General features: G+C 59.5%; 110 protein-coding genes and 1 riboswitch (1 of these 111 running past the window's edge). Of the genes, 33 read left to right on the top strand and 77 right to left on the bottom strand.

The genetic code is table 11. The features are described 5' to 3' along the window. The 3 genes from rdgC to sugE form a co-directional block, all read left to right on the top strand. Window positions 1–786, top strand: the 3' portion of a protein-coding gene (gene rdgC / locus H8F23_RS11700) for a recombination-associated protein RdgC (protein WP_064390914.1). 135 nt of this gene lie to the left of the window's left edge; 786 of the gene's 921 nt are visible here — the last part of the coding sequence; its start codon lies beyond the left edge, outside the window; it ends in the stop codon at window positions 784–786. Between the two features lie 151 nt (window positions 787–937). Next, window positions 938–1,903 (top strand): bile acid:sodium symporter family protein, encoded by a 966-nt coding sequence (locus H8F23_RS11695; protein WP_186624898.1) that lies wholly within the window; start codon window positions 938–940, stop codon window positions 1,901–1,903. Between the two features lie 119 nt (window positions 1,904–2,022). Beyond that, a complete protein-coding gene (sugE, locus tag H8F23_RS11690) occupies window positions 2,023–2,337 on the top strand; it encodes a quaternary ammonium compound efflux SMR transporter SugE (protein ID WP_003223093.1) in 315 nt (104 codons plus the stop codon). A gap of 97 nt (window positions 2,338–2,434) precedes the next feature. On the opposite strand, the gene H8F23_RS11685 is transcribed toward sugE, so the two are convergent. The 4 genes from H8F23_RS11685 to H8F23_RS11670 all read right to left on the bottom strand — a co-directional run bounded on the left by H8F23_RS11685 (window position 2,435) and on the right by H8F23_RS11670 (window position 7,216). Then, the gene (locus H8F23_RS11685; RefSeq protein WP_194934480.1) at window positions 2,435–4,309 is read right to left on the bottom strand and encodes an MFS transporter; all 1,875 of its coding nucleotides are present in this window, start codon (window positions 4,307–4,309) and stop codon (window positions 2,435–2,437) included. A gap of 99 nt (window positions 4,310–4,408) precedes the next feature. Continuing rightward, window positions 4,409–5,560, bottom strand: a complete 1,152-nt coding sequence (locus tag H8F23_RS11680; RefSeq protein ID WP_194934591.1) for a TDT family transporter — start codon at window positions 5,558–5,560, stop codon at window positions 4,409–4,411. Between the two features lie 105 nt (window positions 5,561–5,665). Then, entirely contained in the window at window positions 5,666–5,977 is a 312-nt protein-coding gene (locus H8F23_RS11675) for a cupin domain-containing protein (protein ID WP_194934479.1), read from the bottom strand. A 51-nt stretch (window positions 5,978–6,028) separates the two neighbouring features. Next, window positions 6,029–7,216: an MFS transporter gene (locus H8F23_RS11670; RefSeq protein ID WP_194934478.1), complete on the bottom strand. Its 1,188-nt coding sequence runs from the start codon at window positions 7,214–7,216 to the stop codon at window positions 6,029–6,031. A 91-nt stretch (window positions 7,217–7,307) separates the two neighbouring features. Here H8F23_RS11670 and H8F23_RS11665 point away from each other — a divergent pair, with 91 nt between their 5' ends. Both H8F23_RS11665 and H8F23_RS11660 read left to right on the top strand, forming a co-directional pair. Next, window positions 7,308–7,850 (top strand): TetR/AcrR family transcriptional regulator, encoded by a 543-nt coding sequence (locus tag H8F23_RS11665; RefSeq protein WP_194934477.1) that lies wholly within the window; start codon window positions 7,308–7,310, stop codon window positions 7,848–7,850. A gap of 258 nt (window positions 7,851–8,108) precedes the next feature. Then, window positions 8,109–11,579: a hybrid sensor histidine kinase/response regulator gene (locus H8F23_RS11660; protein WP_194934476.1), complete on the top strand. Its 3,471-nt coding sequence runs from the start codon at window positions 8,109–8,111 to the stop codon at window positions 11,577–11,579. A 107-nt stretch (window positions 11,580–11,686) separates the two neighbouring features. Here H8F23_RS11660 and rmuC read toward each other — a convergent pair whose 3' ends face one another. After that, the gene (gene rmuC, locus H8F23_RS11655; protein WP_194934590.1) at window positions 11,687–13,051 is read right to left on the bottom strand and encodes a DNA recombination protein RmuC; all 1,365 of its coding nucleotides are present in this window, start codon (window positions 13,049–13,051) and stop codon (window positions 11,687–11,689) included. 175 nt (window positions 13,052–13,226) lie between these two features. Beyond that, complete coding sequence (locus H8F23_RS11650) at window positions 13,227–13,550, bottom strand: SEL1-like repeat protein (RefSeq protein WP_093440078.1); 324 nt, start codon at window positions 13,548–13,550, stop codon at window positions 13,227–13,229. A 962-nt stretch (window positions 13,551–14,512) separates the two neighbouring features. On the opposite strand from H8F23_RS11650, the gene H8F23_RS11645 reads away from it, so the two are divergent. From H8F23_RS11645 to H8F23_RS11635, 3 genes are all read left to right on the top strand, one after another. Then, window positions 14,513–14,737, top strand: a complete 225-nt coding sequence (locus H8F23_RS11645; protein WP_003214941.1) for a hypothetical protein — start codon at window positions 14,513–14,515, stop codon at window positions 14,735–14,737. Between the two features lie 273 nt (window positions 14,738–15,010). Continuing rightward, window positions 15,011–15,493, top strand: coding sequence for a hypothetical protein (locus tag H8F23_RS11640; protein ID WP_194934475.1), 483 nt, complete (start codon window positions 15,011–15,013; stop codon window positions 15,491–15,493). A gap of 146 nt (window positions 15,494–15,639) precedes the next feature. Beyond that, window positions 15,640–16,911 carry an OmpP1/FadL family transporter gene (locus tag H8F23_RS11635; protein ID WP_194934474.1) on the top strand — a complete coding sequence of 424 codons (1,272 nt, stop codon included), beginning with the start codon at window positions 15,640–15,642 and terminating at the stop codon, window positions 16,909–16,911. A gap of 178 nt (window positions 16,912–17,089) precedes the next feature. Here the strand turns inward: H8F23_RS11635 and H8F23_RS11630 are convergent, their stop codons facing one another. The 14 genes from H8F23_RS11630 to cobO all read right to left on the bottom strand — a co-directional run bounded on the left by H8F23_RS11630 (window position 17,090) and on the right by cobO (window position 28,688). After that, window positions 17,090–17,650, bottom strand: a complete 561-nt coding sequence (locus H8F23_RS11630) for a glutathione peroxidase (RefSeq protein WP_194934473.1) — start codon at window positions 17,648–17,650, stop codon at window positions 17,090–17,092. A gap of 55 nt (window positions 17,651–17,705) precedes the next feature. Beyond that, on the bottom strand, window positions 17,706–17,828 hold the full coding sequence (locus H8F23_RS29035; protein WP_256573964.1) for a hypothetical protein: 123 nt from the start codon (window positions 17,826–17,828) through the stop codon (window positions 17,706–17,708). Further along, entirely contained in the window at window positions 17,825–19,033 is a 1,209-nt protein-coding gene (locus tag H8F23_RS11625; RefSeq protein ID WP_093440060.1) for an MFS transporter, read from the bottom strand. The genes H8F23_RS29035 and H8F23_RS11625 overlap by 4 nt, the downstream gene beginning before the upstream one ends. 53 nt (window positions 19,034–19,086) lie before the next feature. Next, window positions 19,087–19,491 (bottom strand): MarR family winged helix-turn-helix transcriptional regulator, encoded by a 405-nt coding sequence (locus H8F23_RS11620; RefSeq protein ID WP_007919794.1) that lies wholly within the window; start codon window positions 19,489–19,491, stop codon window positions 19,087–19,089. A 176-nt stretch (window positions 19,492–19,667) separates the two neighbouring features. Beyond that, the gene (locus H8F23_RS11615; protein ID WP_194934472.1) at window positions 19,668–20,399 is read right to left on the bottom strand and encodes an adenosylcobinamide-GDP ribazoletransferase; all 732 of its coding nucleotides are present in this window, start codon (window positions 20,397–20,399) and stop codon (window positions 19,668–19,670) included. Between the two features lies 1 nt (window position 20,400). Continuing rightward, window positions 20,401–20,976 carry an alpha-ribazole phosphatase family protein gene (gene cobC / locus H8F23_RS11610; protein ID WP_194934471.1) on the bottom strand — a complete coding sequence of 192 codons (576 nt, stop codon included), beginning with the start codon at window positions 20,974–20,976 and terminating at the stop codon, window positions 20,401–20,403. Next, window positions 20,973–22,028, bottom strand: a complete 1,056-nt coding sequence (gene cobT, locus H8F23_RS11605) for a nicotinate-nucleotide--dimethylbenzimidazole phosphoribosyltransferase (RefSeq protein WP_194934470.1) — start codon at window positions 22,026–22,028, stop codon at window positions 20,973–20,975. The genes cobC and cobT overlap by 4 nt, the downstream gene beginning before the upstream one ends. Further along, on the bottom strand, window positions 22,025–22,546 hold the full coding sequence (cobU, locus tag H8F23_RS11600) for a bifunctional adenosylcobinamide kinase/adenosylcobinamide-phosphate guanylyltransferase (protein ID WP_194934469.1): 522 nt from the start codon (window positions 22,544–22,546) through the stop codon (window positions 22,025–22,027). The genes cobT and cobU overlap by 4 nt, the downstream gene beginning before the upstream one ends. Before the next feature lie 148 nt (window positions 22,547–22,694). After that, window positions 22,695–24,146: a cobyric acid synthase gene (locus H8F23_RS11595; RefSeq protein WP_194934468.1), complete on the bottom strand. Its 1,452-nt coding sequence runs from the start codon at window positions 24,144–24,146 to the stop codon at window positions 22,695–22,697. Then, a complete protein-coding gene (gene cobD / locus H8F23_RS11590; RefSeq protein ID WP_194934467.1) occupies window positions 24,143–25,135 on the bottom strand; it encodes a threonine-phosphate decarboxylase CobD in 993 nt (330 codons plus the stop codon). Before cobD ends, H8F23_RS11595 begins: the two co-directional genes overlap by 4 nt. Further along, window positions 25,128–26,036 (bottom strand): adenosylcobinamide-phosphate synthase CbiB, encoded by a 909-nt coding sequence (cbiB, locus tag H8F23_RS11585; RefSeq protein ID WP_194934466.1) that lies wholly within the window; start codon window positions 26,034–26,036, stop codon window positions 25,128–25,130. The genes cobD and cbiB overlap by 8 nt, the downstream gene beginning before the upstream one ends. Continuing rightward, window positions 26,033–26,683 carry a 5,6-dimethylbenzimidazole synthase gene (bluB, locus tag H8F23_RS11580; RefSeq protein WP_194934465.1) on the bottom strand — a complete coding sequence of 217 codons (651 nt, stop codon included), beginning with the start codon at window positions 26,681–26,683 and terminating at the stop codon, window positions 26,033–26,035. Before bluB ends, cbiB begins: the two co-directional genes overlap by 4 nt. Before the next feature lie 47 nt (window positions 26,684–26,730). Beyond that, on the bottom strand, window positions 26,731–28,080 hold the full coding sequence (locus tag H8F23_RS11575) for a cobyrinate a,c-diamide synthase (RefSeq protein WP_194934464.1): 1,350 nt from the start codon (window positions 28,078–28,080) through the stop codon (window positions 26,731–26,733). Next, window positions 28,077–28,688 (bottom strand): cob(I)yrinic acid a,c-diamide adenosyltransferase, encoded by a 612-nt coding sequence (gene cobO, locus H8F23_RS11570; RefSeq protein WP_194934463.1) that lies wholly within the window; start codon window positions 28,686–28,688, stop codon window positions 28,077–28,079. Before cobO ends, H8F23_RS11575 begins: the two co-directional genes overlap by 4 nt. Before the next feature lie 80 nt (window positions 28,689–28,768). Next, a riboswitch (cobalamin riboswitch) is annotated at window positions 28,769–28,994 on the bottom strand. 163 nt (window positions 28,995–29,157) lie between these two features. Between cobO and H8F23_RS11565 the strand changes: the two genes are divergently transcribed. Both H8F23_RS11565 and H8F23_RS11560 read left to right on the top strand, forming a co-directional pair. Beyond that, window positions 29,158–29,742, top strand: coding sequence for a hypothetical protein (locus tag H8F23_RS11565; protein ID WP_194934462.1), 585 nt, complete (start codon window positions 29,158–29,160; stop codon window positions 29,740–29,742). A gap of 66 nt (window positions 29,743–29,808) precedes the next feature. Continuing rightward, complete coding sequence (locus H8F23_RS11560; protein WP_194934461.1) at window positions 29,809–31,122, top strand: PQQ-dependent sugar dehydrogenase; 1,314 nt, start codon at window positions 29,809–29,811, stop codon at window positions 31,120–31,122. Between the two features lie 134 nt (window positions 31,123–31,256). On the opposite strand, the gene H8F23_RS11555 is transcribed toward H8F23_RS11560, so the two are convergent. From H8F23_RS11555 to H8F23_RS11535, 5 genes are all read right to left on the bottom strand, one after another. After that, window positions 31,257–31,793 carry a C40 family peptidase gene (locus H8F23_RS11555; RefSeq protein ID WP_194934460.1) on the bottom strand — a complete coding sequence of 179 codons (537 nt, stop codon included), beginning with the start codon at window positions 31,791–31,793 and terminating at the stop codon, window positions 31,257–31,259. 219 nt (window positions 31,794–32,012) lie between these two features. Beyond that, window positions 32,013–32,630 (bottom strand): C40 family peptidase, encoded by a 618-nt coding sequence (locus tag H8F23_RS11550; protein ID WP_007919826.1) that lies wholly within the window; start codon window positions 32,628–32,630, stop codon window positions 32,013–32,015. Between the two features lie 214 nt (window positions 32,631–32,844). Beyond that, window positions 32,845–33,549: a DnaA regulatory inactivator Hda gene (gene hda / locus H8F23_RS11545; protein ID WP_007919828.1), complete on the bottom strand. Its 705-nt coding sequence runs from the start codon at window positions 33,547–33,549 to the stop codon at window positions 32,845–32,847. 205 nt (window positions 33,550–33,754) lie between these two features. Continuing rightward, window positions 33,755–34,828 (bottom strand): AI-2E family transporter, encoded by a 1,074-nt coding sequence (locus tag H8F23_RS11540; RefSeq protein WP_194934459.1) that lies wholly within the window; start codon window positions 34,826–34,828, stop codon window positions 33,755–33,757. Window positions 34,829–34,862: 34 nt separating this feature from the next. After that, on the bottom strand, window positions 34,863–35,921 hold the full coding sequence (locus tag H8F23_RS11535; RefSeq protein ID WP_194934457.1) for a DUF2066 domain-containing protein: 1,059 nt from the start codon (window positions 35,919–35,921) through the stop codon (window positions 34,863–34,865). A 374-nt stretch (window positions 35,922–36,295) separates the two neighbouring features. Here H8F23_RS11535 and purM point away from each other — a divergent pair, with 374 nt between their 5' ends. The 3 genes from purM to H8F23_RS11520 are packed head-to-tail and all read left to right on the top strand — an operon-like array spanning window position 36,296 to window position 38,726. Beyond that, window positions 36,296–37,354 carry a phosphoribosylformylglycinamidine cyclo-ligase gene (gene purM / locus H8F23_RS11530; RefSeq protein ID WP_099758397.1) on the top strand — a complete coding sequence of 353 codons (1,059 nt, stop codon included), beginning with the start codon at window positions 36,296–36,298 and terminating at the stop codon, window positions 37,352–37,354. Next, on the top strand, window positions 37,354–38,004 hold the full coding sequence (gene purN, locus H8F23_RS11525; RefSeq protein WP_093439988.1) for a phosphoribosylglycinamide formyltransferase: 651 nt from the start codon (window positions 37,354–37,356) through the stop codon (window positions 38,002–38,004). The genes purM and purN overlap by 1 nt, the downstream gene beginning before the upstream one ends. An 8-nt stretch (window positions 38,005–38,012) precedes the next feature. After that, window positions 38,013–38,726, top strand: coding sequence for a DUF3108 domain-containing protein (locus H8F23_RS11520; RefSeq protein ID WP_194934456.1), 714 nt, complete (start codon window positions 38,013–38,015; stop codon window positions 38,724–38,726). Between the two features lie 273 nt (window positions 38,727–38,999). On the opposite strand, the gene H8F23_RS11515 is transcribed toward H8F23_RS11520, so the two are convergent. Continuing rightward, the gene (locus H8F23_RS11515) at window positions 39,000–40,625 is read right to left on the bottom strand and encodes a methyl-accepting chemotaxis protein (protein ID WP_194934455.1); all 1,626 of its coding nucleotides are present in this window, start codon (window positions 40,623–40,625) and stop codon (window positions 39,000–39,002) included. 130 nt (window positions 40,626–40,755) lie between these two features. Continuing rightward, on the bottom strand, window positions 40,756–41,811 hold the full coding sequence (locus H8F23_RS11510) for an amidohydrolase family protein (protein ID WP_228759200.1): 1,056 nt from the start codon (window positions 41,809–41,811) through the stop codon (window positions 40,756–40,758). A 128-nt stretch (window positions 41,812–41,939) separates the two neighbouring features. Between H8F23_RS11510 and H8F23_RS11505 the strand changes: the two genes are divergently transcribed. Both H8F23_RS11505 and H8F23_RS11500 read left to right on the top strand, forming a co-directional pair. Then, entirely contained in the window at window positions 41,940–42,356 is a 417-nt protein-coding gene (locus tag H8F23_RS11505) for an OsmC family protein (RefSeq protein ID WP_194934453.1), read from the top strand. A gap of 61 nt (window positions 42,357–42,417) precedes the next feature. Beyond that, the gene (locus tag H8F23_RS11500) at window positions 42,418–43,284 is read left to right on the top strand and encodes a pirin family protein (RefSeq protein WP_194934452.1); all 867 of its coding nucleotides are present in this window, start codon (window positions 42,418–42,420) and stop codon (window positions 43,282–43,284) included. Window positions 43,285–43,499: 215 nt separating this feature from the next. Here the strand turns inward: H8F23_RS11500 and H8F23_RS11495 are convergent, their stop codons facing one another. From H8F23_RS11495 to H8F23_RS11480, 4 genes are all read right to left on the bottom strand, one after another. Beyond that, window positions 43,500–44,228 (bottom strand): dienelactone hydrolase family protein, encoded by a 729-nt coding sequence (locus H8F23_RS11495; RefSeq protein ID WP_194934450.1) that lies wholly within the window; start codon window positions 44,226–44,228, stop codon window positions 43,500–43,502. A gap of 68 nt (window positions 44,229–44,296) precedes the next feature. Beyond that, entirely contained in the window at window positions 44,297–46,201 is a 1,905-nt protein-coding gene (gene htpG / locus H8F23_RS11490) for a molecular chaperone HtpG (protein WP_026000821.1), read from the bottom strand. 82 nt (window positions 46,202–46,283) lie between these two features. Continuing rightward, the gene (locus tag H8F23_RS11485) at window positions 46,284–46,736 is read right to left on the bottom strand and encodes a PaaI family thioesterase (RefSeq protein ID WP_194934449.1); all 453 of its coding nucleotides are present in this window, start codon (window positions 46,734–46,736) and stop codon (window positions 46,284–46,286) included. Continuing rightward, a complete protein-coding gene (locus H8F23_RS11480; RefSeq protein WP_093439939.1) occupies window positions 46,733–47,209 on the bottom strand; it encodes a PaaI family thioesterase in 477 nt (158 codons plus the stop codon). The genes H8F23_RS11485 and H8F23_RS11480 overlap by 4 nt, the downstream gene beginning before the upstream one ends. A gap of 158 nt (window positions 47,210–47,367) precedes the next feature. On the opposite strand from H8F23_RS11480, the gene H8F23_RS11475 reads away from it, so the two are divergent. Continuing rightward, window positions 47,368–47,604 carry a hypothetical protein gene (locus tag H8F23_RS11475; RefSeq protein ID WP_007919867.1) on the top strand — a complete coding sequence of 79 codons (237 nt, stop codon included), beginning with the start codon at window positions 47,368–47,370 and terminating at the stop codon, window positions 47,602–47,604. A 78-nt stretch (window positions 47,605–47,682) separates the two neighbouring features. On the opposite strand, the gene H8F23_RS11470 is transcribed toward H8F23_RS11475, so the two are convergent. The 12 genes from H8F23_RS11470 to sdhC form a co-directional block, all read right to left on the bottom strand. Further along, window positions 47,683–48,084: an MAPEG family protein gene (locus H8F23_RS11470; protein ID WP_194934448.1), complete on the bottom strand. Its 402-nt coding sequence runs from the start codon at window positions 48,082–48,084 to the stop codon at window positions 47,683–47,685. Next, entirely contained in the window at window positions 48,084–48,821 is a 738-nt protein-coding gene (locus H8F23_RS11465; protein WP_194934447.1) for a DUF599 domain-containing protein, read from the bottom strand. The genes H8F23_RS11470 and H8F23_RS11465 overlap by 1 nt, the downstream gene beginning before the upstream one ends. Before the next feature lie 203 nt (window positions 48,822–49,024). Next, window positions 49,025–50,338 (bottom strand): branched-chain amino acid transport system II carrier protein, encoded by a 1,314-nt coding sequence (brnQ, locus tag H8F23_RS11460; RefSeq protein ID WP_194934446.1) that lies wholly within the window; start codon window positions 50,336–50,338, stop codon window positions 49,025–49,027. Window positions 50,339–50,658: 320 nt separating this feature from the next. Further along, window positions 50,659–51,540: a succinate--CoA ligase subunit alpha gene (gene sucD / locus H8F23_RS11455; protein ID WP_008082972.1), complete on the bottom strand. Its 882-nt coding sequence runs from the start codon at window positions 51,538–51,540 to the stop codon at window positions 50,659–50,661. Then, a complete protein-coding gene (gene sucC, locus H8F23_RS11450; RefSeq protein WP_007919879.1) occupies window positions 51,540–52,706 on the bottom strand; it encodes an ADP-forming succinate--CoA ligase subunit beta in 1,167 nt (388 codons plus the stop codon). The genes sucD and sucC overlap by 1 nt, the downstream gene beginning before the upstream one ends. 182 nt (window positions 52,707–52,888) lie before the next feature. Next, complete coding sequence (gene lpdA, locus H8F23_RS11445; protein ID WP_007919881.1) at window positions 52,889–54,325, bottom strand: dihydrolipoyl dehydrogenase; 1,437 nt, start codon at window positions 54,323–54,325, stop codon at window positions 52,889–52,891. Between the two features lie 97 nt (window positions 54,326–54,422). Further along, complete coding sequence (gene odhB, locus H8F23_RS11440) at window positions 54,423–55,643, bottom strand: 2-oxoglutarate dehydrogenase complex dihydrolipoyllysine-residue succinyltransferase (protein ID WP_099758392.1); 1,221 nt, start codon at window positions 55,641–55,643, stop codon at window positions 54,423–54,425. A gap of 42 nt (window positions 55,644–55,685) precedes the next feature. Continuing rightward, a complete protein-coding gene (locus H8F23_RS11435) occupies window positions 55,686–58,517 on the bottom strand; it encodes a 2-oxoglutarate dehydrogenase E1 component (RefSeq protein WP_093439917.1) in 2,832 nt (943 codons plus the stop codon). A gap of 251 nt (window positions 58,518–58,768) precedes the next feature. Further along, window positions 58,769–59,473, bottom strand: coding sequence for a succinate dehydrogenase iron-sulfur subunit (locus H8F23_RS11430; RefSeq protein WP_093440161.1), 705 nt, complete (start codon window positions 59,471–59,473; stop codon window positions 58,769–58,771). 11 nt (window positions 59,474–59,484) lie between these two features. Continuing rightward, window positions 59,485–61,257, bottom strand: a complete 1,773-nt coding sequence (gene sdhA, locus H8F23_RS11425; protein ID WP_194934445.1) for a succinate dehydrogenase flavoprotein subunit — start codon at window positions 61,255–61,257, stop codon at window positions 59,485–59,487. A 3-nt stretch (window positions 61,258–61,260) separates the two neighbouring features. Next, complete coding sequence (gene sdhD, locus H8F23_RS11420; RefSeq protein ID WP_003222999.1) at window positions 61,261–61,629, bottom strand: succinate dehydrogenase, hydrophobic membrane anchor protein; 369 nt, start codon at window positions 61,627–61,629, stop codon at window positions 61,261–61,263. After that, complete coding sequence (gene sdhC / locus H8F23_RS11415) at window positions 61,623–61,997, bottom strand: succinate dehydrogenase, cytochrome b556 subunit (protein ID WP_016773673.1); 375 nt, start codon at window positions 61,995–61,997, stop codon at window positions 61,623–61,625. Before sdhC ends, sdhD begins: the two co-directional genes overlap by 7 nt. Window positions 61,998–62,360: 363 nt before the next feature. Here sdhC and gltA point away from each other — a divergent pair, with 363 nt between their 5' ends. Beyond that, window positions 62,361–63,650, top strand: a complete 1,290-nt coding sequence (gltA, locus tag H8F23_RS11410) for a citrate synthase (RefSeq protein ID WP_141126761.1) — start codon at window positions 62,361–62,363, stop codon at window positions 63,648–63,650. A 1,049-nt stretch (window positions 63,651–64,699) separates the two neighbouring features. Here gltA and H8F23_RS11405 read toward each other — a convergent pair. The 3 genes from H8F23_RS11405 to H8F23_RS11395 all read right to left on the bottom strand — a co-directional run bounded on the left by H8F23_RS11405 (window position 64,700) and on the right by H8F23_RS11395 (window position 67,758). Further along, on the bottom strand, window positions 64,700–66,358 hold the full coding sequence (locus tag H8F23_RS11405) for a cation acetate symporter (protein ID WP_016987517.1): 1,659 nt from the start codon (window positions 66,356–66,358) through the stop codon (window positions 64,700–64,702). Beyond that, window positions 66,355–66,666 (bottom strand): DUF485 domain-containing protein, encoded by a 312-nt coding sequence (locus tag H8F23_RS11400; RefSeq protein ID WP_007919908.1) that lies wholly within the window; start codon window positions 66,664–66,666, stop codon window positions 66,355–66,357. The genes H8F23_RS11405 and H8F23_RS11400 overlap by 4 nt, the downstream gene beginning before the upstream one ends. A 240-nt stretch (window positions 66,667–66,906) precedes the next feature. After that, complete coding sequence (locus H8F23_RS11395; protein ID WP_034151546.1) at window positions 66,907–67,758, bottom strand: glycine betaine ABC transporter substrate-binding protein; 852 nt, start codon at window positions 67,756–67,758, stop codon at window positions 66,907–66,909. Between the two features lie 286 nt (window positions 67,759–68,044). Between H8F23_RS11395 and H8F23_RS11390 the strand changes: the two genes are divergently transcribed. Next, the gene (locus H8F23_RS11390; RefSeq protein ID WP_194934444.1) at window positions 68,045–69,640 is read left to right on the top strand and encodes a glycoside hydrolase family 17 protein; all 1,596 of its coding nucleotides are present in this window, start codon (window positions 68,045–68,047) and stop codon (window positions 69,638–69,640) included. 95 nt (window positions 69,641–69,735) lie between these two features. Here H8F23_RS11390 and H8F23_RS11385 read toward each other — a convergent pair whose 3' ends face one another. Next, a complete protein-coding gene (locus tag H8F23_RS11385; protein ID WP_186625217.1) occupies window positions 69,736–70,104 on the bottom strand; it encodes a hypothetical protein in 369 nt (122 codons plus the stop codon). Between the two features lie 224 nt (window positions 70,105–70,328). Between H8F23_RS11385 and H8F23_RS11380 the strand changes: the two genes are divergently transcribed. Then, window positions 70,329–71,627 carry a serine/threonine protein kinase gene (locus tag H8F23_RS11380; RefSeq protein WP_122593473.1) on the top strand — a complete coding sequence of 433 codons (1,299 nt, stop codon included), beginning with the start codon at window positions 70,329–70,331 and terminating at the stop codon, window positions 71,625–71,627. Beyond that, a complete protein-coding gene (locus tag H8F23_RS11375; RefSeq protein WP_034151542.1) occupies window positions 71,620–72,408 on the top strand; it encodes an MlaA family lipoprotein in 789 nt (262 codons plus the stop codon). Before H8F23_RS11380 ends, H8F23_RS11375 begins: the two co-directional genes overlap by 8 nt. Before the next feature lie 179 nt (window positions 72,409–72,587). Here H8F23_RS11375 and H8F23_RS11370 read toward each other — a convergent pair whose 3' ends face one another. Continuing rightward, window positions 72,588–73,502 (bottom strand): DUF808 domain-containing protein, encoded by a 915-nt coding sequence (locus H8F23_RS11370; RefSeq protein WP_194934443.1) that lies wholly within the window; start codon window positions 73,500–73,502, stop codon window positions 72,588–72,590. Window positions 73,503–73,637: 135 nt separating this feature from the next. Between H8F23_RS11370 and H8F23_RS11365 the strand changes: the two genes are divergently transcribed. Then, window positions 73,638–74,243, top strand: coding sequence for a TetR/AcrR family transcriptional regulator (locus H8F23_RS11365; protein ID WP_141130011.1), 606 nt, complete (start codon window positions 73,638–73,640; stop codon window positions 74,241–74,243). A gap of 102 nt (window positions 74,244–74,345) precedes the next feature. On the opposite strand, the gene H8F23_RS11360 is transcribed toward H8F23_RS11365, so the two are convergent. After that, window positions 74,346–74,804 carry an REP-associated tyrosine transposase gene (locus H8F23_RS11360; protein ID WP_194934442.1) on the bottom strand — a complete coding sequence of 153 codons (459 nt, stop codon included), beginning with the start codon at window positions 74,802–74,804 and terminating at the stop codon, window positions 74,346–74,348. A 212-nt stretch (window positions 74,805–75,016) separates the two neighbouring features. Beyond that, window positions 75,017–75,457, bottom strand: coding sequence for a GlcG/HbpS family heme-binding protein (locus H8F23_RS11355; protein ID WP_016987506.1), 441 nt, complete (start codon window positions 75,455–75,457; stop codon window positions 75,017–75,019). Window positions 75,458–75,725: 268 nt separating this feature from the next. Between H8F23_RS11355 and gcl the strand changes: the two genes are divergently transcribed. From gcl to H8F23_RS11315, 8 genes are all read left to right on the top strand, one after another. Beyond that, window positions 75,726–77,501: a glyoxylate carboligase gene (gene gcl / locus H8F23_RS11350; protein ID WP_194934441.1), complete on the top strand. Its 1,776-nt coding sequence runs from the start codon at window positions 75,726–75,728 to the stop codon at window positions 77,499–77,501. Window positions 77,502–77,681: 180 nt separating this feature from the next. Then, on the top strand, window positions 77,682–78,464 hold the full coding sequence (gene hyi, locus H8F23_RS11345) for a hydroxypyruvate isomerase (RefSeq protein ID WP_016987505.1): 783 nt from the start codon (window positions 77,682–77,684) through the stop codon (window positions 78,462–78,464). A 127-nt stretch (window positions 78,465–78,591) separates the two neighbouring features. Further along, complete coding sequence (locus H8F23_RS11340; protein ID WP_007919937.1) at window positions 78,592–79,485, top strand: 2-hydroxy-3-oxopropionate reductase; 894 nt, start codon at window positions 78,592–78,594, stop codon at window positions 79,483–79,485. 160 nt (window positions 79,486–79,645) lie between these two features. Continuing rightward, window positions 79,646–80,920 (top strand): glycerate kinase type-2 family protein, encoded by a 1,275-nt coding sequence (locus H8F23_RS11335; RefSeq protein WP_194934440.1) that lies wholly within the window; start codon window positions 79,646–79,648, stop codon window positions 80,918–80,920. Continuing rightward, a complete protein-coding gene (pyk, locus tag H8F23_RS11330; RefSeq protein WP_186625207.1) occupies window positions 80,917–82,332 on the top strand; it encodes a pyruvate kinase in 1,416 nt (471 codons plus the stop codon). The genes H8F23_RS11335 and pyk overlap by 4 nt, the downstream gene beginning before the upstream one ends. 151 nt (window positions 82,333–82,483) lie before the next feature. Beyond that, on the top strand, window positions 82,484–83,398 hold the full coding sequence (locus H8F23_RS11325; RefSeq protein WP_194934439.1) for an urea transporter: 915 nt from the start codon (window positions 82,484–82,486) through the stop codon (window positions 83,396–83,398). A 21-nt stretch (window positions 83,399–83,419) separates the two neighbouring features. Then, complete coding sequence (locus tag H8F23_RS11320) at window positions 83,420–84,244, top strand: ion transporter (protein ID WP_016987501.1); 825 nt, start codon at window positions 83,420–83,422, stop codon at window positions 84,242–84,244. Window positions 84,245–84,348: 104 nt separating this feature from the next. After that, the gene (locus H8F23_RS11315; protein WP_194934438.1) at window positions 84,349–85,347 is read left to right on the top strand and encodes a sulfate ABC transporter substrate-binding protein; all 999 of its coding nucleotides are present in this window, start codon (window positions 84,349–84,351) and stop codon (window positions 85,345–85,347) included. A 243-nt stretch (window positions 85,348–85,590) separates the two neighbouring features. On the opposite strand, the gene H8F23_RS11310 is transcribed toward H8F23_RS11315, so the two are convergent. Continuing rightward, entirely contained in the window at window positions 85,591–86,211 is a 621-nt protein-coding gene (locus H8F23_RS11310) for a DUF5666 domain-containing protein (RefSeq protein ID WP_194934437.1), read from the bottom strand. Between the two features lie 241 nt (window positions 86,212–86,452). Here H8F23_RS11310 and H8F23_RS11305 point away from each other — a divergent pair, with 241 nt between their 5' ends. Further along, window positions 86,453–87,640: an MFS transporter gene (locus tag H8F23_RS11305; protein ID WP_194934436.1), complete on the top strand. Its 1,188-nt coding sequence runs from the start codon at window positions 86,453–86,455 to the stop codon at window positions 87,638–87,640. 69 nt (window positions 87,641–87,709) lie between these two features. On the opposite strand, the gene H8F23_RS11300 is transcribed toward H8F23_RS11305, so the two are convergent. The 12 genes from H8F23_RS11300 to ccmA form a co-directional block, all read right to left on the bottom strand. Beyond that, window positions 87,710–88,114: a type II toxin-antitoxin system HicB family antitoxin gene (locus H8F23_RS11300; RefSeq protein WP_186625199.1), complete on the bottom strand. Its 405-nt coding sequence runs from the start codon at window positions 88,112–88,114 to the stop codon at window positions 87,710–87,712. Continuing rightward, window positions 88,114–88,326 (bottom strand): type II toxin-antitoxin system HicA family toxin, encoded by a 213-nt coding sequence (locus H8F23_RS11295; RefSeq protein ID WP_194934435.1) that lies wholly within the window; start codon window positions 88,324–88,326, stop codon window positions 88,114–88,116. Before H8F23_RS11295 ends, H8F23_RS11300 begins: the two co-directional genes overlap by 1 nt. A gap of 207 nt (window positions 88,327–88,533) precedes the next feature. Further along, window positions 88,534–88,938, bottom strand: coding sequence for a hypothetical protein (locus H8F23_RS11290; RefSeq protein WP_016987493.1), 405 nt, complete (start codon window positions 88,936–88,938; stop codon window positions 88,534–88,536). 25 nt (window positions 88,939–88,963) lie between these two features. After that, window positions 88,964–90,166, bottom strand: a complete 1,203-nt coding sequence (gene ccmI / locus H8F23_RS11285; RefSeq protein ID WP_194934434.1) for a c-type cytochrome biogenesis protein CcmI — start codon at window positions 90,164–90,166, stop codon at window positions 88,964–88,966. Further along, a complete protein-coding gene (locus tag H8F23_RS11280; protein ID WP_095050203.1) occupies window positions 90,163–90,633 on the bottom strand; it encodes a cytochrome c-type biogenesis protein in 471 nt (156 codons plus the stop codon). The genes ccmI and H8F23_RS11280 overlap by 4 nt, the downstream gene beginning before the upstream one ends. Then, window positions 90,630–91,166, bottom strand: a complete 537-nt coding sequence (locus H8F23_RS11275) for a DsbE family thiol:disulfide interchange protein (RefSeq protein ID WP_166222385.1) — start codon at window positions 91,164–91,166, stop codon at window positions 90,630–90,632. The genes H8F23_RS11280 and H8F23_RS11275 overlap by 4 nt, the downstream gene beginning before the upstream one ends. Beyond that, window positions 91,163–93,151, bottom strand: coding sequence for a heme lyase CcmF/NrfE family subunit (locus H8F23_RS11270; RefSeq protein WP_194934433.1), 1,989 nt, complete (start codon window positions 93,149–93,151; stop codon window positions 91,163–91,165). The genes H8F23_RS11275 and H8F23_RS11270 overlap by 4 nt, the downstream gene beginning before the upstream one ends. Before the next feature lie 3 nt (window positions 93,152–93,154). Beyond that, entirely contained in the window at window positions 93,155–93,610 is a 456-nt protein-coding gene (gene ccmE / locus H8F23_RS11265) for a cytochrome c maturation protein CcmE (protein ID WP_123452761.1), read from the bottom strand. Next, window positions 93,607–93,783 (bottom strand): heme exporter protein CcmD, encoded by a 177-nt coding sequence (ccmD, locus tag H8F23_RS11260; protein ID WP_003222944.1) that lies wholly within the window; start codon window positions 93,781–93,783, stop codon window positions 93,607–93,609. The genes ccmE and ccmD overlap by 4 nt, the downstream gene beginning before the upstream one ends. Beyond that, window positions 93,780–94,535 carry a heme ABC transporter permease gene (locus H8F23_RS11255; RefSeq protein WP_016987487.1) on the bottom strand — a complete coding sequence of 252 codons (756 nt, stop codon included), beginning with the start codon at window positions 94,533–94,535 and terminating at the stop codon, window positions 93,780–93,782. Before H8F23_RS11255 ends, ccmD begins: the two co-directional genes overlap by 4 nt. A 78-nt stretch (window positions 94,536–94,613) precedes the next feature. Then, the gene (gene ccmB, locus H8F23_RS11250) at window positions 94,614–95,282 is read right to left on the bottom strand and encodes a heme exporter protein CcmB (protein WP_007919970.1); all 669 of its coding nucleotides are present in this window, start codon (window positions 95,280–95,282) and stop codon (window positions 94,614–94,616) included. Beyond that, complete coding sequence (ccmA, locus tag H8F23_RS11245) at window positions 95,279–95,914, bottom strand: cytochrome c biogenesis heme-transporting ATPase CcmA (protein ID WP_194934432.1); 636 nt, start codon at window positions 95,912–95,914, stop codon at window positions 95,279–95,281. The genes ccmB and ccmA overlap by 4 nt, the downstream gene beginning before the upstream one ends. Window positions 95,915–96,111: 197 nt before the next feature. On the opposite strand from ccmA, the gene fliK reads away from it, so the two are divergent. Together fliK and H8F23_RS11235 are read left to right on the top strand one after the other, a co-directional pair. Further along, window positions 96,112–97,686 carry a flagellar hook-length control protein FliK gene (gene fliK / locus H8F23_RS11240; RefSeq protein WP_194934431.1) on the top strand — a complete coding sequence of 525 codons (1,575 nt, stop codon included), beginning with the start codon at window positions 96,112–96,114 and terminating at the stop codon, window positions 97,684–97,686. Next, window positions 97,683–98,012 carry an EscU/YscU/HrcU family type III secretion system export apparatus switch protein gene (locus H8F23_RS11235; RefSeq protein WP_141128997.1) on the top strand — a complete coding sequence of 110 codons (330 nt, stop codon included), beginning with the start codon at window positions 97,683–97,685 and terminating at the stop codon, window positions 98,010–98,012. Before fliK ends, H8F23_RS11235 begins: the two co-directional genes overlap by 4 nt. Window positions 98,013–98,109: 97 nt before the next feature. Here the strand turns inward: H8F23_RS11235 and H8F23_RS11230 are convergent, their stop codons facing one another. From H8F23_RS11230 to flhA, 14 genes are all read right to left on the bottom strand, one after another. Further along, window positions 98,110–98,502 carry a DUF2802 domain-containing protein gene (locus H8F23_RS11230; RefSeq protein ID WP_093439804.1) on the bottom strand — a complete coding sequence of 131 codons (393 nt, stop codon included), beginning with the start codon at window positions 98,500–98,502 and terminating at the stop codon, window positions 98,110–98,112. Beyond that, on the bottom strand, window positions 98,503–98,988 hold the full coding sequence (locus H8F23_RS11225; RefSeq protein ID WP_095050193.1) for a chemotaxis protein CheW: 486 nt from the start codon (window positions 98,986–98,988) through the stop codon (window positions 98,503–98,505). It abuts the gene before it with no gap. 90 nt (window positions 98,989–99,078) lie between these two features. Then, window positions 99,079–100,038 carry a CheW domain-containing protein gene (locus tag H8F23_RS11220; protein ID WP_194934430.1) on the bottom strand — a complete coding sequence of 320 codons (960 nt, stop codon included), beginning with the start codon at window positions 100,036–100,038 and terminating at the stop codon, window positions 99,079–99,081. A 116-nt stretch (window positions 100,039–100,154) separates the two neighbouring features. After that, on the bottom strand, window positions 100,155–100,943 hold the full coding sequence (locus tag H8F23_RS11215) for a ParA family protein (protein ID WP_008077691.1): 789 nt from the start codon (window positions 100,941–100,943) through the stop codon (window positions 100,155–100,157). Window positions 100,944–100,986: 43 nt separating this feature from the next. Then, window positions 100,987–101,877 carry a flagellar motor protein MotD gene (motD, locus tag H8F23_RS11210; RefSeq protein WP_038363880.1) on the bottom strand — a complete coding sequence of 297 codons (891 nt, stop codon included), beginning with the start codon at window positions 101,875–101,877 and terminating at the stop codon, window positions 100,987–100,989. A gap of 12 nt (window positions 101,878–101,889) precedes the next feature. Next, entirely contained in the window at window positions 101,890–102,630 is a 741-nt protein-coding gene (locus H8F23_RS11205; protein WP_003222929.1) for a flagellar motor protein, read from the bottom strand. Next, window positions 102,630–103,766, bottom strand: a complete 1,137-nt coding sequence (locus tag H8F23_RS11200; RefSeq protein WP_095050191.1) for a protein-glutamate methylesterase/protein-glutamine glutaminase — start codon at window positions 103,764–103,766, stop codon at window positions 102,630–102,632. Before H8F23_RS11200 ends, H8F23_RS11205 begins: the two co-directional genes overlap by 1 nt. 49 nt (window positions 103,767–103,815) lie before the next feature. Continuing rightward, a complete protein-coding gene (locus H8F23_RS11195; RefSeq protein ID WP_194934429.1) occupies window positions 103,816–106,092 on the bottom strand; it encodes a chemotaxis protein CheA in 2,277 nt (758 codons plus the stop codon). 54 nt (window positions 106,093–106,146) lie between these two features. Continuing rightward, complete coding sequence (locus H8F23_RS11190) at window positions 106,147–106,935, bottom strand: protein phosphatase CheZ (RefSeq protein WP_034151516.1); 789 nt, start codon at window positions 106,933–106,935, stop codon at window positions 106,147–106,149. A gap of 18 nt (window positions 106,936–106,953) precedes the next feature. Further along, the gene (locus H8F23_RS11185) at window positions 106,954–107,325 is read right to left on the bottom strand and encodes a chemotaxis response regulator CheY (RefSeq protein ID WP_161986607.1); all 372 of its coding nucleotides are present in this window, start codon (window positions 107,323–107,325) and stop codon (window positions 106,954–106,956) included. A 166-nt stretch (window positions 107,326–107,491) separates the two neighbouring features. Continuing rightward, window positions 107,492–108,232, bottom strand: coding sequence for an RNA polymerase sigma factor FliA (gene fliA / locus H8F23_RS11180; protein ID WP_093439777.1), 741 nt, complete (start codon window positions 108,230–108,232; stop codon window positions 107,492–107,494). Further along, window positions 108,229–109,059 carry a flagellar synthesis regulator FleN gene (gene fleN, locus H8F23_RS11175; RefSeq protein ID WP_003222917.1) on the bottom strand — a complete coding sequence of 277 codons (831 nt, stop codon included), beginning with the start codon at window positions 109,057–109,059 and terminating at the stop codon, window positions 108,229–108,231. Before fleN ends, fliA begins: the two co-directional genes overlap by 4 nt. A gap of 116 nt (window positions 109,060–109,175) precedes the next feature. Beyond that, window positions 109,176–110,516: a flagellar biosynthesis protein FlhF gene (flhF, locus tag H8F23_RS11170; protein WP_007920012.1), complete on the bottom strand. Its 1,341-nt coding sequence runs from the start codon at window positions 110,514–110,516 to the stop codon at window positions 109,176–109,178. Between the two features lie 11 nt (window positions 110,517–110,527). Next, window positions 110,528–112,657 (bottom strand): flagellar biosynthesis protein FlhA, encoded by a 2,130-nt coding sequence (gene flhA, locus H8F23_RS11165; protein WP_093439768.1) that lies wholly within the window; start codon window positions 112,655–112,657, stop codon window positions 110,528–110,530. Window positions 112,658–113,293: 636 nt separating this feature from the next. On the opposite strand from flhA, the gene H8F23_RS11160 reads away from it, so the two are divergent. Then, a partial coding sequence (locus tag H8F23_RS11160) for a DUF6124 family protein (protein WP_194934428.1) occupies window positions 113,294–113,642 on the top strand: 349 nt, incomplete at its 3' end.

Genomic DNA, 113,642 nt, shown 5'->3' with positions numbered 1-113,642 from the left:
GCGCCGTTCGGCAAAGGCGAAGATGCTCCACTGGTACACGTCAGCGGTGACTTCCTGCTGATTTCCGCGCGTAAAGAAGAACGCATTCTGCCGGGCAGCGTCGTGCGTGACGCGGTCAAGGAAAAGGTCGAAGAGATCGAAGCCGAACAGATGCGCAAGGTCTATAAGAAGGAACGCGATCAGATCAAGGATGAAATCATCCAGGCGTTCCTGCCGCGCGCCTTCATCCGTCGCTCGTCGACCTTTGCCGCTATCGCACCCAAACAGGGTCTGATCCTGGTCAACTCGGCCAGCCCGAAACGTGCCGAAGACCTGCTGTCGACCCTGCGTGAAGTGATCGGCACCCTGCCCGTCCGTCCGTTGACCGTGAAAATGGCACCGACTGCGGTCATGACTGACTGGGTCACCACGCAAAAAGCCGCTGATGACTTCTATGTACTGGACGAGTGCGAACTGCGCGACACCCACGAAGATGGCGGTATCGTGCGTTGCAAGCGTCAGGACCTGACCAGCGAAGAAATCCAGCTGCACCTGAGCACTGGCAAAGTCGTCACTCAATTGTCGTTGGCCTGGCAGGACAAACTGTCGTTCATGCTCGACGACAAGATGACGGTCAAACGTCTGAAGTTCGAAGATCTGTTGCAGGATCAGGCGGAGCAGGACGGTGGCGACGAGGCGCTGGGTCAACTGGATGCCAGCTTCACGCTGATGATGCTGACCTTCGGCGACTTCCTGCCAGCGCTGGTTGAAGCGTTGGGTGGGGAAGAGACTCCGCAGGGGATCTGATCGGTTTTTTGTGTGAACGCTTAAAAGATCGCAGCCTTCGGCAGCTCCTACAAAGGACGTGTTTTTCTGTAGGAGCTGCCGGAGGCTGCGATCTTTTTGCTGGCGACGTATGCTTAGCTTCCTAACGCTTTCACATAATAAGGAACGAGCCATGCGCGCACTGGCTGCACTGAGCCGCTTTGTCGGTAACACCTTCGCTTACTGGGTTCTGCTTTTCGCGGTGATTGCGTTCCTGCAACCGGCGTGGTTCCTCGGCCTGAAAAGCGCGATCGTGCCGCTGCTCGGGCTGGTGATGTTCGGCATGGGCCTGACCCTCAAACTCGACGACTTCGCTGCCGTTGCTCGCCATCCGTGGCGTGTGGCGCTGGGCGTGGTTGCACATTTCGTGATCATGCCCGGCGTGGCGTGGCTGCTCTGCCAAGTGTTTCACCTGCCACCGGAAATCGCCGTCGGGGTGATTCTGGTCGGTTGCTGCCCGAGCGGCACTTCGTCCAACGTGATGACCTGGCTGGCCCGAGGTGATCTGGCATTGTCGGTGGCCATTGCTGCCGTGACCACCCTCCTCGCCCCGCTGCTGACCCCGGCACTGATCTGGCTGCTGGCTTCGGCGTGGTTGCCGGTGTCGTTCATGGAGCTGTTCTGGTCGATCCTGCAAGTGGTGCTGCTGCCGATCATTCTCGGCGTGGTTGCCCAGCGTGTGCTTGGTGACCGAGTGCGCCACGCAGTGGATGTATTGCCGCTGGTATCGGTGGTCAGCATCGTGATCATCGTCACCGCGGTGGTGGCCGCCAGCCAGGCGAAAATCGCCGAATCCGGCCTGTTGATCATGGCCGTGGTGATGCTGCACAACAGCTTCGGTTATCTGCTGGGCTATTTCACTGGGCGTTTGTTCAAGTTGCCGTTGGCCCAGCGTAAATCATTGGCGCTGGAAGTGGGCATGCAGAACTCCGGATTGGGCGCGGCATTGGCCAGTGCGCATTTCTCGCCATTGGCGGCGGTGCCGAGTGCGCTGTTCAGCGTTTGGCACAATATTTCCGGGGCACTGCTGTCGACGTACTTCCGGCGCATGAGTGAAAAACAGGATCGCGAGGCACTGGCGCAGCAGGCGGCCGACTGAGGCGCAAACTTGATCCCCGGGTTAATGCTCGTCACACTATTGCGCAACGCGGGGACGACCCTGCGGCTCGATCGAGTTATTAATCTGGGGACGACCCCGTCTATCGATGGAGGTCTTTCATGTCCTGGATCATTCTGTTTTTCGCCGGCCTGTTTGAAGTCGGCTGGGCCGTCGGCCTGAAATACACCGACGGGTTCACTCGCCCGCTCCCCACCGTTCTGACCGTTGCGGCCATGGCCATCAGCCTTGGCCTGCTCGGCCTTGCGATGAAGGAATTGCCGTTGGGCACCGCCTATGCGATCTGGACCGGCGTTGGTGCAGTGGGCACGGTGATTGCCGGGATCATCCTGTTCGGTGAATCGATGGCGTTGATTCGCCTGGCCAGTGTGGCGTTGATCATTACCGGGCTGATTGGCCTTAAGGTCAGCGCCTAGGCCTCTACCGCTATCGCGAGCAGGCTCACTCCTACAGGGGAACGCGTTTCAAATGTAGGAATGAGCCTGCTCGCGAAGAGGCTCTTAAAATCGCCGGCTATCTGACTGCCCCGCGCAACTCCCCGACCACCCCCTGCAACTTCGCCGGCTCAGCAGCATCAACGCCCACTGGCGCTCCTGCCACCAGCGTCACCCGCGACCACAATCGGTGAAAAAACCCTTTGTTCGGATCGCGGCTGAAGAAACTCCCCCACAGCCCTTGCAACGCCAGCGGAATCACCGGCACCGGCGTCTCTTCGAGAATCCGCGTCAAACCGCCCCGGAACTCATTCATCTCGCCATCCGCCGTCAGCTTGCCTTCCGGGAAAATGCACACCAGCTCACCGTCCTTCAAATAGTGAGCAATTCGCGTGAAGGCCTTTTCGTAGATCTGGATGTCTTCATTCCGTCCGGCAATCGGAATCGCCCCTGCCGTGCGGAAGATAAAGTTCAGCACCGGCAGGTTGTAGATCCTGTAGTACATGACAAAGCGAATCGGCCGACGCACTGCGCCACCAATCAGCAAGGCATCGACGAACGACACGTGGTTGCACACCAGCAATGCCGCACCTTCATCCGGAATGGCTTCAAGGTTGCGGTGCTCGACGCGGTACATGGAATGGCTGAGCAGCCAGATCATGAAACGCATGCTGAACTCGGGGACGATCTTGAAGATGTAGGCGTTGACCCCGATGTTCAGCAGCGACACCACCAGGAACAGTTGCGGGATCGACAGTTTGACCACGCTCAGCAGCACAATCGAGACGATGGCCGAGACCACCATAAACAGTGCGTTGAGAATGTTGTTGGCGGCAATCACCCTTGCCCGCTCGTTCTCGGCGGTGCGCGACTGGATCAAGGCATACAGCGGCACGATGTAGAAACCACCGAAAATGCCGAGACCGAGGATGTCGACCAACACCGCCCAGGTGTGCACGAAGCCCAGCACTTCAATCCAGCTGTGGCCGCTGACGCTGTCGGGAATCCCGCCGGAATGCCACCACAGCAGCAAACCGAACACGGTCAGACCGAACGAACCGAACGGCACCAGACCGATCTCGACCTTGCGCCCGGACAGCTTCTCGCAAAGCATCGAACCCAGCGCAATCCCGACCGAGAACACGGTGAGAATCAGGGTGACCACGGTCTCATCGCCGTGCATCCATTCCTTGGCGTAGGCGGGAATCTGCGTCAGGTAAATCGCCCCGACAAACCAGAACCACGAATTGCCGACAATCGAGCGCGACACCGCTGGCGTCTGGCCCAGACCGAGTTTCAGCGTGGCCCAGGATTGACTGAAAATGTTCCAGTTCAGGCGCATTTCCGGGGAGGATGCCGCCGCGCGCGGGATGCTGCGACTGGCCAGATAACCCAGCACGGCGATCCCGACGATGGCGCAGGACACCAACGGTGCATAGTGCGAAGAGGACATGATGACCCCGGCACCAATCGTCCCGGCGAGAATCGCCAGAAACGTGCCCATTTCCACCAGGCCGTTGCCGCCCACCAGCTCATCCTCGCGCAAGGCCTGCGGCAGGATCGAATACTTCACCGGCCCGAACAGCGCCGAATGGGTCCCCATGGCGAACAGCGCCACCAGCATCAGCGACAAGTGATCGAAGAGAAAACCGACCGATCCTACGGCCATGATCGCGATTTCCGCGAGCTTGATCAGACGGATCAGCGCGTCCTTGGCGAATTTTTCCCCGAACTGCCCGGCCAGTGCCGAGAACAGGAAAAACGGCAGGATAAACAGCAACGCACACAGGTTGACCCAGATCGAACGGTCACCCTCGATGGTCAGCCGATAGAGAATGGCGAGGATCAGCGACTGTTTGAACACGTTGTCGTTGAACGCGCCGAGCGACTGCGTGATGAAGAATGGCAGGAAGCGCCGGGTGCGCAGCAGGTTGAACTGTGAGGGGTGACTCATCTTCCGTGTTTCCCTGATGTTTAAGGTAGAGAGGCCTGGGTACTGCTTATTGGATTCTCGAACAGCGATCCAGGCCACACCTTACCTAAACTTTTCCGGTTATTTCTTCAAACCTGCGATGCACGGCGAGACAAACAGCTCGCCCCGCCAGGCGCCTTGCACGGTACGTTTGCCGACGATCAGCCACATCAGCGCCAGCAACATCACCAACAGCGTGCCGACGACACTGAAAAACGTCAGGTTCAGGGTGCTCGCCAGTTTCAGGGTTGCCAGCGAATACACGCCCAACGGGAAGGTGAAGCCCCACCAGCCAAGGTTGAACGGGATGCCGTCGCGCAAGTAACGCACGGTGATCAGCAGCGCCATCAGCATCCACCACAGCCCGAAGCCCCACAGGGTTATCCCGGCAATAAGCCCCATACCCGAGGCGATTTCACCGATACCGGGCAGACCGTTCGCCGTGAATATCGCCGGCGCATCACCGCCCAACAGCAACATGCCCAGCGCACCGGTGCCGATCGGGCCGAGGGCCAGCCAGCTCGAGGCTGCCATGTTTTCGTGGGGCAGTTTGTGCAGGGCCATGCGCAGCAGAAGGATGGTCAGAATGCTGAACGCTACCGGTAGCGAAAAGGCCCAGAGCACGTAGCTTGTCGTCAGTACCACCAGTTGTGAGTGGGCATCGGTGAGATGCGGTGCGAGCAAACCACCGCTGGCCGCCGCCACTTCTGCCGCCACGACCGGCAGCAACCAGACGGCGGTCATCTGATCGATGCTGTGTTCCTGACGGGTAAACATCATGTAAGGGATCAACACGCCGCAAGCCAGTGACATAGCCACATCGATCCACCACAGCACTTCGGCGAGGTGAATCACGCCGTCACCCCAGCGCGGCAGGCCAAACAGCAGAAAGCCGTTGATGATCGTCGCCAGGCCCATGGGAATCGTGCCGAAGAACATCGATACCGTGGAGTGGCCGAAAATCCGCCGCGCTTCATCAAAGAACAGAATCCAGCGCGCGGCGTAGGCAACGGTAAACAGGCTGAATAACAGAATGTTGAACAACCACAAACCTTCAGCAATGGCGTGCAGGCCTGGAATGGCCAATGGCAGTTGCGCCAACGCCAACGCCAGCACACCCGTGCCCATGGTCGCTGCGAACCAGTTGGGGGTGAATTGGCGGATCACTTCACGCGGGTGCTGAAGCTGCCGGAACGGTTTGATGCCGGGTTTGGCGCTGTTGGGGCAAGTCATCATGGAGTCCTCTCCTCTGGTGAGGTTGAGTCCATGGTAGAACCGAATCGAATATCTATATAACGGGTAATTTCTCTAACTGTTATCTGTTTTACCAATAAGCCGTCAGACGCTGCCTTCGCTCTCGATCACCAGAATCCGCGCTGCGCCTTGCGGATGGGCGACGTGCTCGGTGCCGACACTCGCATAGAAGATGTCACCGACATCAAGCTGCACCTGTTTTTCTTCACCCAGTTCGCGGTAACGCATCAGCACTTGGCCGTCGAGCACCACGAACACTTCCTCGCCGTCGTTGATGTGCCATTTGTACGGCTGATCCGTCCAGTGCAGGCGCGTAGTGATGCCGTTCATGTTGGCGATGTCCAGCGCGCCCCAGGCGCGCTCGGCAGTGAAGGTCTTGCTGCGGATAATCTTCATGGGTCGATCCGTGAGAAGAAGGCTGGGCAAGGCTAACCGAAAGCGCGCCGTTTATGGAACGCGACAGACTTTGGCTGCCGCTGGACGCAGGCTGAGCAACAGCGCGCCCATGGCCAGCACAATCAACACCGCCCCATAGCCATCAGTGGTCGCCAGCAAGCCGTAGCTACGCGACAAGTGCCCGGCGAGCAATGCCGGCAGGCAGAACGCCAGATAACTGACCACGTAATACGCCGCCATCAACCCCGCCCGTTCATGGGGCAAAGCCAGCGGCACCAGACTGCGCACGGCGCCGAGAAATCCCGTACCAAAGCCGCAACCGGCCACCAGCGTGCCGAGGAAAAACAGCGACAGACTGGCGCTGTGCACACCCAGCAGAATCAATACCAGCCCCATCGGCAGCAGGCTCGCACCCAACTGCAAGGCCCGGACGGCAGGACGATTGCGCATCGTGAAAATCATCAGCGCACCAGTCACCGTCAGGGCCGCAACGGTGGCGCCGCCGATCAGGTTCGAGTCCGAGCCAGTGGCGGTGCGCACCAATGACGGTGCCAGCGATGCATAAAAGCCACCGAGCGCCCAGGTTGCCGTGTTCAGCGGCAACACTCGCCACAAAGTGGCTCGCGCTTGAATCGGCACGTGCAAGGTCGGCCGCAACGAGGCCCACGCCCCGGCTTGCGGAGTGACGCTTTCCGGTAAGCGCCAGACATAAAGGCCCTGCAACACAAACAGCGCGAGCAGCAGCCAGTAGGTCAGTTGCAACGGTGCCGGCGCAAACTCCGCCAGTAAACCGCAACCCATGCCGCCCAAGGCCATGCCGAGCAACGGCGCCACACTGTTGATCAACGGCCCCTGCTGACGATCCGTGTCGAGCAGGGTCGCGCTTAAAACAGCGGTGGCCATGCCGGTAGCAAATCCTTGCAGAACACGCGCGCTGATCAGCCACGCCACGCTGTCGGCGTAGATAAACAGCAGCATCGCCAACGCGTTGAGCAACACGGCGGTGAAGATCACCGGTTTGCGTCCCAGGTGATCGGAGAGCGAGCCGACAGTTAATAGCGCCGCCAACAGACTGAGCGCATAGACGCCGAAGATCAGCGTCAGCACCGCAGCCGAAAAGTGCAGTTGATCCTGATACAAGTGATACAGCGGCGTTGGCGCCGTGGAGGCGGCGAGAAAACTCAGTAAAGTCATCGCCAGAAACCACAGGCTGGATCGATTGGAAGCAAGGCTGGTCATGGGCACACTCCGCAAAAGCTAATTTTTTGCTTTTGCGGAGTGTGCTACTGCCTTGCGCTTAAAGCAAATTCTTTGTGTTAAGGTCTGCCCCATGGCTATTAAAGAAGGTTTACGCCCCGGCGGCCGCAGTGCCCGGGTGCAAGATGCAATTCATTCGGCAGTCCGTGCGCTCCTGCAAGAACAGGAGCGCTCGAGCGTGACCGTCCCTCAGATCGCCGCACGTGCAGGCGTTACACCGTCGACGATTTACCGGCGCTGGGGTGATCTGTCGGCATTGTTGGCCGACGTCGCCCTCGCCCGCATGCGCCCCTACAGCGAGCCGGCGCAGACCGGCAGCCTGCGCAGCGATATCCGTGCGTGGGCCGAGCAATATCTCGACGAGATGAGTTCGGAGCCTGGGCGCAACATGATGCGCGACGTGCAGGCCAGTGCTACGCCGGGGTATTGCGTGACGATCATTGGTGCGCAGTTGCAGACGATCATCGAGCGGCATCCGGATAAAATGGCGCCGAGTGTTGATCGGCTGATCAATCTGGTGGTTGCGCCGGTGGTGTTCCGGATTCTGTTCTCGGCGGCAGCGCTGGAGGTGGATGAACTGCATCGGCTGATCGATATTGCGCTGCGTCAGGACTGACGCCGATATTCATGTAGAAGCTGCGGCACGCTGCGATCTTTTGATCTTGATTTTGAAAAATCAAAAGATCGCAGCCTCGTTTCACTCGACAGCTCCTACAGGGTTCGATGCCTGGTAATGTCAACGCACAACGCCTCCATTCAAACCTGCGACACCCCACCACGCCACGACCTTGGTCGACACTGACTAACCGCCCCGCGCATGCGAGACTGTCCGCCCGGGCAGGAGTGCCGGGGAGTCTTTTGTCAGGAGTGTTGCATGTCGCTGTCCACCGGGCTGATCGCCGCCGTCGCCCTGGCCTATATGGCCATCATGTTCGCCATCGCCTTCTACGGCGACCGCCGCAGCGCGCCGTTGCCGCCGCGCATGCGTGCCTGGGTGTACAGCCTCTCGCTGGCGGTTTATTGCACCAGCTGGACGTTCTTCGGCGCTGTCGGTCAAGCCGCCGAGCAATTGTGGTCATTCCTGCCGATTTACCTCGGGCCGATCCTGCTGCTGGTCGGCGCGCCGTGGGTTCTGCAGAAAATGGTGATGATCAGCAAACAGGAGAACATCACCTCCATCGCTGACTTTATCGCCGCGCGCTACGGCAAATCGCAATCGCTGGCGGTGGTCGTGGCGCTGATCTGCCTGGTCGGCGTTCTCCCCTATATCGCCCTGCAACTCAAAGGCATCGTCCTCGGCGTGAACCTGCTGATCGGCGCCGGTGCTGACGCCATGGGCACCCGCGCCCAGGACACCGCGCTGATCGTGTCGCTGGTGCTGGCGCTGTTCACCATTGTCTTCGGCACGCGCAACCTCGATGCCACCGAACACCACCGTGGCATGGTGCTGGCGATTGCTTTCGAATCGCTGGTCAAACTGTTCGCCTTTCTCGCCGTCGGCGCCTTCGTCACTTATGGCCTGTATGACGGTTTCGATGATCTGTTCAACCAGGCCATGCTCGCCCCGCGTCTCGAGGAATACTGGAAAGAAACCATCAACTGGCCGTCGATGGTGGTCCAGACCGGTGTGGCGATGATGGCGATCATCTGCCTGCCCCGGCAGTTCCACGTCACGGTGGTTGAGAACATCGACCCGCAGGATCTGCGCCTGGCCAAATGGGTGTTTCCGGCCTATCTGGCTTTGGCCGCGCTGTTTGTCGTGCCGATCGCACTCGCTGGTCAGATGCTGTTGCCACGCGATGTGCTGCCCGACTCCTTCGTGATCAGCCTGCCATTGGCGCAGGCCCATCCGGCGCTGGCGATGCTGGCGTTTATCGGTGGCGCGTCGGCGGCGACCGGCATGGTGATTGTCGCCAGTGTGGCGTTGTCGACCATGGTCTCCAACGACATGCTGTTGCCATGGCTGCTGCGGCGCAATAACGCCGAGCGCCCGTTCGAAGTGTTCCGCCAATGGATGCTCTCGGTACGCCGCGTCAGCATCGTCGTGATTCTATTGCTGGCCTACGTCAGCTATCGCTTGCTCGGCTCGACCGCAAGCCTGGCGACCATCGGCCAGATCGCGTTCGCTGCCGTGACCCAATTGGCGCCCGCCATGCTCGGTGCGCTGTACTGGAAACAGGCCAACCGTCGCGGCGTTTTCGCCGGTTTGGCCGCCGGTACTTTCCTGTGGTTCTACACCTTGATCCTGCCGATCGCCGCGCACAGCCTCGGCTGGTCGTTAAGCAGTTTTCCAGGGCTGGCATGGTTGCACAGCAATCCGCTGAATCTGCCGATTAGCCCGCTGACCCAAGGCGTAGTGCTGTCGCTGGCCGGCAACTTCACCCTGTTCGCCTGGGTTTCGGTGCTGTCGCGTACCCGCGTATCGGAACACTGGCAGGCCGGACGTTTCATCGGTCAGGAGATCAGTGCGCGGCCGAGCGCACGCTCGATGCTGGCGGTGCAAATCGACGACTTGCTGCAATTGGCCGCGCGTTTTGTCGGTGAGGAACGTGCGCGCCAGAGCTTCATTCGCTTCGCCTATCGCCAAGGCAAAGGCTTCAACCCCAACCAGAATGCCGACGGCGAATGGATCGCCCATACCGAGCGGTTGTTGGCCGGTGTGCTCGGCGCTTCTTCGACGCGTGCTGTAGTAAAAGCCGCCATCGAAGGTCGGGAAATGCAGTTGGAGGACGTCGTCCGCATCGCCGACGAAGCCTCCGAGGTGCTGCAGTTCAACCGTGCCTTGCTGCAGGGTGCGATCGAGAACATCACCCAAGGCATCAGCGTGGTCGACCAGTCACTGAAACTGGTGGCCTGGAACCGGCGCTATCTGGAGTTGTTCAATTACCCGGATGGTCTGATCAGCGTCGGCCGGCCGATTGCCGACATCATTCGCTACAACGCCGAGCGCGGCTTGTGCGGCCCCGGCGAAGCGGAAGTCCACGTTGCCCGCCGCTTGCACTGGATGCGTCAGGGCCGCGCGCACACCTCTGAACGGCTGTTCCCCAACGGCCGGGTGATCGAGCTGATCGGCAACCCGATGCCGGGGGGCGGTTTCGTCATGAGTTTCACCGACATCACCGCGTTCCGCGAAGCCGAGCAGGCACTGACCGAAGCCAATGAAGGGCTGGAACAACGGGTCAGCGAACGCACTCAGGAACTGTCGCAACTCAACGTCGCGCTGACCGAGGCGAAGGGCACCGCCGAAGCCGCCAACCAGTCGAAAACCCGTTTCCTTGCAGCGGTCAGTCACGACTTGATGCAACCGCTGAACGCCGCCCGGCTGTTCTCCGCCGCCCTCTCCCATCAGGACGACGGTTTGAGCAGCGAGGCGCAGAAACTGGTGCAGCACCTCGACAGTTCGTTGCGCTCGGCCGAGGATCTGATCAGCGATCTGTTGGATATTTCCCGACTGGAAAACGGCAAGATCAACCCCGATCGCAAGCCGTTTGCGGTCAATGAGCTGTTCGACACTCTCGGTGCCGAGTTCAAGGCACTGGCGCAGGAACAAGGCCTGACCTTCCGTGTGCGCGGCAGTCATTTGCGTATCGACAGCGACATCAAATTGTTGCGCAGGATTTTGCAGAACTTCCTCACCAACGCCTTCCGTTATGCCAAGGGTCCGGTGTTGCTCGGTGTGCGTCGACGTGGCGGCGAGCTGTGCCTGGAGGTTTGGGATCGCGGGCCGGGGATTCCGGAAGATAAACAGCAAGTGATTTTCGAAGAATTCAAACGCCTCGACAGTCATCAGACCCGTGCCGAAAAAGGCCTGGGCCTGGGTTTGGCAATTGCCGATGGTTTGTGCCGGGTGCTCGGCCACACCTTGCGAGTGCGTTCGTGGCCGGGACGCGGCAGTGTGTTCAGTGTCAGCGTGCCGTTGGCTCGCTCACAAGCCGTGCCAGCCAGCGCTGCCGTCGAATTGAATGGCAAGTTGTTGAGCGGCGCACAGGTGCTGTGCATCGACAATGAAGACAGCATTCTGATCGGCATGAACAGCCTGTTGAGCCGTTGGGGCTGTCAGGTGTGGACCGCGCGCAATCGTGAGGAATGTGCGGCGCTGCTGAGTGAAGGCGTGCGGCCGCAACTGGCGCTGGTCGACTATCACCTCGATCACGGCGACACCGGCACTGAGCTGATGGCGTGGTTGCGCACCCGCCTGGGCGAGCCGGTGCCAGGCGTGGTGATCAGTGCTGACGGGCGACCGGAGATGGTTGCGCAGGTGCATGCAGCGGGGCTGGATTATCTGCCGAAACCGGTGAAACCGGCGGCGTTGCGGGCGTTGTTGAGTCGGTATTTGCCGCTGTAGGTGTTGACCGTGCTGACGCCTTCGCGAGCAAGCTCGCTCCCACAAGGTTTAGGTGATTCCTGTGGGAGCGAGCTTGCTCCGGGCGGCGATCCGACGAAGCTTTTGCGTCACTCGGGGAGTTCGACGAGACCATCGACATCGGTCATCGCCCGCTCCAGCAAATCCGCCGGCAAGCTCTTGCTCGCCCGGGCGCCGAGCAATTTCAGCTGCTCACTGCGACTGACCAGATTACCGCGTCCTTCTGTCAGCTTGTTGCGCGCGGAGCTGTAGGCTTTGTCCAACTGCTGCAGGCGATTGCCGACCTCATCCAGATCCTGAATGAACAGCACGAACTTGTCGTACAGCCACCCGGCGCGCTCGGCGATTTCCCGGGCGTTCTGGCTCTGGCGCTCCTGCTTCCACAGACTGTCGATCACGCGCAACGTCGCCAGCAAGGTGGTCGGGCTGACGATCACGATGTTGCGGTCGAAGGCTTCCTGAAACAGCGCTGGCTCAGCCTGCAAGGCTGCCGAAAATGCGGCCTCGATCGGCACGAACAGCAAAACGAAATCGAGGCTGTGCAGGCCTTCAAGACGTTTGTAATCCTTGCCGGCCAGGCCTTTGACGTGATTGCGCAACGACAATACATGCTGCTTGATCGCGATCTGCCCGAGGGTGTCGTCGTCGGCAGCCACGTACTGCTGATAGGCGGTGAGACTCACCTTGGAGTCCACCACCACTTGCTTGTCGCCCGGCAGGTAAATGATCACGTCAGGCTGGAAGCGCTCGCCATCCGGGCCTTTGAGGTTAACTTGGGTCTGATACTCGCGGCCCTTCTCCAGACCGGCGTGTTCGAGCACACGCTCAAGAATCAGCTCGCCCCAGTTGCCTTGGGTTTTCTGGCCTTTGAGGGCGCGGGTGAGGTTGGTGGCTTCGTCGCTCAGGCGCAGATTGAGCGCCTGCAAGCGTTCCAGTTCCTTGGCCAGCGAGAAGCGCTCGCGGGCCTCGGCCTGATAACTTTCTTCCACCCGTTTTTCGAAGGACTGGATGCGCTCCTTGAGCGGATCAAGCAACTGCCCGAGCCGCTGCTGACTGGTCTCGGCAAAGCGCTGCTCGCGCTCATCGAAGATCTTCCCGGCCAGTTCGGCAAACTGCGCACGCAGTTCATCGCGCGAGCCTTGCAGGTCGTTGAGGCGTTGCTGGTGGCTTTCCTGTTGCTCGCGCAGTTCGGCGTTCAGTGAAGCGGCTTGTGCGTCGAGACGGCGCAGCTCAGCTTCCTTGTTCGCGCGTTCGAGGTTCCAGGCGTGGGAGGCATCGCGGGCGTCATCACGCTCAATCTGCAGCAACTCGACTTCACGGCGCAGCGCCGCCAGGTCAGCTTGCTTGGCGGCGTTGGCCTGGCCGAGATCGGCGACTTCATCACGACTGGCGTCGAGCTGCGCGTTGAGTCCGTCCTGCGCAAGTTGCGCCATGCTCAGCCGCTCTTCGAGCAAGGCGACCTCGGCCTGGCCGTTACTCGCCCGGCGTTGCAGTTGCCAGGCCAGCGCCAGCAGTGGCAATCCCGCCCCTGCAAGCCCCAGCAATACGCTGGTCAAGTCCATAGCCATAGCCACTCCCGCCGATCTTATAAAGCTTGAAGGTTAACCAAGGTGTCAGGTCTTGGACAGCTCAGTCTTCGAGCAGACCGAGTTCCTGTTGCGCACGACGGTCACCGGCACGAGCGGCCTGACGCAGCAGATCCTGACCGATGCGACGATCCCGAGCGTTACCGCACTCACGGCACATCAACTGACCGAGACGGCTTTGCGCAGCGACCACGCCTTCACGCGCCGGTTGTTTGAGCAGGCGCCCTGCGATGTGCTTGGCATTATGACTGTCGCTCAGGCGCGGGCTGTCGAGCAGCCATTCTGCGACGCGAACAGAAAATCGCTTGGGCGGGGTAACAGGAGAAGGTTGTGAGGTAACAGAGTCTGATACTGAGCGAAACTTCATAAAGCACTGTGGGACGAATCGGAAGGCGCGCCACTCTACTCTCTTTTTCTTACAGGTAAAGTCGAAAAACAACCCGGCACGCCCGTCCTAGAGCAAGCGCTCGGGACAATCCACAGAAGCTGTGGATAACTCAGTGGACAACCGCCCTCCAACCGTCGCAAAGCCTTATGGAATGGGGCTCGCAGTCAAACTGACGATTTTTTCACCAACAAAAAAAAGCGATGTTTTTCATTGACTTAAACTTTCGATGCAGGCAGCCAGTGGAGTCAGGATTGGTATGACAGTGCCGTTACAGCTTGCGCAACTAATGTGCACAAGTACCTGTTACCCGGTTATATCGATGCGCTTTTTCGGGTCGTTTTGCTAACCAGTCTGGGGATAAACCGGCCTGGCACGCGGTTTGATGAACAAATCTTCACCGACCGACGGTCAATCGCTGCGCCAAATGCGGGCAATTCTGCGCCCCCCAAAGCAGACTCAATCGGCCTCTGCAATGTTTTTCTACTCGAAGTTTGCTTTACCCGTTTCGATCCGTTAGTATCCGCGGCGTTAGTACCAAGCTGAAAGTCAATTCCGGTCGAACACATCCCCACGGTCAGCCTTCTACCAAGAAGCCCTACCGAAAAAAGCGGGAACGACCCCTCGATGGTTTCCAGGTAAATCTTGCGACAACACAGCCTTCCAATGACGTGAAGGGTGTTGCGAAGAACACTTACTCTGACCGAACCAACCTGCAAATTGATCAGGATCTTCACCCCGGGCCCAGAACCTTTGCCCTCGTTGTGCTGCCTGCCCTCCTAAGTACCTACCTGCCAGCCCAAGCGCGCCAACTTAACAGCGCTTCAAACTGGCTGCTTTGTTCCAGTCGGGTTCTTCGTTCGACCAATGGTGGTCGACGTTACTGGAACGTTTTAACGTTGCACGGTTCTTATCCGTGTCATTTGTAGGAACACCTAATAACTATGTCTACTCAAATCCATACTCAGGATGCCATTCGCACCCTAACCAATGCTTTTGCACCAATGAACTGCCTGATCATGGCCGCTCGCAAAGGCTGCTTCAGCTTCACACTGGTCAACGAACACGGTATCGCCCGCCACAGCGAGCGTCTGTACCCCGATCAGTACTCCAGCGCTGAACCGCTGCAGGCCGTGATCGATCGTACCCGTCAGGCACTGGTTGCCTGAGAGCCGAACAGGCTGCAAAAGCAAAAGCCCCGCACACAATGCGGGGTTTTTTATTGCCTGATGTTTCGTTTTTACCCCTCAGCGGCTAAGCACCATCGGATATAACGGATATTCCCCGCAGCGGGAAATATTTTAAAAACAGGCCTTTACGTCGCGAATATGACACTACACTTCAACTCAAGCGGCGTGATCCGCTTGCGGCGAGCCTGAACCGATCCACAGCTGCCAAGCCCCCTTCAGGACTCGCCATTAATAACAAGAACCGAGGGTTTTATGGGTATCGCTGCCAGCGAACTGTGTCGCTACGTGATCCGTCCTACGCTGATTTATCTGGGACGTCACAGCGCAACTGCCGAATCTCTGCTGCTGGGCATCGCCGCCAGCCAGTCTGCCCTGGGTTCCGCCCTGCATGACCGCCGTGGCCACGGCCTCTACCGTATCGCCGAGCATCGCCACCAGGCCCTTTGGGATGACTATCTGGCGCTCGATCCGGAACGTGCCAGCCTGGTTCGCGGCCTCGCCAGTCAGCATGCTTTTCTGACCGGTCCGCACCTGGAACTGACGGTCAATCTGCGCTACGCCACGGCCATTGCCTGGTTGCTGGTAGAAGAACAAAACCCCACCCTCCCCGACTCCAACGATTTGCTGGGAATGGCGCGTATCTGGCGTCAGACCTTTCAACCCCAAGGTCGTCTGCGCGACTTCACTTACGCCTGGCACACCTGTGTTTCACCGGTGAATCAGGTCGCTTGCTGACCGACCGGTTTCAGAAGATCGCCCAACAGGTCGCGATTCTGGTCGGATTGTCCTACAAAACCGCTCTAACTCAAGGCATACGGACTATAGCGCTGGGACGAAAATGTTGGTAATTTTCGCCCCGGTGATCATCAGGAGTTCTAATAATGAAAAAAGTCATGCTCAAAACCACCCTTAGCCTCGCCGTTACCCTCGCCTCCACCCAAATTTTCGCGGCCGGCTTTGCCCTCAACGAACAAAGCATCAGCGGGATGGGGACTGGTTTTGCCGGGCGATCTTCTTCTGCCGACGACGCAAGCACTGTTTATGGCAACCCTGCCGGCATGTCGCGCATCAAGCGCGAACAAGTGACCGGTGGCGTAGCCGTTGTCGATGCTCACACCGATATCAGCAATGCCACTTCCAGCCCCAACGGCGGCAGCAACAAAGGCGACATGGTGCCCTTCACCGCTGTACCTATGGGCTTCTACGTCAAACCGATTGATGATCACTGGGCATTCGGCCTTGGCGTTTATGTGCCATTCGGCCTGATCACTGATTATGAAAACGGCTTTGCCGGCCGTTACTTTGGCAGCAAGTCCGAAGTACAAGTGATCACCTTCCAGCCAACCGTCAGCTACGCCTTCAACGACAAGGTGTCGATCGGTTTCGGCCCAACCATCAACCGCATCGACGGCTCGCTGGAGTCCAACCTGTCGATCTCTCCGGCGTTCCCGGACGGCAAGGTCAAGATCAAGGGTGACGACACCGCACTGGGCTACAACGTCGGCCTGCTGGTGCAAGCCACCGACACCACTCGTGTCGGTCTGACCTACCACTCGAAAGTCGACTACAAGCTCGAAGGCAACACCAAGGTCAACTACGGTGTGCTCGGCGCGATCGGTCTGGGTGCCAACCAGAAGTACGACGCTTCGCTGAAGATCACCACGCCTGAATCGGTCGACCTCTCGGTTACCCAGGCGATCAACGACCGCTGGAACGTGTATGCCGGTACCACCTGGACCCGTTGGAGCCAGCTGGAAAAAATCACCGTCAAGAACTCCGGTGTGCAGCCGCTGCTGGCCGGCCAGTTCGGTTCGATCAACGAAGACCAGAACTGGCACGACTCCTGGGCTTACGCCGTGGGTACTTCGTACCAGCTGAACAAGGAATGGGTACTGCGTACCGGCCTGACGTTCGACCAGTCGCCGACCAATAACGAAGACCGTTCGCCACGCATTCCGACTGGCGACCGCACCATCTTCAGTATCGGTGCCGGCTGGAGCCCGACCGACGACCTGACCATCGACGTCGCTTACTCGTACCTGAAGGAAGAGTCGGTCAAGATCCGCAACGAAAACAACCGTGGCCAGACCTACGATGCCAAGTATGAAAACTCGGCAAACGGTTTCGGTGTCGGCGCGACTTACCGCTTCTGATGCTGTGTGGCGAGGCTGATCCCTCGCCCACAAAAAGCCCCGCTCTCTTTGCAGAGGCGGGGCTTTTTAGTGCCTGAAATTTGTGCGACCTGTAGGAGCTGTCGAGTGCAACGAGGCTGCGATCTTTTGATCTGTTTTTTAAAATCAAAAGATCTCAGCGTGCCGCAACCCCTACAGATCAGGGCTTCAGGGGTTTCGAGGCGATAGCCTTCTCGATTGCGGCAATAAATTCCGGATCATCCGGCTTGGTCAGACTGGAGAAATTGGCGATCACCTTGCCCTGGCGATCGACCACATACTTGTAGAAATTCCACTTCGGCGCGCTGCTCTGTGCGGCCAGCACCTGGAACAGATGCGTAGCGTCATCACCACGAACCTTTTGCGGCTCGGTCATATTGAACGTCACGCCATAGTTGGCGTAGCAGACCTTGGCAGTCTCGGCGCTGTCCTTGGACTCCTGTTTGAAGTCGTTGGAAGGCACCCCGAGCATTTGCAAACCTTGCCCTTCGTAGCGCTTATGCAGCGCCTCAAGACCTTCGAATTGCGGCGCGAAACCGCAGAAGCTTGCGGTGTTGACCACCACTAACGGTTTGTCGGCGTACTGCTTGCACAGGTCAATGGATTCCTTGGCGCGCAACTTGGGCAGCGAGCCTTGCAACAATTCGGGACAGTCAGCGGCCTGGGCCAGACCAGTCAACGCCATCAGCAACGCGGGAACAGCACACCAGCGCATCAGCATGTCGAGCATCCTTGAGCAGTCGTTCAGGATTCGACGTTACTCGTCATGCCCGCTTCTAGCAAATGCTCATGCCCAACTGCATCAAGGCCAGGCCGCCCTGCTGCCAGCCCCACCACACCAGCGCCAGCACAGCGGCGCCGAGTGCCGTGATGGCCAATCGTCGCCAGAATCGGCTCATGCGGCGCTCGCTGCGGCTTGCAGGCGTGCGACTGGACGCTCACGCACCGGCCAGTTCAGCGCGGCTGCCAGCAGGCTCAGCAGAACCGCCACTTGCCAGATCAAGTCATAACTCCCGGTTCGGTCATACACCACCCCGCCCAGCCAGCCGCCGAGGAACGATCCCAACTGATGGAAGAGGAACACGATGCCACCGAGCATGGACAGGTTTCGCACCCCGAACAAGGTCGCCACCGTACCGTTGGTCAACGGCACCGTCGACAGCCACAGGAAACCCATGGCCATGCCAAACAGGTACGCCGACGTGGTCGTCACCGGCAGCCACAGGAACAACACGATCACCACTGCGCGCAGCAGATACAACGCGGTGAGCAAGCGCGGCTTGGACATGCGTCCGCCGAGCCAGCCGGCGGTGTAGGTGCCGAAGATATTGAACAGCCCGATCAATGCCAGCACCGTGGTGCCAACACTGGCCGGCAGATGCTGATCGACCAGATAGGCCGGCAAGTGCACACCAATGAACACGACCTGAAAACCGCAGACAAAAAAGCCGAACGCCAACAACCAGAAACCCGAATGCGAACAGGCTTCGCGCAGGGCCTCGGACAAGGTTTGTTCATGGCCGAGCACCGGCAACGGCTTGTCCTTGAGCATACTCACCAGCGGCACGATCAGCGCCACCAGCAAGCCCAATACCAACAACGCCGCCGACCAGCCGAGCCAGCCAATCAAGCCGAGGGTACCCGGCAACATGGCGAACTGGCCGAAAGAACCGGCAGCACTGGCAATCCCCATACCCATGCTGCGTTTTTCCGGCGGCACCGCGCGGCCGACGACGCCGAGGATCACCGAGAACGAGGTGCCGGACAGACCAATGCCGATCAGCAGGCCGGCGCTCAGCGATAGCGTCACCGCCGAATCAGACAGGCCCATGCACACCAGACCCACCGCGTAGAGCACCCCTCCGACGAGCACCACTTTTGCCGCGCCGAAGCGGTCAGCCAATGCACCGGTAAACGGTTGCGCCAGACCCCAGATCAGGTTCTGCAGGGCGATCGCGAAAGCAAATACCTCACGCCCCCAGCCGAATTGCGCACTCATCGGTGACAGGAACAGACCGAAACCGTGCCGCACGCCCAATGACAACGCCAGGATCAGCGCACTCCCCAGCAACACCCAACCGCACGTACGCCACATCGATGTCATTGTTATTCTCCGCTTGCGGGTATATACCCGCTTGAGTTTGGAAAAAACCGGCCTCAGGCCAGTTCATCCAGCAATCTGAGCAAGGTTTCACGCTTCTCGGCGCCCAGTCGGTCGATCAGCCGCTGCTGCGCTGCTTCCCAGGCCGGCAGTGCCGCTGCCAGGCGTTGCACGCCGGTCTCGGTGAGTTTGACGATGCGGTTGCGCATGTCCTCGCCTTCGGCCAGCGCCACCAGCCCCTCACCTTCCAGCACCCGTAGATTGCGTCCGAGGGTGCTGCGGTCCAGACCCATCGCCTCGGCGAGTTCGGAAATGCTCGGTTGATCCAGACGCTGCAGATTGCACAGCAAAGAATACTGGGCAACGTTGATTCCGAAGCCGTCGAGAGCGCCGTCGTAATGCCTGCTGACGCCACGAGCGGCGCGACGCAGGTTGGTGCACAAACACTGAGAAGGAAGCATGATGCGTGTATATACCCGCGACTATGTTAAATCAAGTTACAGATGAGTTTACCCATAACATTTGTTGCGCCTGACACACCGCTATCGCGAGCAGGCTCACTCCTACAGGTGAATGCATTTCAAATTCCAGGAGTGAGCCTGCTCGCGATGGGGCCAGCACATCCAGCGACAATCTCTCAGACCAAAACCCATCCAACCAACACCACCATCTCCAGCAATTCCAGCAACGCCCCCGCCGTATCACCCGTCGTCCCGCCCAACCGCCGCATCATCACTTGCCGCAGCCAGACAAACACAACGACCGAAATCACCAACGCAACAACGGCGCCAAACCCGGCGATCAACACGCAGCCCAGCGCACTCAAGCCCAGTACCCGCCACCCGGCCTTGCGCGGCAAATGATCCGCCAACGCCTGCCCCAACCCACCCGCACGTACATACGGCGTCGTCAGAAACAACCCCAACAGCGCCGCCCGCCCGAGCAGCGGCACAATGATCAACACCAGCCCATGCCCTTGCTCGATCAGCGCCAGCAGTGCAGCAAACTTGAGCAGCAACACCAGCACCAGCGTCACTACCGCAATCGGCCCGCTGCGCGGGTCTTTCATGATCGTCAACGTACGCTCGCGATCACCAAAACCGCCGAGCCAGGCATCGGCGCTGTCGGCCAGACCATCCAGGTGAAGTGCGCCGCTGAGCACCACCCAAACCGTCAGCAGCAACGCCGCATGCAGCAGCAACGGCGCGCCGCTCAAGGCAAGATTCAGCGCCCACAGGATCAGCCCGAACAACAGCCCCACCAGCGGATAAAACAGCAGCGATCGCCCAAGCTGTTCCGGCTCGGGCATCCCCGGCAGGCGAATCGGCAGGCTACTGAGAAATTGCAGGGCGATCCACAGCGGCAACATGTCAGGGACCTTCCTTGAGTGAACCGTCAACCTCGACCGTCAGCGCAAACATTGCGCCATGCCCGACCTCGACATTGAGCAGTTGTTCGCGTGGCAGCCCTCGCGCTTGCGCCAACAGCAGACGCATCACGCCGCCATGACTGATTAGCAAAATCCGCTCACCGGCATATGCAGTGTGCAGGCGCGCAACCGCTGCCAACACTCGCGAGGAAAACGCGCTGACCGGCTCACCTTGCGGTGGAGTAAAGGAATACGGATCAGCCCAGAACAGCCCCAAGGCCTCGGCGTCCGTTTCCATCAACGCCGCTGCGCTCTGCCCTTCCCATGCGCCGAAATGCAGCTCCTGCAGATCCTTGTCCAGCTGCACCGGAAGGTTCAGCTGGTCGCCCAGTTCGGCGGCGAAGCGCGCACAACGCTGCAACGGCGAACTGACAATCCGCTGCCACGGCCCGCCTTCGACTACCGCCGCACGCATCTGCGCCCAACCCTGTTCGGTCAGCGCATCGTCGAGGCTGCCGCGCAAACCACCGCCGAGTTCAGTTTCACCATGACGCAACAGATCCAGTTGCAGGGTCATGCCGGACGATCCGCCACCGCCGCTTCGGCGAACGTCGCCATCTGCCCGTGCAGATCGCAGGCAAGACGCAACAGCGGCACCGCCAACGCGGCGCCACTGCCCTCACCCAGACGCAGACCAAGTTCCAGCAACGGCTCAGCTTTCAGCGTTTCCAGCACATGGCGATGACCCGGCTCGGCGCCCCGGTGACCGAACAACAACCACTCGCGGCAGTCCGGATTCAAGCGCACCGCAACCAGCGCAGCGACCGTGCAGATAAAGCCGTCGACCAATACTGCAACGCCTTCTTGAGCCGCCGCCAGATACGCACCGACCAGCGCCGCGATTTCAAAACCACCAAGATTGAACAGGGTCTGCAAGGCATCGCCACGTTGCGCGGCGTGCAACACCAATGCGCGCTCGATTACTTGCGCTTTATGGCTGACACCTTCGGCATTCAGCCCGGTGCCGGGGCCGGTCAGATGCACCACCGGGCAATCGAGCAAGGCACAGGCCAAGGCGCTGGCGGCGGTGGTGTTGCCGATGCCCATTTCGCCACCGATGAACAACTGTGCGCCTGCGGCTTTCGCCCGCAGCAGACTGTCGCGACCGGCCTGCAACGCCAGCTCGCCTTGAGCCTGAGTCATCGCCGCGCCCTGCACAAAGTTGGCCGTGCCCGGACCGATGTTCAAGTGACGTACACCCGCCAGGTTCAGCGCTGGATTCACCGTGCCCAGATCAACCACTTCCAGCTGCGCACCGAGCTGCCGCGCCAACACACTGATCGCCGCACCGCCGCTGACAAAGTTGAGCAACATCTGCCCGGTGACTTCCTGCGGGAACGCCGAAACACCTTCAGCGACTACGCCGTGATCACCGGCAAAAATTGCGATCCACACTTGCGCCAGCGTCGGTTTGACCTGGCCTTGCAGACCGGCCAGTTGCACCGCAACCGATTCCAGACGCCCCAGCGAACCTGCCGGTTTGGTCAGTTGCTGTTGCCGCGCCGTCGCTTGTTCAACGACGTTCAGATCGACCGGTTTACACGGGTTCAGCCACCAGGCTTGAGTCATAACGCAGGTCCTTTCAGAGTCAGGGGCAGGCCGGCGACAGTCAGGACAACACGCTGACAGCGCTCAGCCAGAGCTTGATGCAGCCAACCGGCTTCATCGACGTAGCGGCGAGTCAATTCGCCCAGCGGCACGACACCCATTCCGGTCTCGTTGCTGACAAAAATGATTTCACCCGGCAAGGCTGCCAGGCAGTCGAGCAAAGCTTCGCGCTCGGCGGCGAGGCGTTCGGCGTCATCGAGCATCAGCAAGTTGGTCAGCCACAGGGTCAGGCAATCGACCAGCAGGCAACGCTCGGCGCTGGCGCTTTCGCGCAGGACGCGAGCCAGTTCCAAGGGTTCTTCAATAAGTGCCCATTCGGCGGGACGACGCGCGCGGTGATGGGCGACGCGGTCGCTCATTTCACCGTCCAGCGGTTGGCTGGTGGCGATGTAGGTGACCGAGAGGTTGCTGTCGCTGGCGAGTTTTTCGGCCAGACGACTTTTGCCGGAGCGGGCGCCGCCGAGGATCAGTTGGAGCATGGGTTTATCCACAGAGTGATGTGTTGAGGCAATTGGCCCCTTCGCGAGCAAGCTCGCTCCCACAGGGTTATGGGGTGCAAGCAGAATTCATGACCAACCGGGCAATTGTGGGAGCGAGCTTGCTCGCGAAGAGGCCAGCACAGGCAATTCAAATCCCACAGAGCCGACGCAACAGATCAGTATCCAGATGCTTCTCCACCAGATCCGCCAGCCGCTCGATATCGCGTTCGCGCAAGCCGTGATAATCCACCTCCTGCACATCGCTCAACCCGGCCCAGCGCAGCAACGCTGCACTCGCCGTCGGCGACTCGAACAAGCCATGCAGATACGTGCCAAACACCTGCCCATCAACACTCTGCGCGCCGTCGCAACGACCGTCATCCAGATGCACCGCAGCGTTTTCCAATGCCGGTCCGCTGGTCACGCCAGCATGGATTTCATAGCCACTGACTTCGGCATCTTCCAGCGCCAACCGCCCACGCACATTGCGCAACTGCTTCTCGGCTTCAAGCATGGTGTCGAACGCCAGCAAACCCAAACCGGCACTCGTACCCGGCGCACCTTCGAGGCCAAGCGGATCATGCACTTGCTGACCGAGCATCTGCAGACCACCGCAAATTCCCAGCACCTTGCCGCCGTAACGCAGATGCCGATTGATCGCGGTATCCCAGCCATTGGCACGTAAATAAGCCAGATCGCTGCGCACGCTTTTCGAGCCCGGCAGGATGATCAGATCGGCAGCAGGAATCGCCTGCCCCGGCCCGACGAATTGCAGATCAACCTGCGGATGCAAGCGCAGCGGATCGAAGTCTGTGTGATTGCTGATGCGTGGCAGCACCGGCACCACCACTTTCAGCACTTGTTCGGCTTTGTCGGTCTGGCGCTGATCAATGCCGTCCTCGGCTTCCAGATGCAGATCCATCACGTAGGGCAACACGCCCACCACCGGTTTGCCGGTGCGCTGTTCGAGCCAGTCGAGGCCCGGTTGCAGCAAGGCGATGTCGCCGCGAAAACGATTGATGATGAAGCCTTTGACCCGTGCCTGCTCGCTCGGCGACAGCAGTTCGAGGGTGCCGACCAGATGGGCAAAAACCCCGCCGCGATTGATGTCGGCAATCAGCAACACCGGGCAATCCACCGCTTCGGCAAAACCCATGTTGGCGATATCACCGGCACGCAGATTGATCTCGGCCGGTGAGCCCGCGCCTTCGACCATCACCAGCGGATACGCGGCACTGAGTCGTTCATGCGAGGCCAGCACGGCTTGCATCGCGATGGCTTTGTAGTCGTGGTAGGCAACCGCGTTCATCGTGGTGACGGCACGACCATGGATGATCACTTGCGCGCCAGTGTCACTGTTCGGCTTGAGCAGCACCGGATTCATGTCGGTGTGCGGCTCAAGCTTCGATGCTTGCGCCTGCACCGCTTGCGCGCGGCCAATCTCACCGCCATCAGCGGTCACGGCACTGTTGAGCGCCATGTTCTGCGGCTTGAACGGTACGACCGCCACGCCCTGACGAGTTGCCCAGCGGCACAACGCCGTCACCAGTGTGCTTTTGCCGGCGTCGGAAGTGGTGCCTTGCACCATCAGGGTGGTCATGGGTGATCCTTGGTGAAGGCTATCAAAGCCTGTTCGAGGCGCGTCTCTTCAGTCGCATCGGCGGGCAGACCAAAACGCAGACTGCTGTTGTGGGTAAAAATGCGCAGGAGGATGCCGCGACGGGCCATGAATGCGTGCAGCGTTTCGGCATGCTCGGTGATCAGCCACTGGAACAGCGCGCAACCGCCCTGGGGCTTGAAGCCGTAGCGTTCAAGCAGCGTTGCCAATCGTTCGCTGGCCTCATCGCTGCGAATCCGTTGGCGGGTGTGACCTTCGGTGTCTTGCAGGCATGCCTGGCCCAGCACTCGAGTTGGCCCGCTCACCGCCCATGGCCCGACTTGTTCAGCGAGCAGTTTGAGCAACTTGCGTTCGGCCAGGACAAAGCCCAGACGCACCCCGGCCAAACCGAAAAACTTGCCGAACGAGCGCAGCACAATCAGCCCGACTTGATGGGCATGCGGGGCCAGGCTCAGTTGTGGCGTGTTGTCCATGAAAGCTTCATCGACCACCAGCCAGCCACCACGCCGGGCGAGCCGCGCGTGCCAGTCGAGCAATCGTGCCGGGGTCAGGCTCAGGCCGGTCGGGTTGTTAGGGTTGACCACTACCAGCACGTCGAGGCTGTCGAGAAAGAATTCGACTTCCTGCTCCAGCACTTCGCGCACGATGTAACCACTGCGGCGCCAGGCTTCGGCGTGCTCGGCATAACACGGCGACAACACGCCGACCTTGCCGGCCCGGCGCAAACGCGGCAGCAACTGGATGGCCATCTGCGATCCGGCCACCGGCAGCACTTGCGCGGCACCGTAGTAATCGCACGCAGCTTGCTCCAGGCCGTCATCGGTTTCCGGCAAGCGCGCCCAGGCGCGCAGCGGGATTTCCGGGATCGGAAATGGCCACGGCGCGAGGCCGCTGGACAGGTCGAGCCAGTCCGCCTCGGCAATGCCGTAATCGTGTGCAGCCTTGCGCAGCCGGCCACCGTGCTCAAGCATAGAATTCAGCCCCCACGCAGAGAATCAGCAGCCATAACCATACCCCGCGCTGGACCAATTGCCAGCCGCGATCGATGGAATCGGCATCCGCTGGAGCGCCTTCGCCGAGTTGCGGGCGCTCATGCAGTTCGCCGTGATAGATCGCCGGGCCACCGAGTTCCACGCCCAAGGCACCCGCCCCGGCAGCCATCACCGGGCCAGCGTTGGGGCTGTCCCACTTCGGCGCCTGGGTGCGCCAGCACTTCAGCGCGAGTCGGGTTTTACCCAGCAGCGCGTACGTCAATGCCACCAGACGCGCAGGAATGTAGTTCAACACGTCGTCGATTTTTGCCGCCGCCCAACCGAAGCGTTCGAAGCGTTCGTTGCGATAGCCCCACATCGCATCCAGCGTGTTGCTCAGACGATAAAGAACCACGCCGGGTGCACCGGCCACGACAAACCAGAACAGTGCGGCAAACACCGCATCACTGCCGTTTTCCAGCACCGACTCAGTGGCGGCGCGGGCGACGGCGGTGCTGTCGAGTTCATCGGTCTGACGGCTGACCAGATAGCCGACACGCTTGCGCGCCTCGTCCAGATCATCCGCGCGCAACGCGGCGGCGACCGGCGCGACATGCTCACCGAGGCTGCGCATGCCGAGGGCGCAATACAGCGCGAGAATCTCGACGATCCAGCCCACGTATGGCGCCCAGGAAAACGCCGTGGCGAGCAAGGTCAGCGGCAGCACCGCGATCACCCACGCAGTGACCCCATGGCTGCGCCAACCCCGGCCACCGGCGTTGAAGCGTTGCTCGATGCGCCCGGCGAAATTGCCGAACGCCACCAGCGGATGCCAGCGTTTCGGTTCACCCAACAGCGCATCCAGCGCCACTGCGGCGACACTCAACAACGCCACACTCATTGACTCACTCCCCAATAATTTTCGTACAGCAGCTCATTGAGCGGCCGCGCCTGCGCCCATCCTTCGAGTACCAGCATCGGCGCCGGATAGAATTCCTTGACCGGGCCCAGGCATAAAACCGCCAGTGGCTTGGCACCCTCGGGCAGCTTCAGCAGATCCGCCAACGCTTGCGGCTCGAACAGCGAGACCCAGCCCATGCCCAGACCTTCGGCGCGCGAGGCCAGCCACAGATTCTGGATCGCGCAGGACAGTGAGGCCATGTCCATTTCCGGCAATGTACGGCGACCGAAAATGTGCTTTTCGCGATCATCCATCAACGCGGCGACCAGCACTTCGGCGCAATCATTGATGCCTTCGACCTTGAGCTTCATGAACTCGTCACTGCGCTCGCCGAGGGCTTCGGCTGTGCGGATGCGTTCTTCTTCCACCAGATTCTGGATCTGCCCGCGCAGGCTGCGGTCGCTGATGCGGATGAAACGCCATGGCTGCATCAGGCCGACGCTTGGGGCCTGGTGGGCGGCTTCCAGTAGTCGGCGCAACAACTCCGGTTCCACGGAGCCGCCAGTGAAGTGGCGCATGTCGCGGCGTTCGGCAATGGCACGGTAAACCGCTTGGCGCTCGGCTTCGGAGAATGCGTTGTCGGTCATGGCCTCTTCGCGAGCAAGCTCGCTCCCACATTGGACGGGGTGCTTGCTCAAGAAACACGATCCCCTGTGGGAGCGAGCTTGCTCGCGAAGGCGGCCTCACGGTCTGGCGCAAACAATGCAGCAATCGCAGTCGGATTCGACGGGAAATAGAAATGCACATACGACGCCGTCATCCGCCCTTCCCGATAAACCGCCTCGGCACCGCGCCCACCATTCGGGCTCAAGCCACGGGCAATCGGCGTCAACTCAGTCGTCGTCAACGAATGATGATAAGTGTGCCCACGCAGCGAACCTTCCGGCAGATCCACCGCTTGCAACGCCAGCGCCGCCAGACGCTTTTGCATCACCGCATCGCCCTTAAGCAGCCCGACCAATTCAGCGCGGGTGCCTTCAACGTCAGTCAACGAATCCAGCAGATACAGCATCCCGCCACACTCGGCGAGCAACGGCTTACCCGCCGCATGATGCGCGCGAATCGCCTCACACATCGCGGTGTTCTGCGACAACGCAACGTGGTGCAGTTCCGGATACCCACCGGGCAAATACAGGCTATCCGCCGCAGGCAATTGCGAGTCGCGGATCGGCGAGAAGAAACTCAACTCGGCGCCCATCGCCCGCAACAGATCGAGACTCGCGCCGTAGGTGAAAGCAAACGCTTCATCACGGGCGACGGCAATCCGCACATTCTTCAGCAACGGCTCGACAGCGATCACGTCCGGTGCGGCAAACTCCACGGCCGGTGGCAGCGCTACCTCGCAACTGCTGGCCAATGCGTCGGCGGCGGCGTCGAGACGCACATCCAGATCATTCAGTTCGCTGGCCTGGACCAGGCCGAGATGACGACTTGGCAGTTCGATGCCGGTCTCGCGGGACAACGCGCCATACCAGCGCAGACCTTCGGTGAGGCTGCCTTCGAGCAATTGCGCATGGCGCAAGGTGCCGACACGGTTGGCCAGCACGCCAGCAAACGGCAGGTCCGGCTGGTATTTCGCCAAACCGAGCGCCAACGCACCAAAAGTCTGCGCCATGGCTGTGCCGTCAATCACCCCGAGCACCGGTACACCAAAATGCCGCGCCAGATCGGCGCTGGAGGGTGTGCCATCAAACAGGCCCATCACACCTTCAATCAGAATCAGGTCCGCCTCGGCGGCGGCTTCCCACAACAGACGACGACTTTCCTGCTCGCCGACCATCCACATGTCCAGTTGATACACCGGCGCACCGCTGGCGCGCTCGAGAATCATCGGATCGAGAAAGTCCGGCCCGCATTTGAACACGCGCACCTTGCGCCCCTGATTGCGATGCAAACGGGCGAGCGCGGCGGTGACGGTGGTCTTGCCCTGACCGGAGGCCGGCGCGGCGATGAGTACCGCCGGGCAGTGACGTGGTTGATTCAAAGTTCGACGCCTTTCTGCGCTTTGATGCCGGCCTGGAAGGCGTGTTTGAGCATGCCCATTTCGGTGACCGTATCACCCATCTCGATCATTTCCGGCTTGGCTGCACGACCGGTGATGATCACATGCTGCATCGGCGGACGCGCCTGCAGATCGCTGAGCACCTGATCGAGATCGAGGTAGCCGTGCTTGAGGGCGATGTTCAATTCGTCGAGCACCACCAGACCGATCGACGGATCACGCAGCAATTCGCGGGAAACCGCCCACGCGGCTTCGGCGGCGGCGATGTCGCGCTGACGATCCTGGGTTTCCCAAGTGAAACCTTCGCCCATCACGTGGAAGCGCACTTGCTCGGGGAAGCGCCGGAAGAACAACTCCTCACCGGTGCTGTTACGGCCCTTGATGAACTGCACCACGCCGCACTGCATGCCGTGGCCCATGGCACGGGCGAGCATGCCGAACGCCGAGCTGCTTTTGCCTTTGCCGTTGCCGGTCAGCACCAGCACCAGACCGCACTCGTCGGGCGAGTTGGCGATGCGTTCGTCGATCACGGCTTTTTTGCGCTGCATACGCGCCAGATGGCGTTCGTCGCGCTCGGGGGAATCAGTCATGGGGAGCTCTCCGTTGGGGCTGGATAACGGCGGGCAGGCACAAGAATAGACGGCAAAAAGCCTGGCATCGCCCACCGTGATGCCGCTGGATGGATCAGGCCGGTCTCCGGGCTCATGAGCGGCGCATGCCTGACTGCGCGCCTTCCCGCTGTTGAGCAGTGGCATTCGACGCAGTTTTCACTCATTTACCGTTGCGGGGGCAGCGCCGGGATCGTGGTGTTTCTTCGCTTGAAGACAACCCTCACCGGCTTCCCTGTTTCACTCTGTCGACGCAGGTCACAGAGCACCTGAAACAAGCCGCGAAGGTTAGAGGGTTGGGGGTGGAGCGTCAATTAAAGAGGGGGCCATCGGGCGAATAACTGCCGTCGATCAATTATCTGACGCCAATCTTGTGCCACACTGATACAAATGATATCAAAGAGCCATGCTTTTCTCGAAAAGCCCACGACAACAATAAAGGATGATGACGATGCAAGGCATGATCATCAGCAACCCGCGCCTGGAATTCCTGCGCCCGGTGCTTGAACGCTGGTTTGACTGTATCGACCGCTACAACGCCGTGCGCGGCGACAGCGACACCCCTTACTGGCATGACGAGAAAGCCAATCTCGGATTGCTCTCGGCCGCAGCCTGGATGGCCGAGCTGGTCACGCTGAACGACACCGCCACGCGCAAGCAGAACGAAGAAGGCGAACGCAATGCCCGCGCCGACCTGTTCCTCGCCGGCGCCGAAGATCGCGCCTTCATTCAGGCCACGCAACGCTGGCCACGGGTCACGAATCTCAATCTGACCCAAGCGCTGCTGGACATCACCAACGACGCCAAACGCATCAGCTACGCCAGCGACCTCAAGCTCGGCTGCCTGTTTGTCGCCCCGCAGAAAGCCCAGCACAGCGCCAGCCCCGAAGAGCTGCAGGACATGGTCGACGATCTGCAAAAGGAACACACCTGCGCCGTCGCCTGGTATTTCCCCTACGCCTACCGCAAATTGCGCAGCGAAGCCGGCAACTATCACCCGGGCATCGCCGTGCTGTTCAAGGAAGCCCGCGGCTGAGCAGTTGAACCATCGGGCTTGCGCCCTCCTCTATGATTAGGAATGCATTCATAGGGAAGATCAGCAATGCGCAAGCCCCAGCTCGTTTTTGTCATCGCCTTCGCCGGAGGTCTCGCCGCCTGCGGTGAATCCTCCAGCCTGCAAGTCACCGACGGCACCGGCCCGTCACCAAAACTGCCCGAACCAAACAAGACCCTGATCCCGACGGTGAACATCGCCCCGGCGATCGGCTGGCCCGAGGGCGGCAAACCGACTGCGGCGGCTGGCACCCAGGTCGCGGCATTCGCCGAAGGCCTCGATCATCCGCGCTGGCTCTATGTGCTGCCCAACGGCGATGTGCTCGTGGCGGAAACCAATGCCCCGCCGAAGCCTGATGACAGCAGTGGCATTCGTGGCTGGGTGATGAAGAAGGTCATGGGCAAGGCCGGCGCTGGCGTGCCGAGTCCGAACCGCATCACCTTGCTGCGTGACGCCGATCATGATGGCGTCGCCGAGACCCGCACGGTGTTTCTGCAGAACCTCAACTCGCCGTTCGGCATGACCCTGGTCGGCAACGATCTGTACGTCGCCGATACCGATCGCCTGCTGCGCTTCAACTACGAACCCGGCGCGACCGAGATCAAGTCGCAGCCAATCAAGGTTGTCGATCTGCCGGGCGGGACACTGAATCACCACTGGACCAAAAACGTCATTGCCAGCAAGGACGGCAGCAAGCTGTACGTCACCGTAGGTTCGAACAGCAACGTCGGCGAAAATGGCCTGGACAAGGAAGAAGGTCGCGCGGCGATCTGGGAAGTTGATCGGGCGACAGGCAATCACCGGATCTTTGCCTCAGGCATCCGCAACCCCAACGGCCTGGCGTGGGAGCCTACCAGTGGCGCGTTGTGGACAGCGGTCAACGAGCGCGACGAGATCGGCAGCGATCTGGTGCCGGACTACATCACTTCAGTGAAGGACGGCGGATTCTATGGCTGGCCGTTCAGTTACTACGGTCAGCATGTCGATGTCCGCGTTTCGCCGCAAAACCCCGACCTGGTGGCCAAGGCCATCGCCCCGGATTACGCGGTCGGGCCACACACCGCCTCGCTGGGCTTGAGTTTTGCCGAGGGCAACGCCTTGCCCGCGCAGTTCAAGGAAGGCGCGTTCATCGGCCAGCACGGCTCATGGAACCGCAAACCGCACAGTGGCTACAAAGTGATTTTCGTGCCGTTTACCGGCGGCAAGCCGAGCGGCAAACCGGTGGATGTGCTGACCGGGTTCCTCGACAAGGACGAGAATGCTTTGGGTCGGCCGGTAGGCGTGGTGATCGATCAGCAAGGTGGTTTGCTGGTGGCGGATGATGTTGGCAATAAGGTGTGGCGGGTGTCGGCCAGCAAATAATTTTCGCCATGCACAAACAACTGTAGGAGTGAGCCTGCTCGCGATAGCGGTCGATCATTCAACATAGATGTTGAATGTGACACCGTCATCGCGAGCAGGCTCACTCCTACACATTAGCTTTTGGGCAACTTGAATTACGGGTTATGCGCCAGATGCTCCGGCTGCAACACCCGCTTGGCACTCAGATAAGCTTTCTGCCAGTACGCCTTCGACAGGCTGTCCAGCTTCACCGTGCCGCCCGTGGCCGGTGCATGCACGAAGCGCCCTTCCCCGACGTAAATCCCCGCATGACTGACCTGCGAGCCGCCATTGGTGGCGAAGAAGATCAGGTCGCCGGCCTGCAAGCCTTCCTTGCCGACATTCGGCGCCTGCATGACGATCAGCTCACGCGTGGAGCGTGGCAGGGAAATACCCGCCGCATCACGGTAGACAAACCCGATCAGCCCGCTGCAATCAAATCCCGAATCCGGCGTGTTGCCGCCCCAGCGATACGGCGTGCCCACCAGGCCGAGCGCGCGAAACAGCACGTCTTCAGCAGCCGGCGAGAAAGCTTGCGAAGGACCGAATACGACCGGCGCGCGAACCACCGGCGCAGGTGGCGGCGTACGACTGGCGCAGGCGCTGAGCAGCGCTGCGAAGAACATCAACGTGAGGCGGGCCGACATCGTCATAAGCAGAACATCCTGATCTGGCTGCGGCTTTTTCTGCCGATGGACAGAAAACAAAACCGCCTGCGTGAGCACGCAGGCGGTTTGCCATCAATATAGATACAGGATTCTAGCGGCTACGCGGCAAACTTCAAGTAAGACTTTAACTTCACCTTGTAAAGTCTAGGTCTACTCCGTTACCGGAAGCCTGATTGTCGCCGCGAACGCAGCGACAACGGGGGATTACTTGCGAGCAGTGACTACAGTCGGAGCGTTGGCCAGAGCGCGTTTCGCTTCGATGAAGGTCTTGCTCCAGTAGCTGTCACCCAGGCTGTCGATGCGAACACCGCCGCTGCGACGACTGCTGGAGTGGATGAACTGGTTGTCACCGAGGTAGATCCCGGCGTGACTGACACGACCGCGACGACCGTTGGTGGCGAAGAACAGCAGATCGCCCGGCTCAAGGTTGCTGCGCGAGACCAGCGGCGCATCAACGTTGATCATTTCGCGGGTCGAGCGTGGCAGGTTCATGCCGGCTTCTTCGCGGAACAGGTAACCGATGAAGCCGCTGCAATCGAAACCGGCTTCAGAGGTACCGCCGAAACGGTAACGGGTACCGATCAGGGACATGCCGCGTTCAAGGATGCTGTCGGCCAAAACAGGAAGCTGATAAGGCTTCTTGCCATTGAATTCGTTAAGTTCTTTTTCGGTGTCCAGCTCTTCCTGATAAATAACCGAAGACTGGGCCGTGGCAGAATTTTTAACCTGTTGAGGCTGCTCTTGAACTGGAGAATGAGCAGCGCAACCGTACAACAGGGTGACGAGTGCGAGAGGCACGAGGGGTGCGAAGCGCTTTAGCATGGGCACGACCGTGGCTGATAGTTGTAAAGAAGCCGAGACTATGCCCGCTATCAGCCTCATTTGCAAATTCAATCGATCTTTTTGTGACTTCCCGGTTTCTCGTTTACATCTAAGCGCTTAAGCCCATTTGAACCGATACGCGGCCTGCGCACTGTGCAGGAAAGCGGATTTTCTGGCGCCTGAAATATGCCGAAACACGCTGAAAGCCGCGCCGTTACCAGCCTAGCGTTTCTTTCAGGAAGGGAATGGTCAGCTTGCGCTGAGCCTGCAACGAGGCCTGATCGAGCTGTTCAAGCAAGTCAAACAGCGCACTCATGCTGCGAGTGCCGCGAGTCAAAATAAAATGCCCGACTTCGTCAGTCAGGTGCAGACCTCGACGCGACGCGCGCAATTGCAAGGCGCGCAATTTATCTTCATCGGAGAGCGGACGCATCTGGAAAATCAGCGCCAGGGTCAGGCGGGATTTCAAGTCAGCCAGTTTGACCGGCAATTCACGCGGAGAAGTGGAGGCGGCAATCAGCAAGCGCCGACCGCTGTCACGCAGACGATTGAACAGATGAAACATCGCCTCTTCCCAGTCAGCCTTGCCGGCAATCACCTGCAAGTCATCCAGGCAAACCAGTTCGTACTGTTCGAGGTTGTCGAGGATTTCAACGCCGCGGTCCATCAACTCGGCCAACGGCAAATACACAGCCGGTTCACCCATCTGCTCGAAGCGCAAGCACGCGGCCTGCAACAGATGCGTTCGCCCTACGCCGTGTTTGCCCCACAGGTAGATCAGGCTTTCTGTCCAGCCGGCGTCGGCTTCGCATAGACGCTCGACATAGCCGAGTGCAGCGGCATTGGCGCCTGGGTAGTAGTTGATGAAGGTGGCGTCGTCACGCAGACGCACACCTAGGGGCAGCTGAATCGGTTTCATGCTGACTGAACAGTTCTCAAGGAACCGTTAGTGGCCTCTGTGTAAAGTTTGCGAAGTTTATACCCGTGAAGCTGAGCGCACAATGCGACAGAGTCCAAGCAAAATCAAAGGTTTGCGTTAACACGCTGGTTTTATGACAGATTCTTTGGCGCCAGCGCCTGCAGGACACGGGCCAACCCGGCTAATCGCCGGGCCGCCCTGCTCGTTACAACTCCGGCTCGTCCACACCGCTATAGATCTCGGAATCCTTGTACAAGTCGTGCACATGGCGCACCAGCACCATGATCACCGCCGCCACCGGCAAGGCCAACAGCACACCGGTGAAACCGAACAGCTCGCCGCCAGCCAGAATCGCGAAGATCACCGCCACCGGGTGCAGACCAATACGATCACCCACCAGCAACGGGGTCAACACCATGCCCTCAAGCGCCTGACCAACCATGAACACCGCGACGATCCCGACCATCGGGTACAGATCACCGCCGAACTGGAACAACCCGGCAATCAGCGCTGCGCCAATGCCGATCACGAAGCCCATGTATGGCACGATCGCCGCCAGCCCCGCGATCAGGCCGATCAACAGCCCCAGTTCCAGACCGACAATCATCAGGCCTGCCGCATAAATCACACCCAGCGCCAGCATCACCAGCAACTGACCACGAACGAACGCGCCCAGCACCTCATGACATTCGCCAGCCAGCGCGACTACACGCTCTTCACGATCACGCGGCAGCAGGCTGCGGATCTTGGCCATCATCACGTCCCAGTCGCGCAGCAAGTAGAAACTCACCACCGGGATCAGCACCAGATTGGCCAGCCAGCCGATCAACGCCAGACTGGAGGCCGTTGCCTGACTCAGCACCACGCCGACAATGTCGGTGGTCTGACCCATGTGCTCGCTGATCGCGGCCTTGACCTTATCGAACTTCCAGAAACCGTCCGACAACCCCAGCTTCGACTGCGCCCACGGCACAGCTGTGTGCTGCAACCAGTCGAGCATCTGCGGTGCCAGTTCGTACAGACGCAGCAACTGCTTGGCGAGCATCGGCACCAGCACCAGCATCAGTGCCGTGACGATCAAGGTGAACAGAGCAAACACTGCGATCACGCCCCAAGTGCGCGACAAACCAAGCCGCTCCAGGCGATCCACCAACGGATCGAACAGATAAGCCAGCAGCAGCGCCACCAGAAACGGCGTGAGGATCGGGTGCAGCAACCAGACAAACGCGCAAAGCAGGACTACCCCACCGAGCCAGAACCAACGCCGCGTATCGGCCATGTACCACTCCTGTTGCTTCTATATAAGGAAAGACTTACCAGCGAAACCGCAACGACGGTGCTGCGGGGGTCGTGGCCGGGGCCGCGACAGGTGCTGCACCACCAGCCACTGGCTGTGGCGCCGCCACCGGAACCGGGGCTTCGGCGGGCAACTCCTGCAACTTCGCCAGCGACAACTGCGCACGCATCTGATCGGCGCTGCCATTGACCCGATAAACGATGCGATCGCCATCAACACTTTGCAGACGCACGCCAAACGGCTCGAGTAACCGCAACAGCGCTGCGTAATGTTCAAGATTCATGCCCTGCACTTCCAGAGTCTGCTGACCCGAAGCGCCGGGCTTGGCCACAAATCGTGGCGCCAGACGCTCAGCCACCGCCAGCATTACCGCATCAGCGACAGCGGCCTGATCGGCGCCCTGCACACTGCCCGCCTCTTTCTGGTCGCCCAGCCACAAGTGCCACTTCGCCTGCCATTGCCCGCCTTCTTCGCGGGCATGCACCGCCAGCAAGGCGTCAGCGTTGTAGCGCTCGGAGGCGCCGCGCAACGGTGCCGGATCCGTGCCTTCCAACGCTGGCGCCGTGGCAACCAGTTGCTCGCTCAAGTCCGCCAACGGCAAACGCAATGGCAAACCGCGATGCTGCGCGGCGGTACGCAACGGCGCGGCAGCGGCCTGACCGTCACCGACCAGGCTAGAACCTTCGGCCGAATCGTTCAGCCACCAACTCAGGATCGACGGCCGACTGGCGCCCCACAACGACAGGCCGGCCCGACGCAGCGCCTGCTCGGTGGTCGCCGGATCAAAATCGACCTTCAGCACCTCCGGCGGCCCGGCATCGAAACCGAACTGACTGATAATTTGCTGCGGATCCTTGCGAATCGCCGCCAGCCCCGGGTTTTGCGGAGCCTTCGGATCGCCCGTCAAACGCAGCACCAACGTGTCGAGCGCCGCCTGCGTGGCGCGATCACGTTCTTCCGGAGCCTGGCCATTGACCGGCTCACGCACTTGATAAAGGCCTTTGAGATTTTCGGCGTGACTCGCCAGGCTGAGCAGAGACAAACAACCCACAAACAACAATTTACAAAAACGCATGGAAAATTCCCGTCGACAGGAGCGGCTGGAACAGGCCGCGTGAACCGGTTAAGCAAGGCTGTGACAATCTGCCATCGCAAAACATTCACACGGTAGCGGTAAGTTTTTGCACAGTGATAACGATAGACGGTTAATCGCCACACCTTATACAGGCGTTCATACGGCTCAATTGCAAAAAATTTCCGCTGATATGGCCCTGCCCGTCGGTGCGAGGATGGCCGCTGCCCCTCAAGCCTGATAAAATCGCGCGCCTTCGCAGACCGGCAACAGCCGGGCACCTCGAAACTCGCGTGAGGCCATCGCCACCCTCGATTTCGACGTTCCCGCTGAACTCGGTCGTTACCCCTGAATCCCCTCCCCTAAAGGCCTGGATCATGAGCAAGCAACCCTCCCTGAGCTACAAGGACGCCGGTGTAGACATCGACGCCGGTGAAGCATTGGTCGAACGCATCAAGAGCGTCGCCAAGCGCACTGCGCGCCCGGAAGTCATGGGCGGCCTGGGCGGTTTCGGCGCCCTCTGCGAAATCCCGGCCGGCTACAAGCAGCCAGTTCTGGTTTCCGGCACCGACGGCGTCGGCACCAAGCTGCGTCTGGCGCTGAACCTGAACAAGCACGACAGCATCGGCATCGACCTGGTTGCCATGTGCGTCAACGACCTCGTGGTGTGCGGCGCCGAGCCACTGTTCTTCCTCGACTACTACGCCACCGGCAAACTGAATGTCGACACCGCTGCCCAGGTTGTGACCGGCATCGGCGCTGGCTGCGAACTGTCGGGCTGCTCGCTGGTTGGCGGTGAAACCGCTGAAATGCCAGGCATGTACGAAGGCGAAGACTACGACCTGGCCGGCTTCTGCGTCGGCGTCGTGGAAAAATCGGAAATCATCGACGGCTCGAAAGTCGCCACTGGTGATGCGCTGATCGCTCTGCCATCGTCCGGCCCGCACTCCAACGGCTACTCGCTGATCCGCAAGATCATCGAAGTCTCCGGTGCCGACATCGAAAACATCCAGCTCGACGGCAAACCGCTGACCGATCTGCTGATGGCCCCGACCCGCATCTACGTGAAGCCGCTGCTCAAGCTGATCAAAGACACCGGCGCGGTCAAAGCCATGGCCCACATCACCGGTGGTGGCCTGCTCGACAACATCCCGCGCGTACTGCCAAAAGGCGCTCAGGCGGTGGTTGACGTGGCTAGCTGGACTCGCCCTGCCGTGTTCGACTGGCTGCAAGAAAAAGGCAACGTTGACGAAACCGAGATGCACCGCGTGCTGAACTGCGGCGTCGGCATGGTCATCTGCGTGGCTCAAGAGCACGTTGAAGTAGCCCTGAAAACCCTGCGTGACGCCGGCGAACAGCCTTGGGTCATCGGTCAGATCGCTGCTGCTGCCGAAGGCGCTGCCCAGGTTGATCTGCAGAACCTTAAGGCTCATTAATGTCCGCAACCTGTGATGTCGTGGTGCTGTTGTCCGGCACCGGCAGTAACTTGCAGGCTCTGATCGACAGCACGCGGACCGGCGACAGCCCGGTCCGCATCGCTGCAGTGATTTCCAATCGCGCCGATGCCTACGGCCTGCAACGCGCCAGTGCTGCGGGTATCGCCACCCGCGCGCTGGATCACAAGGCATTCGAAGGTCGCGAGGCCTTCGATGCTGCCCTGATCGAACTGATCGACGAATTCAAACCGAAACTTGTGGTGCTGGCCGGCTTCATGCGCATTCTCAGCGCTGATTTCGTTCGCCACTATCAGGGTCGCCTGCTCAACATCCACCCGTCGCTGCTGCCCAAATACAAAGGGTTACACACTCATCAGCGCGCGCTGGAGGCCGGTGACACAGAGCACGGCTGCTCCGTGCACTTCGTCACCGAGGAACTCGATGGCGGACCACTGGTCGTACAGGCAGTATTACCGGTAGAGTTGCACGACACGCCGCAGAGTCTGGCGCAGCGAGTCCACGTTCAGGAACACCTGATTTATCCGATGGCAGTGCGCTGGTTTGCAGAAGGCAGACTGGCACTCGGTGAACACGGTGCTTTACTGGACGGGCAGTTACTCGCGGCCAGCGGCCACTTGATTCGAAACTAGGAGATTTTATGCGTCGCGCCCTGCTCTTCGCTTGCGCTCTGCTCGCCCTGCCCTTCGCGCAGGCAGCGGACCTTCAACCGTTCTCCGCCAGCTACACCGCCGACTGGAAGCAGTTGCCCATGAGCGGCACCGCCGAGCGCAGTCTGGTCAAGGAAGCCAACGGCGTCTGGAAGCTCAGCTTCAAGGCTTCGATGATGATTGCCAGCCTGACCGAAGAAAGCACCCTGACCCTGGACAAGGACACCCTGCTACCGCAGTCCTACCATTTTGAACGTGGCGGCCTGGGAAAAGCGAAAAAGGCTGATCTGGATTTCGACTGGAGCAGCAAAATGGTCACCGGTACCGACCGTGGCGACGCGGTGAAGATTCCGCTGAATCGCGGTATGGTCGACAAGTCTACTTACCAGTTGGCACTGCAACATGACGTTGCTGCCGGCAAGAAGACCATGAGCTACCAAGTGGTCGATGACGGTGAAGTCGATACCTATGACTTCCGCGTGCTGGGCTCGGAGAAAGTCGAGACCAAGGCTGGCAAGATCGATGCGATCAAGGTCGAGCGTGTGCGCGACCCGACACAAAGCAAGCGCACCACCGTCCTCTGGTTCGCCAAGGATTGGGATTACCTGCTGGTTCGCCTGCAACAGGTTGAAACCGACGGCAAGGAGTACAACATCATGCTCCAGGACGGCACCGTCAACGGCAAAACCGTTAAAGGCAGCTAATCCGCCGCTACATCAAAGAGCCTCGCGAAAGCGGGGCTTTTTTTCGCCTGCGCTTTAGCCCGACGTTTTGTGTAAATCTCGCCCCTCACCCCAGCCCTCTCCCAAAGGAGAGGGAGCCGACCGAGATGTCTGGCGCTATGCATCGACCTGAAAATTGAATCGATTATGGATTCACCAAAGAATGTCCAGGTCGGCGTAGCTCTTTAATTCCCCACGGTCAGTCCCCTCTCCCTTTGGGAGAGGGCTAGGGTGAGGGGCTTTTGAAGTCGAAACTCAAACCGAAAATTTCGCCACCATGCTGTTCAGATCCACCGCCAACCGCGACAACTCCTGACTCGCCGCACTGGTCTGATTGGCCCCCGCCGATGTCTGCATCGCCAGATCACGAATATTCATCAGATTGCGATCCACCTCCCGCGCCACCGCCGCTTGCTCCTCCGAAGCACTGGCGATCACCAGATTGCGCTCATTGATCAGCGTGAATGCCGAGGCGATCTCTTCAAGTGCAGTCCCGGCAGCCTTGGCCAGCTCCAACGTCGAACGCGCACGTACATTGCTTTGCTGCATTGAACTGACCGCCGAATCGGTACCCTGCTGAATCCCGCCAATCATCTGCTCAATCTCTTGCGTCGACTGCTGGGTGCGATGCGCCAAGGCCCGCACCTCGTCCGCCACCACAGCAAACCCACGCCCGGCATCACCGGCCCGCGCCGCCTCGATCGCAGCATTCAGCGCCAGCAAATTGGTCTGCTCGGCAATCGAACGGATCACGTCCAGCACTTTGCTGATGCTATAGACCTTCTGCGCCAGATCTTCTACTTGACTGGCATTGGCCGTCACATCATCGGCAAGCGATTCGATGGACAACACCGTTTGATGCACTTGTTCACGACCATGCTGGGCAATACGATCGGATTCCCGCGACGCTTCTGACGTTGCCACGGCATTGCTGGCAACCTCCTCCACTGCAGCTGTCATCTGATTGACCGCCGTGGCCGCCTGTTCAATTTCCAGGCTCTGCTGGTGCAAACCGCGCGTAGCGTCTTCCGTGACGCAACTCAGCTCCTCTGACGCCGAGGCCAATTGGCTGGAGGACTCCGAGATTTGCCGAATCGTCGCGCGCAAGTTGTGCTGCATGCTCTTGAGCGCCTGCAACAGCCGCGCCGGCTCGTCCTTGCCGCTGATGTTGATGTCGCCGGTCAGATCGCCACCCGCCACCACCTCGGCCACGCCCAGCGACTGTGCCAGCGGCAACACGATGCTGCGGGTCAGCAACAGGGCCAGGCCGATAGTGATCAGCGCGGTCACGCCAATCATCACCCCGACCCACACCCGCGAATTCGTAAACACCAAACGCGCAGCTTCAGTGGCGAGATTGGCATTGTGTTTATTCAGCTCAACCAGTTCGCGCAAAAGCACTGCGATTTCGTCGGCCAAAGGACTCATCTGACCGTTGAGAATGGTCGCGGCCTCCGCGACCCGATTCTGCGCCGACAACTGCATGACCTGTGCCTGAAACTCCAGATACTGGTGCTCGGCAACCTTGAAGCGGTCGAACAGTTTGCGCTCCTCGGGCAACACGATCAGCACGTCATAACGCTGCTGCGCCTCACTGAGCACACCGCGCAATTCATTGAGTTTGGTAACGTTCTGTTCGAGCGCCTGCGGATCACGATTGAGCAACAGACGCATGGTCAACGCTCGCAGGCGCAGCATGTCCTGACTCATCTCGCCGACCGCCATCACGCTCGGCAACCAATTGTTATCGACCTCGTCGGACTGCGCGCGCATGTTCGACATTTGCAGCAAAGCGAACGCGCCAAGAGCAAACACCATCAACGCCAACAAGCCAAACCCCAGGCCGGCGCGCGGGGCAATATTGAGACTACGGATACTCATTGCGCTGGTTCCTTCCAAAAGCGCTGCATCAACCCTGCAGCTGGTTGCTTAAGAAGGTATCGGCCCGGCGAAAATTTGCGTAAGACGAAAAGGCGATATCAAAAGGCCTTGATCCTTCGAACCGTTGGCATTAACGATTCAGCGCGCTTTTACCGGACTTGAGCACCGTTCGCGGCAAGATTGCCAGGAAGTTATCCCGAGCGACTTTTTGCGCAACGTCTTCCGGCAGCGCATCAAGGAACGGTTTGAAACTGCGCATTTCTTCACCGAGCTTATTGAAACGCCCGACCACGTCAGAGCCGAGCATGAAACGTTCCGGATATTTCTCGACCAGCGCCAGCCACTCCGCGCGCGGCGTGCCCTGTTCGTCCAGCAGGTACGGCGTGAGCATGCTCCAGGACAAGTCGATAAACAGGTTGGGATACGCCTCGAGCATGCGCGTCAGCGTGGGCAGCAAGAAATTCAGTTGTGTCTGATGCCGATGAATTTCGGCACTGGTGCCGGCGTGCGCCCAAATGAATCGCGTGTGCGGGTGATTACGCAGCGGCTCTTCGATTTCCTTCAGGTACAGCGGATTTTTCTCACGCTTGGAAGTGATGTTGGAATGCAGCATCACCGGTAGATCATTCTCGGCAGCCAGGTGATAGATCTTGGTCATCGCTTCGTTGTTGGCGCGCGGCGTGTCGCCGGAGGTCAGCGCCGTGAGATCGTCATGCCGGGTAAACACTTCGCCGATGCCCTGCCACAGCCCCGGGTACAGATCGAGCATGCGCTGGATATGTGCGGCGGAGTTCTTGTCGTTGGGGTTGAAGCCGGACAGGAACGGATGAAAGTACGGGCGCTGCTCGGCACTGAGTTTTTGCACGGCATCAGCAACGATCACATCGGTTGCGCTGTACCAGTAGGCGTCAGCGTCGTCACCCGCGTAATAGCGCGGACGCTTGGGTTCGTCTTCGTGCCATTTCTTCGCCACCGGAATGCCGGAAATCATCACATGCTCGATGGAATTGTCCTGCATGGCTGTCAGCAGTTTCGCCATGCCTGCGCTTTCCTGGAAAAAATCCACGTAATGCAGGTGCGCATCGCTGTAGGTGTAATCGCGGGCGCTGGCGCTGCCGGCAACCAGAAGAAGACAGGCAAGACTCAGACGATACAGGGACACAAGTAATCTCCGGGAAGTAGGCATAGCCTAGACCCCGCCCTGACGACAAGGGTTCATCCCGCAGGAAAGTGGAACGCGTGCCGGTGGGAATGCTCTATAACTGCAAGGTCTTTTTTGATCGAACGACTTTTCCTACTGCCTGTGAGGTTCCCATGACCGTTACCGTCAATACCGTCTCCGCTGAAGGTTTTCGTCACACCGTACAGATTGATGATCACGAACTGTTTGCCGACGTGCCCAAATCGGCAGGCGGCGAAGGCTCGGCACCTGAGCCGCACGACTACTTCGATGCAGCCCTCGGCGCCTGCAAAGCGTTGACTCTAAAGATGTACGCGAAGAAAAAAAACATCCCGCTGACCGGCGTCGGAGTCGACGTCAAACGCGACAACAGTGAAGAGCAGAAAGGCAAATACGTCCTGCACGTCACCCTCACCCTCAAAGGCGTACTCACCGACGCCCAGCGCGAGGAACTGCTGCGGGTTGCCGACCGTTGCCCGATTCACAAACTGATGACCACCAGCGAAGTGACGATCGAGACCCACGCCCCGCAAGGCTTCGATAGCCAGTAATCCTCCTGATGCCAGCGGCGGGTTATGCTTCTGGCATCACCCGCTCAGCCTGGAATGCACCATGGACACGCAACCTCTGATCATCCGCCCGCGCGCCGAAGACGTCGAAGGCCAGCCGATTCTGCGTCCGCTGCCGTCAGCCAAATGCCGCAGTGTCGGGCCATTCGTGTTTTTTGATCACATGCTCGAGACGGTTTATCCGACGGGCAAAGGCATGAACATCCGACAGCACCCGCACATCGGTCTGTCGACGCTCACCTATTTGTTTGAAGGCCAACTCCTGCACAAGGACAGCCTCGGCTCCGATCAGGTGGTCGGCGCTGGCGATGTCAGCTGGATGACCGCCGGCAGCGCGATTGCGCACGTCGAGCGCACGCCAGAGCCGCTGTGGAAGCAAAGCTTCACCATGCACGGTTTGCAAATCTGGCTGGCCTCGCCCAAGGAGCACGAGCAAGGTCCCGGGCATTACAGCCATCACCCGGCGGCGACCTTGCCGGTCAGCGATAACCTTGGTGTACAGATCCGCATGATTGCCGGGTCGGGCTTTTGCCTGGAATCGCCGGTACCGGTGCTTTCTCCTACGCTGTATGCGGAAGTGAAGATGCAAACGGCGACCACCCTGCTGATTCCGACCGAGCATGAAGAGCGGGCGGTTTATGTGTTGAGTGGGGATGCGCAACTGAACGGTGAAGCGCTTGAACCGCATGCGCTGGCGGTATTGCCGGCCGGGGAAGAGATAAGTCTGTTTGCCGAAAGTGATGTGCACGCGGTGGTTTTTGGCGGCGCGCCGCTGGATGGGCCTCGGCGGATCAACTGGAATTTTGTCGCGAGCGATCCGGCGGCGATCGATGAGGCGCGGCGCAAATGGGCGGCCGGGGATTGGCCGACGGTGCCGGGGGAAGTTGAGCGGATCGAGTTACCGCGCTGAAAAGCACCCTCACCCCAGCCCTCTCCCGGAGGGAGAGGGCTGGAGTGAGGGGTCTTGCGTCATACATCGACCTGAAAAGTCTTGGCGACTATGGATTCAGCACAGCCCTTTCAGGTCGGCGTTACCCTCAAGCATCCCCCAATCGGTCCCCTCTCCCTCTGGGAGAGGGTTAGGGTGAGGGGCTTTTTGCTCTTCAGGCTTTTGCTTTTCAGGCTTCAGCCCTTGAACACTTCATCCAGCAAATCATGCATCGACTTGAACGCGCGCTTCGCGGTTTTCGCGTCGTACATCATCTTGCCCGGCACATTGGCATGCGGATCAGTGAACGAGTGCACCGCACCGCCATAGCTCAGCAACTGCCAATCGACGTTCGCTGCATTCATCTCGTCTTCAAACGCCGGCAATTGCTCTTTCGGCACCAACGGGTCTGCAGCACCGTGCAGCACCAGCACCGAACCTTTGATGTTCTGCGCGTCGGCAGGATTCGGTGAATCCAGCGTGCCGTGGAACGACACCGCAGCCTTCACCGGCGCACCGGTGCGCGCCAGATCCAGCGCACAGCAACCACCGAAGCAGAAGCCGAACACCGCCAGCTTCGAAGTATCCACCGCCGCTTCGCCCTGCGTCTGCAACTGCTCGAACGCCGCTTGCATACGCTTGCGCAGCAGCGCGCGATCATCCTTCAACGGCATCATCGCCGCGCCGGCCTGATCAGCATTCTGCGGACGCACAGCCTGACCGTAAACGTCAGCGATCAACACCACGTAGCCCTTGGCCGCGACCGACTTGGCGATCTCTTCGGCACTGGCGCTGACGCCCATCCAGTTCGGCGCCATCAACAAACCCGGACGCGCGCCCTTATGCTCGGCGTCGAACGCCAGACGACCTTCATAAGGCTGGCCGTCAATCTGATAGACCACGGAACGTACAGTGACTTCGCTCATTTCTGACTCCTGATTTGCTAAACACCAGAATGAAAAAACCCGCCGAAGCGGGTTTTTCTGCAACTTGGTTAAACCGACAGTTCAACCAGCAGCTTGTTCAGGCGGCGCACATAAGCGGCCGGATCTTTCAAGCTGTCGCCGGCAGCCAGGGCTGCCTGGTCGAAGAGAATGTGCGACAGGTCGCCAAAACGCTCTTCGCTCTGCTCGCCATCGAGCTTCTCGATCAGCGGGTGGCTTGGGTTGAATTCGAAGATCGGCTTCGAATCCGGCACCTTCTGACCGCTGGCTTCGAGGATCTGACGCATTTGCAGACCCAGGTCCTGCTCGCCGATGGCCAGAATGGCCGGCGAGTCGGTCAGACGATGCGATACGCGGACTTCAGCCACGGAATCGCCCAGCGCGGTTTTCAGACGCTCAACCAGACCTTCTTTGGACTTGGCGACTTCTTCTGCAGCTTTCTTGTCCTCTTCCGAGTCCAGATTGCCCAGATCGAGGTCACCGCGCGCCACGTCGACAAAAGTCTTGCCGTCGAATTCGCTGAGGTAGCTCATCAGCCACTCGTCGATGCGGTCGGTCAGCAGCAGCACTTCGATGCCTTTCTTGCGGAAGACTTCCAGGTGCGGGCTGTTTTTGACCTGCGCGTAGGTTTCGCCGGTGAGGTAGTAGATTTTGTCCTGACCTTCCTTGGCACGTGCCAGGTAGTCGGCCAGACCGACGATCTGCTCGCCGTCGTCGCCATTGGTCGATGCAAAACGCAGCAGACCGGCAATTTTCTCTTTGTTGGCAAAGTCTTCTGCCGGGCCTTCTTTCATGACCTGACCGAAGTTCTTCCAGAAGCCTTTGTATTGCTCAGGCTCGTTTTTCGCCAGTTTTTCCAGCATGTCGAGCACACGCTTGGTCAGCGCGGTCTTCATCGAATCGATGATCGGGTCTTTCTGCAGGATTTCGCGCGACACGTTCAGCGACAGGTCGTTGGAATCGACCACGCCTTTGATGAAACGCAGATACAGCGGCAGGAACGACTCGGCCTGATCCATAACGAACACGCGTTGCACGTACAGTTTCAGGCCTTTCGGCGCTTCACGCTGGTACAGGTCGAACGGTGCGCGGGCCGGCACGTACAGCAGCGAGCTGTATTCGAGCTTGCCTTCGACTTTGTTGTGGCTCCAGGCCAGCGGGTTTTCAAAGTCGTGAGCGATGTGCTTGTAGAACTCCTGGTATTCCTCATCCTTCACTTCAGTGCGCGGACGGGTCCACAGGGCGCTGGCGCGGTTGACGGTTTCCCATTCAACGGCTGGTGCTTCTTCGCCTTCTGCTGCTGCCGCTTCTTTCGGCAGTTCGATCGGCAAAGCAATGTGGTCGGAGTACTTCTTGATGATGTTGCGCAGACGCCAGCCATCGGCGAACTCGTCTTCAGCGGCTTTCAGGTGCAGGACGATGCGGGTACCACGTTCTGGTTTTTCGATGGTGGCGACTTCAAACTCGCCCTCACCTTTCGACGACCAGTGCACGCCTTCGCTGGCCGGCGTGCCGGCGCGACGGGAGTACACATCAACCTGGTCAGCAACGATGAAGGCAGAGTAAAAGCCCACACCGAACTGGCCGATCAGGTGCGAATCTTTCTTCTGATCGCCCGAGAGGTTCTTCATGAAATCGGCAGTGCCGGATTTGGCGATGGTCCCCAGGTGGGTGATCACATCGTCACGGTTCATGCCGATACCGTTGTCTTCGAGGGTGACGGTCTTGGCGTCCTTGTCGAAGCTCACACGGATTTTCAGATCAGCGCCACCTTCGAGCAACTCTGGCTTGGCCAGGGCTTCGAAGCGCAGCTTGTCGACAGCGTCAGAGGCGTTCGAGATCAATTCGCGAAGGAAAATTTCCTTGTTGGAATACAGCGAATGGATCATGAGGTGCAGCAGTTGCTTTACCTCGGTCTGGAAGCCCAGGGTTTCCTTTTGAGTTTCCACACTCATGGTCATCAAACTCCAATCAGATGGCAGTGGCCGCGACCCGAAATGGTCGACGGCGGGTTGTCTTGTGAGTTTGGGGCGCTGTTCAGGATTTCAAGGGCTCCTCGATTTTGAAGTGCGCACGTGCGGTGGCAATCGGTTCGCTTTCAGTGCTTTGCCAGGCTGTGATCGCAACGTTGGCGACGCGGCGTCCCTGACGGCAGACCTGACATTTGGCCCAGGTATCGCGGAACTGCCCGGCGCGCAGGTAATCGAGGGAGAAGTCGATAATCTTCGGCACGCCAGGCGCACCGGTGAAAATCAACAGATGCAGGGCAGCAGCCAGCTCCATGAATCCGGCAATCACCCCGCCGTGGATCGCCGGCAATAATGGGTTACCAATGTTGTCCTTGTTCGCCGGCAGCTTGAATAACAGTTCATCACCGACTCGCGAACACTCGATACCGATCAGCCCCGCGTACGGGATCAGTTTCAGCAACGGCGCGTAATCACCCTCTGCATGGGCCTGCTGCAATTGTTTCTTGAGGTCGTCGATCACTGATTTTCTCCCTTGATCGCGCCGCCGAAACCTTTGGTGCCTTTAAGGCCCTTGCCCATGCGCATGAAGGTGCCAACCACATGGGCGATGGGCTGTTCGGGATCATCCTGATAAGCGAAGCCTCGGGCGAATATCACATCGGTGGTCACTCGGTAGCACTGGGCAAAGCCATACACATCCTTGTTCGGCTCGGCGGCGTGCATGTAATCGATGCGCAGATCGAGGGTCGGACACACCTCGAACTCGGGCAACACGCACAGGGTCGACATCCCGCAGGCGGTGTCCATCAATGAAGTAATCGCCCCGCCGTGAATGACTCCGGTCCGGGGATTGCCGACGATTTTTTCGCTGTACGGCAAGATCACCGTAAGCCCTTCGGCCGAGGCGCTGTGCACCTGCAAACCGAGTACCTGACAGTGGCGCAGCGCGGAGAGAAATCGTGTCGCACGCTCAAAAACGGGATTTTCGGCCATATGATAATTACTCTCGTTAGAGCCTTTTGCCAGTAGTGTGCAAAACAGCAAAAGTTCCGTGTAAAAACAAACTTATATATCTGAAAGAAATGAGGAACTTAACCTGTAGCGCCGAGTTCTTAAGGCCAGTAGTTATTTTCCATAAGGAGAAACACCCCATGCGTAAGACTTTTGCTATTGCCTTGATGTTGACCGCTTCCCTCGGTCTCGCTGCCTGCGATAAAAAATCCGAGGACAAAGCTCAAGATGCCAACCAACATGCTGAACAAGCTCAGCAGGACATGAACAAAGCTCAGGATAAAGTGAACGACGCTGCGAAAGAAAACGCCGAAGCTGCCAAAGCTCAGGCTGAATCGAACGCTGCTGCACAAGAAGAAGCTGCCAAGAAGCAATAATTCGCTTTTTGCTGCAGAAAAAAGAAAACCCGCCAAGTGCGGGTTTTCTTTTGCCTGGGAATTAACGCCAGAGCCGCCTTAGAGCAAGACAGTTCTAAAAGTCGGACTAATCATTAGCAACAGCGAACACAATACGCCAACTATCCAGGCCAGACTGCGCAGCTTGGGCAGGTCAGCCAGGTAAAACCACAAGTAGAGGATCCGCGCGATAACGAAGATGATCGCCAATGTATCAATCAGCCAACCTGCAGTTTGTGTGGTATGCGCCATCAGCACACCCACGGCAAACAATATGAATGCTTCGATGCTGTTCTGATGCGCCGCCAGCGCCCTCGCGCCGTAACCGGTCAATTGCGCCTGTTGCTGACGCGGCAGGTGATTGTTGTAACCACCCTGCTCTTTCATCGCCTTGCCTACCGGCATACGCGCGATATAGATCAACAGCGCACTGATAAACACACACCAGAACGGAATACTCATCAAGCGACCTCTCTGTTTGTTTCGGGAAGGGGGGCTTCTGTAGGGGTATAGACCATGACATCGAGAACGTCGGAATGAAACTCCCGGCGATACAGAACCACCACGACGCCGGCACTCATCAGCATGAACAGCCATGGACTGACAAACCAGGCCAGCATGCTCATGCCGAAGTAGTAGGAACGCAAGCCGAAGTTAAACTGGTTGGCAGCCATCGAAATCACTCGCGCCGCCCGTAAGGCGAAGGCCTTACGCTCCTGCTCCGTCACCTGCCGCTCGCCAATCATCGGCGCCGACCCCACCAGAACGGCGGCAAAGTTGTACTGGCGCATACACCAGCTAAAGGTGAAAAAGGCGTAAACGAACACCATCGCCAGACACAGCAACTTGATCTCCGACATGCCCTGCGACGCCTGTTGCACCATCGGGATGTCCGCCAGCAACGAAACCGCCCGCTCTGACGCGCCAAGCACGGTGAGAATGCCGGCGAGAATAATCAATGTGCTTGAGGCGAAGAACGAGGCGTTGCGTTCAAGATTGCCAATCACGCTGGCGTCGGCGATGCGGTTGTCACGCAGCAACATACGGCGCATCCAGTCCTCGCGGTACAGGTGCAGCACACTGGCCAGACACGCTGTGTCGCGGGCTTTCCAGCCGGCATAACGGGTGTAACCGCCCCAGCAGATGACAAACCAGACGGCGGCGAGCAGGTGGATCAGGTTGGCTTGGATGAACGACATGCAATTCCCTGTGGAGTATGGATGCTACCTGTGGGAGCGCCGCCCGGAGCAGGCTCGCTCCCACATTAGGACTTCGGCAACCCTTCGACGTTAGCCTAGGGAAAAAGACACTGCCTGAGGCGCATAAAAAATGCCCCGTATCGATTGATACGGGGCATTTCTGTTTAAGCGTTGAAGACCCGCTTTTGGCGGGTCAGACAACATCAGGCAACCGCTTCGCTGCGCTTGCCCAGCATGCGATCGCAAACTACTGCGACCACCAGGGTCATCACACAGGGCACCAGCCATGCCAGGCCCTGCTCGCTCAGCGGCAGGTGGGACAGCTGCGATGGCATCCAGTCGGCCAGACCGGCGCCTTTCAACGCGTCGATGGTGCCGAACACGAACGATACCAGCATCACCGGACCAAGAATGCGGCCGTGCTCATGCCAGAAGTCTTTGCAGAAGCTCAGCGCCACCAGCACGATGCACGGCGGGTAGATCGCGGTCAGCACCGGGATCGAGAAGGCAATCAGCTTGGTCAGGCCCAGGTTGGACACCAGTAGCGAGAACGCCGCCAGAATGATCACCAGGGTCTTGTAGGACAGTGGCAGCACACGGCTGAAGTACTCAGCGCAAGCACAGGTCAGGCCGACCGCTGTCACCAGGCACGCCAGCGAGATCAGCACCGCGAGGAAACCGCTGCCCAGCGAACCAAAGGTGTGTTGCACGTAGGCATGCAGGACCGCCGCGCCGTTGGTCGCGCCCACCGCCACTTCGTGGCTGCCGGAACCGAGGCGGAACAGGCTGACATACACCAGCGCCAGACCGACACCGGCAATCAGCCCGGCGATGATCGCGTAACGGGTGATCAGCGCGGGCGACTCGACGCCACGGGAGCGGATCGCGTTAACGATGACGATGCCGAACACCAGCGCGCCCAGGGTATCCATGGTCAGGTAACCATTGATGAAGCCTTGGGAGAACGGTGCAGCCACGTATTCCGGCGTACCTTGGCCGATGTCACCCGCCGGCAAGGCGAATGCCGCGATACCGAGCACCGCCAGTGCGATGATCTTCAATGGCGCGAGGAAGCGGCCAACGGTGTCCAGCAACCGCCCAGGGTAGAGCGAGATGAAGAACACCAGCAGGAAGTACACCGAGCTGTAGAGGAACAGTGCCAACGGGCTTTCGCCAGTGAGCGGCGCCAGACCGACTTCAAACGATACGGTTGCGGTACGCGGGGTGGCGAACAACGGGCCGACCGCCAGGTAGCACGCCGCCGCCAGAATGCCGCCGGCTATCTTGCCGATCGGGCTGCTCAGGGCATCCATCGCCCCACCGACCTTGGCCAGTGCAACGACGGTGATCACCGGCAGACCCACCGCAGTGATCAGGAAGCCCAGCGCGGCCATCCAGACGTGAGGTCCGGCCTGCAAGCCCACGATCGGCGGGAAGATGATGTTGCCAGCCCCAACGAACAGGGCAAATGTCATAAAGCCAAGTGCCAGGATGTCCTGACCTTTCAAAACTTTCATTAAGGTAATACCACACTACTGAAATCGGAATTTAGAGGGGGATTGCCCTGTGTAATTAGGGAAATGCTGTCGATCCGTATGGGACTGACCCTTAAAGCGCGTTGCATGCCTTGTGGGCGGCAGACGCAAAAATGGCTGCTAGCCTAACGAATTTGTCGTGCGAACGCACTGTTAGAGGGCGAACTATCCGATACGCGACGTTTCTGTGTCGCGTTTTTGCATGTAATTGGGCGAAAGCCTATAAATCAGCGAATGTCAGAAACGACAAAGGCCACCCGAAGGTGGCCTTTGTTTGGTAAAGCGTCAGCTAAGCGCGAGGCTTACTTGACAGCCCAACCGGTCAGCTCGGCCAGGGCCTTGCCGATGTCTGCCAGCGAACGCACGGTTTTCACGCCTGCGTCTTGCAGTGCAGCGAATTTCTCGTCTGCAGTGCCTTTGCCGCCAGAGATGATTGCGCCAGCATGGCCCATGCGCTTGCCCGGAGGAGCAGTCACACCAGCGATGTAGGAAACAACCGGCTTGGTCACGTGTGCCTTGATGTAGGCAGCCGCTTCTTCTTCAGCCGAACCGCCGATCTCACCGATCATGACGATCGCTTCGGTCTTCGGGTCTTCCTGGAACAGCTTCAGGATGTCGATGAAGTTCGAACCCGGAATCGGGTCACCACCGATGCCGACGCAAGTCGACTGACCGAAACCGGCGTCAGTAGTCTGCTTGACAGCTTCGTAGGTCAGGGTGCCGGAACGCGAAACGATACCGACCTTGCCTGGCAAGTGAATGTGACCTGGCATGATGCCGATCTTGCATTCGCCTGGGGTGATCACGCCTGGGCAGTTAGGGCCGATCAGGACTACGCCCAGCTCGTCGCACTTAACTTTAGCGTCCAGCATGTCCAGGGTAGGAATGCCTTCGGTGATGCAGACGATCAGCTTGATGCCGCCGAATGCCGCTTCCAGGATCGAATCTTTGCAGAAAGGAGCCGGAACGTAGATAACGGAGGCGGTAGCGCCAGTGGCTTCTACTGCGTCTTTAACGGTGTTGAACACTGGCAGACCCAGGTGCTCGGTGCCGCCTTTGCCTGGAGTTACGCCGCCAACCATCTTGGTGCCGTATTCGATGGCTTGCTGGGTGTGGAAACTACCTTGCGAACCGGTAATACCCTGGCAGATAACTTTGGTGTCTTTATTGATCAGGACGCTCATTATTTGCCCTCCGCAGCTTTGACAACTTGTTGAGCAGCGTCGGTCAGGCTGGTAGCCGCGATGATGTTCAAACCGCTTTCTGCCAGTACTTTAGCGCCCAGCTCAGCGTTGTTGCCTTCAAGGCGAACAACAACCGGGATTTTCACGCCGACTTCTTTCACAGCGCCGATGATGCCTTCGGCAATCATGTCGCAGCGAACGATGCCGCCGAAGATGTTGACCAGTACTGCAGCGACGTTGGTGTCGGACAGGATGATCTTGAACGCTTCAGTTACGCGTTCTTTGGTAGCGCCACCACCTACGTCGAGGAAGTTGGCTGGCTTGCCGCCATGCAGGTTGACGATGTCCATGGTACCCATGGCCAGGCCAGCACCGTTGACCATGCAACCGATGTTGCCTTCCAGTGCTACGTAGTTCAGTTCGAACTTGGCAGCGTGCGCTTCGCGCGGATCGTCTTGCGACGGATCGTGGAAAGTCTTCAGCTTAGGCTGACGGTACATGGCGTTGGCGTCGATGTTGATCTTGGCGTCCAGGCAGTGCAGATCGCCGTCAGCCTTGATCACCAGCGGGTTCACTTCCAGCAGAGCCAGGTCGTGATCCTTGAACAGTTTGGCCAGACCTACGAAGATCTTGGCGAACTGAGCAACCTGCTTGCCTTCCAGACCCAACTGGAATGCCAGCTCGCGACCCTGGAATGGCTGAGCGCCAACCAGTGGATCGATAGTGGCCTTGAGAATTTTTTCTGGAGTGTCGTGAGCGATTTTCTCGATGTCCACGCCACCTTCGGTGGAAGCCATGAACACGATGCGACGGCTCGAACGGTCAACGACAGCGCCCAGGTACAGCTCTTTAGCGATATCAGTGCACGATTCAACCAGGATCTTGGTGACTGGCTGGCCATTGGCGTCAGTCTGGTAAGTCACCAGACGCTTGCCCAGCCACTGCTGTGCGAAGGCTTTGGCGTCTTCTTTGCTGCGAACCAGCTTGACGCCGCCCGCTTTACCGCGACCACCGGCGTGGACCTGGGCTTTGACAACCCACTCGCTGCCGCCGATTTTGTCGCAAGCTTCTGCTGCTGCTTCCGGGGTGTCTACTGCGTAACCAGTGGAAACTGGCAGGCCGTATTCAGCGAACAGCTGCTTACCCTGATACTCGTGAAGATTCATGCTTTTTACCGTCTTCGTTAGGTACTGCGCATTCGGCGCTGCGCTCGTTTGAGTGCCGCGCCACCTGTGACTGCTGCTTGCGTAGCTGAGCTACGCAAGACTGCGTCCAGCGGACATTCCGCGGTGAGACTTGCTCGCAAGGCTCACGACGGGCCGTTACCGCCGTGGTTTCTTATTGTCTGTTAACGCTTTTTGCGGTTGGCAATGTGGATGGCGCCGCCATTCACAGCCAGAGCAGCTTCGTGCAAGGCTTCAGACAGGGTCGGATGGGAGAAAACCATCATGCCCAGGTCTTCAGCGCTGGTGCCGAATTCCATACCGATCGCGCCCTGCTGAACCAGTTCTGCAGCGCTCGGGCCAATCACGTGCACGCCCAATACGCGGTCAGTCTTGGCATCAGCGATGACCTTGACGAAACCACCGGTATCGTTGGCGGCCATGGCACGGCCGGAAGCGGCGAACGGGAAGGTGCCGACGTTAACTTCAACGCCTTCAGCTTTCAAGGCCTGCTCGGTTTTGCCAACCCACGCGATTTCCGGGTGAGTATAAATAACCGAAGGGATCAGGTCATAGTTCATCTGGGCTTTGTGGCCCTTGATGCGCTCGACAACCATGATGCCTTCTTCCGAAGCTTTGTGAGCCAGCATCATGCCGCGAACCACGTCACCGATGGCGAATACGCCCGGTACGGTGGTCGCGCAGTGATCGTCAACGTGCACGAAACCGCGCTCGTCGAGGGTCACGCCGCTGTCGGCAGCCAGCAGATCAGTGGTCACCGGACGGCGACCAACGGCTACGATCAGCTTGTCGAAAGTGATGGTCTGTTCGCCGTTGGCATCGGTGTAGTTCACAACGACTTCGTCGCCGTTCACTTTCGAGCCGGTTACGCGAGCGCCCAGTTTGATGTCCAGACCTTGTTTGGTCAGGGTTTTCAGCGCTTCCTTGGAAACAGCGGTGTCCGCTGCCATCAGGAAGGTGTCCAGTGCTTCCAGAACAACGACTTCGGAGCCCAGACGCGACCACACCGAACCCAGTTCCAGACCGATCACGCCAGCGCCGATAACGCCCAGACGCTTAGGTACGGACTGGAATTCCAGAGCGCCAGTCGAATCAACGATGACTTTCTGATCAACCGGAGCCGGTGGAATGTCGATCGGACGCGAGCCTGGAGCCAGGATGACGTTTTCAGCTTCGATGACTTCAACCGAGCCGTCTGGCTTGGTGACTTCGACTTTCTTGCCAGCCAGCAGTTTGCCGTGGCCCTGAATCGAAGTAACGCCGTTGGCCTTGAACAGAGTGGCAACGCCGCCGGTCAGGTTCTTGACGATGCCAGCCTTGCGGCCAACCATCGCAGCGACGTCCATTTTGACTTCGCCAGTCGAGATACCGTGAACGTTGAAGCTTTCTTTCGCTTCCTTGTATTTCCAGGAACTGTCGAGCAGCGCCTTGGAAGGAATGCAGCCCACGTTCAGGCAGGTGCCACCCAGGGCTTGCTTGCCTTCTGCGTCGGTGTACTTCTCGATGCAGGCAGTGGTCAGACCCAGCTGCGCGGCCTTGATGGCAGCCACGTAGCCACCAGGGCCAGCACCGATCACTACTACGTCAAATTTCTGCGACATTCAAAAAATCCTCTTTAGCGAAAAGCTTCAAGCCGCGCGCTCCAAGCCAAGCTGCCCTTTCCTGCAGCTTGAAACTTGAAGCCCGCGACTGCTTCTATCAGATATCCAGCAACAGACGAGCCGGATCTTCCAGCAGGTTCTTGATGGTCACCAGGAAGGTCACAGCTTCTTTGCCATCGATCAGACGGTGATCGTAGGACAGTGCCAGGTACATCATCGGACGGATAACCACCTGACCGTTGATGGCCATAGGACGCTGGATGATGTTGTGCATGCCCAGAATCGCTGCCTGCGGCGGGTTGACGATCGGGGTCGACATCATCGAACCGAAGGTACCACCGTTGGTGATGGTGAAGGTACCACCGGTCATCTCGTCCATCGACAATTTGCCGTCACGGGCTTTCTTGCCGAAGGTGGCGATGCCGCCTTCGATTTCAGCCAGGCTCATCAGCTCGGCGTTACGCAGAACCGGAACAACCAGGCCACGGTCGCTGGAAACGGCAACGCCGATGTCCGCGTAGCCGTGGTAAACGATGTCGCCGCCGTCGATCGACGCGTTGACAGCCGGGAAGCGTTTCAGCGCTTCGGTAGCAGCCTTGACGAAGAACGACATGAAGCCCAGGCGTACGCCGTTGTGGGACTTCTCGAACAGATCCTTGTACTTCGAACGCAGGGCCATGACTTCAGTCATGTCGACTTCGTTGAAAGTGGTCAGCATCGCCATGTTCGACTGTGCTTCAACCAGACGCTTGGCCACGGTGGCACGAACGCGGGTCATCGGTACGCGCTTCTCGATGCGGTCGCCAGCGGCGAACACAGGAGCAGCAGCCGAAGGAGCAGCAGCCTTGGCAGGTGCGGCAGCCGGAGCGGCTTTCTTGGCAGCAACAGCAGCAACCACGTCTTCCTTGGTCACACGACCGCCCTTGCCGGTGCCGGCAACGGAAGCGATGTTGATGCCGTTTTCTTCAGCCAGCTTGCGCGCAGCAGGCGCAGCAACAGGATCGTCTTCGCCTTCGGCAGCAGCTGGAGCAGCGGCAGCGGCCGGAGCAGCAGCGGCGGCTGGGGCAGCGGCAGCAGCGCCGCCCGCTTCGATGGAGCCCAGCACTTCGTCGGACAGAACGGTGTCGCCTTCGTTCTTGACGATTGCGCCCAGCACGCCATCAGCGGTAGCCAGAACTTCCAGTACGACTTTGTCGGTTTCGATGTCGACGATCAGGTCGTCGCGCTTGACAGCGTCGCCCGGTTGTTTGTGCCAGGTGGCAACGGTGCCATCGGCAACCGATTCCGGGAAAGTGGGGGCTTTGATCTCGATAGCCATTATCTGTGGTTCCTTAAATTCGGTTTCAGGTGCGCGAAGGCGTTAAATGGTAAACGCGTCTTGCAGGAGTTTTTCCTGCTGCTCGGCGTGCATCGATGCGTAACCACAAGCTGGGGCAGCAGAAGCCTCACGGCCCGCGTACTCAAGTACGAGAGACTTGTCGAGGTTCCCGATGCTGCGACGCAAGTGGTGCTGGCTGCAGTACCAGGCGCCCTGGTTCATCGGCTCTTCCTGACACCAAACGGCATTTTTGACGTTGGTGTATGGAGCCAGGACTTCTTTCAAGTCGTCCTCAGGGAATGGGTACAGCTGCTCAATACGCACGATGGCGATATCTTCACGGCCTTCGGCACGGCGTTTTTCCAGCAGGTCGTAGTAGACCTTGCCGCTACACAGAACAACGCGCTCGACCTTTTTCGGGTCCAGAGCATCGATTTCCGGGATCACGGTCTGGAACGAACCTTCGGCCAGATCTTCCAGGGTCGAGATGGCCAGCTTGTGGCGCAGCAGCGACTTCGGCGTCAGCACGATCAACGGCTTGCGCAGCGGACGAATCACCTGACGACGCAGCAAGTGGTAGATCTGTGCTGGCGTGGTCGGTACGGCAACCTGAATGTTGTGCTCGGCGCACAATTGCAGGTAACGCTCAAGACGTGCCGAGCTGTGCTCAGGGCCCTGACCTTCGTAACCGTGTGGCAGCAACATGGTCAGACCGCAGAGACGGCCCCACTTGTGCTCGCCGCTGGTGATGAACTGGTCGATCACAACCTGTGCACCGTTGGCGAAGTCGCCGAACTGGGCTTCCCAGATCACCAGCGCATCCGGCGTGGTGGTCGAGTAACCGTATTCGAACGCCAGTACCGCTTCTTCCGACAGGAACGAGTCGTACAGGTCAAAGCGTGGCTGACCGTCGTACAGGTGCTGCAGCGGAATGTAGGTGCCCGCGTCTTTCTGGTTGTGCAGCACAGCGTGACGGTGCGAGAACGTACCGCGGCCGATGTCCTGACCGGTCATACGGATCGGGTGACCTTCGAACGCCAAGGTCGCGTACGCCATGGTTTCGGCGTAACCCCAGTTGATCGGCAGGCCGCCGGCTTGCATCTTCTGACGGTCTTCGTAGATCTTCGAGACCTGACGCTGAACCACGAAGCCTTCCGGAATTTCCAGCAGCTTGGCGGACAGTTCTTGCAGGGTCTTCAGATCAAAGCGAGTGTCGTGACGCGCAGTCCAGGCATGGCCCAGATACGGACGCCAGTCCACGAACAACTCTTTGTTCGGCTCTTTGACCAGCGATTTCACTACGTGCAGACCGTTGTCCAGCGCGTTGCGGTATTCGTCGACTTTCGCCTGAACACGCTCTGCGTCGAGCACACCGCCCTGGGTCAGACGATCAGCGTACAGCTCACGGGTGGTGCGCTGTTTGGTGATCTGCTGATACATCAGAGGCTGGGTACCGCTTGGCTCGTCGGCCTCGTTATGGCCGCGACGACGGTAGCAGACCAGGTCGATCACCACGTCACGCTTGAACTGCATGCGGTAGTCGATGGCCAACTGTGTCACGAACAATACGGCTTCCGGATCATCACCATTCACATGGAGGATCGGCGCCTGGATCATCTTCGCAACGTCGGTGGCGTACTCGGTGGAACGCGAGTCCAGCGGGTTGCTGATGGTGAAACCGACCTGGTTGTTGATCACGATGTGCACGGTACCGCCGGTCTTGAAACCGCGGGTCTGCGACATCTGGAAGGTTTCCATGACCACGCCCTGACCTGCGAATGCAGCGTCACCGTGGATGGAGATCGGCAGAACCTTCTCGCCAGTGGCGTCATTACGACGATCCTGACGGGCGCGCACCGAACCTTCGACCACCGGGGAAACGATTTCCAGGTGGGACGGGTTGAACGCCATGGCCAGGTGAACTTCACCGCCGGCGGTCATCACGTTGGACGAGAAGCCCTGGTGATACTTAACGTCACCGGAACCCAGCTCGACCTTCTTCTTGCCTTCGAACTCGTCGAACAGCTCGCGCGGGTTCTTGCCGAAGGTGTTGACCAGCACGTTCAGACGGCCACGGTGGGCCATGCCGATGACGACTTCCTTGGTGCCGTAGGAACCGGAACGCTGGATCAGTTCGTCGAGCATCGGAATGAGGCTTTCGCCGCCTTCCAGACCGAAACGCTTGGTGCCCGGGTATTTGGTGCCCAGGTATTTTTCCAGGCCTTCACCGGCAGTCACGCGCTCAAGCAGGTGGCTCTTGATGTCGGCGGAGTACGTCGGACGACCACGCACGCTTTCCAGACGCTGCTGGAACCACTGGCGCTGCTCGGAATCGGTGATGTGCGTAAATTCAGCGCCGATGGTGCGGCAATATGTCTGCTGCAACGCTTCGTGAATTTCGCGTAGGCTCGCTTCCTCTTTGCCGATGAACAGGTCGCCGGCACGGAAGGTCGTATCAAGATCGGCATTGGTCAAGCCGTAATGATTGATCGACAGGTCTGCAGGTGCAGGACGCTGCCACAGTCCCAGCGGGTCAAGCTGGGCTGCCTGGTGGCCACGCATACGGTAGGCCTGGATCAATCGCAGCACTTCAACCTGCTTCTTCTCGTGCTCACTGCTCACGCTGCCGGCGGAAACCGGTTGGGCGCGGCGCTGGTTCTTTGCCAGCAGCACGAAATGATCGCGAATCGTGGAGTGCGAAACATCAGTGGCAGAGTTGCCGTCGGCAGGCAACTTCTGAAAGTAGGTGCGCCACTCTTCTGGCACAGCGTTAGGGTCGTGCAGGTAGAGCTCATAAAGCTCTTCCACATAGGCAGCGTTTCCACCTGAAAGGTAGGCGCTGTTCCACATGCGCTGCATCACGCTTTCTTGCATGCTTGGTCACCCTCGGTTAGGGGAACACCATCGATGTCGACACCGAGCAAACTTGCAGAAGTCCGAATGCAGCGACTAAAACAAGCCACTTAGGATCACACTGATAGTCCGGGTACCAGCCCGGATGCCCCTGCTTGTCTCATTTCTTCAAAATAAGAGCGGCAGCTTGTGGCTACTGCTCTGGTTATAGCCATGACGCGGGTTGAAGCCCGCGCCACAGCCTCTACGGTACAGCGGTTACAGCAGCTGAATCACACGCCGCTCGAAAGCAGCATGTTACGGATGTGACCGATGGCCTTAGTCGGGTTCAGGCCTTTCGGACATACGTTGACGCAGTTCATGATGCCCCGGCAGCGGAAGACGCTGAACGGGTCATCAAGCGAAGCCAGACGCTCGGATGTCTTGGTGTCACGGCTGTCTGCCAGGAAGCGATAAGCTTGCAGCAGCGCAGCTGGACCCAGGAACTTGTCCGGGTTCCACCAGAAGGACGGGCAAGAGGTCGAGCAGCAAGCGCACAGGATGCACTCGTACAGACCGTCGAGTTTTTCACGCTCTTCTGGCGACTGCAGACGCTCGATGGCCGGAGCCGGCGTGTCGTTCTGCAGGTAAGGCTTCACCTTCTCGTATTGCTTGTAGAAGATGCTCATATCGACGACCAGGTCACGGATAACCGGCAAGCCTGGCAGCGGACGAACGATCAGCTTGTTACCTTTTACAACGGCGGACAGCGGCGTGATGCACGCCAGACCGTTTTTACCGTTGATGTTCATGCCGTCGGAGCCGCAGACGCCTTCACGGCAAGAGCGACGATAGGAGAAACCCTCGTCCTGCTCTTTGATCAGGGCCAGCACGTCCAGCACCATCAGGTCTTTACCACCGGTATCGACCTGGAATTCCTGCATGAACGGCGCAGCGTCCTGATCAGGGTTGTAGCGATAAACACTGACATTCAACATGGCGGTCACCCTTAATAAGTCCGGACTTTAGGTTCGAAAGTCGGAACAGTCTTCGGCGAGAAGTTCACGGCACGCTTGGTGACGCGCTTGTCACCCGGGAAGTACAGGGTGTGGCACAGCCAGTTTTCGTCATCACGATCTTCAAAGTCTTCACGGGCGTGAGCACCGCGGGACTCTTTACGTACTTCGGCCGCGATGGCGGTAGCTTCAGCCACTTCCAGCAGGTTTTGCAGTTCCAGCGCTTCGATACGTGCAGTGTTGAACGCCTGCGACTTATCGTTGATCTTCACGTTGGCGATGCGGGTACGCAGGTCAGCGAGCTGAGCGATACCTTTCTGCATGTATTCGCCGGTACGGAATACGCCGAAGTAGTTCTGCATGCAGCTTTGCAGCTCGCGACGCAGGGTTGCCACATCTTCGCCATCAGTACGGCTGTTCAGCGCGTTCAGACGCGACAGGGCAGCTTCGATGTCGGCTTCGGTAGCGTCGTCGTATTCGATGCCATCAGTCAGCGCTTTTTCCAGGTGCAGGCCGGCAGCGCGGCCGAATACCACCAGGTCGAGCAGCGAGTTGCCGCCCAGACGGTTGGCACCGTGCACCGATACGCAAGCCACTTCACCTACTGCGAACAGACCAGGGATGATCTGATCCACGCCTTCGGCGTTCTGGGTGATCGCCTGGCCGTGGATGTTGGTGGCAACGCCGCCCATCATATAGTGGCAAGTCGGAACAACCGGAACCGGCGCAACAACAGGGTCAACGTGAGCGAACGTCTTCGACAGTTCGCAGATGCCTGGCAGACGGCTGTGCAGCACTTCCTCGCCCAAGTGGTCGAGTTTGAGCATTACGTGGTCGCCATTCGGACCGCAACCGTTGCCGGCGATGATTTCTTTAACCATCGAGCGAGCAACCACGTCACGACCGGCAAGGTCTTTGGCGTTCGGAGCATAACGCTCCATGAAACGCTCGCCGTGCTTGTTGATCAGGTAACCACCTTCACCACGGCAACCTTCGGTAACCAGTACACCGGCGCCGGCGATGCCGGTCGGGTGGAACTGCCACATTTCAATGTCTTGTACCGGTACGCCAGCACGCAGAGCCATGCCGACGCCGTCACCGGTGTTGATCAGGGCGTTGGTGGTGGAAGCGTAGATACGACCAGCACCGCCGGTAGCCAATACGGTGGCTTTCGCGCGGATGTAGGAAGTTTCGCCAGTTTCGATGCAGATCGCGATCACACCGACGAAGTCGCCTTCCTGGTTTTTCACCAGGTCGACAGCGTAGTACTCGTTCAGGAACGTGGTACCGGCTTTCAGGTTGCCCTGATAAAGGGTGTGCAGCAGGGCGTGGCCGGTACGGTCGGAAGCGGCGCAAGTACGTGCAGCCTGACCGCCCTTGCCGTAATCCTTGGACTGACCACCGAACGGACGCTGGTAGATACGGCCTTGCTCGGTACGCGAGAACGGCAGACCCATGTGGTCCAGCTCAAACACGGCAGCCGGGCCTTCCTGACACATGTATTCGATAGCGTCCTGGTCACCGATGTAGTCGGAGCCCTTGACGGTATCGTACATGTGCCAGCGCCAGTCATCGTTCGGGTCAGCGGACGCGATTGCGCAGGTGATGCCGCCCTGGGCGGATACAGTGTGCGAACGGGTCGGGAAAACCTTGGTGATCACGGCAGTCTTGTGACCGCCCTGTGCCAGTTGCAGCGCAGCGCGCATGCCGGCACCGCCACCACCAATAATGATGGCGTCGAAAGAAATCGTTGGAATGTTAGCCATGACTCAGATACCCCAGAGAATCTGCACACCCCAGACGAAGTAAGCGAACATCGCAACGCCGCATACTGCCTGGAAAAGGAAACGTATCGCCGTTGCGGACTTGCCGAACGCCATTGGCGTCAGGTAGTCAGTCGCGATGGTCCACATGCCGACCCAGGCGTGAGCGCCCAGAGCAACAAGGGCCAGGAGGCTGAAAATACGCATCCCGTTGTGGGCGAACAGTTCATGCCACTGGGCATACTCGAGGCCAGGGTGGGCCACGACGTATCCGATCAGAAAGATGAAGTAAGCCGCGAGAACGACCGCAGACACACGTTGCGCCATCCAGTCATAGAGGCCCGAACGCGACAGGTTCGTGACGTTAGTTACCATATCCAAACTCCTGCCAGAACGATTACCACCACGGAAACGGCGATAACGATTTTCGAGCCCAGCTTGCCGCCTTCCAGCGTCTCACCGATGCCCATGTCCATGATCAAATGGCGCACACCGGCTACCAGGTGATACAGCAGAGCGGACAGGATGCCCCAAATCACTAGCTTGGCTAGCGGACTGGTCAGACACGCTTTCACCTGACCGAAGCCTTCCTCGGAGCTGAGCGACTTGTCCAATGCATAAAGCATGATGGCAAGACACACGAAGAGGATGACACCGGAGATACGGTGAAGAATGGACGTGTAAGCAGTGACTGGGAGTTTGATGGTCCTTAGGTCTAGGTTTACAGGTCGTTGGCTTTTCACGGCTTTTTTTTCACACTGAAGAGCCCCTAACAATCAGGGCAAAGTTGTTGGGGAGTGCACTGGTCAGGTAACCACCACCCAGGGATGCGACCCCCAATGAAAGCAAGCCCAAAAGCCCTTGGCGGTCGGTGGCCGAGTATAGACAGTTAGGCTACTAATGACAACGCAATCACCTACCCCAAATAGCTGATTGCACAAGTCGTATAAAAGGCGTAAATGGCAGTCAATTTCGAGGAAAAAGTGCGCTTAAAGCCTTCTGGAGCAAGACTTTAGGCAAATTGACATTCGAATTTATCTCACTATAGTGGTGCGGGCCCTGCGTGGGGGGTCTGTCTGATGGTTCAAGCATAAATAGGAGGCCACATGGCTGACAAAAAAGCGCAGTTGATCATCGAGGGCGCAGCCCCCGTCGAGCTGCCCATTTTAACCGGCACCGTTGGTCCCGATGTAATCGATGTTCGGGGCCTGACGGCCACGGGCCGCTTCACTTTCGACCCTGGTTTCATGTCGACCGCCTCGTGCGAATCGAAGATCACCTATATCGACGGCGACAACGGCATTCTGTTGCACCGCGGCTACCCGATCGAACAACTGGCTGAAAAGTCGGACTACCTGGAAACCTGCTACCTGCTGCTCAACGGCGAACTGCCGACCGCAGAACAGAAGGCCCAGTTCGTCAGCACCGTGAAAAACCACACGATGGTTCACGAGCAGTTGAAAACCTTCTTCAACGGTTTCCGTCGCGACGCCCACCCGATGGCCGTCATGTGCGGTGTAGTCGGCGCCCTCTCGGCCTTCTACCACGACTCCCTGGACATCAATAACCCGCAGCATCGCGAAATTTCCGCGATCCGTCTGGTTGCCAAGATGCCGACCCTGGCAGCGATGGTTTACAAGTACTCCATGGGCCAGCCCATGATGTACCCGCGCAACGACCTGACGTACGCGGAAAACTTCCTGCACATGATGTTCAACACCCCGTGCGAGATCAAACCGATCAGCCCGGTACTCGCCAAGGCCATGGACCGGATCTTCATCCTCCACGCCGACCACGAGCAGAACGCCTCGACTTCCACCGTCCGTCTGGCCGGCTCCTCGGGTGCCAACCCGTTCGCCTGTATCGCCGCCGGTATCGCCGCACTGTGGGGCCCTGCCCACGGTGGTGCGAACGAAGCCGTGTTGACCATGCTTGACGAGATTGGCGATGTTTCGAACATCGACAAGTTCATCGCCAAGGCCAAGGACAAGAACGATTCGTTCAAACTGATGGGCTTCGGTCACCGCGTTTACAAGAACCGCGACCCTCGCGCGACTGTAATGAAGCAGACCTGCGACGAAGTACTGAAGGAACTGGGCATCAACAACGATCCGCAACTCGAACTGGCCATGCGCCTGGAAGAGATTGCGTTGACTGACCCGTACTTCATCGAACGCTCGCTGTACCCGAACGTCGACTTCTACTCGGGGATCATTCTCAAGGCGATCGGCATTCCGACCAGCATGTTCACGGTGATTTTCGCGCTGGCACGCACTGTTGGCTGGATCTCCCACTGGAAAGAAATGCTCTCCAGCCCGTACAAGATTGGCCGTCCGCGCCAGTTGTACACTGGTTACGAGTCGCGTGACATTTCCAAGCTGGAAGACCGCAAATAAGACTTGTCTTGCGATGACGTTTTAAAGTTGTACCGGGAACGGCCTCTATTTATATAGGGGCCGTTTTTGTTTGTGGCTGTGATTGCGGTTTTGGATTGGATTTGGGGCATATCCGTTTCTGCGGTTGCTGCCGCTGGCGGTTTCGCTCTTACAGCGACTCACTTTTCCAGACGCCGGAGTGCCGGCCCAGCGAAAAGTAAGCAAAAGGCTTTGCCCCTGGCGTACGGCACTTCGCTGAGGCTCAGTGTTCCCTCGCTACGGTGTCCATCCGGGGGCATCGCCTACGGTTTGCTTCGCTGCACCTCCTCTCGATGAATGCGGCTGCGCCGCACGGCGCTGCGCGCCTAACCCCCGGATGAACACCTTCGCTCGGCCTGCCGATGGGGCAAAAGATCAAAAGCCAAAGCCAAAGCCAAAGCAAGATCAAAAGCCAGATCAAGAGCCCCTCACCCTAGCCCTCTCCCGGAGGGAGAGGGGACTGACCGAGTGGTTTGGTAGAGGTACGCCGACGTGCGATACCGCGTTGAACTCAGACTCTGAAAAGCTCACAAATCGGCTCCCTCTCCCTCGGGAGAGGGCTGGGGTGAGGGGCAAATCCACCACCGAACCAAAGCCGAACACACGCTCTTCACCACTCAACAGGATGAGCGTTAGCTCGGCTGCAGCTCTTGATCTGTAAGCGACGTCGGAAGGCTGAGTGGAGGGATTGATCCGGGCGTGGGAGCGCAGCGACCGTTTGGCGAAGCCAAACACAGCGAGAGGAGGTGCAGCGAAGCAAACCGTAGGCACTGCGCCCGGATCGATCCCGCAGCGAAGGAACCCCGAGCCCCAGCGAGCGGGCCGGACGTAGGAGCAAGCGTTTTTTGCTTACTTTTTTTGGCGTTTGAAAAAAAGTGAGTCGCCGTAAGGGCGAAACCCTAATCAGCCGTTACCGCAGCAACGGATATACACCCAATAAAAAACACACCAAAGTCCGATAACCGCCCAATAAAAATGCCCCGATCTCTCAACCGGGGCATTCAGCACAACATTAAAAAACCATCAAACCATCAATGCGAAACCGCCCCACTCGCCCCCAACCCAGTCTGCGAACGCACAAACTGCGGGAAGAACAGCGCCCGCTCTTTATCCGCAGCCGCCGACTTGTCAGTGATCGAGAAGAACCAGATCCCCACAAACGCAATGATCATCGAGAACAACGCCGGATACTCGTAAGGGAAGATCGCCTTCTCATGATGCAGAATCTGCACCCAGATGGTCGGGCCAAGGATCATCAAGCCAACCGCACTCACCAGACCCAACCAGCCGCCAATCATCGCACCACGAGTGGTCAGCTTCTTCCAGTACATCGAAAGCAGCAGCACCGGGAAGTTACAGCTCGCCGCGATCGAGAACGCCAGGCCCACCATGAATGCAATGTTCTGGCTTTCGAACAGAATGCCCAAGCCAATCGCCAACACTGCCAAGGCAATGGTGGTGATCTTCGAGACACGAATCTCGTCCTTCTCGTTCGCCTTGCCCTTCTTGATCACACTCGCATACAGGTCGTGAGAAACCGCCGAAGCACCGGCCAGCGTCAGGCCTGCCACAACCGCCAGAATGGTCGCGAACGCCACCGCCGAGATAAAGCCGAGGAAGATACTGCCACCGACCGCGTTGGCCAAATGCACCGCCGCCATGTTGTTGCCGCCCAACAGCGCGCCAGCCGCATCTTTGAAGGCCGGGTTAGTGCTGACCAACAGGATCGCGCCGAAGCCGATGATGAAGGTCAGAATGTAGAAGTAGCCAATGAAACCGGTCGCGTAGAGCACGCTCTTGCGGGCTTCTTTTGCGTCGCTCACGGTGAAGAAGCGCATCAGAATGTGTGGCAGGCCAGCGGTACCGAACATCAGCGCCAGACCCAGCGAGAAGGCCGAAATCGGATCCTTGACCAGACCGCCCGGGCTCATGATCGCTTCGCCTTTGGCGTGAACCTTGATCGCTTCGGAGAACAGCGTGTTGAAGTCGAAGCCTACGTGCTTCATCACCATCAGCGCCATGAACGAGGCACCGGACAGCAACAGCACAGCTTTGATGATCTGTACCCAGGTGGTCGCCAGCATGCCGCCGAACAGCACGTACATGCACATCAGCACACCGACCAGAATCACCGCGACGTGGTAGTCCAGACCGAACAACAACTGGATCAACTTGCCAGCACCAACCATTTGCGCGATCAGGTAGAACGCCACCACCACCAGCGAACCACAGGCAGACAGGGTGCGGATCTGGGTTTGCCCGAGGCGGTAGGACGCCACGTCGGCAAAGGTGTATTTACCCAGGTTACGCAGACGCTCGGCGATCAGAAACAGAATGATCGGCCAGCCCACCAGGAAGCCGATCGAGTAGATCAGGCCATCGTAGCCGGAGGTGAATACCAGCGCGGAAATCCCCAGGAAGGACGCCGCCGACATGTAGTCACCGGCAATTGCCAGACCATTCTGGAAACCGGTGATCTTGCCGCCCGCCGCATAGTAGTCGGCCGCCGAGTTGTTTTTCTTCGAGGCCCAGTAGGTGATGTAGAGCGTCGCACCGACGAACGCCACGAACATCAGGATCGCGGGAATGTTCAGCGGCTGTTTAGCTACCTCCCCCGTCAACGCGTCAGCCGCCCAGACACTCGGCGCGAAAGCCGCAACACTCAATAAAGCCAGTAGACGCCGGATCATTGCTGAGCCTCCTTGAGAATCGCATTGTTCAGGTCGTCAAACTCGCCATTGGCGCGGCGCACGTAGATAGCGGTGAGGATGAATGCAGAAAGAATCAGTCCGACACCAATCGGGATGCCCCAGGTAATCGAGGACTCAGGACTGAGTTTCGCGCCCAGAATATGCGGCCCGTAAGCGATCAACAGGATGAAGCCAGAGTAAAGCCCGAGCATGATCGCCGAGAGTATCCAGGCGAACTTTTCCCTTTTTCGCACCAGCTCCTTGAATCGGGGACTGTTTTGAATCGAGAGGTAAATGCTGTCGTTCATTGTTTTTATCCTCGCAGCACAGATTATTGTTGGAACATAGCTAATGTATGCGGCTGCGAGCGCGGTAACAGACGACCTTAGTAGTAGAACGCCATGACGTAATCGCCATTCTTCGGTACACATAAAAAACTGTAGGAGTGAGCCTGCTCGCGATGGCGTTGTATCAGTCGATATTTTCATCAACTGACGGGACGCTATCGCGAGCAGGCTCACTCCTACAGGGGTGCGGCGGTGTTGTGGTTATTTGGTCCAGTCAGCCACGCGATCCGGGTGTTTGGCCACCCAATCCTTGGCCGCGGCTTCAGGTTTGGCACCGTCCTGAATCGCCAGCATGACTTCGCCGATTTCGTCTTTCGACGCCCACTGGAAGTTCTTCAGGAACTTGGCCACTTCCGGCGCCTTGGTCGCCAGCTCTTTGCTGCCGATGCTGTTCACGGTTTCAGCTGCGCCATACACGCCTTTCGGGTCGTCGAGGAAGCGCAGTTTCCACTTGGCGAACATCCAGTGCGGCACCCAACCGGTGACGGCGATGGATTCGTTTTTCTTTTCGGCACGGGTCAATTCGGCAATCATGCCGGCACCGGAACTGGCTTTGAGGCTGTATTTGTCGAGGCCGTAATCCTTGATCGCTTGATCGGTCTTGAGCATCACGCCTGAACCGGCATCGATGCCGACGATACGGTTTTTGAAGGTGTCATCGGTTTTCAGGTCTTCAATCGACTTGGCTTTCACATACTCAGGCACGATCAGGCCGATTTTTGCATCCTTGAAGTTCGGGCCGTAATCGACGACCAGATCCTTGTTTTTCGTCCAGTATTCGCCGTGGGTCACGGGCAGCCAGGCCGAGAGCATGGCGTCGAGTTTGCCGGTGGCTACGCCCTGCCACATGATCCCGGTGGCAACGGCTTGCAGTTTCACGTCGTAGCCGAGTTTCTGCTTGATCACTTCGGCCGCTACGTGGGTGGTCGCAACGCTGTCGGACCAGCCGTCAACGTAACCGATGTTCAGGGTCTGTTTTTCTGCGCTGGCGAAAGTGGAACTCATCGCAAGCACCAAAGCAGCACTTGCGCCTAAAAGTCGTCGCATCTTCATCGTTACTTCCCCGAAATGCTGCGCCCGACGGATGACGGGCGGCGTCAACGTATTGTTATGGTGCACGGCGCCCCCATCACGCCTGACCGCAAACTCGTTCGTCGCCAGCGGAGTACTGACGCTTTCGATCATCAACCTGACGCCCGCAGCGACCTGCTCTGTCAGCGACCTCAAGGCAACGAGAAACGACATCAGAAGGCCATTAATCGCGGCTATATAAATGACGCCAAATAATCCGCCCGAACTTTGCATGTCAAAATCATGCGGGCCACCAACCCCTCTATAAATGCAGGTAACATGCGTCGCTTTGCAGCCACTCGGCCTGACCATGTCCGCGACCTCCCGCTTCCCTTTTCTGCCTTATCTCTTCGCCTGCCTGCTGGGGCTGTTTGCCCTCGGCGGCTTCTGGTACGGCCTCGGCCAACCGGTGATCCTGCCCGACGCCGCGACCCCGACGCATAAATTGCAGTGCGCCTCCTACACCCCGTTCGATAAAGACCAATCGCCGTTCGACGTGCCGTTCAAACTGCGCCCGGAGCGCATGGACGCCGATCTCGCATTGCTGGCGACACGCTTTGAGTGCATACGCACTTACTCGATGACGGGCCTGGAAGCGCTGCCGGATCTGGCGCGCAAACATGGCTTGAAATTGATGATCGGCGCGTGGGTCAACAGCAACCCGGTGGACACCGAAAAGGAAGTCGACCTGCTGATCAAATCGGCCAACGCCAACGCGGATGTGGTCAGTGCAGTGATCGTCGGCAACGAGGCGCTGCTGCGCAAGGAAGTCACCGGCGCGCAACTGGCCCGATTGATCAACAAGGTCAAAAGTCAGGTCAAGCAACCGGTCACGTACGCCGATGTCTGGGAGTTCTGGCTCAAGCATCCTGAAGTCGCGCCAGCGGTGGACTTTCTGACTATTCACTTGCTGCCGTACTGGGAAGATGATCCGTCGAACATCGACGTCGCCCTGCAACACGTCGCGGATGTGCGCCAGGTGTTCGGTAATAAATTCGCACCGAAAGACGTGATGATCGGCGAAACCGGCTGGCCAAGCGAAGGCCGCCAACGCGAGACCGCCCTGCCGAGCCGGGTCAACGAGGCCAGGTTCATTCGGGGTTTTGTCGCGATGGCCGAGAAGGAAGGCTGGCATTACAACCTGATCGAAGCGTTTGACCAGCCATGGAAGCGCGGCAGTGAAGGCGCGGTGGGCGGTTACTGGGGGCTGTACGACGCGGATCGTCAGGACAAGGGCGTGCTCGCCGGGCCGGTGACCAACGTGCCGTACTGGAAGGAATGGCTGGCGGTCGGCGGGTTGATTTTTCTTGGCACGCTGATGCTCGGCGGTCGCGTTCGCACTACACGCTCGGCGTTGGTATTGCCGCTGCTGGGCGCCCTCGCCGCTTGCTCGATCGGCGCCTGGGGTGATCTGGCGCGAGTGACCACGCGGTTTGCCAGCGAGTGGCTGTGGGTCGGCTTGTTGACGGCGCTGAATCTGTTGGTATTGGCACACGCGGCACTGACGCTGAGCGCGCGAACTGGCTGGCGTGAGCGGGCGTTCAATCTATTGGAGCGCCGCGCGGGCTGGCTGGTCGCGGCGACAGGCTTTGCCGCAGCAGTAATGATGCTGGAGATGGTCTTCGATCCGCGTTATCGCAGTTTCCCGAGCATGGCGTTTGTGCTGCCAGCGCTGGTTTATCTGTGCCGGCCGGTGAGCGTGCCGCGTCGGGAGATTGCGTTGCTGACGTTTATTGTCGGGGCGGGGATTGCGCCGCAGTTGTATCAGGAAGGTTTGCAGAATCAGCAGGCGTGGGGTTGGGCGTTGGTGAGCGTGTTGATGGTGGCGGCTCTGTGGCGCTGCCTGCGCGTTCGAAAATACTGATCAAAAGCAAGATCAAAAGATCGCAGCCTTCGGCAACTCCTACAAGGTGTACGCCATTTCAATGTAGGAGCTGCCGAAGGCTGCGATCTTTTCCATCAGGCGCTGCGGGACTCGCGGACCAGACGCAACCCGGCAATCACCAGCGCAAACACCGCCAATGTCGTGTTGTACAACGCCAGCGCCGGCGCCCCGAATACCAGCGCCAGCACCGCCAGCCACCACCCTGCCCGCCCCGGCAACACGAAACCGATCAACGCCGCGCCCAGTGCCGTCCAGCCCAACACCTTGAAGTGAATCATCAAGCCCAGGTTCGACCGCACCTGACATTCCCAGCGGCTGGCCTCGTCGACGCAGATGCCCACCCACTTTCCGTCTTCCATAAAGCCATAACGCGCGCCATAACTGGCGGCCAGCCACAACGGCAACAGAACGAGCAGCAAAATCACGGGCAAACGGCGGGACATGAAACACTCCAATCTTCGGAAATCGGCGGCCAGCTTAATCTGCCGCCAGCCGTGTGCAAGAACTAACAACTGTTAACTGTTCATTCAGGCAGTGCAAAGTGTATCGTCCAGCTACTATTACTCCGAATTCTGCCTGTTTGGTGCCGCAGCATGGCACTTTGGCGCAAACCCGGTGGTCATAGCCTGCGAACTTCATTCGGCACCTTCCTCTAAGGGATCTAGTCATGCTCCGTTCCTTGCGCTTCGCCGCGCTGTTCAGCGGCCTTATTTTGAGTGCGTCCGCACTGGCGGTGGATATCGATGCCGCCAGTTATGGCTACCCCCTGACCAACCCGTTCGAGGCGACTATCGCCACGACGCCGCCGGACTTGCGCCCGGAATTGCCGCTGGACGACGACATCACTCAGTCGGACCGCAGCCTCACGTTGCGCCCGGAGCGAGAGTTCATCCTGCCGGACAACTTCTGGGCGGTGAAAAAACTCACCTATCGCATCGCCACCCAGGACAAACCGGCACCGCTGATCTTCCTGATCGCCGGCACCGGCGCGCGTTATGACAGCACCCTCAACGAATACCTGAAAAAGCTCTACTACAAGGCCGGCTACCACGTCGTGCAATTGTCGTCGCCGACCAGTTTCGACTTCATCAGCGCCGCCTCGCGCTTCGCGACCCCGGGCGTGACCAAGGAAGACGCCGAAGACATGTACCGGGTGATGCAGGCCGTGCGCGCGCAGAACCCGAAACTGCCGGTGACCGAGTATTACCTGACCGGTTACAGCCTCGGCGCCCTTGATGCCGCGTTCGTCGCGCATCTGGACGAAACGCGCCGCAGCTTCAACTTCAAGAAAGTCCTGCTGCTCAATCCGCCGGTCAACCTCTACACCTCGGTGACCAACCTCGACAAGTTGGTGCAAACCGAGGTGAAAGGCATCAACAACAGCACCACGTTCTATGAACTGGTGCTGTCGAAGCTGACCCGCTACTTCCAGCAGAAAGGCTACATCGACCTCAACGATGCGCTGCTCTACGACTTCCAGCAGTCCAAGCAGCACCTGACCAACGAACAGATGGCGATGCTGATCGGCACCTCGTTCCGCTTCTCGGCGGCCGACATTGCCTTCACCTCGGATCTGATCAACCGTCGCGGCCTGATCACCCCGCCGAAGTTCCCGATCACCGAAGGCACCAGCCTCACGCCGTTCCTCAAGCGTGCGCTGCAGTGCGACTTCGACTGCTACCTGACCGATCAGGTGATCCCGATGTGGCGTGCACGCACCGACGGCGGCAGCCTGCTGCAACTGATCGACCAGGTCAGCCTTTATGCACTCAAGGATTACCTGCACGACAGCCCGAAAATCGCCGTCATGCACAACGCCGACGACGTGATCCTCGGCCCGGGCGACCTTGGTTTCCTGCGTAAAACGTTCGGTGATCGTCTGACCGTTTATCCACTGGGCGGCCATTGCGGCAACCTTAACTACCGCGTCAACAGCGACGCCATGCTGGAGTTCTTCCGTGGCTAAATATCTCCTGCTGATGGCAGCGCTCCTCTGCGCAGGCGTGGCCCAGGCCGACAACAGTAAAGCCAACGCGCCGGTCGTCGTCGACAGCGACGGCTTCAAAGAGCCGCTGTCCAAACTCAAGTTCAACCCGGGGCTGGATCAGCGCGAATTCGAGCGTTCGACGCTCAACGCGCTGAACGTCTACGACCCGCTGGAATCGTGGAACCGTCGGGTTTACCACTTCAACTACCGCTTCGACCAATGGGTGTTCCTGCCGGTGGTCGATGGCTATCGCTACATCACGCCGAGTTTTGTGCGTACCGGGGTAAGCAACTTCTTCAACAACCTCGGTGACGTGCCGAACCTGGTCAACAGCCTGTTGCAGTTCAAAGGTCAGCGCTCGATGGAAACCACCGCGCGCCTGCTACTCAACACCACCATCGGCATTGCCGGCCTTTGGGACCCAGCGACCGCCATGGGCCTGCCGCGCCAGAGCGAAGACTTCGGCCAGACCCTGGGCTTCTACGGTGTACCGGGCGGCGCCTACTTCGTGTTGCCAATCCTCGGCCCGTCGAACATCCGCGACACCGCCGGTCTTGCTGTGGATTACACCGCCGAATCAGCGATCAACTTCCTCAACGTCTCGGAAGTCAGCTCCAACCACCCGGAAATCTGGGCCCTGCGCGCGGTCGACAAGCGCTACCAGACCAGCTTCCGCTACGGCCAGATGAACTCGCCGTTCGAGTACGAGAAGGTGCGTTACGTGTATACCGAGGCGCGTAAGTTGCAGATCGCCGAGTAATTCCGGCAGGCACAAAAAAGGCCATTCAATGAAAATTGAATGGCCTTTTTACTGGCACAACACAAATCAACTGTAGGAGTGAGCCTGCTCGCGATAACGGTGCACCAGCCACCATTTGCAGTGCTGACACACCGCTATCGCGAGCAGGCTCACTCCTACAAAGGGGTTTGTGTTGAGTGTCAGTTTTTCAGGGCTTTCCAGATTTTGCCGACGACAGAAACCACCGCCAACACCACCGCGCCAGCGATGATCCCCGCGACACCATTGAGCAACATCGGCACCGCAAACCCGACACTGCCGGCCGCCGCGCCAACGCCTTCAATCCAGTCATGCAGCACCGGCACACCGTGGGTGAGGATGCCGCCGCCAACCAGGAACATCGCCGCCGTGCCGACCACCGACAGGGTTTTCATCATGTACGGCGCGGCGCTGAGGATCGCGCTGCCGATTTTCTTCGCCATCTGCCCAGGTTTTTTCGTCAGCCACAGGCCGAGGTCGTCGAGTTTGACGATGCCCGCCACCAGTCCATACACGCCCACCGTCATCACAATCGCGATACCGGACATCACGATTACTTGCTGAGTCAGCGAAGCAGTAGCCACGGTGCCCAGGGTGATTGCGATGATTTCTGCGGAGAGGATAAAGTCAGTGCGGATCGCGCCTTTGATCTTGTCTTTCTCGTAGGCCACCAGATCGGTCGCCGGATCGGCTACCGCCTCAGTCAGTTGCGCATGTTCGACCTCGTCTTCAGCCTTGCTGTGCAGAAACTTGTGCGCAAGCTTCTCAAAACCCTCAAAACACAGATACGCACCGCCGACCATCAACAATGGCGTCACCAGCCACGGCACGAACGCACTGATCGCCAGCGCCGATGGCACCAGAATCAGTTTGTTGACGAACGAACCCTTGGCCACGGCCCAGACCACGGGGATTTCCCGTTCGGCACGCACGCCGGAGACCTGCTGGGCGTTGAGCGCCAGATCATCGCCGAGTACGCCGGCGGTCTTCTTGGCGGCCATTTTGCTCATCAACGCCACGTCATCCAGCACAGTGGCAATATCGTCGACCAGCACCAGCAAACTGCTTCCTGCCATGAATCCTGTTTCCTTTTATGTATGAATGGTGCGAAGCATAACGCGACCACAGACCACACGGGGCATTCTTGAGCGCTGCGCGAGGCCGGTGCTACCATGCGCAACCGCCAGAACAGGCAAGGAACCACCGGGTTTATGAGCACAATCCGCGAGCGCAACAAAGAACTGATCCTGCGTGCCGCCAGTGAGGAGTTTGCCGACAAGGGCTTCGCTGCGACCAAAACCAGCGACATCGCCGCCAAGGCGGGATTGCCCAAGCCCAACGTCTACTACTACTTCAAGTCCAAGGAGAACCTCTACCGCGAGGTTCTGGAAAGCATCATCGTGCCGATTTTGCAGGCCTCGACTCCGTTCAATCCGGACGGTGTGCCGAGCGAAGTGCTGAGCGGCTATATCCGCTCGAAAATCCGCATCTCCCGCGACCTGCCCTTCGCCTCGAAGGTATTTGCCAGCGAAATCATGCACGGCGCACCACACCTGAGCGCCGACCTGGTCGAGCAACTCAACGGCCAGGCCAAGCACAACATCAATTGCATCCAAAGCTGGATTGACCGAGGCCAGATCGCCCCGATCGACCCTAATCACCTGATGTTCAGCATCTGGGCCGCGACCCAGACCTACGCCGACTTCGACTGGCAGATTTCTGCGGTGACCGGCAAGGACAAGCTGGACGAGGCCGATTATGAAGCGGCGGCGCAGACGATTATCCGGCTGGTGTTGAAGGGGTGTGAGCCGGACTGATAGACCGCGGCGACTGCTTCGCGAGCAAGCTCGCTCCCACATTTGGAATGCGTTCCCCTGTAGGAGTGAGCCTGCTCGCGATCGAGGCGACTCGGTTTCAGCTCAAACCCAAATGGCATCCCACAGCGGATAGTCGCCAAGCTTCTTAACCAAACCAGCCCGCAACGGGTTAGCCACGACATAACGCGCCATCTTCACCAGGTCTTCTTCACGTCTCAGCGCGCGGTCATGAAACCCTCTCTGCCAGAGAACGCTGTTTCCACCGGAAGCGTGCCTGACAGCCTTGGTGCTCAGCGATTTGGTTTTTTGCATCACCTCACTCAATGAACCTCGTCGCAATTCAATCAGCCAATGGAAATGATCTGGCATGACTACCCAGGCTAATGAGCTCACCAGCCCCGAATCTTGCGCGTGTCGAAATTGATCAGCGACCAGTTTTCCCAAGGCAAAATTCGTGAAAATCGGCTTTCGTTGATAAGTGGTGCTGGTTAACAGATAGATTCGACTGACTTCGGTATAGCGCCCGACTCGCAATTTATGTGCAGCAGGTAGATCCGGCATTCCTTTGCCCTCTGTGATCAGGTCATGAAAAGGCTAGTACCGGGAAAGACAAATGGAGCGGTCAACTGTTGGCAGGATGTGTCTGGTAGATAGCAATCGCGAGCAGGCTCACTCCTACAAGGGATCTGGGGTGTTCAAACATTTTGTGTCTGAACACAAATCCCTGTAGGAGTGAGCCTGCTCGCGATAGCGGTTATTCAATCAACGCAGATTCAAGCCGCCACCCCCGCATCCGCCCGCAACTCCAACGCCTCCACCGCCCTGATCGCCACCTGCTCATCAATATCCGACAAATCCCCGCTAATCCCGATCGCGCCCAGCACATTCCCCGCCTGATCCCGAATCAACACACCACCCGGTGCCGGCACGACGCTGCCCTGGCCCATGCTGTTCAGCGCGGCAATAAACGCCGGGCGTTGTTGCGCGTCGAGTGCCAGCAGGCGCGAGCCTTTGCCCAGCGCGATGGCGCCCCAGGCTTTGCCGATGGCGATGTTCGGGCGTAGCAGGCTTGCGCCGTCTTCGCGTTGCAGGGTGATCAGGTGGCCGCCGGTATCGAGTACCGCGATGGTCAGCGGCGCAGCGTTGATGCCGCGCCCTGCGTTGATGGCTTCGTTGACCAGGTTGACTGCGACTTTCAAGGTTAAAGCGCTCATGGTGCCGTCCTCATTTTGTTATAGGGAAAGTCGTGGGCCTGCGGTTGTCTGCCGCAGGCCGATACAACAAATAGAACACAATGAATTATTTTTTTGTATACAATAATTCTCGAAAAGCGCCACATGCGACGAAAAGCCACAGTTAGACAGGCTTCCGACGAATGAAACAGGCGCTTGAGAAAATGGATTGACCTGCGCCGTCCGCCGTGAATACACTCTGCGCAAAGCCACTTGTATACAATTACAAAACGTAAAGAGGCACAAAACCATGAGCAAAATGAGAGCAATCGAAGCCGCCGTTCTGGTGATGCGCCGTGAAGGGGTTGATACCGCTTTTGGCATCCCGGGCGCTGCCATCAACCCGCTGTACTCCGCCTTGCAGAAAGTCGGTGGCATCGATCACGTCCTTGCTCGCCACGTGGAAGGCGCCTCGCACATGGCCGAGGGCTACACCCGCACCAAGGCCGGCAACATCGGCGTGTGCATCGGTACTTCCGGCCCTGCCGGTACCGATATGGTCACCGGGCTCTACAGCGCCTCGGCCGACTCGATTCCAATCCTCTGCATTACCGGCCAGGCACCCCGCGCCCGTATGCACAAGGAAGACTTCCAGGCTGTCGACATCACCAGCATCGTCAAGCCAGTCACCAAGTGGGCGACCACTGTTCTGGAACCGGGCCAAGTGCCTTACGCGTTCCAGAAAGCGTTCTTTGAAATGCGCTCCGGCCGTCCAGGTCCAGTGCTGATCGACCTGCCGTTCGACGTGCAGATGGCCGAAATCGAATTCGACATCGACGCTTACCAACCGCTGCCATTGGCCAAACCGACTGCTACCCGCGTTCAGGTTGAAAAGGCTTTGGCTCTGCTCGATCAGGCTGAGCGTCCATTGCTGGTGGCCGGCGGCGGCATCATCAACGCCGACGCCAGCGATCTGCTGGTTGAATTCGCTGAGCTGACCGGCATCCCGGTGATCCCGACCCTGATGGGCTGGGGCACCATCCCGGACGATCACCCGTTGATGGTGGGCATGGTCGGTCTGCAGACTTCGCACCGCTACGGCAACGCGACCATGCTGAAATCTGACGTGGTGTTGGGGATCGGTAACCGTTGGGCCAACCGTCACACCGGTTCGGTTGACGTTTACACCGAAGGTCGCAAGTTCATTCACGTCGACATCGAAGGCACGCAGATCGGTCGTGTGTTCACGCCGGATCTGGGCATCGTTTCCGACGCCGCTGCAGCACTGACCGTGTTCATCGAAGTGGCACGTGAATGGCAAGCCGCCGGCAAGCTGAAAAACCGCAGTGCCTGGCTGCAAGATTGCCAGCAGCGCAAAGCCAGCCTGCATCGCAAGACCCACTTCGACAACGTGCCGGTGAAACCACAGCGCGTTTACGAAGAGATGAACCAGGTGTTCGGCAAAGACACCTGCTACGTCAGCACCATTGGTCTGTCGCAGATTGCCGGCGCGCAGTTCCTGCACGTCTACAAGCCGCGTCACTGGATCAACTGTGGCCAGGCCGGCCCGTTGGGCTGGACCATTCCGGCAGCGCTGGGCGTGGTGAAGGCCGATTCGAGCCGTAAAGTCGTGGCCCTGTCGGGGGACTATGACTTCCAGTTCATGATCGAAGAACTGGCGGTCGGCGCTCAGTTCAAACTGCCGTACATCCACGTCGTGGTGAACAACTCGTACCTGGGTCTGATCCGTCAGGCCCAGCGCGGGTTCGAAATGGACTACTGCGTGCAGCTGTCCTTCGATAACCTGAACGCGCCGGAACTCAACGGTTACGGTGTTGACCACGTCGCAGTGGCTGAAGGCCTCGGCTGTAAGGCACTGCGTGTGTTCGAACCCTCGGAAATCGCCCCTGCCCTGCGCAAGGCTGAACAGATGATCGAAGAGTTCAAGGTGCCGGTGATCGTCGAGATCATTCTGGAGCGTGTGACCAACATCTCCATGGGCACCGAGATCAACGCCGTCAACGAATTCGAAGACCTGGCGCTGGTCGGCAACGATGCGCCAACGGCGATTTCGCTGCTTGATTGATCGTAACTAGCCCCCTCTCCCTCCGGGAGAGGGCTGGGGTGAGGGAAAGGTTTTGCGGTGCTCGCAAAATTCGGATCAGACTCTGGATTCCCCCTCACCCTAACCCTCTCCCCCAGGAGAGGGGACTTGATCGCGTTCAGTCTGACCAACCGTGCCACATCCGTTTTTCAGGAGACCACCATGCCGCGTTTCGCAGCCAACCTGTCCATGCTGTTCACCGAACAGGATTTCCTTGCCCGTTTCGACGCCGCCGCCAAGGCTGGTTTCAGCGGGGTCGAGTACCTGTTCCCGTACGACTTCAGCTCCGCTGAAATCAAGGCCAGGCTCGACGCCAACGGTCTGACCCAAGTGCTGTTCAACCTGCCGGCCGGTGACTGGGCCAAGGGCGAGCGCGGTATCGCGTGCCTGCCGGACCGGGTTGAAGAGTTCCGCGCCGGGGTCGATCTGGCGATTGCCTACGCGCAAGTGCTGGGCAACACCCAGATCAACTGCCTGGCCGGTATCCGCCCGCAAGGCGTTGACGATGCCACCGTGGAAAAGACCTTCGTCGCCAACCTGAAATACGCCGCCGACAAGCTGCAGGCAGCGGGCATCAAACTGGTGATGGAAGCGATCAACACCCGCGACATTCCGGGTTTCTACCTGAACAACACAGCGCAAGCCCTGTCGATTCGCGAGCAGGTCGGCAGCGCCAATCTGTTCCTGCAATACGACATCTATCACATGCAAATCATGGAAGGCGATCTGGCCCGCACCCTGCAATCGCACCTGGGCGAGATCAACCATGTGCAGCTCGCGGACAACCCGGGGCGCAACGAACCAGGCACCGGTGAAATCAACTACCGCTTCCTGTTCGAACACCTCGACCGCATCGGTTATCAGGGTTGGGTTGGCTGTGAATACAAGCCGCTGACCACCACCGAAGCAGGTCTGGGCTGGCTGAAAACCCATAACGCAATCTGACCCATACATAACCTGTAGGAGCTGCCGAAGGCTGCGATCTTTTGATCTTGACCTTCAAAAGCAGAATCAAAAGATCGCAGCCTTCGGCAGCTCCTACGGCTGTTTATAAAAACAAGAGGATTTTCTCATGGCTAAAATCGGATTTATCGGCACCGGCATCATGGGCCACCCAATGGCTTCGAACCTGCAGAAAGCCGGTCACAGCCTGTTCCTGTCGGCGCACCACGACGCCGCCCCGGCCGACCTGGTAGCCGCTGGCGCCGTCGCCCTGGCCAACCCGCGCGAAGTGGCGCAGGAAGCTGAATTCATCATCGTCATGGTCCCGGATACCCCGCAGGTCGACGACGTACTGTTCCGCGCCGACGGTGTTGCCGCCGGCCTGAGCAAAGGCAAAATCGTCATCGACATGAGCTCGATTTCGCCGACCGCGACCAAGGCGTTCGCCGCCAAGATCAACGAGAAAGGCGCGCAGTACCTCGACGCACCGGTGTCCGGTGGTGAAGTCGGCGCCAAAGCCGCGACTCTGAGCATCATGATCGGTGGCGACGCCGATGCCTTCGAACGCGCTCTGCCGCTGTTCCAGGCCATGGGCAAGAACATCACTCTGGTCGGTGGCAATGGCGACGGTCAGACCGCCAAAGTCGCCAACCAGATCATCGTCGCCCTGAACATTCAGGCCGTCGCTGAAGCCCTGCTGTTCGCTTCGAAAAACGGTGCCGATCCAGCCAAGGTGCGTGAAGCACTGATGGGCGGTTTCGCCTCCTCGAAGATCCTTGAAGTGCACGGCGAGCGCATGATCAAAGGCACTTTCGATCCAGGCTTCCGCATCAGCCTGCACCAGAAGGATCTGAACCTGGCCCTGCAAGGCGCCAAGGAGCTGAACATCAACCTGCCGAACACCGCCAACGCCCAGCAAGTGTTCAGCACCTGCGCGGCCATCGGTGGCAGCAACTGGGACCACTCGGCGCTGATCAAGGGTCTGGAGCACATGGCCAACTTCTCGATTCGCGACAACAAATAAGCCACTGCCCCGTCGCTTAAACCTGTGGGAGCGAGCTTGCTCGCGAAGAGGGAGTATCAGTCGGCATGGATGTTGACTGATCCATCGCTTTCGCGAGCAAGCTCGCTCCCACAGGGATCTCTACCGCCCTTTCGAATAACAAGAATTCCGGGAGCCCGCCATGTCGGTCGATCCGCAACAACTGCTGCGCGAGCTGTTTGCCACAGCCATCGACGCGGCCCATCCGAACCAAGTCCTCGAAGCCCATTTGCCTGCCGATCGTACTGGCCGGGTGATCGTCATCGGTGCAGGCAAAGCCGCTGCTGCCATGGCACAAGTGGTCGAGCGCTGCTGGGAAGGTGACGTGTCTGGCCTGGTGGTGACCCGTTACGGTCACGGCGCCCCGTGCGAAAAAATCGAAGTGGTCGAAGCCGCGCACCCGGTGCCGGACGCTGCTGGTCTGGCCGTGGCCAAACGCGTGCTGGAACTGGTCAGCAACCTGACCGAAGACGACCGCGTGATCTTCCTGCTCTCCGGTGGCGGCTCTGCCCTGCTGGCGCTGCCGGCCGCAGGCATCACCCTCGCCGACAAGCAATCGATCAACAAAGCTCTGCTCAAATCCGGCGCGACCATCGGCGAGATGAACTGCGTGCGCAAGCACCTCTCGGCGATCAAGGGCGGCCGCCTCGGCAAAGCCTGCTGGCCCGCGACTGTTTATACCTACGCGATTTCCGATGTACCGGGCGACCTCGCCACGGTCATCGCTTCCGGCCCGACCGTGGCCGACCCAAGCACGTCCGCCGAAGCCTTGGCGATCATCAAACGCTACGGCATCGAGATCCCGGCCTCGGTGCGTACCTGGCTGCAAAGCCCTGAGTCGGAAACCGTGAAACCCGGTGATCCAAGCCTGGCACGCAGTCACTTCCAGTTGATCGCTCGACCTCAGCAATCACTGGACGCTGCGGCGGTGAAATGCCGTCAGGCCGGTTTCAGCACACTGATCCTCGGCGACCTCGAAGGTGAGTCGCGCGAAGTGGCAAAAGTCCACGCCGGTATCGCCCGCCAGATCATCCATCACGGCCAGCCATTGGCGGCGCCGTGCGTGATTCTCTCCGGCGGCGAAACCACCGTGACCGTGCGCGGCAATGGCCGTGGCGGGCGCAACGCCGAATTCCTCCTCAGCCTCACCGACAGCCTTAAAGGCCAGCCGGGCGTTTATGCGCTGGCCGGTGACACCGACGGCATCGACGGCTCGGAAGACAACGCCGGCGCCATCATGACCCCGGACAGCTACGCCCGCGCCGCCGCCCTCGGTTTGAGCGCCAGCGACGAGCTGGATAACAACAACGGCTACGGCTATTTCGCGGCGCTCGATGCGCTGATCGTCACCGAGCCGACCCGCACCAACGTCAACGACTTCCGCGCCATCCTGATCCTTGAGAGCTGCAAATCATGACGCCTGATAAAAAGGTCAAAATCCTCGCCACCCTCGGGCCTGCTGTCGATGGCATCGAAGACATCCGTGAACTGGTCGAAGCCGGGGTCAACATCTTCCGCCTGAACTTCAGCCACGGTGATCACGCCGACCACGCCAAGCGCTATCAGTGGATCCGCGAAGTCGAGCGCCAGCTCAACTACCCGCTGGGCATTCTGATGGACTTGCAGGGACCGAAACTGCGCGTCGGCAAGTTCGCCGACGGCAAGGTGCAACTGCATCGCGGTCAGGCGTTCCGTCTCGATCTGGACGCAACACCGGGCGATGAGCGCCGGGTGAATCTGCCGCATCCGGAAATCATCGAAGCGCTGGAAGCGGGCATGGACCTGCTGCTCGACGACGGCAAACTGCGTCTGCGTGTGGTCACCAAATACGCTGACGCGATCGACACCACCGTGCTCAACGGCGGCGAGTTGTCGGATCGCAAAGGCGTCAACGTGCCGCAAGCGGTGCTCGACCTCAGCCCACTGACTGCCAAGGATCGTCGTGACTTGAGCTTCGGTCTGGAACTGGGTGTGGACTGGGTCGCGCTGTCGTTTGTGCAGCGGCCGCAGGACATTATCGAAGCCCGTGCACTGATCGGCGACAAAGCCTTTTTGATGGCGAAAATCGAGAAGCCTTCGGCCGTTGAGCAACTGCGCGAAATCGCTGAACTGAGCGACGCGATCATGGTTGCCCGTGGCGATCTCGGCGTTGAAGTGCCGGCCGAAAGCGTGCCGCAGATTCAGAAGAACATCATCACCACCTGCCGCGAACTCGGCAAACCGGTGGTGGTGGCGACGCAGATGCTTGAGTCGATGCGCTTCTCCCCTGCCCCGACCCGCGCCGAAGTGACTGACGTTGCCAACGCCGTGGCCGAAGGCGCCGATGCGGTGATGCTGTCGGCGGAAACCGCGTCCGGTGAATACCCGCTCGAAGCGGTGCAGATGATGAGCAAGATCATTCGCCAGGTGGAAAACGGTCCGGATTATCAGACCCAGCTCGACGTCAGCCGGCCGAAAGCTGAAGCGACGGTTTCCGATGCGATCAGCTGCGCAATTCGTCGTATCAGCAACGTGCTGCCGGTGGCGGTGCTGGTCAACTACAGCGAGTCCGGTGCGTCGAGTTTGCGTGCAGCGCGGGAACGGCCGAAAGCGCCGATCCTCAACCTGACGCCGAACCTGCAGACCGCACGGCGTTTGAGCGTGGCGTGGGGCATTCATTCGGTGGTCAACGATCGCCTGCGTCAGGTCGATGAGGTTTGCTCGACCGCGCTGGAAATCGCCCAGGCGCAGGGTATGGCCGAGCGCGGCGACACACTGCTGATCACTGCGGGGGTGCCGTTCGGCCAGCCGGGTTCGACCAACTCGCTGCGGATCGAAACGTTGATTTAACCGCCCACCATGATCGTTCCCACGCTCAGCGTGGGAATGCGGCCCGGGACGCTCTGCGTCCCAAGAGCAGACGCAGAGCGTCCTTTGAGGCATTCCCACGCAGACGGTTCGACGCCTCGACGTGGGAACGATCAGTACCGAATGAACTGCCATGCCTGCCAATCATTTCAACACCCACTGCCCCGACTGGGCCGAGGCTTTGCTCAACGGTTTCAGTCAAATATTCCTCCAGCGTCATCCGCTGTGCGGCCTGCTGTGCCTGTTGGCGATCCTGCTGACGGCGCCCGTGCTGTTCGCCGGAGCGCTGCTCGGTGCCGTCGCCGGATTGCTCACCGCACAACGGCGCAACTACGCCAAGGCTGATCGCCAGGCCGGACTGTTCAGCTACAACGGCATTTTGCTCGGCCTGCTGCTGAGCCTTTATTTCCCCTGGTCACCCATGTTGCCACCGCTGATTCTTGCCGCTGGCGGCTTGAGCGCAATGGTCACGCAGCAATGGCTCAAACACGTCTACAGCAGCCGCTCCATACCGGCCTACACCTCACCGTTCGTGGCATTGAGCTGGATCCTCCTGCTGTTCGCCGAGCCGTCGGCGCCGATGGCGCACATCGAGATGAACACGCTGAACCTGCTCGCCGCCGAACTGCGCGGTTTGGGCCAAGTGATGTTCCTCGGTCACCCACTGGCCGGCGCATTGATCGCCATCGGTTTGCTGATCGCTGATCGCCGGGCGTTTTGCTGGGCGCTGCTGGCGTCGGCGATCGGCCTCGGCTCCAGTCTGCTGCACCACGAAACCAGCGCTGCACTGTTAGGCCTCGGCAGCTACAACGCCGTACTCGCCGCCCTCGCCTTTTCCGCGCAACGCCAACAACCCTGGCTGCCGCTAGTCGGAATCGTGTTAGCGCTGCTGGTTACACCGCTGTTTGCCGCCATCGGCCTCGCCACGTTGACTGCGCCGTTTATCCTCGCCGGCTGGCTGATCCGCGCCGGGATTCAGATGCTCGGCAAAGCCACCGTCGAGCGTGCGCCTTGCGCTCACGGGGAGAATCAACCTAGGCTGCGCTGATCTTCGATTCAGGCGTTATCCATGGACAGCAGCAACAGTTGGCGTGAACGGCTTTACGTCATGATTTTCCAGAGCGACACCCTCGCCGGGCGTCGCTTCGACGGCATCCTGCTGTTGATCATCCTCGCCAGTCTGGTGATCGTGATGCTCGACAGTATCGACAGCATTCACCAGAATTATGCCGACGTGCTGGCCTACATCGAGTGGGGCTTCACGATCATCTTTCTCGGCGAGTACATCCTGCGTCTGTACTGCTCGCCCAAGCCGTTGCGCTACGCCTTCAGCTTTTACGGGCTGGTGGATCTGCTGGCGATCGTGCCGGGCATCCTCGCCCTGTATTACAGCGATGCGCAGTACCTGCTGATTATCCGGATCATCCGCATGCTGCGGATTTTCCGCGTGCTCAAGCTCAGCCCGTACCTCAAGCAAGCCAATTATCTGATGTCGGCGCTGCGCGGCAGCAAGCAGAAGATCGTGGTGTTTCTGGTCAGCGTCTGCACCCTGGTGACGGTGTTCGGCACCCTGATGTATGTGATCGAAGGCCCCGAGCATGGCTTCACCAGCATTCCCAAAGGCATCTATTGGGCGATCGTCACGCTGACCACGGTGGGCTTCGGCGACATCGTGCCGAAGACCCCGCTGGGTCAGGTGATTTCGTCGCTGGTGATGATCACCGGTTACTCGATCATCGCCGTGCCGACCGGGATTTTCACCGCTGAACTGGCCAACGCCATGCGCGGCGAACAGCTGCAACACGATTGCCCGGTGTGCAAGAAAAACAGCCATGAACACGGCGCCGCTTTTTGCTCGCGATGCGGCAATGCGCTGTTCAAGAAACTGGAATAAGCAAAGAGCTTTTTAATCTTTAAACGACTATGCGCGCGCCGTTATAGTCAGTGGCAAATGAACATCACCCCCTGCTCCTACACAGATAAAACAAGGAATGCGCAGTGAAAAAACTCTTTGGCGCCTCACTTCTCGCCGCCGGCCTGGCCTTGGCCAACATCGCTCAGGCAGCCCCTACGCTGCTCAACGTTTCCTACGACGTGATGCGCGATTTCTACAAGGACTACAACACTGCGTTCCAGAAACACTGGCAAGCCGAGCACAACGAAAACATCACTGTGCAGATGTCCTTCGGCGGCTCGAGCAAGCAAGCGCGTTCGGTGATCGATGGCCTGCCGGCTGACGTCATCACCATGAACATGGCCACCGACATCAACGCCCTCGCCGACAACGGCAAACTGGTCCCGGAGAACTGGGTCACGCGTCTGCCGAACAACAGCGCACCGTTCACCTCGGCCACCGTGTTCATCGTGCGCAAAGGCAACCCGAAAGCGCTCAAAGACTGGCCGGATCTGCTCAAGGATGGCGTGCAAGTGATCGTGCCGAACCCGAAAACTTCGGGTAACGGCCGCTACACCTACCTGTCGGCCTGGGGTTATGTGCTGAAGAACGGTGGCGACGAGAGCCAGGCCAAAGACTTCGTCGGCAAACTGTTCAAGCAAGCGCCGGTGCTGGATACCGGTGGCCGCGCCGCCACCACGACCTTCATGACCAACCAGATCGGCGACGTGCTGGTGACCTTCGAAAACGAAGCGGAAATGATTGCCCGCGAGTTTGGTCGTGATCAGTTTGAAGTGATCTATCCGAGTGTTTCGGCTGAGGCTGAGCCTCCGGTGTCGGTGGTCGACAAAGTGGTCGACAAGAAAGGCTCGCGTGCGGCGGCGGATGAGTACCTGAAGTACCTGTGGTCGCCAGAAGGTCAGGAGATCGCGGCGGCAAACTACCTGCGTCCACGTGACCCGGCGGTGCTGGCGAAGTACACCGACCGTTTCCCGAAAGTTGATTTCTTGTCGGTTGAGAAGACCTTTGGTGACTGGCGTACGGTGCAGAAGACGCACTTCAATGATGGTGGGGTTTTCGATCAGATTTATAGCGGGCAGTAAGGTTTAGGTTGGCATGAAAAAGGCGATCCAAAGTGGTCGCCTTTTTTTGTGGCCGCTTTACCCTCACCCCAGCCCTCTCCCGGAGGGAGAGGGGGCCGACCGAGGTGTCTGGCGAGTTACATCGACCTGAAAGATTGCGTCGATTATGGATTCGCCAGAGCACGTTCAGGTCGGCGTACCTATGAAGCATCCCCCAATCAGTCCCCTCTCCCTCTGGGAGAGGGTTAGGGTGAGGGTCTGCTTTCACATCGGCGGCGTCACCCCATCCTTACCCGCAGAAATCGACTGCGCCGTCAGCGTGCCATCCGCACCCTGCGTGACGAACGTAACGATCTTCACCCCAACCTTCAGCAAACTCCGATCCCCCGGCGTCAAATTAACGATTGGCACATCCTCCGGCACCAGAATTTTCTGCTGCCCGCCCTTGTAGTTCACCGTCAGCACCCGCCCGTTGCTCACCACCAGATCGCCGACGCTGCCATTGGTCATGCTGCTGCCCTTGGCCAGATCGAAAGGTCGATGACCATCGCCGCTGCCCGCCAGCTCCGGCGGAAACACATGCACTTCCAGCGCCTTGAGCGTGCCGTCCTCCTGCGGCATCGCCGCCGAGCCGATGTAGCTGCCAGGTTTGATATCTTCGATATTGGCGAGGGTAACGGCGCGGACCTTGGTGTCACCGGTCAACTGAATCACCACGTACTCGCCGCTGTTGACGTGGACTTTCAAGGTGTCGGCGCTGACCCCGGTGATCTCGCCGCGCACGCCGAGGCGCATGCCCGGTGCGTCGGCGGCCTGTGCGCTCATCGCGCCCAGCAGGCTGATGAGGGCAATCGTTGCGGTGTAGCGAAGCGTCTGACGAAACATTGCAATCCTCCGGTCATGAATGTTGAACAAGCCAATGCAAACATAAGCACGCTATCGAACAGGATGTAAGTGAATGTATCATCGACCCGCAACGGTCGGACGCAAGGTCCGCCGATGGATGACACGCTGCTAGCACCCCGTCATTGCGCAACGGAATAACTGATATCAACCGAAGGCGTCTTCTGCCCCTCCGGTTTGCCCCATAGCCTTAGCGCATTCTTTCGCTGGATCGAGAAACCTTATGACCACCACCACTCACGCAATGACCCGAGGCATGGTGCTGCTGTTCGCCTTCTGCTGCGGCGCCATCGTTGCCAACATCTACTACGCACAGCCGATCATCGGCCTGATCGCGCCGGACATCGGCCTCTCCGACACCATGGCCAGTTTCATCGTCTCGCTGACGCAGATTGGCTATGCGCTTGGCCTGTTCTTCCTCGTGCCACTGGGCGACCTGCTGGAGAACCGCCGGTTGATGATCATCACCACCGTGGTGGCGATTGCCAGCCTGTTGGCGGCGGCGTTTACCGATCAGCCGAATGTGTTCCTGCTGATCTCGCTCCTGGTGGGTTTCAGTTCAGTGTCGGTGCAGATTCTGATTCCACTGGCAGCGCATCTGGCGCCGGAAGAGTCTCGCGGTCGTGTGGTTGGCGGGATCATGGGTGGTTTGCTGCTGGGTATTCTGTTGGCGCGGCCGGTGTCGAGCGTGGTCGCTGACCATCTCGGCTGGCGGGCGATGTTCATGATTGCCGCCGCATTGATGGCGGCGATCAGCGTGGTATTGGCGCTGACCGTGCCCAAGCGTCAGCCTGATCACAGCGCCACGTATGGCCAGTTGATCGGCTCGCTGTGGACGCTATTGCGCCAGCAACCAGTACTGCGCCAACGGGCGTTTTATCAGGGCTGCATGTTCGCCACGTTCAGCCTGTTCTGGACTGCCGTGCCGCTGGAACTGGCACGCAACCATGGTTTGTCGCAAAGCGAGATCGCGATCTTCGCCCTGGTCGGCGCCATCGGTGCCATCGCCGCGCCGATCAGCGGACGCCTGGCTGACGCCGGCCACACCCGCATCGCTTCGCTGCTGGCCATGGTCTTCGCCAGCCTGAGCTTCCTCCCCGCCTTCATCCACCCGGCCTACAGCGTCATCGGCCTGGCCGTGACCGGCGTGGTGCTCGACTTCTGCGTGCAGATGAACATGGTCCTCGGCCAACGCGCGGTCTACTCGCTGGACGCGAAAAGCCGAGGCCGGCTGAACGCGCTGTACATGACCAGCATCTTTATCGGCGGGGCCTTCGGCTCGTCGGTCGCCAGCGCGGTGTATGAGCATGGCGGCTGGCTGTGGATCGTGATTGTCGGCAGTGCGTTTCCGTTGTTGGCGTTGTTGCGGTTTTTGAGTGTTTCGCAGCGTGGTTCATTGGCGACGGCTTAAGGCGGCAAAAGCTTCGCGAGCAGGCTCGCTCCCACAGGTTATTCACTACGCCCGTGGGAGCGACGCCATTCAATATCGAACCAGTTTCTCCATCGCCGCATCCGCCAGAAAGGAGGAGCGGCTTTTGACGTTGTGCTCGCGCACATAACGATCGATGCGCTGAATCACATAACCGGGCAGCGTTACGTTGACCTTCTCGGTCTTGCCGAGATAAGGCGAGATATCCAGCTCGAGCATGCCCCAACCCATGTCGGCAAAGTCCGGATTACTGCGATGAGCGGATGCCGAAGTCGGCATAGGAATCGACTCCCCGTCCGCCGCAATCTCCTGCAGCAGGATGTGGGCGACTTCAACCGCCGCGTTGTAGGCATCTTCAAAGCTATCCCCCGCTGTAACGGCGCCGGGAATATCGGGGATCTGAATACCGATGGCAGTGTTCTCGTCTCCCCACTCGATACAGATTGGATATTGCATTATGGATCTCCTTCGAAACTGGCTGGCGGGTTGTACAGCCCGGCACGCCTCCTGATGCTTTTGACCGTCCCCAACGGCAAATCCTTTTTCGGATGAGGAACGGGAATCGTGTAAGGGTTGTAACGGTGCCTGAAAATGTGATGACTGCCGGTGACCCGATCCAACGTCCAGCCTGCCTCCTCCAGCTCCTTGATCAATTGCCTGCTCTGCACCAACCGCCTCCTTGCCTGGGCCTCACAAAAATAACTCTAGAGTTACCTTTACTCAAGCACAGAAATTCTGGAAGCGACGCCCGGTTGTTTTACAGAGTGTGATTGAAACGCTAGACCCTGAGCTTTGCGCAGCACCTCCTTGAGCAATTTCTATGCGAACCCAACAGGCACATAGCAAAACGGCGATCCAAAGATCGCCGTTTTCATTTACTGCCCAAACTGCTTGCCCAGTCCCGGGGGCACACCGTGGATGTTGGTGTCTTCCCACGGGCCGTTGGGGCTGACGGAGCGGCTCCAGCCGTTGTTCCAGCGGTAGTAGGTGCGCTGGCGGTAGAAGGTGTTGGTCTGGTCGTCGAGGACGTAAACGCCGAGTTTCTGGTCCCAGTGGCTGTTGCCGCCCGGTGGCGGGGCGAAACTGGCCGAGGTGCGCGGGACCGGCTTGGCCGGTTTTGCCGGGATGCTTTTGCCTGGGGTCGGTGAAGTCGATGGGGTCGGACTCGGCTGCGAAGGCGGGATCGGCGGCAGGTTGGTCGTCGGTTCCGGTCGTTGCACCGCACATGCACTCAAGCCCAGGGCCAGTGTGAGGACTGTGATTCGGGCGATGGTGTGCATGGCGGTGCTTTCCTGTTGTGTCCGGCTATTTGTCCGGGCTGTCGATGGTCAGTTTTTGTAGCGCAGTGGTGCTGCTGGCCAAAGGGCCGCTGCGACCGACCCACTCGCCGGCAGTCGGTTGGCCGGCGCGGGAGATGCGCGCAACCAGTTGGACTTCAGGGAAGTTCGACAGTTTCAACTGCGGCATCATTGCGTCGGCATCGCCCAGTTCGACGGTCACCGGTAGATCGGCCACGGTCAGGCGTTTGGCGGCCAGCGGTGCCGGTGGACCGGAGGTGGCGCGGGCGAAAATGAACACGCTGTCGCCCGGTTGCACTTTACTTCTGAGTTCGCTGGCCAGATCGACGCTGACTTTCAACAGCGCAGCTTTCGCGGCTTGCGGTGCCTGAGCGACTTTGCCGCCGCTGGCCTCCAGACGCTCGGCGGCACGTTTGATCCCGCCTTGCAGCGCCGCGCGGGAATTGTCTTCCGGCGGCAATTGCGCCAGCAAGCGGGTCCAGTAGTCGATGGCTTCCTGATAACGCTCGCCTTCGAACGCGGCGATACCGAGCAGACCGAGGCTGGTGACTTCTTTCGGATCAGCCTTCAGCGCTTCGTCGGTCAGCGCCTGAATCTTCGCCGACCATTTCTTGCCATCCGCAAAATACTGCGCCTGCGCCCACTGGCCGAGCAGTTCCGGCTGGCGACCGGCAAGGTTGGCAGCGCGTTCGAACATCTTCGCCGCGTCCGCCGGACGCTCCTGAGCCATGTAGGTGCGGCCAAGGAAATACAGGCCTTCTGCAGAATCCGGTTGTGCCGCGACGGCACGTTCCAGACGCTGGGTCATCTCTTCCATCGACTGCGGTGCCTGGGCGAATTCGCGGGTCAGTTCGACCTTGTCGGCCGCACCGAAATGCAGATACAGGCCCAGGCCCAACACCGGCACCAACACAGCCGCCAACAACGGCAACGGTTTACCCAGCTTCGACACACGCGGTGCGGCAACGCCTTCGGTATCCGCCAGCAACTCACGCGCCGCCTCGGCGCGGCCGCTGTCCATTTGTGCCGCGTCGAGTACACCTTCAGCCTGTTGCGACTGCAATTCGGCGACGCGCTCCTGATACAGCGCAACGTTCAGGGCAGTACGATCCTCTTCACGCTGGGCGCGACGTTCACGCAGCACCGGGATCAGCAGAAAACTCAGGGCGACCAGAAGCAACAGCCCTGCGGCAAGCCAGAAATCAATCATTCTTGGTTTTTATCCAACAGTTGGTCGAGGCGCTGACGCTCTTCGCTGGACAGCGCTTGCGGGGTTTCGGCGCGCTGGCCGCGACGACGACGAACAATCACCGCGATCACCACCAAACCACCGAGCAACAGCCCTGCCGGGCCGAACCACAGCAGTGCGGTCTTGGCGTTGAGCGCCGGTTTGTAGCGGACGAAATCACCGTAGCGATCGACCATGAAATCGATGATCTGCTGATTGTCCTTGCCCTCGCCGAGCATGCGGAAAATCTCTTTGCGCAGGTCCGCGGCAATCGGCGCGTTGGAGTCGGCGATGTCCTGGTTCTGGCACTTGGGGCAGCGCAGTTCCTTGGTCAGTTCGCGGAAACGCTCGCGATCACCTTCTTTGGCGAACTCATACGTATCGATCGCGGCATGGGCGACGCCGGCCAGACTCAAGCCCAAAACCACGGCAGCCAGAAAGCGCTTCATGGCTTGGCCTCATCGACCAGCGCCTGATACTTGGCGGCGAGTTTTTCGCGCCAGACCTGCTCGTCGATCACGCCGACATATTTGTCGCGGATGATGCCCTTGGCGTCGATGAAGAAGGTTTCCGGTGCACCGTAGACACCCAGATTGAGGCCTAGCGAGCCTTCGTCGTCACGGATATCCAGCACGTACGGATTGTGGAATTCGGCCAGCCACTTCAAGGCATCGGCGTTGGTGTCCTTGTAATTGATGCCGTAGATCACCACACCGCGCTCGGCGAGTTTGTTCAGCACCGGATGCTCGACCCGGCAGGAAATGCACCAGGTGCCCCAGACATTGACCAGCGCCGGTTTGCCGAGAATGTCAGCCTTGGTCAGGGTCTTGTCACCCTGCACCGCCGGCAACGAAAACTCCGGGAACGGCTTGTTGATCATCGCCGACGGCAGCTCCGCCGGATCAAGGTACAGACCGCGATAAAGAAATACCGCCACCAGCAGGAAAATCGCCAGTGGCACCAGCATCAACCAACGTCTCATGCAGCCGCTCCCGTCATGCCCAGTGCTTCACGCACCTTGGCTTTCACCTTGACCCGATAACGTCGATCCAGCGCCGCCAGCAAACCACCCAAACCTGTGAGCAAACCGCCGAACCAGATCCAGCGCACGAACGGTTTGACGTGCACGCGCACGGCCCACGCGCCGTTATCCAGAGGCTCGCCCAATGCGACATACAAGTCACGAGTGAAACCGGCGTCGATGCCCGCTTCGGTCATCATCGAACTCTGCACGGTGTACAGACGTTTTTCCGGGTGCAGCACGCTGATTTCCTTGCCGTCGCGGATCACCCGAATGGTGCCTTTGTCAGACGTGAAGTTCGGTCCTTCGAAGTGCTTGGCGCCTTCAAAGATGAAGTGATAACCGGCCAGATCCATCGACTCGCCCGGCGCCAGACGCAGATCACGCTCGGCACTGTTCTGGCTCGACAACACCACGCCCAACGCACACACGGCGATGCCCAGGTGCGCGATCTGCATGCCCCAATAGCTGCGAGTCAGCGTCGGCAGGCCTTTGATCAAACCTTTGTGGCGAGTCTTGTCGACGATGTCGCGCGCACCGGCGAGCAACACCCACGCGGCGAGCAGGAAGGTCGCGATCACTGCCCAGTTGAAATCGCCGTAAGCGACACCAGCCACCACGGCCAGCGCGACGCTGCCGAGCAATACCGGGGTCAGCATGCCGGCCAGCCATTTCACCGGCGTGTCTTTCCAGCGCACGATCACGCCGATCGCCATCACCACCATCAACAATCCCATCAACGGGATGAACAGCGCGTTGAAGTACGGCGGGCCAACCGACATCTTGGCGCCGCTCAGGGCATCGAGAATCAGCGGGTACAGCGTGCCGAGCAAGATCATCGACGCGGCCACGACCAGCACCAGGTTGTTGCCCAGCAGCAGGGTTTCCCGCGACCACAGGTTGAAGCCAACCTGGCTCTTCACCACTGGTGCGCGCAGGGCGAACAGCGTCAGCGAGCCGCCGACCACAAACAACAGGAAGATCAGGATGAACACGCCGCGCTCCGGGTCAGAGGCAAACGCATGCACCGAGGTCAGCACGCCGGAACGCACGAGGAACGTGCCAAGCAGGCTCAGCGAGAACGCCGCAATCGCCAGCAACACCGTCCAGCTCTTGAACACGCCACGTTTTTCCGTGACTGCCAGCGAGTGGATCAGCGCGGTGCCGACCAGCCAAGGCATGAAGGAGGCGTTTTCCACCGGATCCCAGAACCACCAGCCGCCCCAGCCGAGTTCGTAGTAAGCCCACCACGAACCGAGGGTGATGCCGATGCCGAGGAAGGCCCAGGCGACGATAGTCCACGGACGCGACCAGCGCGCCCACGCCGCATCAAGGCGACCGCCCATCAACGCGGCGATGGCGAAAGCGAAGGCCACCGAAAAACCGACGTAGCCCATGTACAGCATCGGCGGGTGAACGATCAGGCCGATGTCTTGCAGCAATGGGTTGAGGTCAGCGCCGTTGCTCGGCATTTGCGGCAGGATGCGTTTGAACGGGTTGGACGTGAGGATCAGGAACAACAGGAAACCGGTGCTGATCATGCCCATCACCGCCAGCACGCGGGCGAGCATGACTTGCGGCAACTGGCGGGAGAACACCGACACCGCGAACGTCCAGCCGCCAAGAATCAGTGCCCACAGCAGCAACGAGCCTTCGTGGGCGCCCCACACGGCGCTGAATTTGTAATACCACGGTAAAGCGGTATTGGAGTTGTTGGCGACATAGGCGACGGAGAAGTCATCGGTCATGAACGCGTAGGTCAGAATGCCGAACGCAAATAGCAGAAAAGCAAACTGCCCCCACGCGGCCGGCTGGGCCAGACTCATCCAGAAACGGTCGCCGCGCCAGGCACCGACCAATGGCACCACGGCCTGCACCAGCGCAAAACACAGCGCCAGAATCATCGCCAGATGGCCGAGCTCAGGAATAAAAATTGCCGAGGTCATCGATCAACCCTCCTTTGCAGGCGTTGGTGCGGACTGACCGCTGTCTTTCAAGGCTTTGGTCACTTCCGGCGGCATGTACTTCTCGTCGTGCTTGGCCAGCACTTCATCGGCCACCACCACGCCCTCGGCGTTGATCTTGCCGAGGGCGACGATGCCCTGCCCTTCGCGGAACAGATCCGGGAGGATGCCGCGATAGGTGATGGTCACGGATTTGTTGAAATCGGTGACGACGAATTTGACGTCCAGTGAGTCCGGTGAACGTTGCAGCGAACCCTTCTCAACCATGCCGCCAGCGCGGATGCGCGTGTCTTGCGGTGCTTCGCCGTTGGCGATCTGCGTCGGCGTGTAGAACAGATTGATGTTCTGCTGCAGGGCGCTGAGCGCCAGGCCGACGGCAGCGCCGACCCCGACCAGAATGGCCAGAATGATGATCAGACGTTTCTTGCGCAGCGGATTCACTTGCCGTTCTCCCGGCGCAGACGACGCGCCTCTTGTTGCAGATAGCGCTTGCGGGCCGCGATCGGCGCCACCACGTTGAGGATCAGCACCGCCAGACAGATGCCGTAGGCCGACCAGACATACAGGCCATGATGGCCCATGGCGAGGAAGTCGCCGAATGAAGCAAAACTCATCGAGCGGCCTCCAGACTGTGCTGCACTTCTTCTTTCACCCAACTGGCGCGGGCCTCACGCTTGAGCACTTCAAGACGCATGCGCAGCAACAGCACGGCGCCGAAGAAGCAGTAAAAACCCAAAACGGTCAGCAACAGCGGCAGCCACATCTCGGCCGGCATCGCCGGTTTTTCGGTGAGGGTGAAGGTCGCGCCCTGGTGCAGGGTGTTCCACCACTCCACCGAGTATTTGATGATCGGGATGTTGATCACACCAACGATGGCCAGCACCGCGCAGGCTTTGGCGGCGCTGTCGCGGTTGCTGATGGCATTGCCCAGCGCGATCACGCCGAAATACAGGAACAGCAGAATCAGCATCGAGGTCAGGCGCGCATCCCAGACCCACCACGAGCCCCACGTCGGTTTGCCCCAGATCGCCCCGGTGACCAGCGCTACGGCGGTCATCCACGCGCCGATCGGTGCGGCGCATTGCAGGGCGACATCGGCCAGTTTCATCTTCCACACCAGCCCGACCACACCGCACACCGCCAGCATCACGTAGATCGACTGAGCGAGCATCGCGGCCGGCACGTGGATATAGATGATGCGAAAGCTGTTGCCTTGCTGATAATCCGGCGGCGCGAAAGCCAGGCCCCAAACGACGCCGACACCAATCAGCAGCAACGCTGCGATGCTCAGCCATGGCAAGAACTTGCTGCTGATGCCGTAGAACCACTTGGGCGAGCCGAGCTTGTGAAACCAGGTCCAGTTCATACTGTTTCCATCACGGGTGCCGCTCATCGGTGTGAGCAGTCTCAGGGTCTTTGCTGGTTAAATTTTAACCAGACCTCATTATTCGCCGACGCTGATCTTCAGGCCAGCAGCTATTGCAAACGGTGTCAGGGTGATCGCCAGGGCGGTCAGGCTACCCAGCCACAGCAGATACCCGGTCGCCGGCATGCCTTGGAGGGCTGCCTGCAAGGCGCCACTGCCAAGGATCAACACCGGGATGTACAACGGCAGAATCAGCAGCGCCAGCAACAGGCCGCCACGCTTCAAACCGACCGTCAGTGCCGCGCCCACCGCGCCGAGCAAGCTCAGCACCGGTGTTCCCAGCAGCAACGAAAGCAGCAAAACCGGCAGACAGGCGGCAGGCAAACCGAGCATCAACGCCAGCAGCGGTGAGAGCAGAACCAGTGCCAGACCGGAGAAGAGCCAGTGTGCCAGCACCTTGGCCAAGACCAGAAGTGGCAGCGGGTGCGACGAAAGGACCCACTGTTCCAGGGATCCGTCTTCGAAATCACTGCGGAACAGCCCGTCCAGCGAGAGCAGGACCGACAACAGCGCCGCCACCCAGACTAACCCGGGGGACAGGTTTTGCAACACTTGAGTTTCCGGGCCGACGGCCAGCGGGAACAAAGCGATGACGATGGCGAAGAAAATCAGCGGATTGGCCAGTTCCGCCGGGCGGCGAAACAGCAGTCGGGATTCACGGGCAACCAGCAGGCCAAACACACTCATACTGCCCAGTTCCCCAGATCGATGTCGCGATAACCGGCCGGCATCAGGCTCAGCGTGTGGTGCGTGGTCAACACCACCAGACCACCGCGTTCGCAGTGCCCGGCCAGATGTTCTTCGAGCTGCGCCACGCCTTGCTTGTCCAGCGCGGTGAACGGCTCATCGAGAATCCACAGCGGCGGGCTGTCCAGATACAGGCGTGCCAACGCCACGCGGCGTTGTTGACCGGCAGACAGGCTGTGGCAGGGAACATCTTCGAAACCGCGCAATCCTACAGCTGCCAGCGCTTGCCAGATGGCCTCGCGTTCGGCGGGATGATGCAGGGCGCAGAGCCACGACAGATTCTCTTCCGGGGTCAGCAAATCCTTGATCCCGGCGGCGTGGCCGATCCACAGCAGATTGCGTGCGAGTTCGCTGCGTTGTTCGGTCAGCGGCTGACCATTGAGCAGGACGTGCCCGGCGGTCGGCTGCATCAACCCGGACAACAGGCGCAAAAGGCTGGTCTTGCCGCTGCCGTTGGGTCCGCTGATCTGCACCATATCGCCACTGGCGAGTCTCAATTCGAGATTTTCGAAGAGCAGCCGCAGATCACGTTCACACGCGAGGGCAACGGTTTGCAGGACAGGACTGGTCAAGGGATCACGGGCCTTATACGGTTCAAGTCGGCTCTGGCGCGGCCGTTAAAGAGATGCAGCATAGATGCATTGACGGCTCGATCTAGAGAGCTGGGTCAAACAATTGCTATGTTTTTTATTCGAAGCGCAAGACGGGCGGCATTATACATGTCGTGCCTTACTCTCAAGAGTGCATTTTCCTCAGGTTGTGTCCGCGTATGACAGGCGAAATAAACATCCTCCCGCTCCCGCCCACCACCCCGGCGACCGCTCGCCCGCAGGTCGGTGAGCTGCTCAAGCTGCTGACCCCGGTCGAAGGCCTGATCGGCGCAGGGCAAAGCGCCAAGGCCGAGGTGTTGTCGCTCAAGCAGGCGGATCAGACTTTTCAGTTATTACTCAAGGTGACCGTCGACGGCGGACGCCAGACCACCGTGCAAGCGACCAGCAATCTGCCGCTACCCCAAGGCACCAGTCTGGCGATCACTCAGCCCTCGGCGGGCAATCTGGCGATTACTGTGCAACAAGCCATTGCCAGCAGCGTCGCCGCCCTCACCCGCATCGACACCGCGCAATTGCCGGTCGGTACGCTGCTGCAAGGCAAAGTGCTGACCTCGCAGGCGCTGCCGCAGACGCCGGGGCAGGCAGCGGTGTTCCGCTCCTTGGTCAGTTTGCTCAACACCGCGCAGAGCGGCAGCACACTGACCATCGACAGCCCGCAGCCGCTGCGCATCGGCACTTTGCTGTCGGCGTTGGTCGAAGACGCACAAACCCTGAAATTCCTGCCAATGAGCAGCCGTCAGGAACAATTGGCCGTGAGTCAGCAACTGCTCGGCCAGCAAAGTCGTCAGGCGTCGCTGAGCGGGGTGTTGAACGCGCTGCAAAACCTGCCACCCGCCACCGACCAAACCTCTGCGGATCTACGCGCGGTGGTCGACAAGCTCCTTGCCAGCCTCCCGGACGTGCAACAACTGAGCACCGCCAAAGGCGTGGCCCTTGCGCTGGCCAACAGCGGCGTGTTCCTCGAAGGCAAACTGCTGACCGGGCAGAACCCGACGCTGGCACCGGACATGAAAGCCGATCTGCTCAAGCTGATCGCACAACTGACCCCGGGCCTGCCGAGCAGCACCAGTTTCAACGCGATCATCGCCGCCAACACCCTGGCGCAAGCGCTGCCGAGTTTCGTGCGTAATGCGCTCGGCATGCTCGGTCAGGTCAGCGCGAAACCGGTGCCAAGCAGCTTCCCGCTGCCCGAGCGTTTGCTGCAAAGCCTGGACGGCGAAGGCGATCTGGAGCAATTGTTGCGCCTCGCTGCTGCCGCTGTTTCACGCCTGCAAAGCCATCAACTGTCGAGCCTGGAGCAGACCGGCGTCACCGACGATGGGCGCCTGCTCAGCACCTGGCAACTGGAAATTCCCATGCGCAATCTGCAGGACATCGTGCCGTTGCAGGTCAAGTTTCAGCGTGAAGAAGCGCCGGAGCGAGAACCGCAACCCAACGAACGCCGCGACGAGCGCGAACCCAAGCAGCAACTGTGGCGCGTCGATCTGGCGTTCGACATGGAGCCGCTCGGGCCGATGCAGATTCAGGCGCAACTGATCGCCGGCAGTCTGTCCAGCCAACTGTGGGCCGAACGGCCGTACACCGCCGACCTCATCGAAAACAACCTGTTTGCCCTGCGCCAGCGCCTGCTCGATCGAGGGCTCAACGTCGGCGACATCGACTGCCACCATGGCACCCCGCCGCAAGGCAACCAAACCCGTCTTGAACATCGCTGGGTCGACGAAACCGCATGAACGATTCCACTGCCCCACGCCAGGCCATCGCCCTCAAATACGACGGCAACCACGCGCCAACCCTCACCGCCAAAGGTGATGATGAACTGGCCGAAGAAATCCTGCGCATTGCTCGCGACTGTGAAGTGCCGATTTATGAAAACGCTGAGTTGGTGCGCTTGCTGGCGCGCATGGAACTGGGCGACAGCATTCCCGAAGAGTTGTACCGCACCATCGCCGAGATTATCGCGTTTGCGTGGAACCTGAAGGGCAAATTCCCCGAGGGGCAGGACCCGAATGCGCCGATGGTCGAGAAAGATGTGACCCTGCGCGGCGATGATTATTAAGCCTTAAAAGCAAAAGATCGCAGCCTTCGGCAGCTCCTACATTGGAATGCGTTTCCCTGTAGGAGCTGCCGAAGGCTGCGATCTTTTGATCTTGCTTCTAGTTCTTGTGAAGCTTGCGCATCAACTCCGCCTCAGCCTGGGTCAACCCACACGACTGAGTCAGTTCATCCACGCTTGCGCCCATGCCCACCAGTTTCGCCGCCTGGGCGAATGACAGGCTCGACGGGTCGCGTTGTTCAAGCGCGACAATCTTGTCCGGCAACGGATTCACCACCGCGCGCAACTCGTGCAGGGCGTCGCCCATGCGCACGTTGCCGTTCTGGTAGTCGTCGACACGCTTGGCCAGGTCTTTGATGCGCTGGTCACGCAACGCATCGCCCTGAGCCTGTTGCGCAGCGATCACCCGCTGCGCCTTGATGTACGACACAAACATTGCCAGTGTGCCTGCCCAGAAGAGGAACAGAACAATGACCGCGACCTCGAGAATCAATCAGATGCTCTCCAGTTCCGACCATTCTTCTTCGCTCATCATCTTGTCCAGCTCGACCAGGATCAGCAACTCGTTGTTCTTGTTGCACACGCCCTGGATGAACTTGGCCGACTCTTCGTTGCCAACGTTCGGCGCCGTCTCGATTTCCGACTGACGCAGATAAACCACTTCGGCCACGCTGTCGACCATGATGCCGACGACTTGCTTGTCGGCTTCGATGATGACGATACGGGTGTTGTCGCTGATCTCGCCGGTGCTCAGGCCGAAGCGCTGACGGGTGTCGATCACGGTGACCACGTTACCGCGCAGGTTGATGATGCCCAGCACGTAGCTTGGCGCGCCCGGCACCGGAGCGATCTCGGTGTAGCGCAGCACTTCCTGAACGCGCATCACGTTGATGCCGTAAGTCTCGTTGTCCAGTTTGAAGGTCACCCATTGCAGGATCGGATCTTCAGAACCTTTTGCATTCGTCGCCTGACTACTCATACCCTGACCCCTCGAAAAAACCGCTCTGAGCGGTGTGTGTTCTGTGTGGCGGCATTCAACAATGCCGTCGCCTGATTGTTATGTCGGCTGCTATGTCGGTTTATGTAGCGGCTTGTGGCCGCCGAGGTGCTTTGCCCCACCGCTGGCGATCAATTCGGCCAGTGCGGAAACGTCAAGCAATGCACACATGTGCTCAATCACGGTGCCGGCGAGCCATGGCCGCTGACCCCGGTGACTTCTCCATTTGATTTCATTCGGGTCCAGACGCAACGAGCGGCTGACCTGATGCACCGCCAGCCCCCACTCGTAACCTTGTACCGAAATCACGTACTGCAGGCCCTGACGGAAGTCATCGCGGTAGCGATCCGGCATGACCCAGCGCGCGGTGTCCAACACTTTCAAATTACCGGCCTGGCTCGGCAGGATGCCGAGGAACCATTCCGGCTGACCGAACAGCGGCGTCAGCTCGTGGCCGGCCAGCGAGTAGATCGAGCCGAGGCACACCAGCGGCACGGCCAGCGTCAGGCCGGCGACGTCGAACAGCAGGCATTCGAACGCTTCCGAGGCCCAGGCCGGGCGACCATCGGTTTCCACCGGTGGCGGCGTATTGCTCGGCGGCAGATGTACCTCCACCAACGGCGGGACCAGCGTCTGTTCGACGGGCGCGGGGGCAACCGGAGCTGGGGCCGGTTCGACCACTGCCGGTTCCGGCGCGGTTTTCAGCAATTGGGTTTGCAGCAGCGGTGCCAGTGTCGAAACGGACGCGCGAACCGGCTCGGCTTCTTCAATCAATGCAACCGGTGCCTTGGCGACCGGTGCGGCGGCAGGCGCGACAACCGGCGCAGCAGGCCTGGCCGCTTTCTGTGCGTCACGCGCCTGCTCTTCCAGCACTGCGGCCTGGAATTCGTCCAGCGTTTCGGTGCTTTCGACTACTTCAGGCTGCGCCTCAATGACCGGCGGCAGCTCTTCAGGAACTTCCAGCAGCAAATTATCCAGATAAGACTGCAGCGCCAATTGCGGCTTCGACGTCAACTTGACCGGCCGATTCATACGCAACCCCATGTAGGAGCTGCCGCAGGCTGCGATCTTTTGATCTTTTCAGGAACGCCAAAAAGCCGGATCAAAAGATCGCAGCCTGCGGCAGCTCCTACAAGGTTCAACGTCATTCAAGCCACCTGCGGAACAAGTTGTTGCGCCAACAGGTGCTTGAGCAGCGCACGATACGCCAGCACGCCACGGCTCTTGCCGTCGAATTGCGAAGGCGTGACACCGGCCCGGCTTGCGTCGCGCAGACGGGTATCGACCGGGATGTAACCCTGCCAGATTTCGTCGGGAAATTTGTCGCGCAGCACGCGCAAGGTATGCATCGAGGCCTGAGTACGGCGATCAAACAGGGTCGGCACGATGCTGAACGGCAGCGCCTGTTTGCGCGAGCGGTTGATCATCGCCAAGGTGTTGACCATGCGTTCCAGGCCTTTGACGGCCAGATGCTCGGTCTGCACCGGAATCACCAGTTGCTGGCTCGCCGCGAGGGCGTTGACCATCAGCACGCCGAGCAACGGCGGGCTGTCGATCACTGCGTAATCAAAATCCTGCCACAGCTGCGCCAGACTCTTGGCGATCACCAGACCGAGACCACTCTGCCCTGGCGACTGCCGCTCCAGGGTGGCGAGTGCAGTGCTCGATGGCAGCAGGGAAATGCGTTCGTCGCTGGTCGACAACAGCAACTGCCCCGGCAGGCCTTGCGGCACGCTGCCCTTGTGCAGAAACAGGTCGTAGTTGCTGTGTTCCAGGCTGTCGGGGTCGTAGCCGAAATAGCTGGTCATCGAGCCGTGCGGGTCGAGGTCGACCACAACCACGCGCTTGCCCGCCTCGGCCAGCAATCCGGCTAAAGCGATGGAAGATGTGGTTTTACCGACACCACCCTTTTGATTGGCGACTGCCCAGACTCTCATTCGGTTCGTTCCTCCCGGCCGATATGCTCGACCGAGACATAGCTCAGCGTGTTAATGCGGGTGACGGAGAATTGACGGCACTCTCGCGTCCCGGCGTCTTGACCGGGGTCGGTGCAGTTTGTGTGCCAGCACGCTTCAACGCAGCATCCGGTTGCGCGTTGGCGGTCCCGGTGCCCGTGAGGCTGCGGCGCACATCGAGATTGCGCGACACCACCAGTACGACGCGACGGTTCTTCGCGCGGCCTTCAGCGGTGGCGTTGTTGGCCACCGGCTGGAACTCACCGTAACCGACCGAGGCCAGGCGACCAGGGTTGACGCCCTGCATTGCCAGCATGCGCACGATGCTCGCCGAGCGCGCCGAGGACAGCTCCCAGTTGGTCGGGTACTGCGCGGTACGGATCGGTTGATCGTCGGTGAAACCTTCGACATGGATCGGGTTATCGAACGGTTTGAGGATCGCCGCGACCTTGTCGATGATGTTGAACGCGATATCGCTCGGCATGGCGTCACCGCTGCCGAACAACAGGCTGGAGTTGAGTTCGATCTCGACCCACAACTCGTTGCCACGCACGGTCATCTGATTGGAGCTGATCAAATCGCCGAACGCGGCGCTGATGTCATCGGCGATGCTTTTCAGCGGATCGCTGGCACCGGCGATACCGGCATCGATCTGTTCGGCGTCCTTGACCAGCGGTTTGGCCGGGGTCACGGTTTTCGGCCGCTCGTCACCAATCGGAATCGGCTTGAGCGCGCGGTCGGAGTCCTTGAAGACCCCGACCAGCGCTTCTGAAATCTCTTTGTACTTGCCTTCGTTGATCGACGAAATCGAGTACATGACCACGAAGAACGCGAACAGCAACGTAATGAAGTCAGCGTAGGAAACCAGCCAGCGTTCGTGGTTTACATGCTCTTCCTGGTGGCGACGGCGTGCCATGAGGTTATTCCCTTAATCCATGAAGCCTTGCAGCTTCAACTCAATGGAGCGAGGGTTTTCACCTTCGGCGATCGACAAGATCCCTTCCAGCAACATTTCGCGATAACGCGACTGCCGCAACGCGATTGACTTCAGCTTGGCCGCCACTGGCAGCAACACCAGGTTGGCACTGGCCACGCCGTAAATGGTCGCGACGAAGGCCACAGCGATGCCGCTGCCCAGTTGTGTTGGATCAGCCAAGTTGCCCATCACGTGGATCAGGCCCATCACTGCACCGATGATGCCGATGGTTGGCGCGTAGCCGCCCATGCTTTCAAAGACTTTCGCCGCTTCGATGTCGCGGGCTTCCTGGGTGTAGAAATCCACTTCAAGGATGCTGCGGATCGCTTCCGGCTCGGCGCCATCGACCAGCAATTGCAGGCCTTTGCGCGAGTAGTTGTCGGGTTCGGCATCGGCCACGCCTTCCAGGCCCAGCAGGCCTTCCTTGCGCGCGGTGAGGCTCCAGTTGACGACGCGGTCGATGCCGCCGGCCAGATCGACCCGTGGCGGAAACAGAATCCAGGCAAGGATCTGCATGGCGCGTTTGAACGCGCTCATCGGCGATTGCAGCAGTGCGGCACCGATGGTGCCGCCCAGTACGATCAATGCCGCCGGGCCGTTGGCCAGCGCACCGAGGTGACCACCTTCAAGGTAGTTACCACCGATGATGGCGACGAACGCCATGATGATCCCGATAAGGCTTAAAACATCCATCAGAGACACGCCTCGACAATGTGCTTGCCGATGTCGTCGAGGCTGTACACCGCGTCGGCGAGGTCGGCTTTAACGATGGCCATCGGCATGCCGTAGATCACGCAGCTTGCCTCATCCTGTGCCCACACCGCGCTGCCGCCCTGCTTGAGCAGACGCGCGCCTTCACGGCCGTCGGCGCCCATGCCGGTCAACACCACCGCCAGAACTTTGTCGCCGTAGGATTTCGCCGCCGAACCGAAGGTGATGTCCACACACGGCTTGTAGTTCAGACGCTCGTCGCCCGGGAGGATTTTCACCGCGCCACGGCCATCGATCATCATTTGCTTGCCACCCGGCGCGAGCAACGCCAGGCCCGGACGCAGGATGTCGCCATCCTCGGCTTCCTTGACGCTGATGCGGCACAGCTTGTCGAGACGTTCGGCGAAGGCCTTGGTGAACGCTGCCGGCATGTGCTGGATCAGCACGATCGGCGCCGGAAAATTCGCCGGCAACTGAGTCAGCACGCGTTGCAGCGCAACCGGGCCACCCGTCGAGGTCCCGATGGCAACCAGTTTGTAGGCCTTGCGTTTCGGCGCTGGCGACGAGGCGCTGGCGGCTGGAGCGCGAGTCGGCGCTGGAGCTGGAGCCGGACGCGTTGGTGCACTGGTGCTGTGGCTGCTGAAGCTCGATGCTGCCGGAGCAGGCGTCGGCGCTGGTGCAGCAACCGGCGCAGGCGCGCTGTAGGCACTGAAACGACGATTACTGCGCGAGATGCTATGCACTTTCTCGCACAGCAGTTGCTTGACCTTCTCGGGATTGCGCGAGATGTCTTCGAAATTCTTCGGCAGGAAATCCACCGCGCCGGCGTCCAGCGCATCCAGCGTTACCCGGGCGCCTTCGTGGGTCAGCGAGGAGAACATCAACACCGGGGTCGGGCAGCGCTGCATGATGTGCCGCACTGCCGTGATGCCGTCCATCATCGGCATCTCGTAGTCCATGGTGATCACGTCCGGCTTGAGCGCCAGCGCCTGATCAATCGCCTCTTTACCGTTGGTTGCAGTGCCGACCACCTGAATGCTCGGATCCGCAGAAAGAATTTCCGAGACGCGGCGGCGGAAAAAACCCGAATCGTCCACCACCAGGACTTTGACTGCCATAAACACTCCATTAGGTGCAGCGGGACGTTGTCGCCCCGCCGCCCCGGATTCAAATACGCCGTGCGGCGTAACGCTTGAGCATGCTTGGAACATCGAGAATCAGCGCGATGCGGCCGTCACCGGTAATGGTGGCGCCGGACATGCCCGGAGTGCCCTGCAGCATTTTGCCCAATGGCTTGATGACCACTTCTTCCTGACCGACCAACTGATCGACGACGAAGCCGATCCGCTGAGTGCCCACCGAAAGGATCACCACGTGGCCTTCACGCTGCTCTTCGTGAGCGGCGGAGCTGACCAGCCAGCGCTTGAGGTAGAACAACGGCAGCGCCTTGTCCCGCACGATCACCACTTCCTGACCGTCGACGACGTTGGTGGTCGACAGGTCGAGGTGGAAGATTTCGTTGACGTTGACCAACGGGAACGCAAACGCCTGATTGCCGAGCATGACCATCAGGGTTGGCATGATCGCGAGGGTCAGCGGCACCTTGATGACGATCTTCGAGCCCTGGCCCTTGGTCGAGTAAATGTTGATCGAACCGTTGAGCTGGGAAATCTTGGTCTTCACCACGTCCATGCCGACACCGCGGCCGGACACGTCGGAGATCTCGGTCTTGGTCGAGAAACCCGGGGCGAAGATCAGGTTGTAGCACTCGGTATCGCTCAGGCGATCGGCTGCGTCCTTGTCCATCACACCGCGTTTTACCGCGATGGCGCGCAGGACGTTCGGGTCCATGCCTTTGCCGTCATCGGAAATCGACAACAGGATGTGGTCGCCTTCCTGCTCGGCGGCCAGAACAACACGACCGCCACGGGCCTTGCCCGATGCCTCGCGCTCTTCCGGCGACTCGATGCCGTGGTCGACCGCGTTGCGCACCAAGTGGACCAGCGGGTCGGCCAGGGCCTCGACAAGGTTTTTGTCGAGGTCGGTTTCTTCGCCCACCAGTTCCAGGTTGATCTCTTTTTTCAGCTGACGCGCGAGGTCGCGAACCAGACGCGGGAAGCGCCCGAAGACCTTCTTGATCGGCTGCATCCGCGTCTTCATCACCGCAGTCTGCAAGTCAGCCGTGACCACGTCGAGGTTCGACACGGCCTTGGACATGGCTTCGTCGCCGCTGTTGAGGCCCAGGCGCACCAGACGGTTACGCACCAGCACCAACTCGCCGACCATGTTCATGATTTCGTCGAGACGCGCGGTATCAACCCGTACCGTGGTTTCCGCTTCGCTCGCCGGTTTTTCTGGCGGCGGTGCGGCGGCAGCACGGGCCGGAGCCGGTGCAGCAGCGGCAGCCGGTTTCGGCGCTTCGGCTTTCGGCTCAGGCTTGGGAGCTGCCTTTGGCGCAGCAGCCGGAGCGGCCGCAGCCTTGGCGGCAGGCGCAGCCACCGTGGAAGCAGCGCCGGCAGTCGCGGCGCCAACGTCAGTGAACTTGCCTTTGCCGTGCAATTCGTCGAGCAGCGATTCGAACTCGTGATCGCTGATCAGATCGCTGCCAGCTGCGGCGGCTGCCGGTGCGGCGGACGCAGCCGGTGCCGAGGCGATCGCCGATTCCAGAGCTTCAACGGCAAAGTTGCCCTTGCCATGCAATTGATCGAGCAGGGCTTCGAATTCGTCGTCGGTGATATCCGAGCTGTCGCCCGCCGCCGGGGCTGCCGGAGCCGCTGCGGTCGGAGCCACGGCATCCGCCGCGAACTGGCCTTTGCCATGCAACTGATCGAGCAACGACTCGAACTCGGCGTCAGTGATTTCGTCGCTCGCGGCTTCAGCGGCCGTTTGCGCAGGTGCAACAGCGACCGGGGCTTCAGCTTCAGCCTTGACGGCGTTCAGCGAGTCCAGCAGTTGTTCGAATTCGTTATCGGTGATGTCGCCCGACGCGTCGCCTTCGACGACCAGTTCTTCGATCATCTCGGCCACCGGCGATGCCGGGGCGGCATCCGCCGATTGCGGTTCGGCCAGACGCGCCAGGGCGGCCAGCAGTTCCGGGGTGGCGGCGGTGATCGGTGCACGCTCACGGACTTCGCTGAACATGCTGTTCACCGCGTCCAGTGCTTCGAGGACAACGTCCATCAGTTCTGCATCAACGCGACGCTCACCCTTGCGCAGGATGTCGAACACGTTTTCGGCGATGTGACAGCACTCCACCAGCTCATTGAGCTGAAGGAAGCCGGCGCCCCCTTTTACAGTGTGGAAACCGCGAAAAATTGCGTTGAGCAGATCTGCGTCATCCGGACGGCTTTCCAGCTCGACCAGTTGTTCGGACAGTTGCTCAAGAATCTCGCCGGCCTCAACCAGGAAATCCTGAAGGATCTCTTCATCGGCGCCGAAGCTCATTAATGGGGTGCTCCTACAGGTCTAAAAACCCAAAAAACCTAAAATTCCACAACTCTAGAATCCGAGGCTGGATAACAAATCGTCCACATCGTCCTGACCGGACACAACGTCTTCTCGTTTATCGGCATGAATCTGCGGACCTTCACCCTGCGAGAGATGTTTTTGTGGATCTTTTTCTGCAAGCATCGCGGCGCGGTCATGTTCGATGCCCGCAAAGCGGTCGACCTGACTGGCCATGAGCACGAGTTTGAGCAAATTGCTTTCGACTTCGGTGACCAGTTGGGTCACACGCTTGATCACCTGACCGGTCAGGTCCTGGTAATCCTGGGCCAGCAGGATGTCGTTGAGATTGCTCGACACCGCACGGTTGTCCGTGCTGCTGCGTGACAGAAAACCGTCGACCCGGCGCGCCAGTTCACGGAACTCTTCAGCCCCGACCTCGCGACGCATGAAGCGACCCCAATCGGCGCTCAAAGTCTGGGCTTCGTCAGCCAGACCATTGACCACCGGTGTGGCGCTTTCCACCAGATCCATGGTGCGGTTGGCCGCGGCCTCTGTCAGCTTGACCACATAGCCCAGGCGTTCGGTGGCGTCGGTGATTTGCGACACTTCCTCGGCCTGCGGCATGTTCGGATCGATCTGGAAGTTGACGATCGCACTGTGCAGTTCACGTGTGAGCTTGCCGACTTCCTGGTACAGGCCACGGTCACGGGTCTGATTGAGCTCATGGATCAGTTGCACAGCGTCGCCGAACCTGCCTTTTTCAAGGCTTTCGACCAGTTCGACCGCGTGTTTTTTCAGGGTCGACTCGAAATCGCCCTGTGAAGATTCGTTATGCTCCATAGCTCCCCCGCGCGTTCATCAGCCGATGCGTTCGAAAATCTTCTCGATTTTGTCTTTCAACGCCTGAGCCGTGAAAGGTTTGACTACGTAGCCGTTTACACCAGCCTGAGCGGCTTCAATGATCTGCTCGCGCTTGGCTTCTGCAGTCACCATCAGCACTGGCAAGTGCTTGAGTTTTTCATCGGCACGCACGTGACGCAGCAGGTCGATACCGGTCATGCCCGGCATGTTCCAGTCCGTTACCAGAAAGTCGATGCTTCCGCTGTTGAGCACTGGAATGGCAGTCACGCCATCGTCAGCCTCGACGGTGTTGGTGAACCCAAGATCACGCAGCAGGTTCTTGATGATCCGCCGCATCGTTGAGAAGTCATCAACGATGAGGATTTTCATGTCTTTGTTCAATTCGACCTCCAAGCAGTCTTAAACGCGCCCAGCACCTGGACGCGCCACTTCAATCAATCGGCGCAGCACTCGAAGACTGTCTGGAGCACAACAGAGCAAGACCGGTGCCGTTCATCACCGCACCAGCCTCGTTCGCAGTGTCCCCACACTGCCTTCAGCGCGCTCGCCACTCCCCCAAACGCCCCCGCAAACGGGCCGCGCACTGGCTGTGTAACTGGCTGACCCGCGATTCACTGACGCCAAGGACTTCACCGATCTCCTTGAGGTTCAGCTCTTCGTCGTAGTACAGCGCCAACACCAGTCGCTCACGCTCCGGCAAATTGGCAATCGCGTCCGCCAACGCTGCCTGGAAACGTTCATCTTCCAGATCGCGTGACGGCTCCATATGAGCACTCGCGCCATCCTCGTGCAGCCCTTCGTGTTCGCCGTCCTGCAACAGGTCGTCGAAACTGAACAGGCGACTGCCCAAGGTGTCATTCAAAATCCCGTAGTAATCGTCGAGACTCAATTGGAGTTCGGCCGCAACCTCGTGATCTTTAGCATCACGGCCGGTTTTAGCTTCAATTGAGCGAATCGCGTCGCTGACCATACGGGTATTGCGGTGAACCGAGCGTGGCGCCCAGTCCCCTTTGCGCACTTCGTCGAGCATCGCGCCGCGGATTCGTATGCCCGCGTACGTTTCGAAACTGGCGCCTTTGCTGGCGTCGTATTTGGTCGAGACCTCAAGCAGGCCGATCATCCCGGCCTGGATCAGATCTTCCACCTGCACACTCGCCGGCAAGCGCGCCAGCAAGTGGTAGGCAATGCGTTTGACCAGTGGCGCGTAACGCTCGATCAACTCGTACTGCGCGTCACGTGCCGACTTCTTGTAGTAATTCATACCGCTTGCGGTCATAGCACGGGCCCTGCCGTTTGCTGCACGAGGCGCTCGACGAAAAACTCAAGGTGGCCACGCGGGTTGGCGGGCAGCGGCCAGGTGTCGACCTTCTGCGCGATCGCCTTGAACGCCAGCGCGCACTTGGAACGCGGAAAGGCTTCATACACCGCGCGCTGCTTCTGCACCGCTTTACGCACGCTTTCGTCGTAAGGCACGGCGCCGACGTATTGTAGGGCCACGTCGAGGAAGCGATCCGTGACCTTGGTCAACTTGGCGAACAGGTTGCGCCCTTCCTGCGGGCTCTGCGCCATGTTGGCGAGGACGCGGAAGCGGTTCATGCCGTAATCGCGGTTGAGCAATTTGATCAGCGCGTAGGCGTCGGTAATGGAAGTCGGCTCATCGCAGACCACCAGCAACACTTCTTGCGCGGCGCGTACGAAACTGACTACCGAGTCACCAATACCCGCAGCGGTGTCGATCACCAGTACATCGAGATTGTCACCGATGTCGCTGAACGCCTGAATCAGGCCGGCATGTTGCGCCGGGCTCAGGTGCACCATGCTCTGGGTGCCGGACGCCGCCGGCACGATGCGAATGCCACCGGGGCCTTGCAACAGCACGTCGCGCAGCTCGCACCGGCCTTCGATGACGTCGGCCAGCGTGCGTTTAGGGGTCAGCCCCAACAATACGTCAACGTTCGCCAGACCCAGGTCGGCGTCCAGCAGCATGACCCGACGGCCAAGCTCTGCCAGCGCCAGCGACAAGTTCACTGACACGTTAGTCTTGCCGACGCCACCTTTGCCGCCGGTCACCGCGATCACCTGTACGGGATGCATGCTGCCCATGTTATTTCTTTACCTTGTCTTGCATAGACGGAGGCCACATTACTGGCTGCGCGTTCACAACCGGAACAATGCATGGCAGACCATCGATGTAGGTACAAAAACTGTTCATGAATACCTCAGCCTACCTGCTTGGTCGGGCTGTGATAGATATCAGCGAACATGTCAGCCATGGCTTCTTCGCTGGGTTCTTCCTGCATTTGCACGCTGACGGCGCGGCTGACCAGTTGATGACGGCGCGGCAGATGCAAATCATCCGGAATCCGTGGGCCATCGGTCAGGTACGCGACCGGCAATTCATGACTGATCGCCAGGCTCAACACTTCGCCAAGGCTGGCCGTTTCATCCAGTTTAGTCAGGATGCAGCCGGCAAGCCCGCAACGCTTGTAACTGTGATAAGCGGCGGTTAGAACCTGTTTCTGGCTGGTGGTTGCCAAGACCAGATAATTTTTTGAACGAATGCCACGCCCGGCCAGACTTTCGAGTTGCATGCGCAGGGCCGGATCACTGGCTTGCAGGCCAGCCGTATCGATCAACACCACGCGTTTGCGCAGCAGTGGATCCAGCGCTTGCACCAGCGATTGGCCCGGATCGACGTGGGTCACTGGCACATTGAGAATGCGGCCCAGCGTCTTCAGTTGTTCCTGAGCGCCGATACGGAAACTGTCCATGCTCACCAGCGCGACATTCTGCGCGCCGTATTTCAGCACATAACGCGCGGCCAGCTTGGCGAGTGTCGTGGTCTTGCCCATGCCGGCAGGGCCGACCATGGCAATCACCCCACCCTCTTCCAACGGCTCGACTTCCGGTACGGCAATCATCCGGGCCAGGTGCGCGAGCAGCATGCGCCAGGCCTGACGCGGCTCTTCGATATCAGTGATCATCGCCAGCAGATCGCGCGACAACGGGCCGGACAGACCAATACGTTGCAGACGGCGATACAGATTGGCTTGCGCCGGACGACTGCCTTGCAGCTGATTCCAGGCCAGGGTGCCGAGCTGAACTTCCATCAGCTCGCGCAGGCTGTTCAATTCAAAGCGCATCGAATCCAGTGCACGCGGATCGACACCGCCGGAGGACTGCGCAGGGGCCGGAGCCGGACGCGCTGGTGCAGCGTAGGTCGGCTCGGTCAGCGGTTCAGCGGCGGTCAGCGGCAGGCCGGCCGTCAACGGCAGCCCGGCGAAAATCTGGCGATTGCTGTTGCCGTCGGCTTCGCCACGCAGGCTCAACTCGGCCTGGGCGGTGACGATGCGCGACTGGGTCTTGCGCAGTTCGTCCTCGAGTTCCATGTTCGGAACCCGTGGCGCCAGCGCCGACAATTTGTAATCCAGTGCCGCCGTCAACTCGACACCGCCGGCAATGCGGCGGTTGCCAATGATGGCGGCATCAGCGCCCAGCTCATCACGAACCAGCTTCATGGCCTGACGCATATCGGCGGCAAAGAAACGCTTAACTTGCATAAACCACTACCTCAGCCGTTGGGCCCTACTGTCGCAACGATGGTCACTTGCTTGTTGTCCGGTATTTCCTGGTAGGCCAGCACATGCAGTCCAGGGACGGCGAGGCGGCCAAAGCGCGAGAGCATCGCGCGGATCGGGCCGGCGACCAAAAGGATCACCGGCTGACCTTGCATTTCCTGACGCTGCGCCGCTTCGATGAGCGAACGCTGCAGCTTCTCGGCCATGCTTGGCTCCAGCAGAACGCCCTCTTCCGAGCCTTGTCCTGCCTTCTGCAGACTATTGAGCAATATTTGTTCCAACCTTGGTTCCAAGGTGATCACAGGCAGCTCCGACTCAGTGCCTACAATGCTTTGGACGATGGCGCGGGATACGCCGACCCGCACAGCAGCCACCAGCGCGGCGGTATCTTGACTCTTCGCGGCGTTGTTGGCGATGGCTTCGGCGATGCTGCGGATATCGCGCACCGGCACATGTTCGGCAAGCAGCGCTTGCAGCACTTTGAGCAGTTGCGACAACGTGACCACACCCGGCACCAGCTCTTCAGCCAGTTTCGGCGAGCTTTTGGCCAGCAATTGCATGAGTTGCTGTACTTCTTCGTGGCCGATGAGCTCGCTGGAGTGCTTGTACAGAATCTGGTTCAAGTGGGTCGCGACCACGGTGCTAGCGTCGACCACGGTGTAACCGAGCGATTGTGCCTGGGCACGCTGGCTGATTTCGATCCACACCGCCTCCAGGCCAAAAGCCGGATCTTTGGCGTTGATACCGTTGAGCGTGCCATAGACCTGGCCCGGGTTGATCGCCAGTTCGCGATCCGGATAGATCTCGGCTTCGGCGAGGATCACGCCCATCAGGGTCAGACGATAGGCGCTTGGCGCCAGATCGAGGTTGTCGCGGATGTGCACGGTCGGCATCAGGAAGCCCAGATCCTGCGAGAGCTTCTTGCGCACGCCCTTGATCCGCGCCAGCAATTGCCCGCCCTGGTTGCGATCGACCAATGGAATCAGGCGATAACCGACTTCCAGGCCGATCATGTCGATCGGCGTCACATCGTCCCAGCCCAGCTCTTTGGTTTCCATGGCGCGGGCCGGCGACGGCAGCAAATCCTGCTGGCGCTTGACCTCTTCCAACGCCACGACTTTAGCGACGTTCTGCTTTTTCCAGAACAGGTACGCGCCACCAGCGGCCAGCGCGGCCATGCTCAGGAACGAGAAGTGCGGCATGCCCGGCACCAGGCCCATGACCGCCATCAGACCGGCCGCCACCGCCAGCGCTTTCGGCGAGGCGAACATCTGGCGATTGATCTGCTTGCCCATGTCTTCCGAACCGGAAGCACGAGTCACCATGATCGCCGCCGCTGTCGATAACAACAGTGATGGCAATTGCGCCACCAAACCGTCACCAATGGTCAGCAAGGCGTAAACCTTGCCCGCATCGCCGAAGCTCATGTTGTGCTGGAAGATACCGACGGCCATACCGCCGATGAGGTTGATGAACAGAATCAGCAGGCCGGCAATGGCGTCACCACGGACGAATTTGCTGGCACCGTCCATCGAACCGTAGAACTCGGCCTCTTGGGCGACTTCCTGACGGCGCATCTTGGCCTGGTTCTGGTCGATCAGACCGGCGTTGAGGTCGGCGTCGATCGCCATTTGTTTGCCGGGCATCGCATCGAGAGTAAAGCGCGCGCTCACCTCGGAAATCCGTCCGGCACCCTTGGTCACCACGACGAAGTTGATGATCATCAAAATCGCGAAAACCACGATACCGACCACGTAGTTACCGCCGATCACCACCTCACCGAAGGCCTGAATCACCTTACCGGCAGCGGCGTGGCCGTCCTGACCGTGGAGCATCACCACCCGCGTCGAAGCCACGTTCAACGCCAGCCGCAACAGCGTCGCGACCAGCAGAATCGTCGGGAACACGGCGAAATCCAGCGGCCGCAGCGCATACACGCAGACCAGCAGAACGACGATCGACAGCGCGATGTTGAAGGTGAAGAACACGTCGAGCAGGAACGGCGGCACCGGCAACATCATCATCGCCAGCATGACCAGCAGCAACAACGGCACGCCCAGATTGCCTCGACTGAGGTCGGCAACGTTTGTGCGAGCAGTGTTGAATAACTGAGAGCGATCCACCGGTTTTCCCCGTTCCTTTAAAGCAAACTTTTGACGCCCAGAGCGGGCTCACGGCGGGTACTGCAAGAAGCTTTCCAACTTTTGCCAAGGATTGAAACAGAGAGGAACGTAAGCGCGACCCCTGTAGGCCTTCGCCTGCTCGCGATGAGGACTTTTCAGTCAATGCATTTACATCTGACAGAGCGCTATCGCGAGCAGGCGAAGGCCTACAGGGGACCGCATTCCAAGATGTCAGAGTGGAATGCATTCCAAATGTGGGAGCGAGCTTGCTCGCGAAGGGGTCCTCATGTTTGGCGCAAATTTCTTAATTTAAACGAAGCTGTTTAAAGGACACCTTCAGACACGCCTTTCAGGCTACAAACCCTTGCGCCATTACCTACAGCCAAGCCAGAATCCGCCGGCTTGTGCGCCTTGGGGGCGGGTTCTATTGTGGATCGGTCGCTGACGAATCAGTGATCGGGTCTCGCAGCCCGTCGATCTCTGGACGCACAACACCCGCTTTTTTATGGCGGCTGTACGTGGGAGACCTTCGGGTCTGCCGGTTCTAGAGTCCCGGTCTGCGACCCGCGTATAGCTGCCACCTTCATTCGTCTCGCAGCGAGCGTTGGCAGCTCCAATGACTCTAGGAGCTTCACCATGACCAAACCAACACCCAACCCACCCGAAACCGATCTCGCCTCCCCCTACGAATCCCTCGATTCAAAAAAGCTCAACGACGCCGCCGAACGCGCCCTCGATCACTACCTCTGCCCACCCGGCTCCACCCCACCCCCACGCAAAACCCGCCGAATGTACGCCGTTACCGCAGACTTCAAAAACGAAGAACTGCTGGCGGATGCCAGCGAAACACTCGCTTCAGCCAGAACCATCGCCCATGACTTCGCTCATCTCGTACCCGCGTCGCAGCGCAGGACGCTGCTGGGGATTGCGCAACTGATCATGCTTGGGGAACTGGCGGTGAATCGGGTGATGGATAATCTTGAGG

Source organism: Pseudomonas neuropathica, from assembly GCF_015461835.1.
In the GTDB taxonomy this organism is placed as follows: Bacteria; Pseudomonadota; Gammaproteobacteria; order Pseudomonadales; family Pseudomonadaceae; genus Aquipseudomonas; species Aquipseudomonas neuropathica.
The sequence above is the reverse complement of the archived record's forward strand: the minus strand, read 5'-3'. Positions and strand labels throughout refer to the sequence as shown.

Bases quoted from the DNA above. Each gene is read 5' to 3' on its own strand.
- H8F23_RS11695 (WP_186624898.1), top strand. From the start codon at position 938: ATGCGCGCACTGGCTGCACTGAGCCGCTTTGTCGGTAACACCTTCGCT.
- sugE (WP_003223093.1), top strand. From the start codon at position 2,023: ATGTCCTGGATCATTCTGTTTTTCGCCGGCCTGTTTGAAGTCGGCTGG.
- H8F23_RS11685 (WP_194934480.1), bottom strand. From the start codon at position 4,309: ATGAGTCACCCCTCACAGTTCAACCTGCTGCGCACCCGGCGCTTCCTG.
- H8F23_RS11680 (WP_194934591.1), bottom strand. From the start codon at position 5,560: ATGACTTGCCCCAACAGCGCCAAACCCGGCATCAAACCGTTCCGGCAG.
- H8F23_RS11675 (WP_194934479.1), bottom strand. From the start codon at position 5,977: ATGAAGATTATCCGCAGCAAGACCTTCACTGCCGAGCGCGCCTGGGGC.
- H8F23_RS11670 (WP_194934478.1), bottom strand. From the start codon at position 7,216: ATGACCAGCCTTGCTTCCAATCGATCCAGCCTGTGGTTTCTGGCGATG.
- H8F23_RS11665 (WP_194934477.1), top strand. From the start codon at position 7,308: ATGGCTATTAAAGAAGGTTTACGCCCCGGCGGCCGCAGTGCCCGGGTG.
- H8F23_RS11660 (WP_194934476.1), top strand. From the start codon at position 8,109: ATGTCGCTGTCCACCGGGCTGATCGCCGCCGTCGCCCTGGCCTATATG.
- H8F23_RS11650 (WP_093440078.1), bottom strand. From the start codon at position 13,550: ATGAAGTTTCGCTCAGTATCAGACTCTGTTACCTCACAACCTTCTCCT.
- H8F23_RS11645 (WP_003214941.1), top strand. From the start codon at position 14,513: ATGTCTACTCAAATCCATACTCAGGATGCCATTCGCACCCTAACCAAT.
- H8F23_RS11640 (WP_194934475.1), top strand. From the start codon at position 15,011: ATGGGTATCGCTGCCAGCGAACTGTGTCGCTACGTGATCCGTCCTACG.
- H8F23_RS11635 (WP_194934474.1), top strand. From the start codon at position 15,640: ATGAAAAAAGTCATGCTCAAAACCACCCTTAGCCTCGCCGTTACCCTC.
- H8F23_RS11630 (WP_194934473.1), bottom strand. From the start codon at position 17,650: ATGCTGATGCGCTGGTGTGCTGTTCCCGCGTTGCTGATGGCGTTGACT.
- H8F23_RS29035 (WP_256573964.1), bottom strand. From the start codon at position 17,828: ATGAGCCGATTCTGGCGACGATTGGCCATCACGGCACTCGGCGCCGCT.
- H8F23_RS11625 (WP_093440060.1), bottom strand. From the start codon at position 19,033: ATGACATCGATGTGGCGTACGTGCGGTTGGGTGTTGCTGGGGAGTGCG.
- H8F23_RS11620 (WP_007919794.1), bottom strand. From the start codon at position 19,491: ATGCTTCCTTCTCAGTGTTTGTGCACCAACCTGCGTCGCGCCGCTCGT.
- H8F23_RS11615 (WP_194934472.1), bottom strand. From the start codon at position 20,399: ATGTTGCCGCTGTGGATCGCCCTGCAATTTCTCAGTAGCCTGCCGATT.
- cobC (WP_194934471.1), bottom strand. From the start codon at position 20,976: ATGACCCTGCAACTGGATCTGTTGCGTCATGGTGAAACTGAACTCGGC.
- cobT (WP_194934470.1), bottom strand. From the start codon at position 22,028: ATGACTCAAGCCTGGTGGCTGAACCCGTGTAAACCGGTCGATCTGAAC.
- cobU (WP_194934469.1), bottom strand. From the start codon at position 22,546: ATGCTCCAACTGATCCTCGGCGGCGCCCGCTCCGGCAAAAGTCGTCTG.
- H8F23_RS11595 (WP_194934468.1), bottom strand. From the start codon at position 24,146: ATGACCACCCTGATGGTGCAAGGCACCACTTCCGACGCCGGCAAAAGC.
- cobD (WP_194934467.1), bottom strand. From the start codon at position 25,135: ATGCTTGAGCACGGTGGCCGGCTGCGCAAGGCTGCACACGATTACGGC.
- cbiB (WP_194934466.1), bottom strand. From the start codon at position 26,036: ATGAGTGTGGCGTTGTTGAGTGTCGCCGCAGTGGCGCTGGATGCGCTG.
- bluB (WP_194934465.1), bottom strand. From the start codon at position 26,683: ATGACCGACAACGCATTCTCCGAAGCCGAGCGCCAAGCGGTTTACCGT.
- cobO (WP_194934463.1), bottom strand. From the start codon at position 28,688: ATGACTGATTCCCCCGAGCGCGACGAACGCCATCTGGCGCGTATGCAG.
- H8F23_RS11565 (WP_194934462.1), top strand. From the start codon at position 29,158: ATGCAAGGCATGATCATCAGCAACCCGCGCCTGGAATTCCTGCGCCCG.
- H8F23_RS11560 (WP_194934461.1), top strand. From the start codon at position 29,809: ATGCGCAAGCCCCAGCTCGTTTTTGTCATCGCCTTCGCCGGAGGTCTC.
- H8F23_RS11555 (WP_194934460.1), bottom strand. From the start codon at position 31,793: ATGACGATGTCGGCCCGCCTCACGTTGATGTTCTTCGCAGCGCTGCTC.
- H8F23_RS11550 (WP_007919826.1), bottom strand. From the start codon at position 32,630: ATGCTAAAGCGCTTCGCACCCCTCGTGCCTCTCGCACTCGTCACCCTG.
- hda (WP_007919828.1), bottom strand. From the start codon at position 33,549: ATGAAACCGATTCAGCTGCCCCTAGGTGTGCGTCTGCGTGACGACGCC.
- H8F23_RS11540 (WP_194934459.1), bottom strand. From the start codon at position 34,828: ATGGCCGATACGCGGCGTTGGTTCTGGCTCGGTGGGGTAGTCCTGCTT.
- H8F23_RS11535 (WP_194934457.1), bottom strand. From the start codon at position 35,921: ATGCGTTTTTGTAAATTGTTGTTTGTGGGTTGTTTGTCTCTGCTCAGC.
- purM (WP_099758397.1), top strand. From the start codon at position 36,296: ATGAGCAAGCAACCCTCCCTGAGCTACAAGGACGCCGGTGTAGACATC.
- purN (WP_093439988.1), top strand. From the start codon at position 37,354: ATGTCCGCAACCTGTGATGTCGTGGTGCTGTTGTCCGGCACCGGCAGT.
- H8F23_RS11520 (WP_194934456.1), top strand. From the start codon at position 38,013: ATGCGTCGCGCCCTGCTCTTCGCTTGCGCTCTGCTCGCCCTGCCCTTC.
- H8F23_RS11515 (WP_194934455.1), bottom strand. From the start codon at position 40,625: ATGAGTATCCGTAGTCTCAATATTGCCCCGCGCGCCGGCCTGGGGTTT.
- H8F23_RS11510 (WP_228759200.1), bottom strand. From the start codon at position 41,811: ATGCCTACTTCCCGGAGATTACTTGTGTCCCTGTATCGTCTGAGTCTT.
- H8F23_RS11505 (WP_194934453.1), top strand. From the start codon at position 41,940: ATGACCGTTACCGTCAATACCGTCTCCGCTGAAGGTTTTCGTCACACC.
- H8F23_RS11500 (WP_194934452.1), top strand. From the start codon at position 42,418: ATGGACACGCAACCTCTGATCATCCGCCCGCGCGCCGAAGACGTCGAA.
- H8F23_RS11495 (WP_194934450.1), bottom strand. From the start codon at position 44,228: ATGAGCGAAGTCACTGTACGTTCCGTGGTCTATCAGATTGACGGCCAG.
- htpG (WP_026000821.1), bottom strand. From the start codon at position 46,201: ATGAGTGTGGAAACTCAAAAGGAAACCCTGGGCTTCCAGACCGAGGTA.
- H8F23_RS11480 (WP_093439939.1), bottom strand. From the start codon at position 47,209: ATGGCCGAAAATCCCGTTTTTGAGCGTGCGACACGATTTCTCTCCGCG.
- H8F23_RS11475 (WP_007919867.1), top strand. From the start codon at position 47,368: ATGCGTAAGACTTTTGCTATTGCCTTGATGTTGACCGCTTCCCTCGGT.
- H8F23_RS11470 (WP_194934448.1), bottom strand. From the start codon at position 48,084: ATGAGTATTCCGTTCTGGTGTGTGTTTATCAGTGCGCTGTTGATCTAT.
- H8F23_RS11465 (WP_194934447.1), bottom strand. From the start codon at position 48,821: ATGTCGTTCATCCAAGCCAACCTGATCCACCTGCTCGCCGCCGTCTGG.
- brnQ (WP_194934446.1), bottom strand. From the start codon at position 50,338: ATGAAAGTTTTGAAAGGTCAGGACATCCTGGCACTTGGCTTTATGACA.
- sucD (WP_008082972.1), bottom strand. From the start codon at position 51,540: ATGAGCGTCCTGATCAATAAAGACACCAAAGTTATCTGCCAGGGTATT.
- sucC (WP_007919879.1), bottom strand. From the start codon at position 52,706: ATGAATCTTCACGAGTATCAGGGTAAGCAGCTGTTCGCTGAATACGGC.
- lpdA (WP_007919881.1), bottom strand. From the start codon at position 54,325: ATGTCGCAGAAATTTGACGTAGTAGTGATCGGTGCTGGCCCTGGTGGC.
- odhB (WP_099758392.1), bottom strand. From the start codon at position 55,643: ATGGCTATCGAGATCAAAGCCCCCACTTTCCCGGAATCGGTTGCCGAT.
- H8F23_RS11435 (WP_093439917.1), bottom strand. From the start codon at position 58,517: ATGCAAGAAAGCGTGATGCAGCGCATGTGGAACAGCGCCTACCTTTCA.
- H8F23_RS11430 (WP_093440161.1), bottom strand. From the start codon at position 59,473: ATGTTGAATGTCAGTGTTTATCGCTACAACCCTGATCAGGACGCTGCG.
- sdhA (WP_194934445.1), bottom strand. From the start codon at position 61,257: ATGGCTAACATTCCAACGATTTCTTTCGACGCCATCATTATTGGTGGT.
- sdhD (WP_003222999.1), bottom strand. From the start codon at position 61,629: ATGGTAACTAACGTCACGAACCTGTCGCGTTCGGGCCTCTATGACTGG.
- gltA (WP_141126761.1), top strand. From the start codon at position 62,361: ATGGCTGACAAAAAAGCGCAGTTGATCATCGAGGGCGCAGCCCCCGTC.
- H8F23_RS11405 (WP_016987517.1), bottom strand. From the start codon at position 66,358: ATGATCCGGCGTCTACTGGCTTTATTGAGTGTTGCGGCTTTCGCGCCG.
- H8F23_RS11400 (WP_007919908.1), bottom strand. From the start codon at position 66,666: ATGAACGACAGCATTTACCTCTCGATTCAAAACAGTCCCCGATTCAAG.
- H8F23_RS11395 (WP_034151546.1), bottom strand. From the start codon at position 67,758: ATGAAGATGCGACGACTTTTAGGCGCAAGTGCTGCTTTGGTGCTTGCG.
- H8F23_RS11390 (WP_194934444.1), top strand. From the start codon at position 68,045: ATGCAGGTAACATGCGTCGCTTTGCAGCCACTCGGCCTGACCATGTCC.
- H8F23_RS11385 (WP_186625217.1), bottom strand. From the start codon at position 70,104: ATGTCCCGCCGTTTGCCCGTGATTTTGCTGCTCGTTCTGTTGCCGTTG.
- H8F23_RS11380 (WP_122593473.1), top strand. From the start codon at position 70,329: ATGCTCCGTTCCTTGCGCTTCGCCGCGCTGTTCAGCGGCCTTATTTTG.
- H8F23_RS11370 (WP_194934443.1), bottom strand. From the start codon at position 73,502: ATGGCAGGAAGCAGTTTGCTGGTGCTGGTCGACGATATTGCCACTGTG.
- H8F23_RS11365 (WP_141130011.1), top strand. From the start codon at position 73,638: ATGAGCACAATCCGCGAGCGCAACAAAGAACTGATCCTGCGTGCCGCC.
- H8F23_RS11360 (WP_194934442.1), bottom strand. From the start codon at position 74,804: ATGCCGGATCTACCTGCTGCACATAAATTGCGAGTCGGGCGCTATACC.
- H8F23_RS11355 (WP_016987506.1), bottom strand. From the start codon at position 75,457: ATGAGCGCTTTAACCTTGAAAGTCGCAGTCAACCTGGTCAACGAAGCC.
- gcl (WP_194934441.1), top strand. From the start codon at position 75,726: ATGAGCAAAATGAGAGCAATCGAAGCCGCCGTTCTGGTGATGCGCCGT.
- hyi (WP_016987505.1), top strand. From the start codon at position 77,682: ATGCCGCGTTTCGCAGCCAACCTGTCCATGCTGTTCACCGAACAGGAT.
- H8F23_RS11340 (WP_007919937.1), top strand. From the start codon at position 78,592: ATGGCTAAAATCGGATTTATCGGCACCGGCATCATGGGCCACCCAATG.
- H8F23_RS11335 (WP_194934440.1), top strand. From the start codon at position 79,646: ATGTCGGTCGATCCGCAACAACTGCTGCGCGAGCTGTTTGCCACAGCC.
- pyk (WP_186625207.1), top strand. From the start codon at position 80,917: ATGACGCCTGATAAAAAGGTCAAAATCCTCGCCACCCTCGGGCCTGCT.
- H8F23_RS11325 (WP_194934439.1), top strand. From the start codon at position 82,484: ATGCCTGCCAATCATTTCAACACCCACTGCCCCGACTGGGCCGAGGCT.
- H8F23_RS11320 (WP_016987501.1), top strand. From the start codon at position 83,420: ATGGACAGCAGCAACAGTTGGCGTGAACGGCTTTACGTCATGATTTTC.
- H8F23_RS11310 (WP_194934437.1), bottom strand. From the start codon at position 86,211: ATGTTTCGTCAGACGCTTCGCTACACCGCAACGATTGCCCTCATCAGC.
- H8F23_RS11305 (WP_194934436.1), top strand. From the start codon at position 86,453: ATGACCACCACCACTCACGCAATGACCCGAGGCATGGTGCTGCTGTTC.
- H8F23_RS11300 (WP_186625199.1), bottom strand. From the start codon at position 88,114: ATGCAATATCCAATCTGTATCGAGTGGGGAGACGAGAACACTGCCATC.
- H8F23_RS11290 (WP_016987493.1), bottom strand. From the start codon at position 88,938: ATGCACACCATCGCCCGAATCACAGTCCTCACACTGGCCCTGGGCTTG.
- ccmI (WP_194934434.1), bottom strand. From the start codon at position 90,166: ATGATTGATTTCTGGCTTGCCGCAGGGCTGTTGCTTCTGGTCGCCCTG.
- H8F23_RS11280 (WP_095050203.1), bottom strand. From the start codon at position 90,633: ATGAAGCGCTTTCTGGCTGCCGTGGTTTTGGGCTTGAGTCTGGCCGGC.
- H8F23_RS11275 (WP_166222385.1), bottom strand. From the start codon at position 91,166: ATGAGACGTTGGTTGATGCTGGTGCCACTGGCGATTTTCCTGCTGGTG.
- H8F23_RS11270 (WP_194934433.1), bottom strand. From the start codon at position 93,151: ATGACCTCGGCAATTTTTATTCCTGAGCTCGGCCATCTGGCGATGATT.
- ccmD (WP_003222944.1), bottom strand. From the start codon at position 93,783: ATGAGTTTTGCTTCATTCGGCGACTTCCTCGCCATGGGCCATCATGGC.
- H8F23_RS11255 (WP_016987487.1), bottom strand. From the start codon at position 94,535: ATGAACTGGACCTGGTTTCACAAGCTCGGCTCGCCCAAGTGGTTCTAC.
- ccmB (WP_007919970.1), bottom strand. From the start codon at position 95,282: ATGAGTGTGTTTGGCCTGCTGGTTGCCCGTGAATCCCGACTGCTGTTT.
- fliK (WP_194934431.1), top strand. From the start codon at position 96,112: ATGACAGGCGAAATAAACATCCTCCCGCTCCCGCCCACCACCCCGGCG.
- H8F23_RS11235 (WP_141128997.1), top strand. From the start codon at position 97,683: ATGAACGATTCCACTGCCCCACGCCAGGCCATCGCCCTCAAATACGAC.
- H8F23_RS11225 (WP_095050193.1), bottom strand. From the start codon at position 98,988: ATGAGTAGTCAGGCGACGAATGCAAAAGGTTCTGAAGATCCGATCCTG.
- H8F23_RS11220 (WP_194934430.1), bottom strand. From the start codon at position 100,038: ATGAATCGGCCGGTCAAGTTGACGTCGAAGCCGCAATTGGCGCTGCAG.
- H8F23_RS11215 (WP_008077691.1), bottom strand. From the start codon at position 100,943: ATGAGAGTCTGGGCAGTCGCCAATCAAAAGGGTGGTGTCGGTAAAACC.
- motD (WP_038363880.1), bottom strand. From the start codon at position 101,877: ATGGCACGCCGTCGCCACCAGGAAGAGCATGTAAACCACGAACGCTGG.
- H8F23_RS11205 (WP_003222929.1), bottom strand. From the start codon at position 102,630: ATGGATGTTTTAAGCCTTATCGGGATCATCATGGCGTTCGTCGCCATC.
- H8F23_RS11200 (WP_095050191.1), bottom strand. From the start codon at position 103,766: ATGGCAGTCAAAGTCCTGGTGGTGGACGATTCGGGTTTTTTCCGCCGC.
- H8F23_RS11195 (WP_194934429.1), bottom strand. From the start codon at position 106,092: ATGAGCTTCGGCGCCGATGAAGAGATCCTTCAGGATTTCCTGGTTGAG.
- H8F23_RS11190 (WP_034151516.1), bottom strand. From the start codon at position 106,935: ATGGAGCATAACGAATCTTCACAGGGCGATTTCGAGTCGACCCTGAAA.
- H8F23_RS11185 (WP_161986607.1), bottom strand. From the start codon at position 107,325: ATGAAAATCCTCATCGTTGATGACTTCTCAACGATGCGGCGGATCATC.
- fliA (WP_093439777.1), bottom strand. From the start codon at position 108,232: ATGACCGCAAGCGGTATGAATTACTACAAGAAGTCGGCACGTGACGCG.
- fleN (WP_003222917.1), bottom strand. From the start codon at position 109,059: ATGGGCAGCATGCATCCCGTACAGGTGATCGCGGTGACCGGCGGCAAA.
- flhF (WP_007920012.1), bottom strand. From the start codon at position 110,516: ATGCAAGTTAAGCGTTTCTTTGCCGCCGATATGCGTCAGGCCATGAAG.